The 115,343-nt window shown below is 67.8% G+C and carries 95 protein-coding genes and 2 tRNA genes (1 of these 97 running past the window's edge); 49 read left to right on the top strand and 48 right to left on the bottom strand.

The window, feature by feature from the left end:
• From BSP109_RS08720 to BSP109_RS08740, 4 genes are all read right to left on the bottom strand, one after another.
• The coding region (locus BSP109_RS08720) for a transposase (protein ID WP_180959668.1) at positions 1 to 469 on the bottom strand (469 nt) is incomplete at its 3' end.
• A 499-nt stretch (positions 470 to 968) separates the two neighbouring features.
• Positions 969 to 2,291 carry an amidase gene (locus tag BSP109_RS08730; protein ID WP_101600070.1) on the bottom strand — a complete coding sequence of 441 codons (1,323 nt, stop codon included), beginning with the start codon at positions 2,289 to 2,291 and terminating at the stop codon, positions 969 to 971.
• A gap of 73 nt (positions 2,292 to 2,364) precedes the next feature.
• Positions 2,365 to 3,321: a phosphotriesterase gene (locus BSP109_RS08735; RefSeq protein WP_101600071.1), complete on the bottom strand. Its 957-nt coding sequence runs from the start codon at positions 3,319 to 3,321 to the stop codon at positions 2,365 to 2,367.
• 162 nt (positions 3,322 to 3,483) lie between these two features.
• Positions 3,484 to 4,395 (bottom strand): LysR family transcriptional regulator, encoded by a 912-nt coding sequence (locus BSP109_RS08740; protein WP_101600072.1) that lies wholly within the window; start codon positions 4,393 to 4,395, stop codon positions 3,484 to 3,486.
• Positions 4,396 to 4,466: 71 nt separating this feature from the next.
• Here BSP109_RS08740 and BSP109_RS08745 point away from each other — a divergent pair, with 71 nt between their 5' ends.
• Positions 4,467 to 5,537, top strand: coding sequence for a YeiH family protein (locus BSP109_RS08745; RefSeq protein ID WP_101600073.1), 1,071 nt, complete (start codon positions 4,467 to 4,469; stop codon positions 5,535 to 5,537).
• Between the two features lie 10 nt (positions 5,538 to 5,547).
• Here the strand turns inward: BSP109_RS08745 and BSP109_RS08750 are convergent, their stop codons facing one another.
• The gene (locus BSP109_RS08750) at positions 5,548 to 6,204 is read right to left on the bottom strand and encodes a GntR family transcriptional regulator (RefSeq protein WP_257944616.1); all 657 of its coding nucleotides are present in this window, start codon (positions 6,202 to 6,204) and stop codon (positions 5,548 to 5,550) included.
• Positions 6,205 to 6,287: 83 nt separating this feature from the next.
• Between BSP109_RS08750 and BSP109_RS08755 the strand changes: the two genes are divergently transcribed.
• The gene (locus tag BSP109_RS08755; RefSeq protein ID WP_256970150.1) at positions 6,288 to 7,532 is read left to right on the top strand and encodes an MFS transporter; all 1,245 of its coding nucleotides are present in this window, start codon (positions 6,288 to 6,290) and stop codon (positions 7,530 to 7,532) included.
• 56 nt (positions 7,533 to 7,588) lie between these two features.
• On the opposite strand, the gene BSP109_RS08760 is transcribed toward BSP109_RS08755, so the two are convergent.
• The 3 genes from BSP109_RS08760 to BSP109_RS08770 form a co-directional block, all read right to left on the bottom strand.
• Positions 7,589 to 8,563 (bottom strand): ornithine cyclodeaminase family protein, encoded by a 975-nt coding sequence (locus BSP109_RS08760; protein WP_101600075.1) that lies wholly within the window; start codon positions 8,561 to 8,563, stop codon positions 7,589 to 7,591.
• A gap of 88 nt (positions 8,564 to 8,651) precedes the next feature.
• A complete protein-coding gene (locus BSP109_RS08765; RefSeq protein ID WP_101600143.1) occupies positions 8,652 to 10,112 on the bottom strand; it encodes an MDR family MFS transporter in 1,461 nt (486 codons plus the stop codon).
• A 335-nt stretch (positions 10,113 to 10,447) separates the two neighbouring features.
• On the bottom strand, positions 10,448 to 11,998 hold the full coding sequence (locus tag BSP109_RS08770) for an AMP-binding protein (RefSeq protein ID WP_101600076.1): 1,551 nt from the start codon (positions 11,996 to 11,998) through the stop codon (positions 10,448 to 10,450).
• Positions 11,999 to 12,264: 266 nt separating this feature from the next.
• Between BSP109_RS08770 and panB the strand changes: the two genes are divergently transcribed.
• From panB to BSP109_RS08790, 3 genes are all read left to right on the top strand, one after another.
• The gene (gene panB, locus BSP109_RS08780; protein ID WP_101600078.1) at positions 12,265 to 13,113 is read left to right on the top strand and encodes a 3-methyl-2-oxobutanoate hydroxymethyltransferase; all 849 of its coding nucleotides are present in this window, start codon (positions 12,265 to 12,267) and stop codon (positions 13,111 to 13,113) included.
• A 203-nt stretch (positions 13,114 to 13,316) separates the two neighbouring features.
• Positions 13,317 to 14,654 (top strand): ammonium transporter, encoded by a 1,338-nt coding sequence (locus BSP109_RS08785; protein ID WP_101600079.1) that lies wholly within the window; start codon positions 13,317 to 13,319, stop codon positions 14,652 to 14,654.
• Entirely contained in the window at positions 14,651 to 14,989 is a 339-nt protein-coding gene (locus tag BSP109_RS08790; RefSeq protein WP_101600080.1) for a P-II family nitrogen regulator, read from the top strand. Before BSP109_RS08785 ends, BSP109_RS08790 begins: the two co-directional genes overlap by 4 nt.
• A 110-nt stretch (positions 14,990 to 15,099) precedes the next feature.
• Here BSP109_RS08790 and BSP109_RS08795 read toward each other — a convergent pair whose 3' ends face one another.
• The gene (locus BSP109_RS08795; RefSeq protein ID WP_101600081.1) at positions 15,100 to 15,669 is read right to left on the bottom strand and encodes an XRE family transcriptional regulator; all 570 of its coding nucleotides are present in this window, start codon (positions 15,667 to 15,669) and stop codon (positions 15,100 to 15,102) included.
• 380 nt (positions 15,670 to 16,049) lie between these two features.
• Here BSP109_RS08795 and gdhA point away from each other — a divergent pair, with 380 nt between their 5' ends.
• Entirely contained in the window at positions 16,050 to 17,393 is a 1,344-nt protein-coding gene (gene gdhA, locus BSP109_RS08800; RefSeq protein WP_101600082.1) for an NADP-specific glutamate dehydrogenase, read from the top strand.
• A 280-nt stretch (positions 17,394 to 17,673) separates the two neighbouring features.
• Here gdhA and BSP109_RS08805 read toward each other — a convergent pair.
• The 12 genes from BSP109_RS08805 to dnaA form a co-directional block, all read right to left on the bottom strand.
• Positions 17,674 to 17,746 (bottom strand) — tRNA-Ala (locus BSP109_RS08805).
• Positions 17,747 to 17,905: 159 nt separating this feature from the next.
• Positions 17,906 to 17,979 (bottom strand) — tRNA-Ile (locus BSP109_RS08810).
• 108 nt (positions 17,980 to 18,087) lie between these two features.
• A complete protein-coding gene (locus BSP109_RS17700; RefSeq protein WP_257944617.1) occupies positions 18,088 to 18,945 on the bottom strand; it encodes a DUF3566 domain-containing protein in 858 nt (285 codons plus the stop codon).
• A complete protein-coding gene (gyrA, locus tag BSP109_RS08825) occupies positions 18,942 to 21,515 on the bottom strand; it encodes a DNA gyrase subunit A (protein WP_374700150.1) in 2,574 nt (857 codons plus the stop codon). The genes BSP109_RS17700 and gyrA overlap by 4 nt, the downstream gene beginning before the upstream one ends.
• A gap of 149 nt (positions 21,516 to 21,664) precedes the next feature.
• Positions 21,665 to 23,680, bottom strand: coding sequence for a DNA topoisomerase (ATP-hydrolyzing) subunit B (gene gyrB, locus BSP109_RS08830; RefSeq protein WP_101600085.1), 2,016 nt, complete (start codon positions 23,678 to 23,680; stop codon positions 21,665 to 21,667).
• A 254-nt stretch (positions 23,681 to 23,934) separates the two neighbouring features.
• Complete coding sequence (locus tag BSP109_RS08835; protein WP_101600144.1) at positions 23,935 to 25,074, bottom strand: cystathionine gamma-synthase; 1,140 nt, start codon at positions 25,072 to 25,074, stop codon at positions 23,935 to 23,937.
• A 41-nt stretch (positions 25,075 to 25,115) separates the two neighbouring features.
• Positions 25,116 to 26,138: a pyridoxal-phosphate dependent enzyme gene (locus tag BSP109_RS08840; RefSeq protein WP_087003855.1), complete on the bottom strand. Its 1,023-nt coding sequence runs from the start codon at positions 26,136 to 26,138 to the stop codon at positions 25,116 to 25,118.
• Between the two features lie 50 nt (positions 26,139 to 26,188).
• Positions 26,189 to 26,911, bottom strand: a complete 723-nt coding sequence (locus BSP109_RS08845; RefSeq protein WP_101600086.1) for a M50 family metallopeptidase — start codon at positions 26,909 to 26,911, stop codon at positions 26,189 to 26,191.
• Positions 26,912 to 26,957: 46 nt separating this feature from the next.
• Complete coding sequence (locus tag BSP109_RS08850; RefSeq protein WP_257944619.1) at positions 26,958 to 27,626, bottom strand: DUF721 domain-containing protein; 669 nt, start codon at positions 27,624 to 27,626, stop codon at positions 26,958 to 26,960.
• Entirely contained in the window at positions 27,623 to 28,768 is a 1,146-nt protein-coding gene (recF, locus tag BSP109_RS08855) for a DNA replication/repair protein RecF (protein ID WP_101600087.1), read from the bottom strand. Before recF ends, BSP109_RS08850 begins: the two co-directional genes overlap by 4 nt.
• A gap of 27 nt (positions 28,769 to 28,795) precedes the next feature.
• Positions 28,796 to 29,938, bottom strand: a complete 1,143-nt coding sequence (dnaN, locus tag BSP109_RS08860) for a DNA polymerase III subunit beta (RefSeq protein ID WP_256970154.1) — start codon at positions 29,936 to 29,938, stop codon at positions 28,796 to 28,798.
• Positions 29,939 to 30,599: 661 nt separating this feature from the next.
• On the bottom strand, positions 30,600 to 32,252 hold the full coding sequence (dnaA, locus tag BSP109_RS08865; protein WP_257944620.1) for a chromosomal replication initiator protein DnaA: 1,653 nt from the start codon (positions 32,250 to 32,252) through the stop codon (positions 30,600 to 30,602).
• 600 nt (positions 32,253 to 32,852) lie between these two features.
• On the opposite strand from dnaA, the gene rpmH reads away from it, so the two are divergent.
• From rpmH to BSP109_RS17705, 8 genes are all read left to right on the top strand, one after another.
• Positions 32,853 to 32,990, top strand: a complete 138-nt coding sequence (gene rpmH / locus BSP109_RS08870) for a 50S ribosomal protein L34 (protein WP_087003868.1) — start codon at positions 32,853 to 32,855, stop codon at positions 32,988 to 32,990.
• A gap of 27 nt (positions 32,991 to 33,017) precedes the next feature.
• Positions 33,018 to 33,455 (top strand): ribonuclease P protein component, encoded by a 438-nt coding sequence (gene rnpA, locus BSP109_RS08875; protein ID WP_101600089.1) that lies wholly within the window; start codon positions 33,018 to 33,020, stop codon positions 33,453 to 33,455.
• Positions 33,442 to 33,816: a membrane protein insertion efficiency factor YidD gene (yidD, locus tag BSP109_RS08880; RefSeq protein WP_087003874.1), complete on the top strand. Its 375-nt coding sequence runs from the start codon at positions 33,442 to 33,444 to the stop codon at positions 33,814 to 33,816. Before rnpA ends, yidD begins: the two co-directional genes overlap by 14 nt.
• Positions 33,817 to 33,871: 55 nt before the next feature.
• A complete protein-coding gene (yidC, locus tag BSP109_RS08885) occupies positions 33,872 to 34,849 on the top strand; it encodes a membrane protein insertase YidC (protein WP_101600090.1) in 978 nt (325 codons plus the stop codon).
• A 56-nt stretch (positions 34,850 to 34,905) separates the two neighbouring features.
• Positions 34,906 to 35,622 carry a R3H domain-containing nucleic acid-binding protein gene (locus tag BSP109_RS08890; protein ID WP_101600091.1) on the top strand — a complete coding sequence of 239 codons (717 nt, stop codon included), beginning with the start codon at positions 34,906 to 34,908 and terminating at the stop codon, positions 35,620 to 35,622.
• A gap of 10 nt (positions 35,623 to 35,632) precedes the next feature.
• The gene (gene rsmG / locus BSP109_RS08895; protein ID WP_180959669.1) at positions 35,633 to 36,277 is read left to right on the top strand and encodes a 16S rRNA (guanine(527)-N(7))-methyltransferase RsmG; all 645 of its coding nucleotides are present in this window, start codon (positions 35,633 to 35,635) and stop codon (positions 36,275 to 36,277) included.
• Between the two features lie 251 nt (positions 36,278 to 36,528).
• Entirely contained in the window at positions 36,529 to 37,425 is an 897-nt protein-coding gene (locus tag BSP109_RS08900) for a ParA family protein (protein ID WP_087003886.1), read from the top strand.
• The gene (locus BSP109_RS17705) at positions 37,418 to 39,001 is read left to right on the top strand and encodes a ParB/RepB/Spo0J family partition protein (protein WP_257944621.1); all 1,584 of its coding nucleotides are present in this window, start codon (positions 37,418 to 37,420) and stop codon (positions 38,999 to 39,001) included. Before BSP109_RS08900 ends, BSP109_RS17705 begins: the two co-directional genes overlap by 8 nt.
• Before the next feature lie 2,097 nt (positions 39,002 to 41,098).
• Here the strand turns inward: BSP109_RS17705 and BSP109_RS08910 are convergent.
• From BSP109_RS08910 to BSP109_RS08940, 7 genes are all read right to left on the bottom strand, one after another.
• The gene (locus BSP109_RS08910; RefSeq protein WP_101600093.1) at positions 41,099 to 42,256 is read right to left on the bottom strand and encodes an N-acetylmuramoyl-L-alanine amidase; all 1,158 of its coding nucleotides are present in this window, start codon (positions 42,254 to 42,256) and stop codon (positions 41,099 to 41,101) included.
• Positions 42,257 to 42,403: 147 nt separating this feature from the next.
• Entirely contained in the window at positions 42,404 to 42,724 is a 321-nt protein-coding gene (gene trxA, locus BSP109_RS08915) for a thioredoxin (protein WP_087003894.1), read from the bottom strand.
• Positions 42,725 to 42,805: 81 nt separating this feature from the next.
• The gene (gene trxB / locus BSP109_RS08920) at positions 42,806 to 43,795 is read right to left on the bottom strand and encodes a thioredoxin-disulfide reductase (RefSeq protein WP_101600094.1); all 990 of its coding nucleotides are present in this window, start codon (positions 43,793 to 43,795) and stop codon (positions 42,806 to 42,808) included.
• A gap of 99 nt (positions 43,796 to 43,894) precedes the next feature.
• Positions 43,895 to 46,738 (bottom strand): hypothetical protein, encoded by a 2,844-nt coding sequence (locus BSP109_RS08925; protein WP_101600095.1) that lies wholly within the window; start codon positions 46,736 to 46,738, stop codon positions 43,895 to 43,897.
• 142 nt (positions 46,739 to 46,880) lie between these two features.
• Positions 46,881 to 48,533: a murein biosynthesis integral membrane protein MurJ gene (murJ, locus tag BSP109_RS08930; RefSeq protein WP_101600096.1), complete on the bottom strand. Its 1,653-nt coding sequence runs from the start codon at positions 48,531 to 48,533 to the stop codon at positions 46,881 to 46,883.
• Positions 48,534 to 48,599: 66 nt separating this feature from the next.
• Positions 48,600 to 51,311 carry a DUF6049 family protein gene (locus BSP109_RS08935; protein ID WP_101600097.1) on the bottom strand — a complete coding sequence of 904 codons (2,712 nt, stop codon included), beginning with the start codon at positions 51,309 to 51,311 and terminating at the stop codon, positions 48,600 to 48,602.
• Positions 51,312 to 51,319: 8 nt separating this feature from the next.
• The gene (locus tag BSP109_RS08940) at positions 51,320 to 51,820 is read right to left on the bottom strand and encodes an NUDIX hydrolase (RefSeq protein ID WP_087003908.1); all 501 of its coding nucleotides are present in this window, start codon (positions 51,818 to 51,820) and stop codon (positions 51,320 to 51,322) included.
• Positions 51,821 to 52,002: 182 nt separating this feature from the next.
• Between BSP109_RS08940 and BSP109_RS08945 the strand changes: the two genes are divergently transcribed.
• The 6 genes from BSP109_RS08945 to BSP109_RS08970 all read left to right on the top strand — a co-directional run bounded on the left by BSP109_RS08945 (position 52,003) and on the right by BSP109_RS08970 (position 61,888).
• Positions 52,003 to 52,716, top strand: coding sequence for a HEAT repeat domain-containing protein (locus tag BSP109_RS08945; RefSeq protein WP_101600098.1), 714 nt, complete (start codon positions 52,003 to 52,005; stop codon positions 52,714 to 52,716).
• 155 nt (positions 52,717 to 52,871) lie between these two features.
• Positions 52,872 to 53,978 (top strand): MerR family transcriptional regulator, encoded by a 1,107-nt coding sequence (locus BSP109_RS08950; RefSeq protein WP_101600099.1) that lies wholly within the window; start codon positions 52,872 to 52,874, stop codon positions 53,976 to 53,978.
• A 62-nt stretch (positions 53,979 to 54,040) separates the two neighbouring features.
• Positions 54,041 to 55,504, top strand: coding sequence for a CCA tRNA nucleotidyltransferase (locus tag BSP109_RS08955; RefSeq protein WP_257944622.1), 1,464 nt, complete (start codon positions 54,041 to 54,043; stop codon positions 55,502 to 55,504).
• A 123-nt stretch (positions 55,505 to 55,627) separates the two neighbouring features.
• The gene (locus BSP109_RS08960) at positions 55,628 to 57,523 is read left to right on the top strand and encodes an AMP-binding protein (RefSeq protein ID WP_101600100.1); all 1,896 of its coding nucleotides are present in this window, start codon (positions 55,628 to 55,630) and stop codon (positions 57,521 to 57,523) included.
• Between the two features lie 203 nt (positions 57,524 to 57,726).
• A complete protein-coding gene (locus BSP109_RS08965) occupies positions 57,727 to 60,126 on the top strand; it encodes a transglycosylase domain-containing protein (RefSeq protein WP_101600148.1) in 2,400 nt (799 codons plus the stop codon).
• Positions 60,127 to 60,367: 241 nt separating this feature from the next.
• Positions 60,368 to 61,888: a hypothetical protein gene (locus BSP109_RS08970; protein ID WP_144573774.1), complete on the top strand. Its 1,521-nt coding sequence runs from the start codon at positions 60,368 to 60,370 to the stop codon at positions 61,886 to 61,888.
• Here the strand turns inward: BSP109_RS08970 and BSP109_RS08975 are convergent.
• Positions 61,855 to 62,388 (bottom strand): DUF1648 domain-containing protein, encoded by a 534-nt coding sequence (locus tag BSP109_RS08975; RefSeq protein WP_087003931.1) that lies wholly within the window; start codon positions 62,386 to 62,388, stop codon positions 61,855 to 61,857. The genes BSP109_RS08970 and BSP109_RS08975 overlap by 34 nt on opposite strands.
• A gap of 166 nt (positions 62,389 to 62,554) precedes the next feature.
• On the opposite strand from BSP109_RS08975, the gene BSP109_RS08980 reads away from it, so the two are divergent.
• Positions 62,555 to 63,361, top strand: a complete 807-nt coding sequence (locus tag BSP109_RS08980) for a cysteine hydrolase (RefSeq protein ID WP_101600101.1) — start codon at positions 62,555 to 62,557, stop codon at positions 63,359 to 63,361.
• Between the two features lie 105 nt (positions 63,362 to 63,466).
• On the opposite strand, the gene BSP109_RS08985 is transcribed toward BSP109_RS08980, so the two are convergent.
• A complete protein-coding gene (locus BSP109_RS08985; protein ID WP_087003938.1) occupies positions 63,467 to 64,093 on the bottom strand; it encodes a flavin reductase family protein in 627 nt (208 codons plus the stop codon).
• A 328-nt stretch (positions 64,094 to 64,421) separates the two neighbouring features.
• Between BSP109_RS08985 and BSP109_RS08990 the strand changes: the two genes are divergently transcribed.
• From BSP109_RS08990 to rplI, 5 genes are all read left to right on the top strand, one after another.
• Positions 64,422 to 65,819 carry a choice-of-anchor L domain-containing protein gene (locus BSP109_RS08990; RefSeq protein WP_087003941.1) on the top strand — a complete coding sequence of 466 codons (1,398 nt, stop codon included), beginning with the start codon at positions 64,422 to 64,424 and terminating at the stop codon, positions 65,817 to 65,819.
• A gap of 248 nt (positions 65,820 to 66,067) precedes the next feature.
• Complete coding sequence (gene rpsF / locus BSP109_RS08995; RefSeq protein WP_087003944.1) at positions 66,068 to 66,358, top strand: 30S ribosomal protein S6; 291 nt, start codon at positions 66,068 to 66,070, stop codon at positions 66,356 to 66,358.
• 107 nt (positions 66,359 to 66,465) lie between these two features.
• Positions 66,466 to 67,080 (top strand): single-stranded DNA-binding protein, encoded by a 615-nt coding sequence (locus tag BSP109_RS09000; protein ID WP_087003947.1) that lies wholly within the window; start codon positions 66,466 to 66,468, stop codon positions 67,078 to 67,080.
• Between the two features lie 33 nt (positions 67,081 to 67,113).
• Positions 67,114 to 67,353: a 30S ribosomal protein S18 gene (rpsR, locus tag BSP109_RS09005; RefSeq protein WP_087003950.1), complete on the top strand. Its 240-nt coding sequence runs from the start codon at positions 67,114 to 67,116 to the stop codon at positions 67,351 to 67,353.
• Positions 67,354 to 67,368: 15 nt separating this feature from the next.
• A complete protein-coding gene (gene rplI / locus BSP109_RS09010) occupies positions 67,369 to 67,827 on the top strand; it encodes a 50S ribosomal protein L9 (protein WP_087003952.1) in 459 nt (152 codons plus the stop codon).
• A 116-nt stretch (positions 67,828 to 67,943) separates the two neighbouring features.
• On the opposite strand, the gene codA is transcribed toward rplI, so the two are convergent.
• The 6 genes from codA to BSP109_RS09040 all read right to left on the bottom strand — a co-directional run bounded on the left by codA (position 67,944) and on the right by BSP109_RS09040 (position 76,044).
• The gene (gene codA / locus BSP109_RS09015; protein ID WP_101600102.1) at positions 67,944 to 69,182 is read right to left on the bottom strand and encodes a cytosine deaminase; all 1,239 of its coding nucleotides are present in this window, start codon (positions 69,180 to 69,182) and stop codon (positions 67,944 to 67,946) included.
• Between the two features lie 62 nt (positions 69,183 to 69,244).
• Positions 69,245 to 70,525 (bottom strand): cytosine permease, encoded by a 1,281-nt coding sequence (gene codB, locus BSP109_RS09020; RefSeq protein WP_101600103.1) that lies wholly within the window; start codon positions 70,523 to 70,525, stop codon positions 69,245 to 69,247.
• 5 nt (positions 70,526 to 70,530) lie between these two features.
• On the bottom strand, positions 70,531 to 71,844 hold the full coding sequence (locus tag BSP109_RS09025) for a M20 family metallo-hydrolase (protein ID WP_101600104.1): 1,314 nt from the start codon (positions 71,842 to 71,844) through the stop codon (positions 70,531 to 70,533).
• A 30-nt stretch (positions 71,845 to 71,874) separates the two neighbouring features.
• The gene (gene hydA, locus BSP109_RS09030; RefSeq protein WP_101600105.1) at positions 71,875 to 73,308 is read right to left on the bottom strand and encodes a dihydropyrimidinase; all 1,434 of its coding nucleotides are present in this window, start codon (positions 73,306 to 73,308) and stop codon (positions 71,875 to 71,877) included.
• Between the two features lie 110 nt (positions 73,309 to 73,418).
• Positions 73,419 to 74,903, bottom strand: coding sequence for an NCS1 family nucleobase:cation symporter-1 (locus BSP109_RS09035; RefSeq protein ID WP_180959670.1), 1,485 nt, complete (start codon positions 74,901 to 74,903; stop codon positions 73,419 to 73,421).
• 235 nt (positions 74,904 to 75,138) lie between these two features.
• Complete coding sequence (locus tag BSP109_RS09040) at positions 75,139 to 76,044, bottom strand: LysR family transcriptional regulator (protein WP_101600149.1); 906 nt, start codon at positions 76,042 to 76,044, stop codon at positions 75,139 to 75,141.
• 121 nt (positions 76,045 to 76,165) lie between these two features.
• Here BSP109_RS09040 and BSP109_RS09045 point away from each other — a divergent pair, with 121 nt between their 5' ends.
• The 3 genes from BSP109_RS09045 to BSP109_RS09055 all read left to right on the top strand — a co-directional run bounded on the left by BSP109_RS09045 (position 76,166) and on the right by BSP109_RS09055 (position 79,507).
• On the top strand, positions 76,166 to 77,290 hold the full coding sequence (locus BSP109_RS09045) for a putative F420-0 ABC transporter substrate-binding protein (protein WP_257944623.1): 1,125 nt from the start codon (positions 76,166 to 76,168) through the stop codon (positions 77,288 to 77,290).
• A gap of 244 nt (positions 77,291 to 77,534) precedes the next feature.
• Positions 77,535 to 78,536, top strand: coding sequence for a putative F420-0 ABC transporter permease subunit (locus tag BSP109_RS09050; protein WP_101600151.1), 1,002 nt, complete (start codon positions 77,535 to 77,537; stop codon positions 78,534 to 78,536).
• Entirely contained in the window at positions 78,533 to 79,507 is a 975-nt protein-coding gene (locus tag BSP109_RS09055) for an ABC transporter ATP-binding protein (protein ID WP_257944624.1), read from the top strand. Before BSP109_RS09050 ends, BSP109_RS09055 begins: the two co-directional genes overlap by 4 nt.
• Here the strand turns inward: BSP109_RS09055 and BSP109_RS09060 are convergent.
• The gene (locus BSP109_RS09060; protein WP_101600108.1) at positions 79,432 to 80,430 is read right to left on the bottom strand and encodes a TIGR03557 family F420-dependent LLM class oxidoreductase; all 999 of its coding nucleotides are present in this window, start codon (positions 80,428 to 80,430) and stop codon (positions 79,432 to 79,434) included. The two genes, BSP109_RS09055 and BSP109_RS09060, sit on opposite strands and share 76 nt — an antisense overlap.
• A gap of 122 nt (positions 80,431 to 80,552) precedes the next feature.
• On the opposite strand from BSP109_RS09060, the gene cofE reads away from it, so the two are divergent.
• Together cofE and BSP109_RS09070 are read left to right on the top strand one after the other, a co-directional pair.
• Entirely contained in the window at positions 80,553 to 81,371 is an 819-nt protein-coding gene (gene cofE / locus BSP109_RS09065; RefSeq protein WP_101600109.1) for a coenzyme F420-0:L-glutamate ligase, read from the top strand.
• On the top strand, positions 81,368 to 82,279 hold the full coding sequence (locus tag BSP109_RS09070) for an NTP transferase domain-containing protein (protein WP_101600110.1): 912 nt from the start codon (positions 81,368 to 81,370) through the stop codon (positions 82,277 to 82,279). The genes cofE and BSP109_RS09070 overlap by 4 nt, the downstream gene beginning before the upstream one ends.
• On the opposite strand, the gene cofD is transcribed toward BSP109_RS09070, so the two are convergent.
• Positions 82,200 to 83,228 carry a 2-phospho-L-lactate transferase gene (gene cofD, locus BSP109_RS09075; protein ID WP_101600111.1) on the bottom strand — a complete coding sequence of 343 codons (1,029 nt, stop codon included), beginning with the start codon at positions 83,226 to 83,228 and terminating at the stop codon, positions 82,200 to 82,202. The two genes, BSP109_RS09070 and cofD, sit on opposite strands and share 80 nt — an antisense overlap.
• A gap of 328 nt (positions 83,229 to 83,556) precedes the next feature.
• Between cofD and BSP109_RS09080 the strand changes: the two genes are divergently transcribed.
• The 6 genes from BSP109_RS09080 to BSP109_RS09105 all read left to right on the top strand — a co-directional run bounded on the left by BSP109_RS09080 (position 83,557) and on the right by BSP109_RS09105 (position 90,579).
• Positions 83,557 to 84,399, top strand: coding sequence for a nitrilase-related carbon-nitrogen hydrolase (locus tag BSP109_RS09080; protein WP_101600112.1), 843 nt, complete (start codon positions 83,557 to 83,559; stop codon positions 84,397 to 84,399).
• A 60-nt stretch (positions 84,400 to 84,459) separates the two neighbouring features.
• Positions 84,460 to 85,488: a TIGR03842 family LLM class F420-dependent oxidoreductase gene (locus BSP109_RS09085; RefSeq protein ID WP_101600113.1), complete on the top strand. Its 1,029-nt coding sequence runs from the start codon at positions 84,460 to 84,462 to the stop codon at positions 85,486 to 85,488.
• 68 nt (positions 85,489 to 85,556) lie between these two features.
• Positions 85,557 to 87,149, top strand: coding sequence for a uracil-xanthine permease family protein (locus BSP109_RS09090; RefSeq protein ID WP_101600114.1), 1,593 nt, complete (start codon positions 85,557 to 85,559; stop codon positions 87,147 to 87,149).
• Positions 87,150 to 87,254: 105 nt separating this feature from the next.
• On the top strand, positions 87,255 to 87,944 hold the full coding sequence (gene npdG / locus BSP109_RS09095; protein WP_101600115.1) for an NADPH-dependent F420 reductase: 690 nt from the start codon (positions 87,255 to 87,257) through the stop codon (positions 87,942 to 87,944).
• Between the two features lie 107 nt (positions 87,945 to 88,051).
• The gene (locus BSP109_RS09100; RefSeq protein ID WP_257944625.1) at positions 88,052 to 89,449 is read left to right on the top strand and encodes a DUF445 domain-containing protein; all 1,398 of its coding nucleotides are present in this window, start codon (positions 88,052 to 88,054) and stop codon (positions 89,447 to 89,449) included.
• A gap of 143 nt (positions 89,450 to 89,592) precedes the next feature.
• Positions 89,593 to 90,579: an NADP-dependent oxidoreductase gene (locus BSP109_RS09105; protein WP_101600116.1), complete on the top strand. Its 987-nt coding sequence runs from the start codon at positions 89,593 to 89,595 to the stop codon at positions 90,577 to 90,579.
• Positions 90,580 to 90,672: 93 nt separating this feature from the next.
• Here the strand turns inward: BSP109_RS09105 and BSP109_RS17280 are convergent, their stop codons facing one another.
• Genes BSP109_RS17280 through BSP109_RS09120 form a run of 3 tightly spaced genes read right to left on the bottom strand, consistent with a single transcriptional unit; the run spans position 90,673 to position 94,078 of the window.
• On the bottom strand, positions 90,673 to 92,382 hold the full coding sequence (locus BSP109_RS17280) for an ABC transporter permease (protein WP_101600117.1): 1,710 nt from the start codon (positions 92,380 to 92,382) through the stop codon (positions 90,673 to 90,675).
• Positions 92,383 to 92,396: 14 nt separating this feature from the next.
• Complete coding sequence (locus tag BSP109_RS09115) at positions 92,397 to 93,401, bottom strand: ABC transporter ATP-binding protein (protein ID WP_101600118.1); 1,005 nt, start codon at positions 93,399 to 93,401, stop codon at positions 92,397 to 92,399.
• Positions 93,398 to 94,078, bottom strand: coding sequence for a TetR family transcriptional regulator (locus BSP109_RS09120; protein WP_180959671.1), 681 nt, complete (start codon positions 94,076 to 94,078; stop codon positions 93,398 to 93,400). Before BSP109_RS09120 ends, BSP109_RS09115 begins: the two co-directional genes overlap by 4 nt.
• 235 nt (positions 94,079 to 94,313) lie before the next feature.
• Between BSP109_RS09120 and BSP109_RS09125 the strand changes: the two genes are divergently transcribed.
• The 3 genes from BSP109_RS09125 (at position 94,314) to BSP109_RS09135 (ending at position 97,735) form a co-directional block, all read left to right on the top strand.
• Positions 94,314 to 95,117, top strand: a complete 804-nt coding sequence (locus BSP109_RS09125) for a MerR family transcriptional regulator (RefSeq protein ID WP_101600120.1) — start codon at positions 94,314 to 94,316, stop codon at positions 95,115 to 95,117.
• A 357-nt stretch (positions 95,118 to 95,474) separates the two neighbouring features.
• A complete protein-coding gene (gene dnaB / locus BSP109_RS09130; protein WP_087004018.1) occupies positions 95,475 to 96,785 on the top strand; it encodes a replicative DNA helicase in 1,311 nt (436 codons plus the stop codon).
• 83 nt (positions 96,786 to 96,868) lie between these two features.
• Positions 96,869 to 97,735, top strand: a complete 867-nt coding sequence (locus BSP109_RS09135) for a sulfurtransferase (protein ID WP_101600121.1) — start codon at positions 96,869 to 96,871, stop codon at positions 97,733 to 97,735.
• Positions 97,736 to 97,861: 126 nt separating this feature from the next.
• Here BSP109_RS09135 and BSP109_RS09140 read toward each other — a convergent pair whose 3' ends face one another.
• Complete coding sequence (locus tag BSP109_RS09140) at positions 97,862 to 99,127, bottom strand: acyl-CoA dehydrogenase family protein (RefSeq protein ID WP_219618520.1); 1,266 nt, start codon at positions 99,125 to 99,127, stop codon at positions 97,862 to 97,864.
• A 246-nt stretch (positions 99,128 to 99,373) separates the two neighbouring features.
• On the opposite strand from BSP109_RS09140, the gene BSP109_RS09145 reads away from it, so the two are divergent.
• Positions 99,374 to 100,861: a GntP family permease gene (locus tag BSP109_RS09145; RefSeq protein ID WP_101600122.1), complete on the top strand. Its 1,488-nt coding sequence runs from the start codon at positions 99,374 to 99,376 to the stop codon at positions 100,859 to 100,861.
• Positions 100,862 to 100,898: 37 nt separating this feature from the next.
• On the opposite strand, the gene BSP109_RS09150 is transcribed toward BSP109_RS09145, so the two are convergent.
• The 3 genes from BSP109_RS09150 to BSP109_RS09160 are packed head-to-tail and all read right to left on the bottom strand — an operon-like array spanning position 100,899 to position 104,657.
• Positions 100,899 to 102,020 (bottom strand): mandelate racemase/muconate lactonizing enzyme family protein, encoded by a 1,122-nt coding sequence (locus BSP109_RS09150; protein WP_101600123.1) that lies wholly within the window; start codon positions 102,018 to 102,020, stop codon positions 100,899 to 100,901.
• Complete coding sequence (locus BSP109_RS09155) at positions 102,017 to 103,228, bottom strand: M20 family metallopeptidase (protein WP_101600124.1); 1,212 nt, start codon at positions 103,226 to 103,228, stop codon at positions 102,017 to 102,019. Before BSP109_RS09155 ends, BSP109_RS09150 begins: the two co-directional genes overlap by 4 nt.
• Positions 103,229 to 103,235: 7 nt before the next feature.
• Positions 103,236 to 104,657, bottom strand: coding sequence for a YfcC family protein (locus tag BSP109_RS09160; protein ID WP_101600125.1), 1,422 nt, complete (start codon positions 104,655 to 104,657; stop codon positions 103,236 to 103,238).
• 111 nt (positions 104,658 to 104,768) lie between these two features.
• On the opposite strand from BSP109_RS09160, the gene BSP109_RS09165 reads away from it, so the two are divergent.
• Positions 104,769 to 105,680, top strand: a complete 912-nt coding sequence (locus BSP109_RS09165; protein WP_146001111.1) for a LysR family transcriptional regulator — start codon at positions 104,769 to 104,771, stop codon at positions 105,678 to 105,680.
• 29 nt (positions 105,681 to 105,709) lie between these two features.
• Here the strand turns inward: BSP109_RS09165 and BSP109_RS09170 are convergent, their stop codons facing one another.
• Entirely contained in the window at positions 105,710 to 106,702 is a 993-nt protein-coding gene (locus tag BSP109_RS09170) for an AraC family transcriptional regulator (RefSeq protein ID WP_180959672.1), read from the bottom strand.
• Positions 106,703 to 106,862: 160 nt separating this feature from the next.
• Between BSP109_RS09170 and BSP109_RS09175 the strand changes: the two genes are divergently transcribed.
• The 4 genes from BSP109_RS09175 to BSP109_RS09190 all read left to right on the top strand — a co-directional run bounded on the left by BSP109_RS09175 (position 106,863) and on the right by BSP109_RS09190 (position 111,778).
• On the top strand, positions 106,863 to 107,504 hold the full coding sequence (locus tag BSP109_RS09175; RefSeq protein WP_180959673.1) for an NAD(P)-dependent oxidoreductase: 642 nt from the start codon (positions 106,863 to 106,865) through the stop codon (positions 107,502 to 107,504).
• Between the two features lie 187 nt (positions 107,505 to 107,691).
• Positions 107,692 to 109,032 (top strand): acyl-CoA dehydrogenase family protein, encoded by a 1,341-nt coding sequence (locus tag BSP109_RS09180; RefSeq protein WP_101600128.1) that lies wholly within the window; start codon positions 107,692 to 107,694, stop codon positions 109,030 to 109,032.
• An 8-nt stretch (positions 109,033 to 109,040) separates the two neighbouring features.
• Complete coding sequence (locus BSP109_RS09185; RefSeq protein WP_257944626.1) at positions 109,041 to 110,408, top strand: MFS transporter; 1,368 nt, start codon at positions 109,041 to 109,043, stop codon at positions 110,406 to 110,408.
• The gene (locus tag BSP109_RS09190; RefSeq protein ID WP_101600130.1) at positions 110,408 to 111,778 is read left to right on the top strand and encodes an LLM class flavin-dependent oxidoreductase; all 1,371 of its coding nucleotides are present in this window, start codon (positions 110,408 to 110,410) and stop codon (positions 111,776 to 111,778) included. Before BSP109_RS09185 ends, BSP109_RS09190 begins: the two co-directional genes overlap by 1 nt.
• Here the strand turns inward: BSP109_RS09190 and BSP109_RS09195 are convergent.
• Complete coding sequence (locus tag BSP109_RS09195; protein WP_101600131.1) at positions 111,768 to 112,490, bottom strand: hypothetical protein; 723 nt, start codon at positions 112,488 to 112,490, stop codon at positions 111,768 to 111,770. The genes BSP109_RS09190 and BSP109_RS09195 overlap by 11 nt on opposite strands.
• Before the next feature lie 135 nt (positions 112,491 to 112,625).
• On the opposite strand from BSP109_RS09195, the gene BSP109_RS17990 reads away from it, so the two are divergent.
• From BSP109_RS17990 to BSP109_RS17490, 3 genes are read left to right on the top strand one after another with little or no spacing between them, the layout of a single operon-like run.
• A complete protein-coding gene (locus BSP109_RS17990; protein ID WP_146001112.1) occupies positions 112,626 to 112,955 on the top strand; it encodes a DUF1707 domain-containing protein in 330 nt (109 codons plus the stop codon).
• Positions 112,952 to 113,557, top strand: a complete 606-nt coding sequence (locus BSP109_RS09205) for a hypothetical protein (RefSeq protein WP_101600133.1) — start codon at positions 112,952 to 112,954, stop codon at positions 113,555 to 113,557. The genes BSP109_RS17990 and BSP109_RS09205 overlap by 4 nt, the downstream gene beginning before the upstream one ends.
• Positions 113,554 to 114,432, top strand: a complete 879-nt coding sequence (locus tag BSP109_RS17490) for a DUF1707 domain-containing protein (RefSeq protein WP_219618521.1) — start codon at positions 113,554 to 113,556, stop codon at positions 114,430 to 114,432. The genes BSP109_RS09205 and BSP109_RS17490 overlap by 4 nt, the downstream gene beginning before the upstream one ends.
• 177 nt (positions 114,433 to 114,609) lie before the next feature.
• Here BSP109_RS17490 and BSP109_RS09215 read toward each other — a convergent pair whose 3' ends face one another.
• Positions 114,610 to 115,343, bottom strand: the end of a protein-coding gene (locus BSP109_RS09215; protein ID WP_257944627.1) for a DEAD/DEAH box helicase. 772 nt of this gene lie beyond the right edge of the window; the window shows 734 of its 1,506 coding nt (coding positions 773–1,506); its start codon lies beyond the right edge, outside the window; the stop codon is at positions 114,610 to 114,612.

A 115,343-nucleotide genomic window follows, 5' to 3' on the forward strand; every position in this document is an offset into this window, starting at 1 on the left:
CCAAGGGCCGGTGGCGGAACGCCTCGACCTGCTCATCGAGATCCGCAGCCATCCGCGAGACCTGGGACTTCGACAACGCGTTGATCCCCAGAGTCTTGACGAGCTTGTCCATCCGCCGCGTGGAGACCCCGGCGAGGTAGCAGTCCGCGACGACCGTGATCAGCGCCGATTCGGCCCGCTTGCGGCGCTCGAGCAGCCATTCCGGGAAGTACGTGCCTTGTCGTAGTTTCGGGACGGCCACGTCGATCGTGCCGACCCGGGTGTCGAGGTCACGGTGACGGTAGCCGTTACGCCTGGCCGTGCGGTCCGGGGAGGGCTTGCCCCACTCGGCACCGACGACGGCATCCGCGTCGGCGGACAGCAGGGTGTTGATCATGGTCTGCAGCAGGCTCCGCATCATGTCTGGAGATGCTTCGGACAGGGCTTCACCGAGAAGGCCTGCAGGGTCGATAATGTGAGGAGCGGTCATCGTGATGACTCCTATTCGAGGATTCTTGGAAGGTTGACTCGAAGGATCACACGGTGGCCGCGCCCACATCCGGGAGCGAGGGACCGGCCTCTGTGCGTTACACCACTCTATGGGGCTCTACTGCGAAGGATGACTATCGAGCAGAGCCATGCAGGTGTGTACCGCCACCGTTTGCTGACCCGAGGGGCGATCGAGCCGGCCGGCCGAGGCTACGTGACGTTCGCTGTGCCCTATACCGACTCGTATCTGAGGACGCATCCGGGACGCCAGACCTCTCCGAGTGGCAATGACGATGTAAGCCGCGAAAAGGGTCGAGGATGACCCGCATCATCGAGTCCAGGTAGTCGCGGAAGTACGCCACCATGCCCGGCGCGCCCTCCAGCCGCGCTGGGCTCGTCGCGGTTCTCGATTTCACCTCCACTTGGAGCGGTTTCCGGGCCTTTGTCCTCCATGCGGTGACAATGCTTTTCGGTCGCTTGGCCAGAGCTCCAGCTCCTCCTCAGCGGGCGTGCAGGTACCGCTCCGCATAGTCGAGGAGGTCCAGGTCCTCACCCGGCGCCGCGACCAGCTGGACGGACTCCGGCAGGGCGCTCGGCTGCACCCCGTCGGCTCGGCCGGCGCTGGTGAGGATGCCATCCGCACCCACCGCATCACCGGCGATCGGCAGTGTGATCGCCGGCCATCCGAGCACATTGAAGGGCGTTGAGAAGTAGGTGAACGCGGCGCGGTGCTCCGGACCGATCTCCGACCACCGCGGCACGGGCACGTCCATCGCAGGGGTGATGATGACGTCCGCAGCATCGAACAGGCTCAGCGCCGTCCTCCGCAATACCTCCTGGCCAGCACGCGCGTCCTCGTACTGCGCAGTCGTCACATCCGCACCCGCCAGCGCACGCTCCCGCACGACAGGCTGATAGCGGTCACCCTGCGTGGCCAGGAACTCGCGGTGGATCGCGTACGCCTCGTACTTCCGCAGCACCTCGTACAGGCGCAGCGCCTCATCGATGACGGAGTCGAGGTGCCGGCCCGCCGCGGAATCCTCCCCTGCCCGCAGCACCCGGGCGGGCCGACCGACGGAAGCCACAGCGGCCTCGGCGGCGGTGGCATCGGTCCGCTTCTGCGGCTCCGTCCGCCCCGGCGGGACCTCCACCTCGCCCGTGGCCACCGGGTACCCACCCTCGATCCGCGTGGCGAGGAACGCGCCGCGGACGAGGTCGATGTCGAGCGCGAAGAACCCGACCGTGTCGCATGAGGGAGCGAGCGGGAAGATCCCCTCGACGGGCACGAGGCCGAACGTCGGCTTGAAGCCGATCGTCCCCGTGCAGGCGGCGGGGATCCGTACAGAGCCAGCCGTATCCGTACCGACCGCCAGCGGAACGGCACCGGCAGCGACCAGGGCAGCGGAACCCGAGCTGGAGCCCCCGGTGCAGAGCCCCACACCGCGCGGATTCACGACCTTCCCGAAGACACTCTCGTCACCCAGGATCCCGTAGGAGAACTCCTGGCAATTCGTCTTCGCGACGGTGAGCGCACCGGCCTCTTCGAGTGCGGTGACGACGGGCGCGGTCGTCACCTCACCCCGTCCCGTGTCCACGGCAGAGCCCATCGACGTGGGGTAGCCCTCGACGTCGATGACGTCCTTCACGGCGAGCGCGACGCCCTCGAGCGGTCGTTCCTGCCCACCCGACGCCGCACGCTCAGCACTCTGCGCCGCCAGTGTTCGGGCTCGCTGCTCCGTCGTCACGGTGATCGCGTTGAGCGCCTCACTCCCCTCCGCAAGACGCCTCAGCGACTCCTCGATCGTGTTCGCTCCGCCCGCCATTTCCACCTCTTCCTCTCCTGGGACCCAGCCTCTCCCGAGACCCAGCCTCTCCTCGGCCTCAGCCCCTACACCCTCACTCGAAGTACCGCCGGATGTTGCCCACCAGCATCGTGTCGATCTGATCGTCCGTCACGCCGCGCTCCCGCAGTGCGGGGAGCACCTCTTCCGTGATGTGGCGGTAGTTCCACGTGGGCACGGCCTGCTTCTTCGCCTCCGGGTCGAACCAGTCGATGAAGCATGCCGCGTCGTGGGCGAGCACCATCCGGTCGGCATACCCGTCCGCCGCGAGCCGCGCGACAGTGTCGACCCGATCCGCGAAGGGCAGCAGCACCTCGAGTCCGAAGCGGTCCATGCCCAGGATGGATCCCGCGTCCGCCACCTCCTTGAGGTAGTCGAGGTCCGTCGAATCGCCCGAGTGCCCGATGACGACCTTCGTCAGATCGGCACCCTCCTCCCGCAGGACCCGCTGCGCGTCGAGGCCCGAGCGCGTGTGCGGGTTCGTGTGGACCGTGATCGGCGCGCCGGTGCGCACGTGCGCCTGCGCGACCGCTCGCATCACGCGCTCGACTCCCGGGGTCATCCCCTGCTCCTCGATCGCGCACTTGAGGAACGCCGCACGCACACCGGTGTCCGCGATGCCCTCCGTCAGATCCTTGACGAACATCTCCGTCAGCGGCTCCGGCTGGTCGAAGAGCAGCCCGGGACCCGTGTAGTGGAACTGGAAGGGGATCTCGTTGTAGGTGTACAGCCCCGTGGCGGCGATGATGTTGAGGTCGGTCCGCTCTGCGATCCGCTGGATGCGCGGGATGTAGCGACCCAGGCCCAGCACCGTGGGGTCCATGATCGAGTCGATCCCCAGTCCCTTGAGCTCGTTGAGGTCTCGCACCGCCAGGTCGATCATCGCCTCTTCGTCCCACTCCTGGTAGTTGAGGCGATGCTCTTCACCCAGGACGAACACGTGCTCGTGCGCGTAGGTGCGCCCCAGCTGTGCGCTGTCGATCGAGCCCTTGACTGTCTCCACTGCCGCCATCTTCGGCCTCCTCCCGGCGTCTCCGCCGAACCTCGTCACCACGCTGTGACACGCCACCACCCTGTGGCGTACAGCACAATCGTAGCCTGAGGCTCGGACACGACGGGGGACGTCACCTGCGCAGACGGAAGGACGCCTGCGCCTGCACCACGGACGGGAGCCTCACACCTGCGGCTGGCCAGCGACCTCCACGAGTTCTGCTGCGGCTCCGGTCAGGCGTCGCGGCCCCCTCCACACCGCTGTCAAGGAACGGCGCACTCCGTCGCCTGCGATCGGCACGCGCAGGAGTTCTCCCGAGTCCAACTGCGCACGCACTGCCAGCGCACTGAGCACCGCCGGCCCCGCTCCAGATGCGACGGCGATCCGCACCGCGGCGTTGCTCCCCAGGACCATCGCGGGCGGTGCCAGCGGACTGTCTCCCACCACCGCCTCGAGCGCTTCCCGGGTGCCGGAGCCGCCCTCCCGCACCACCAGCGCCGTCGCCGCGAGCTCGTCCAACCCGACGGGGCCCGTCCTCTCCGCCCACGGATGATGCGCCGCGATGACGAGGATCAGCTCGTCATCTGCGACAACGCGCGCGTGGATGTCGCGGGGGATGTGGGGTGTCTCTACGAACCCCAGTCGCAGACGTCCCTCCCGCACGTCATCGATCACCCGCGTCGAGTTCTCGACCTCGAGGTGGACATGGGTATCCGGCGTACGCCGCCGCAGCTCCGTGAGCCAGACGGGGACCAAGTGCTCCGCGATCGTCATGCTCGCACCGACGCGCAGCTCCGGCGCGTCCTCGTCACGGGACGTCCGCAGCCATTCGGTGAAGTGATCGGCCGCCGCGAGCAGCTCCCGGGCATGCGCCGCGTAGACCAGACCCGCAGGGGTGGGCCGGGAGCCTCGCGGGTGCCGATCCAGCAGCGGGAACGCAGCCTCCGCCTCGAGGCGCGCGATGAGTCGGCTCGCATTCGGCTGGTGGAGGCCCTGAAGTCGTGCCCCCGCGCCCAGGCTGCCTTCGTCCACGACCGCGACGAAGAGGGCGAGCGCCTGCAGGTTCGGCAGGTCATGCGGTGGCTCCAGGTACATATCACGATGATATGCCCTGGTGCTGTTTCCCCGTCTACCGGCGGGGCTGTGCGCTTGGAAGAGTCGAGCTCATGCAGGAATCCCCCTCGTCCGCACCGGTGTCGCACACCGCTGAGACGGCCGACGCCCAGGCCTCACCCGCCGCGACCCGCCTCCCCGGCATCACCCTCTGCACTGTGGCAGCGCTCGCTGCTTACGGTGCGGGCCTGCTCCTGCCCGGCGTGAGCCCGCTCATCCTCGCGATCGTCGGCGGAATCGTCGTGGCGAACCTCGTGCCCCTCCCGGCTGCCACTGCTCCCGGGATCGCGTTCTGCGCGAAACCGGTGCTGCGCGCCGGCATCGTCCTCCTGGGTCTGCAGGTGGTGCTGGGTGACATCCTCGGACTCGGCCTCGGGGTGATCGCGGTCGTCGTGTGCATCGTCGCCGTCGGAATCATCGGAACGATCGCCATCGGCAGAGGCCTGGGCCTCTCACCGGTGCTCACCGTACTCGTGGCCTGCGGCTTCTCGATCTGTGGGGCCGCTGCTGTCGGCGCCGTCGCGGGTGTCGTGGATCCGAAGCAGAAGCACGACAAGGACGTCGTCACCGCCGTCGCCCTGGTCGTCCTCTTCGGAACCCTCATGATTCCGCTGCTGCCGCTGACCGCGAACCTCCTCAACCTCGACAGTGCCACTGCCGGCCTCTGGGCCGGCGGTGCGATCCACGAGGTCGCTCAGGTCGTTGCAGCCGGGGGCGTGCTGGGTGGCGGAGCGCTGGCGATCGCGGTCATCGTCAAGCTCGCCCGGGTCCTCATGCTGGCGCCGGTCATCGCGATTCTGAGCGTGATGGAACGTCGGCGTGCCACCGCCTCCGATATCACTTCCACCGCCCCTGCAGCACAGCTGCCGCCGATAGTCCCGCTGTTCGTCGCAGGGTTCCTCGCGATGGTCGTCGTGCGCTCGTTCGTGCCCGTGCCGGAGATCGCGCTGGACATCGCCGGCGTCGTCCAGACCCTGCTGCTGTCGGCAGCGATGTTCGCGCTGGGATGCGGGGTGAAGGTGCGGGCCCTGGTGAAGGTCGGCCCGCGCCCATTCGTCCTCGCGGCGCTGTCGACGATCCTCGTCGCGTCACTCGCGCTGACGGGCATGCTCCTGGTCGGCTGAGCCCAGCCGCTCACGGCACGAAGGCGAAGGGCTCCACTGCCGCATTGTGCGTGTCACGCAGGTGTGCGCGCAGCGACTCCGCGAAGAGCGCGACGTCGCCGGACCGCAGCGCCTCGATCAGCGCGCGATGCTCCTCGAGCATGGCCGTCCGTCGCTCGATGAGTCGCTCGCCCTGCCGGAAGAGCATGAAGCGGCGTCGATCGGCCAGGCGATCGCTCATCTCCAGCAGCACGGCGTTGCCGCCGGCTTCGACGAACATCCGGTGGAAGCCGGTCGTGTGGTCGATGAAGACCGGCAGGTCACCATCCGCCAGAGCAGTCTCCTGCGCCTCGAGCGACTCTTCCAGCCTCGGCAGCAAGCTGTTGATCGTCGCCGTCGTCGCCCGCTGCACCGCAGCGGCCTCGAGCATGTATCTGGCATCTGCGATCTCTGCGATGTCGCGGTCGCTCAGACCATTCACCAGCGCCCCGCGCTTGGGGTAGATCGTCACCCACTTCTCCTCCTGGAGCCGCGCCAGAGCGGCGCGCACCGGAGTGCGGCTCATCCCCAGAACCTCGGCGAGGCCGCTCTCACCCAACATCTGGCCGGGAGCGAACCCGCCTTCGAGGATCGCATCGCGGAGGTGCCGGTACGCGCGCCCGGCCGCCGACGAATCGTCAGTCGTCACCTGTCCACTCCCCTTCATCCGGCACTCACCCACCCTGTAGGATCCATCTTGTATCCTAGATGACGAGGACAAGGACGACGACGGTGACGTCACAGAAGCTCACACTGGCCAAGCTCTTCACGGCCCAGCTCTTCTCCGGCGCGGGGATCGCGTCCGGCTACGCCGTCGGCGGTCTGCTCGCAGAGCAGATCACGGGCAGGACCGCGATGGCGGGCTTCGCCCAGATGAGTGTGATCCTGGGGGCCGGCCTGGTCGCCTATCCGCTGTCCACGCTGGCGTCGCGGTTCGGCAGGCGCACTGCGCTGACCCTCGGGTTCGGAATCGGGACCCTGGGCGCCGCCATCGTCCTCACCGGCGTCGCCGTGGGCTTCCTGCCCCTGTTCATGGTCGGCATGATGCTGTGCGGCTCCTCGACCGCCGCGGGCCTCCAGGCGCGCTACGCCGCATCCGACACCGCGAATCCCGCCAAGCCGGGACAGGCGATGTCGATCGTCATCTGGGCGACGACCGTCGGGTCCGTGCTGGGCCCCAACTTCACGGAGCCGGGATCACGACTGGGCGAGCTGCTCGGCATGAATCCGCTGGCGGGGCCCTACCTCATCTCGATGGGCTGCTTCCTCCTCGCGGCGACCGCGGCCTTCACCCTCACCCCCGAGCGCCGCGTCGTCAGCAGTCCCACGGACCAGCAGGAGACGACGGTGCGCACAGCACCCCAGGACCGGCCCTCCTTCGGCGAGGCGCTCCGGTACCTCCTCCGCCAGCCGGTCGCCCTCTACGCCGTCATCACCGTGATCTCGGGGCAGATGATCATGACCAACGTGATGGTCATGACCCCGGTGCACATGGACCACCAGCACTTCGACCTCACGGCAGTGGGGATCGTGGTGAGCATCCACATCATGGGCATGTACGTCTTCTCCCCGATCTTCGGCTGGATGGCGGACCGATGGGGGCCCGGCAGCGTCATCACCTCCGGCGCGGTCGTCTACGCCGTGACCATCGCGCTGGGGATCTACGACTCGCTGCTGCCCTCGTCGGACTTCGTCATCCTCAACATCGCGCTGTTCCTGCTGGGGGTCGGCTGGTCGATGTTCCTCATCGGCGGATCGTCGCTGCTCGTGAAGTCGGTGAACGATCGCATGCGGGTGCCGCTGCAGGGGATGTCCGACTCCGCGATGAATCTGGGCGGCGCGCTCATGGCGGCATTCGCGGGCACGGCGCTGCAGTTGGGCGGATTCTTCCTGATCAATGCGCTCGCCGGAATCGTGCTGCTCGTGAACATCGTCTTCGCCGTGCTGGCCCGCAGACGGTCGCACGCCGCCTCTTAGGCAGTGGCACTTACTCAATGGCACCCGCGGTGGTACCGGAATGTCAGGGGGATCGCCTACTCTTGCGTCTCACCCGCGCGCCTCAGGATCGCCTCGGCGAATGCCAGGTCCTGCAGCGCGAAGCCCGAGCTGTCGAATACCGTGACCTGGTCAGCGTCCACCCGGCCGGGGGCCGCTCCCGTCAGGACGGATCCCAGCGCGGTGACCGGGACCTCGGGCGCGGCATGCCAGAATTCGCCGATCGACCGGGACTGTTCCGGCAGGTCGCAGAAGAGGCTGCTCCGCTCATAGAGCGCGGTCCCAAGCTCCTGCTTGCCGGAGCCGTCCGCGCCCATCGCGGAGATGTGGGTTCCCGGGCGCACCCAGCCAGCGTCGATGACCGGAGACTTCGCATTCGTCGCGGTGACGACGACGTCGGCCCGTCGGACGCCGTCCTCGATCGAGGTCGCCTCGACCGTCACCCCACCCGGTACCCCTGCACTGCTCGGGCCCGCCGCCGAGGCCCCCAAGACCTCGCGCAGCCGTTCCGCCCGCTCTTCGGCGGCCTCGGGACGGCGGCCTGCGACGAGCACGCGCTCGAAGTCGCGCACGCGGAACGCCGCGCGCGCCTCGTAGAGCGCCTGGTGGCCCGTGCCCACCACGGTGAGCACGCGGGAATCCTCCCGGGCCAGGGTCTGCACCGCGAGTGCGTCCGCCGCGGCGGTGCGGAAGCCGTTGCCGGCTGCGGCCTCGACGACGGCGCGGATGCGTCCGGTCTCCGGGTGCAGGAGGATCACGGACGATCCATGGTTCGACAGTCCGTGGGCGTCATTGCCGGGCCAATAGCTGCCGATCTTGATGACGGCGGCAGTGCCGCTCGCCCCGGACTTCACGGTGAAGCGGTGGCCGCGCTCCGTCACGGGGGCCACGACGACGGGGTAGACGGTGGAGTCCCCCACGGAGGCGAGGAAGGCCTCGCGCGCCGATTCCAGCGCGAGAGCCTCATCGACCAGCTCCCGCGACACCGCCTCGTCCACCACTCGGATCGTCATCCCGGCCTCCTCATCACCACACGAAGACTGCTTCCGCTGTGGTTCTCACCCTAGGTGGTGCGGGTGAAGGTGCGGGTGCGGGTGCGGGTTAGTCTGCGACCACCTCGGCCGCCTCCTGGTCCTCGGGCTTCTGGATGAAGAAGGACAGGACCACCGGGACGATCGCGATGCACGCCGCGATGAGGAAGGCGGCGCGGGCACCCGGTGCTGCGGCCTCGGCAGCGGACTCGCCAGCAGCCTCGCCCGCATGCAGTGCGGCGGAGTAGACCGCCACGAGGAGCGCGGTCCCCGCCGCTCCGCCGACCTGCTGGAGGGTGTTGAGCACTGCGGAGCCGTGCGAGTAGAGGTGCCGCTGGAGCGATCCCAGCGACGCGGAGAACAGCGGGGTGAACGACGCGGCGAGGCCCAGCGACATGACCGTCTGGACGACGACCAGCGTCCATGTGGGCGTCGCAGTGCCGACCGTCGAGTACACGAACATCGCCGCAGCGATCATGAAGGTGCCCGGGACGAGCAGCACGCGGGGTCCGCGCGCATCGTAGATCCGGCCCATGACGGGACCCAGCAGACCCATGAGGAGCGAGCCCGGCAGCAGCACCATGCCCGACTGCGCGGCGGTGAGACCGGCGACCGTCTGGAGGAACAGGGGCAGCAGGGAGAACGTGCCGAACATCGACAGGGCGACGATCGCCATGATGATGACGGACAGCACGTAGTTGCGCGACCGGAAGACCCGCAGGTCCAGCAGTGCGCGCTCCCTCTTCTGCAGGGACAGCTGCCGCCACACGAACACGGCCAGGAACACGAGGCCGCCGCCGATGGCGCCCCACCCGATGAGGAAGACGGCCGAACCGGCACTCCCGGTGTTCGCTCCGCCGAACTGGCTGAGGCCGTATACGATCCCGCCGAACGCCAGTGCGGACAGCAGGATGGACGACACATCGATCGGCGCGCTGGTCGACTCGCCCAGGTTGGTCATCCACTTCGCGCCGAGGCCCAGGGCGACGAGCGCGATCGGCAGGACGATGCCGAACAGCCAGCGCCATCCGAGGTTGTCGAGGACGATGCCGGACATCGTCGGTCCGATCGCGGGAGCGAGCGACATGACGAGGCCCACGCGGCCCATCATGCGTCCGCGCGAGTGCGCGGGCACGACGTTCATCATGGTCGTCATGAGCAGCGGCAGCATGATGCCGGTGCCGGCGGCCTGCACGACGCGGCCCGCCAGCAGCGGGATGAACCCGGACGCGACCAGGCAGAGCGCGGTGCCCGCGGAGAAGGTGATCATCGCAGCCAGGAACACCCGACGCGTCGTGAATCGCTGGAGGATGAAGCCCGTCGTTGGGATGACGACCGCCATCGTGAGCATGAAGGCGCTCGTGAACCACTGCCCCTGCTCAGGCGGAATGCCCAGCGAGACGTTGAGTTCCGGAATGGCGATGGCCATCGTCGTCTCGTTGAGGATCGCCACGAACGCGGCTGCGAGCAGGAGCCAGATGACCCGCATACCCGCAGGATCGATGTCATCGTTGCGCGACACTGCGCGCATGCTTCCGGTATCGGTGGTCACGGCTGTGCTCCGAGTCTGTGAGAGGTATATCCGCACACGCGTGGCAGGACCGCCATGGGTGCATTCGATGATGATCAGTCGTCATCGGCGGAGTCGGCACGTGCTGCTTCCAGCCGTCGCTCCGGCGCAGATGAGGAGATGATCCTAGCACCGCGCGACTCCCACCGATAGACGTCTGGCAGTGACCCGCACCTCGCTCGCGGGGTCCGGTCTCCTCTGTGGACTCGACGGATCCTGTGGGCTCGGCGGGTCCCGTGGGTTCGACAGCTCCAGCAGACTCAGCAGCTCCTGTGGGCTCAGCAGCCCGTGTGGGATCAGCCTTCGCGCAGGAGGTAGCGCTGCACCTTGCCGCTGGGCGTCTTGGGCAGCGACTCGACGAAGTGCACGGTGCGGGGGTAGGCGTGCTTCGAGTACTGCTCGCGGACGTAGGTCTGCATCTCCGTGCGCAGGTCATCCGTCTCGGACACTCCGTCGGCCAGGACGACGAAGGCCTCGACGACCTCGCCGCGGATGCCTTCAGGATCGGGGCGGCCCACGACCGCGACGTCGACGACGGCCGGATGGGTGATGAGGACGCTCTCGACGTCGAAGGGGCCGATCCGGTAGCCGGCGGCGAGGATCACGTCGTCATCACGGGCGGTGAAGTAGTAGAAGCCGTCGCCGTCGACCTTCCCGGTGTCCGCCGTGAGGTACCAGCGGCCATCGTCGGTGAACCGCTCCGCGGTCTTCTCCGGGGAGTCCTGGTAGCCCGTGAACCAGAGGAGCGGGCTGTTCTCCACGTCGATCGCGATCTGCCCGTCGACGATGCCGGCGGAGTAGCCGGGCATCGGCTGACCCATCGAGCCGGTGCGCACCGGCTGTGCGATCTCCGGGTGCCAGTTGTTGTTGATGACCATGCCGAGTTCGGTCTGCCCGTACTGGTCGCGCACCTCGGTGCCCAGTGCCTCCTGCGCCCACGAGACGACGTCGGGGGTGAGCGGCTCGCCCGCCGATGATGCCCGGCGCAGGTCGATGCCCGTGACGAGGTCCGACTTCGACAGTGTGCGGTAGACGGTGGGAGCACTGGCGAAGTTCGTCACGCCGAACTCCTTGAGCACTGCGACTGTCGACTCCACGGAGAAGCCGGCCATGAGCTGCAGGCTGCGCCGTCCGGCGACCATGGGGCCGAGGATGCCGTAGTAGAGGCCGTAGGCCCACCCCGGATCGGCAGCGTTCCAGAAGACGTCGTCTTCGGTCACGTCGAGCGAGTAGTGGACGTAGCAGTGGAAAGCGGCGAGCGCGCGGGCCGGCACGGGCACACCCTTGGGCTTGCCGGTCGTCCCGCTCGTGAAGAGCTGGAGCATGGTTCCCCACCCTCCGACGGCGACGTTCTCCGCCAGCGGGGCAGCGGCATCGATCCGTGCGTCCAGGTCATCACCGACCTCGAGCACCTCGATGCCCGCGATCGGATCGAGCTTGAAGCGCTGCGACGGCTCTGTCATGACGAGCGTGGCGGCGGATCCTTCGACGCGCATCTCGATCGCACCGGTCGCGAAGGCCGTGAAGAGGGGGACTTGGACGGCGCCCAGCCGCCAGATTGCCAGCAGCGTCTCGACGAGTTCGCGCCTCTTGCTCATGAGGACGGGCACCCGATCGCCCTCCCGCACTCCGTGGTCGGCGAGGACCGTCGCGAGCCTGCGCGAACGCTCGGCGAGCTGGCCGTACGTGACGTCCTCGGAGCCGAGGTCCTCGTCGATATACGTGAACGCGACGGCTGTCGGGTCATGCCGATCGCAGACGAGGTCTACGACGTCCGCGTCCGGAGTGTCGTAGGTGGCCAGCCATTCGGCCACGTTCTGTTCGACAGAGGGGTTCTGCGTGCTCATCCTGCTCCTTCGCGATCCGAGAGCCCGGGCGTGCCCCTGCTCTCAGCCTCAGTCTGGTGCATCGCGCCGTTCGACGTGCAATCGGGGTCTCCTGATGCGATCGAGGAGGCGCGGCGGTGCGTCCCGTACACCAGCATCGCGGCAGACAGCAGAACCGGGCAGTCCACTGCTTCCATACGGGTCCGCAGGATGACACAGGTCACATCGCCTCCGTGCGGTTCCCTACGGTGAGTAGGACGGATACGGCCCATCTGGGAGGACCACCAATGACAGAGACGACTGCACCCTACGGATCGCGCGGCGCGGCCGCGCCGACGACGACCAAGCGCGTGCGCATCCCGCACCTGCGCACTATGAAGGAGCGTGGCGAGAAGTGGGCGATGCTCACGAGCTACGACATGTACACCGCTCAGGTCTTCGACGCCGCCGGCATCCCCGTGCTCCTCGTCGGAGACTCGGCCTCCAACAATGTCTACGGCTACGAATCGTCACTGCCGGTGACGGTCGACGAACTCCTGCCGCTCGTGCGAGCCGTCAGCCGCTCGGTGTCACGCTCACTCGTCCTCGCGGACCTTCCCTTCGGCTCCTACCAGGAGTCTCCGGAGCAGGCCTTCCGCACCGCGGCGCGGTTCATGAAGGAGGCGGGCGCGCATGCGGTGAAGCTCGAGGGCGGGATGGAGATGGTCCCGCAGGTGGAGAAGCTCACGACCAACGGCATCCCAGTCATGGCGCACATCGGCTTCACCCCGCAGTCCGAGCACCAGCTGGGCGGATACCGCGTCCAGGGTCGAGACGAGGCCGCAGATGAACTCGTCGACCAGGCGCGCGCCCTGGAAGCGGCCGGAGCCTTCGGTGTCGTGATGGAGATGGTCCCAGCGGACGCCGCCCAGCGGGTGACGGAGGCGGTCTCGATCCCCACGGTGGGGATCGGCGCCGGCAGCAGCTGCGACGCCCAGGTACTCGTCTGGCAGGACATGATGGGCCTCCGCACCGGGAAGATGCCGCGCTTCGTCAAGCAGTACGCGAACCTCGCAGAGACCATGGGCGACGCGGCCCGCGCATTCGCCGCCGACGTGGCGCAGGGATCGTTCCCCGCAGACGAGCACTCCTTCTGATCGGGGAATGGCTGCCGACCGGGGAAAGATCGACCCGATCTCCCACCCCCCTCAGGTGAGGACGCCCTGCTGACCTGACACCACCCGCTGTCTCCCATTGGTTGCGTATCGCCCCCCATGGTTGCACAACCATTCCCCTCGCAGTTACTGTTGTCCCTTGCCAGTGGAAATCACTGTGCACTATGACACCTGCGGAGGATGATATGAATGCTGCGGATATTTCTGCCGGTGACACGAGCTGGGTGCTGATCAGCGCCGCGCTCGTGCTCCTGATGACGCTGGGGCTCGCCTTCTTCTACGGAGGAATGGTCCGAGCCAAGAGCGTGCTCAACATGGTCATGATGTCTGTGGTGACCATGGGCCTCGTCGGGGTCCTGTGGGTTCTCGTCGGGTTCTCCCTGGTCTTCGGCGAATCGATCGGCGGGTTCATCGGCAACCCGACGGACTTCGCCGGCCTGGTCGCAATCCTGCACGAGGACGCAGTCGTGGACGGTGTTCCGACACTGATCTTCGCGGGGTTCCAGGCTGCCTTCGCGATCATCGCGGTAGCACTGGTGAGCGGTGCGGTCGCCGATCGGATGCGGTTCTCCGCATGGGTGGCGTTCGGCGTGGTGTGGGCACTGTTCGTGTACTTCCCCGCCGCACACTGGGTGTTCGCGTTCGATGGATCCGTATCGGAGAACGGCGGCTTCATCGCGAACGACCTGGGAGCCGTTGATTTCGCCGGCGGGACTGCAATCCACATCAACGCCGGGGCCGCGGCGCTTGCGCTGGCCCTCGTGCTCCGACCGCGCCTCGGGTTCGGCAGGACGCCGATGCGCCCGCACAATCTGCCGCTCGTCATGCTCGGCGCAGGACTGCTCTGGTTCGGATGGTTCGGCTTCAACGCGGGGTCAGCACTCGGTGCGAACCACACCGCGGCATTCGCCTGGATCAACACCCTCGCAGCACCAGCCGCGGCCATGCTCGCGTGGCTGCTGGTCGAGAAGATCCGCGACGGACGACCGACCTCGCTCGGCGCCGCATCCGGCGTCGTCGCCGGCCTGGTGGGGATCACCCCCGCCGCCGTCGCAGTCACTCCCCTCGGCGCCATCGCGATCGGTGCACTGGCCGGAATCGGTTCAGCCCTCGCCATCGGGCTCAAGACGAAACTCGGCTATGACGATTCGCTCGATGTCGTCGGTGTGCACCTGGTCGCCGGCCTGATCGGAACGCTCGCGATCGGCATCCTGGCGAATCCGATCGCCCCCGCCGGCGAAGCCGGTCTTCTGCACGGCGGCGGACTCCACCTGCTCGGGGTCGAAGCGCTCAGCGCAGGGATCGTACTGGTCTACAGCTTCGTCGTGACCACGGTGATCGCCCTCGTCCTCAGATCCGTGATGGGCGGCATCCGCGTCACCAGCCACGAGGAGTCGTTCGGCATCGATGTCTCTGCTCACGCAGAATCGGGCTACGACTTCTCGCAGGTGCCCTACACGTCGCGGAACATCACGCGCAGCATCGTCATCCCCACTCCCGAACAGCAGGAGGTCGGCTCATGAGACTCGTCACCGCAATCCTTCAGCCCATCGCCCTCGACTGGGTCCAGGTCGCTCTCGCACGGCACGGCATCAGCGGTATGACCGTGAGCGAATGCTCGGGCTATGGACGTCAGAACGGCCACCGTGAGGTGTACCGAGGCGCAGAGCTCACCATCGACTACATCGGCAAGGCTCGCCTCGAGATCCTCGTCCCCGATTCCGACGCGGACACAGTGATCGAGGTGATCGCACACGCGGCTCGGAGCGGCGAGGTCGGCGACGGCAAGATCTGGTCGACGACGGTGGATGAGGTCGTCCGGATCCGCACCGGCGAACGAGGCGAAGCGGCCCTCTAATCCCCTCCGGCGCTGCGGTGGTCCACGGACCACCGCAGCGCCGGATTCTGTCATCCGCGCGGGAATCGGCGATCCGCGCGGGATTCGGCGCGGCCACCTGCTGGGGCCGCTCAGTGCGAAGCGGCCTCCGTCCGGTCACCGGCGGAGTCCGGTGGACGCTCCTGCGTCACGAACACGGAGAGGAACCGCACCGGCGCCGTGATGATCCGGGCTGGGCCGTGAATGCCCTCGCTGTCGAAGAGCAGGCTGTCGCCTGTCTCCATACGGAAGGTGGACTGCTGATGCTGATAGTCCATGATCCCTTCGAGCACGTACACGAACTCCGAGCCCATGTGCTGGAAGAGGGGGAACGGATGGCTCTCCTCCGTCAGCGTCACGAGGAGCGGCTCGAAGAGACCGTGGTGACGCATGAGCTGCCCGAGCAGCTGGTAGTGATGCCCGAGGTTGCTTCCGCGCCGCACGGTCTCAGGTGCCTGTCCGGCCTTCGCGAACACTGCCTGCGTCTCGAAGTCCGCGGCACGGAGGAGACTGGTGACGGGGACTTCCAGGCCCTTCGCCAGCGCATCCACCGTCGCAAGGCTCGCCGAGGTCTGGGCATTCTCGATCTTCGACAGCATCTGCCGACTGATGCCGACCCGGGCCGCCAACTCCGAGAGCGTCAGTCCGCGAGCACTGCGCATCTGCCTGGTGCTCTCCGCGATCGCCTGTTCAAGCGATTTGGGTGGAGGCGACGAGGGACGCCCACCTTCGACCGGGGGGCTCAGTTCATGCCCCGGCGGATAGTCGTTGAGTTCCACTGTTCCACGCTTTCAGATGAAGTCGGACGGCGTCGGCAGACAGCCTGCGAGTCACATGCGCTCCGCATGTGCAGCGCACGGCCAGGCCTGGATGCGTATCAGCCCATAGTAGTGCGGCTCATCTGCCGCGAGCATTCGGCGGGGACACCTCCCTCGTGACGTGTGGAGGGTCTCCTCCCTGCAGAATTTGTCCCCTGTCAGTAGCGGTAAGTACCCTATAGTGGACACGGCTTACGATCGTGCCACCACTCGAAAGGACCCCGATGATCGAATCACCGCTCCAGGACACCTACGACACGGTGATGCAGCGCAACCCCGGCGAACCGGAGTTCCACCAAGCGGTGAAGGAAGTCTTCGAGTCGCTCGAGACACTCCGCGGGCGGCACCCCGAGTACGCCGCCAACAGCATCCTCATGCGGTTGTGCGAGCCGGAGCGTCAGCTCATCTTCCGGGTGCCCTGGGTGGACGACGAAGGCACCGTGCAGATCAACCGCGGGTTCCGCGTCGAGTACAACTCCGCGCTGGGCCCGTACAAGGGCGGGCTGCGCTTCCACCCGTCGGTGAACCTGGGGATCGTGAAGTTCCTCGGCTTCGAGCAGATCTTCAAGAACGCACTGACCGGTCTGCCGATCGGCGGCGGCAAGGGCGGCGCGGACTTCGACCCCCGCGGCCGCTCCGATGGTGAGATCATGCGCTTCTGCCAGTCGTTCATGACGGAGCTGCATCGCCACATGGGCGAGTACACGGACGTGCCCGCCGGCGACATCGGCGTGGGGGCCCGCGAGATCGGGTACATGTTCGGCCAGTACAAGCGCCTGACCAATCGGTACGAAGCAGGAGTGCTGACCGGCAAGGGTCTGGACTGGGGAGGCTCCCTGGTCCGCACCGAGGCCACGGGATACGGCGCAGCGATCTTCGCCGACGAGATGCTCAAGGCTCGCGGATCCTCCTTCGACGGCCGCCGGGTCGGTGTCTCCGGTTCCGGCAACGTGGCGATCTATGCGATCGAGAAGGCGCAGCAGTTGGGCGGCATCCCGGTGACCGCCTCGGACTCCGGAGGCTATGTCGTCGACGAGAACGGCATCGACTTCGAACTGCTCCGACAGATCAAGGAGGTCGAACGCGGTCGTATCCACGAGTACGCCGATCGCCGCGGCGGCGCAGCGCGCTATGTCGCGGGTGGCAGCGTCTGGGATGTTCCGGTGGCCATCGCACTGCCCAGCGCCACGCAGAACGAACTCGACGCCGATGCCGCGCGCACCTTGGCCTCCAACGGTGTGGAAGTGGTGTCAGAAGGGGCCAACATGCCCTGTACTCCCGGCGCCGTCGAGATCTTCCGTGAAGCCGGAATCGCCTTCGGCCCCGGCAAGGCTGCGAACGCCGGCGGTGTCGCGACCAGTGCGCTGGAGATGCAGCAGAACGCCAGCCGCGACACATGGACCTTCGAGTACACCGAGGGACGTCTCGCTGAGATCATGAAGAACATCCACACCAACTGCCTGGAGACCGCTGAGGACGTGGGTCGCCCCGGCGACTACGTCGTGGGCGCGAATGTGGCCGGCTTCCGCCGGGTGGCCAACGCCATGATCGCGCTCGGCGTGATCTGACCACGGCGTGATCTGAGGACAGCGTGTGACGTGAGCAAGTGGGCTGCTGCGCGACTCCGAGGCGGGGTCGCGCAGCAGCCCACTTCGTGGTCCGTGCTCCTCTACTACCGCCTCGCCGAGTGAGTGCAAACCGGTCCGCCAACCGCCCAGAGTGGACCACTTTGCACTCACTCGAAGGACGAGAGGGAGTGTCGACCCGCACATGACGAGAGGCCCCGGCCGGTTTCCCGGGCCGAGGCCTCTCATCTACAACGAGCCACTGTCTCACTAGTTTCTCGAGTGGAGGTAAGGGGACTCGAACCCCTAACCCTCTGCTTGCAAAGCAGATGCGCTACCAATTGCGCCATACCCCCGTGCTGCATCACATCTTACACCTGGTCGGTGTACTGCGCCCACTGCTCCTGCCTGCCGCGGTTGCGGCTGCGGAGGACTCCCAGAGTCCCCGCTGCAAGAGCTGCGGATCCCAGAAGAGCGAACCATTTCTTCACGGCACTCTCCTCCAGATCGATGCGTGGGCCTAAGAGGACTTGAACCTCTGACCTCTTCGTTATCAGCGAAGCGCTCTAACCGCCTGAGCTATAGGCCCGTAGGTTCTTGCGAACCGAGAAGCAACTATACCGACCTCACCCCGCAGAACAAAATCGGCCGGAGCGCGCCTTCCGAGGCATGCTCCGGCCGATCTGCGAGACGCAGCTCAGTCGTCCGTGAGGGTGAGGTGGAAACCGCCCACGATCGACGCTCCGATGTTGTAGAGGAACGCGAACAGCGTCGACAGCGCCGTCATGAGCACGATGTTGACGAGGGCCAGGACGAACGCCGTCGCCATGACCCGTCCCAGACTCACGAGCGCCAGCAGCTGGTCCGCGCTCTCTGCTCCGGCGATCTCCGACAGCGTCGATTCGATGTTGCCCATGACACCGGTCGCCTGCAGCACGAGCCACAGCACCAGCGTGGCCACCAGCATCGCGATCGCGATCGCCAGTGACAGGAGGAACGCCATCTTCATAACCGACCACGGGTCGATGCTCGCGATCGTCAGCCGGACCGTGCGGGGTCCCTTCTTGGACTTCCCGCTCATCTTGACTCCGCCGGACGTGGCCTTCACCCCGCCGGTGCCGGAAGGGCCGGAGCCCACCGGACCAGAACCGCCCGGACCAGAACCAGTCGGACCGGAGCCCGAGGAACGTCCCATCCCCGCAATCGGGCTCGTCCCTGCCGCAGCACCCGACCCTGCACCAGCACCCGACCCCGCTGCCGCGCTGTGCTCCGGGCTCGAGACCGCCGGCTGCGCCCGGGTCTCCGAACCGCCCGCGGAGAGCCGCGTCCCCGTGGACGCAGAGCTCACACGCGTCGGGGCTCCGCTGCTCCCCTGAGCAGACGCCGCCGTACCGGCACCGCCGGTCGGCCCACTGCCCGATCCTGCACCGTCTCCTGGGGACTCTGCAGGTGCTGCGGGCGCTTCGGCTGTGCCGCCGCTGGCGGTCAGGCGCGTCTTGCCCTTGCCGCTGGAGGTGCGGAGGATCTTCCCCGGCTTCTGCTCGTTGTCACTCACTGCTGCTCTTCACCTTCGATGTCGGCGTCCGGCTCGGGCGGAGTCGGATCGGAAAGGTCCGCCTCGACGGCTTCGGCTTCCGCTTCGGAGAGAGGGGCCTCTTCGGCCTCTGCCTCCACCACTTCCTCCGGGCCGCGAGTGACCGCGATGATGCGATCCTTCTTACCGGGCTTCGCGAAGACGACGCCCATGGTGTTCCGACCCTTGGCCGGGACTTCGTCGATGTTCGACCGGACCACCTTACCGCGCTCCATGACGACCAGGACCTCTTCACGCTCGGCCACGATGAGGCCGCCCACGAGGTCCCCGCGCTGGTCGGTGATCTTCGCGACCTTGATTCCCATTCCGCCGCGGCCCTGCAGTCGGTACTCCTCGACCGGCGTCCGCTTCGCGAAGCCGGCTTCGGTCACGACGAACACGTACGTGCCCGGGGTGACCGTGTCCATCGTGAGGAGCTCGTCATCCTCGCGGAAGCGCATGCCGGTGACGCCGGACGTCGCACGGCCCGTCGCACGGATCGTGTCGTCCCCTGCAGAGAACCGGATCGACATGCCCTTGCGGGACACCAGGAGGAGGTGATCCTCCCCGTCGACCAGCCGTGCGGAGACCAGTTCGTCCGGCTTCCCGTCGGCCATCTCCCGCAGATTGACCGCGATGACGCCGCCGGTGCGGTTCGAGTCGTACTCCGCCAGGCGCGTCTTCTTCACGAGCCCGGACTTCGTCGCGAGTGCCAGGAACTGCGCCTCGTCGTAGTCCTTGATCGACAGGACCTGGGCGATCGTCTCCCCGGGCTGCAGCGCCAGCAGATTCGCCACGTGCTGGCCCTTCGCATCGCGTGAGCCCTCCGGCAGCTCATAGCCCTTCGCACGGTAGACGCGGCCCGTGTTCGTGAAGAACAGGAGCCAGTTGTGCGTCGACGTGACGAAGAACTGATCCACCACGTCGTCGACGCGCAGCTTGGCGCCGGTGATCCCCTTGCCGCCACGATGCTGTGCACGATAGAGACCGGACTGCGTGCGCTTGACGTACCCGCCGCGGGTGATCGTGACGACGACCTCCTCCTCGGGGATGAGGTCCTCCATGCTCACGTCGCCGTCGAAGCCCGCCATGATGCGGGTGCGACGGTCGTCGCCGTACTTGTCCACAATCTCCGCAAGCTCCTCGGAGACGATGGAGCGCTGGCGCTCCGGCCTGTCGAGGATGTCCTTGAAGTCCTTGATCTGCTCCTCGATCTTCTGCGCCTCCTCCTCGATGCGGAGGCGCTCCAGCGCGGCCAGGCGGCGCAGCTGCAGGTCGAGGATCGCGTTCGCCTGGATCTCATCGACGTCCAGCAGCTCCATCAGGCCGGTGCGGGCCTCATCGGAGTTCGGAGAGTTCCTGATGAGGGCGATCACGGCGTCCAGCGCATTGAGCGCCTTGAGGTAGCCGCGCAGGATGTGCGCCCGCTCCTCGGCCTTCCGCAGCCGGTAGCGCGTGCGGCGGACGATCACGTCGATCTGGTGCTTGACCCACAGCCGCAGGAACGCATCGATCGACAGGGTGCGCGGCACGTTGTCGACGAGCGCAAGCATGTTCGCAGAGAAGTTGTCCTGCAGCTGCGTGTGCTTGTAGAGGTTGTTGAGGACGACCTTCGCCACTGCGTCCCGCTTGAGGACGATGACGAGTCGCTGTCCGGTGCGCCCGGATGACTCATCGCGCATGTCCGCGATGCCCGCGACCTTGCCGTCCCGCACGTACGACGCGATCTTCGTTGCGAGCGTGTCCGGGTTGACCATGTAGGGCAGCTCCGTCACGACGAGGCACGTGCGGCCCTGGATCTCCTCGACCTCGACAACCGCACGCTGTGTGATCGATCCGCGCCCGGTCCTGTAGGCGTCCTCGATGCCCCTGCGGCCCAGGATCGTCGCACCGGATGGGAAGTCCGGTCCCTTGATGATCCCCATCATCGCCTCGAGCGCCTCTTCGTTCGACGCCTCCGGGTGCGCGAGCAGCCACTGCGCGCCTTCCGCCACCTCGCGGAGGTTGTGCGGCGGGATGTTCGTCGCCATGCCCACCGCGATGCCGGACGAACCGTTCACCAGGAGATTCGGGAACCGGGACGGCATGTACATCGGTTCCTGATTGCGACCGTCGTAGTTGTCCTGGAAGTCGACGGTCTCCTCTTCGATGTCCCGGACGATCTCCATCGCGAGCGGGGCCATCTTGCACTCCGTGTACCGGGGCGCGGCCGCACCGTCGTCACCGGGCGATCCGAAGTTCCCCTGTCCCGCGACCAGCGGGTAGCGCATGACCCAGTCCTGCACCAGACGGACCATCGCGTCGTAGATCGCGGTGTCGCCGTGCGGGTGGTAGTGGCCCATGACGTCGCCCACCACGCGGGCGCACTTCGAGAAGCTGCGGTCCGGTCGGTACCCGCCGTCGTACATCGCGTAGAGGATCCTGCGATGCACGGGCTTGAGCCCGTCACGGACGTCCGGCAGCGCACGGCCCACGATGACGCTCATCGCGTAGTCGAGGTAGGAGCGCTGCATCTCCATGTTGAGGTCGACCTTGTCGACGCGGTCGATCATCGTCAGGCCGTCGGCCTCCGGAGTCTCCGCCGGATCCTGCTCTGGGGTGGGGTTCTGCTCGTCTGCCACAGGGGCTCATCTCTCTTCTGTCACGTGCTGGGAAGGAGGCCGCTCCCGAGGCCCCGGCCGGGGCCTCGGGAACGTGCGCCTCAGATGTCGAGGAAGCGGACGTCCTTCGCGTTCTCCTGGATGAAGCGGCGCCGGGAGTCGACGTCGTCTCCCATGAGGACGGTGAAGATCTCGTCCGACTGCGCGGCGTCGTCGAGGCTCACCTGCTTCAGGAGGCGGTGGTCGGGATTCATCGTCGTCTCCCACAGCTCCTGGTAGTTCATCTCGCCCAGGCCCTTGTAGCGCTGGAGGGCCAATTCCTTGGGCAGCCGCTTCCCGGCGGCGCGACCGGCCGTGAGGAGGCCGTCGCGCTCACGATCGGTGTACGCGTACTCGTGGGACGCGTTCGACCATTTGAGGCGGTAGAGGGGAGGTGTCGCGAGGTAGACGTACCCGCCCTCCACCAGCGGCTTCATGTACCGGAAGATGAACGTGAGCAGCAGCGTCGTGATGTGCTGGCCGTCGACGTCCGCGTCCGCCATGAGGACGATCTTGTGATAGCGGAGCTTCTCGATCTCGAAGTCCTCGCCGATGCCCGTGCCGAACGCGGTGATCATCGCCTGGATCTCCGCGTTGCCCAGGGCTCGGTCCAGACGGGCCTTCTCCACATTCAGGATCTTGCCGCGCAGCGGCAGGATCGCCTGGGTGTGCGGGTTGCGGCCCTGTGTGGCGGAGCCGCCGGCGGAGTCGCCCTCGACGATGAAGACCTCGGAGATCGCGGGGTCCCTCGACTGGCAGTCCTTGAGCTTGCCCGGCATCCCCCCGGCCTCCAGGAGGCCCTTGCGTCGAGTTGCTTCGCGCGCCTTCCGGGCGGCCAGTCGCGCCTGCGCAGCCTGCGACGCCTTCCGCACGACCTCCTTCGCCTGCGCCGGATTCGACTCCATCCAGTGGCCGAACTCGTCGCGGACCACGCGCTGGACGAAGGTCTTCGCCTCTGAGTTGCCGAGCTTCGTCTTCGTCTGGCCCTCGAACTGCGGCTCGCCCAGCTTGATCGAGACGACCGCGGTGAGGCCTTCGCGGATGTCGTCGCCCGTGAGGTTCGGGTCCTTCTCACGGAGGATCTTCTGTTCGCGCGCGTACTGGTTGACCAGCGACGTGAGCGCGGTGCGGAAGCCCTCCTCGTGGGTGCCGCCCTCATGCGTGGAGATCGTGTTCGCGAACGTGTGGACCGATTCCGAGTAGGACGTCGTCCACTGCATCGCGACTTCGAGCGAGATCTGCTGCTCCGTGTCCTCCGACTCGAAGGCGATGATCTCGTCGTTGACGTTCTCAGAGCGCTTCATCGTGTTGATGTGCTCGACGTAGTCCAGCAGTCCGTGCTCATAGCAGTAGGAGATCGTCTTCGGCTTGGCCTGGTCGGCCATCTCCTCGCCGTCCAGCGCGGCCTCGTCGATCTGGATCTCATCCGGATCGACCTCCGCCACCCGACGATCCTCGAGCGAGATGCGCATCCCCTTGTTGAGGAATGCCATCTGCTGGAAGCGTGAGCGCAGCACCTCGAACGAGAAGTCCGTCGTCTCGAAGATCTCGTCATCCGGCCAGAACGTGATCGTCGTCCCGGTCCGGTCCGTCGGTTCGCCCTCGACTATCTCACCCGTCGGCACACCGCGACGGTAGTCCTGTCGCCAGACGGAGCCCTCGCGATGGATCTCCGCGTCCAGACGGATGGACAGAGCGTTGACCACGGAGGAGCCCACACCGTGGAGACCACCGGAGACCGCGTACCCACCGCCGCCGAACTTGCCGCCCGCGTGGAGGATCGTGAGCACGACCTGGAGTGTGGGGACACCCTCTGTGGGGTGCATCGCCACGGGGATGCCGCGCCCGTCATCGACGACCCGCACGCCGCCGTCCTCGAGGATCGTCACCTCGATGTGGGAGGCGTAGCCCGCCATCGCCTCGTCGACGGAGTTGTCCACGACCTCCTGCACCAGGTGGTGCAGACCGCGCTCCGAGGTGGAGCCGATGTACATGCCAGGTCGCTTGCGCACCGCCTCGAGGCCTTCGAGAACGGTGATGTCACCAGCTTCGTAGTGCGGTGTCTCGTCGGCTGTCATGGAACTCCTCGTTCGCGGGCGCGCGGGCGCGCTGCTGTCAGTGGGCACTTGGGTTCGATTCTAGCCTGTCAGAGCACTCTGGGCGCATATCTAAAGGCCATAGAAGGCCGATTTCCCGGATGTGCGCACCGGGAGACGAGGGGAATCTCAGCGACGGGGGTCTGAGGCCCTCAGAGACGATCGTGCGGCCTCCGAAGACGACGACGCGGTGGGTGCTCCGTCCGGAGCCGCCCACCGCGTCGTCGTCGAACTGCTCAGAGTGCGTCGAGCGCCTGCTCCAGATCGGAGAGGAGGTCATCGACCGTCTCGATGCCGACGGAGAGGCGGACGACCTCCTCCGGCACCGCGAGCTCCGTGCCGCGGACGGACGCGTGCGTCATCGCATCCGGGTAGTTGACCAGGGATTCGACGCCACCCAGCGACTCCGCCAGTGTGAAGAGCTGGAGCGACTCCGCGAACTTCCGCGCCGTGGCCCCGTCTGCCAGGGCGAGTGAGACCATGCCGCCGAAGCCGCTCATCTGGGAGCGCGCCAGAGCGTGGCCCGGATGCGATTCGAGGCCGGGGTAGTAGACGGTCCGCACCGTGTCGTGGCGATCGAGGAAGCCCGCGATGAGGCCGGCATTGGCGCTGTGGCGCTCCATCCGGATCGCCAGGGTCTTCAGCCCACGGGTCGTGAGGAACGCATCGTGGGGACCGCTGATCGCGCCGGCCGCGAACTGCTGGAACTCGACCTTCTCCGCGAGTGCCGCATCGCTCGTCACGATCGCGCCGCCCACCACGTCGGAGTGCCCGCCCAGGTACTTGGTCGTCGAGTGGACGACGACGTCGGCGCCCAGCAGCAGCGGGCGCTGCAGCGCCGGGGAGGCGAAGGTGTTGTCGACGACCACCAGCGCACCGGCCTCGTGGCCGATCCGCACCAGCTCCGCGATGTCCGCGACCCCCATGAGCGGGTTGGACGGGGTCTCGACCCAGAGCACCTGCGCGGGCGAGGCCTGCAGGGAGGCCCGGACGGCCTCGGCGTCGGTCATGTCGACGATCCGCAGGTCGATGCCCCAGGGCCCCAGGATCTTGTCGACCAGGCGGTGGGTGCCGCCGTAGACGTCGTTGCCCATGAGCACGGCGTCTCCGGGCGTGAGCGCCGCGCGCAGCAGCGCATCCTCAGCCGCGAGGCCGGATGCGAACGACAGCCCGAACCGACCGCCCTCCAGAGCGGCGAGCTGATTCTGCAGCGCGGTGCGGGTGGGATTGGCACTGCGCCCGTACTCGTATCCGTTCCGCAGGCCGCCGATCCCGTCCTGGGCGTACGTGGAGGACACGTGGAGCGGCGGGATGACCGCACCCGTCGTCGGATCGTGGTCCTGTCCCGCACGGATCGCCAGGGTGTCGAACCCCATGCTCGCCGCGCTCTGCGCGCCTTCTGCGTGGTTCTGCTCAGTCACTGTGCTGCTCCTCCTTCTGCGGCGTCGGCCGCACTGCTCGCAGTCTGCGCCGCGATGTCGTCTGCGCTCATGTGGCCTCGCTCGACCATCCAGTCATCGTGGAAGACCTTGGCCATGTACCCGCGGCCGGAATCCGGCAGCAGCACCACGACCACCGCGTCGTCCGGCAGGTCCCGCGCGACGCGCAGGGCCGCGACGACGGCCATGCCGCTCGAGCCGCCGACCAGGAGCCCCTCCTCGCGCGCCAGCCTGCGGGTCATCGCGAAGGACTCCGCGTCCGTGACCGTCTCGAAGCCGTCCGGGATCGTGGGGTCGTAGGTGTCCGGGATGTAGTCCTCGCCCACGCCTTCGACGTCGTAGCCGAATGCTTCGCCGCCGGCGTAGATCGAGCCGTCGGGATCCGCGACGATGACGCGCACCGCCCCGTCCGATGCTTCCTTCAGGTACCGTCCGGTGCCGCTGACTGTGCCGCCCGTGCCCGCGCCGACGATGAAGTGGGTGAGCTTCCCCTCCGTGTCCCGCCAGATCTCCGGACCCGTCGATTCGTAGTGGCTGCGCGGTCCGTTCTGGTTGGAGAACTGGTCGGGCTTGAAGCCGCCGGGGATCTCGCGCGCCAGGCGGTCGGACACGGAGTAGTAGGACTGCGGGTCCTCGGGTGTCACATTCGACGGGACGACGACGACCTCCGCGCCGTATGCGCGCAGCACCGCCCGCTTGTCCTCGGAGACCTTGTCCGGGCACACGAAGACGCACCGATAGCCGCGCTGCTGCGCGACGAGTGCCAGGCCCACTCCCGTATTGCCGCTGGTCGGCTCGACGATCGTGCCGCCGGGCCTGAGCGCACCGGATTCCTCTGCCGCGTCGATGATGTTCACCGCGATGCGGTCCTTGACGGAACCGCCCGGATTGAAGAACTCGACCTTCGCGAGGACGGTGGCGCCGACGCCCTCCGTCACGCGGTTGAGGCGGATGAGCGGGGTGTCGCCGATCAGATCGGTGACGCTGTTGGCAAAGCGCATGTGGCTCCTCGTCGGGGATTCGTCGTTACCGAGCATAGGCGGAGACCCCCTCATCGTGTCGCCCAGACCAGCAGACCGACCGGCGCCAGCGCGACGATCCAGAAGATGCCGATCCAGACGAACGCGGGCAGCGGGGTGAGGCGGCCCAGGACGGAGGCGTCGGAGTCGCGGGCCCGGCGACGGATGTGGAGACGGCTGAGGTTCGCGATCGCACGGACGCCTCCGGCCCATTCGAAGAGCCCCGCGATGAGGAGCACGAGCACGCTGACCGGTGCCGGCGCCCAGAGGAGGAGCGCGGCGGTGCCCGCGATGCCCGCCAGGGTCGAGCCCACCGCGATGATCCCGCGCATGAACAGCAGTGCCGCGACGGACACGCCCAGGAGGACCGCCACCGCCGCCGTCGTCCAGACCGCGTCGCCGGTCGCCCAGCCGGCGGCCGCCGCACACACCATGAGCGCGCCCACCAGGGGCGGGGCCGGGTAGCCCCAGAAGCTCGTCCAGGCGACGGAATCGGACCGGCCGGTCGACGTCGTGAGTCCCGAATGATCGGCATTCACACGAATGCGCATCCCGGTCCGGCCGCGCAGTGCGCCCGCGAGCGCATGGCCCAGCTCGTGGATCATCGTCACCCACACTCCGGTGACCCGCCAGATCCCGCTCGGCACCACCAGGACGCCGGCGATGACCGCCGCTGCGGCCACGATCGCCCACAGCTCATGGCCGGCGAGCCGGTCCAGCAGACCGACGCCGAGGCCCTCCAGACCGTCCGTCACACCGTCACCTCTCGATCAGCACACCCGGGCCGCATCCGCGAGCGCATCAGCCCCACGTATCCCGCGGTCCCCGTCCCCGCACACTCTTCCTCCCGCGGGTGAAGGAACGCTGAGCGGGTCCATGGATCTCGATGTCCTCGACCACGCGACGGCCGATCTCGCGCTCGATCTTGTCGAGCAGTCCGTCCTTCAGGATCTTCAGCTGCGTCGCCCAGGTGGTCGAGGAGGTGCGGACGACGAGGGTGGGAGGATCGAACCGCTCGACGGTGCAGTTCGCCGCGATATCCCGTCCCACCAGGTCCGACCACCTGCTCGTGACCTGCGCGACGTCGAGGCTCGTCTCCCACCCCCGCTTGTGCGCGAGCTTCGTGAAGAGGCCCGCCAGCGGTCGGGGATCCCGGGCATCGTGGCCCGAACCGGTGTAGGCGACTCCGCCGGCACCGCGGTCCGCCGCGTCTGCCCGTCCATCCTGCCAGCGCTTCGAGCTGCGCCACGATCCTGCACCTGCGCGCGGTTCGATGTCCGCCATGCGGCGCACGCGGTCGAGTGCGTCGAGCGCGGCACCGGACAGCGGAGCACGGGTCCGGTCGACGGAGCCGAGGCCGCCTCCCGCATCGGGAATCGGGACGCCGGGGACCCGTCCGCTGGTCATCGAGCCGCTGGGTTCCGAGCCGCTGGAGCCCCGTCCGCCCTGCCCCGTCCTCTGGTGCGTCATCGGGGGCTCGCCACGGTCGTGAGGTCGACGGTGCGGCCCACGAGCTCCTGCGGGATCTCCGAGCCGACCGCTGCGGTGATGAGCACCTGCTCTGCCTGCGAGACCATCTTCGCGAGCCGGGAGCGTCGCCCGGTGTCCAGTTCCGCGAACACGTCATCGAGGACGAGGACGGGCTGATCGTCCGGATCACGGGAATCCTCGCGGAGCAGGTCCCAGCTGGCCAGCTGCAGGGCGAGTGCGAGGGACCAGCTCTCGCCGTGGGACGCGTAGCCCTTCGCGGGGACGTCTCCGATGAGCAGTTCCACGTCGTCGCGCTGGGGACCGACGAGCGTCAGGCCCCTGTCGATCTCCTTCGCCCTCCGGGTGAGGACTGCCTCGACGATCACGTCGACCGCGCGCGGGACGGCGTCATCCGCATCCGGGTCGATCGTCGAGTAATCGATCCGCGACCGGTACTCAGCGGACGCCAGCCGCCTCGATTCCCTCGCGTCGGCGGCCAGAGTGGAGAAGTGCTCTCCGATGTGGGGTGCGAGGTCCGACAGCAGCCGGCGGCGACCGACCACGAGTGCGGCAGCGGCCTCGGCGAAGGCGCGATCCCAGATGTCGAGCGTCGCTTCGAGACCGGGATTCGGCTGCTGCCTGAGGCTCTTGAGCAGGGCGTTGCGCTGCCGCAGCGCCTTCTCCGCATCGGACAGCACGCCGGCGAAGCGCGGGTTGCGGGCGACGAGCAGGGAATCGAGCCAGTCGCGGCGCTCACCGGGGTCGCCCTTCACGAGTCCCAGGTCCTCAGGCGCGAAGACGACGCACGGGACGAGGCCCAGGATCTCCCGCACGCGGACTCCGGTGCGGTTGATGCGTGCTCGGTTGGCGCCCTTGGCCCGGATCGTGACCTCAGCCGTCACGTGCCGCTCGCCGCGATGTGCCTTCGCGGACACGATCGCCTGCCCCTCACCTGCACGCACCAGCGGCAGGTCGTGGGGCACCCGATGGGAGCGCAGGCGGGACAGATATCCGATCGCCTCGACCAGGTTCGTCTTCCCCCAGCCGTTGGGAGCGACGAATGTGGTGACCCCGCGGTCCAGATCCAGATCGAGTGAGTCGTAGGACCGGAAGTCACGCAGGGCGAGTCTGCTCACCCACACGCAGCGACCACCTCCGAACCGGGTGCGTCAGAAACGGATGATCGGCATGAGCAGGTAGCGGTACGAATCATCGTGCTCGCCCTCCTGCTCCTTCTGCCCCGTGATGACGACGGACTTCTTGGGCTCTGTCATGGAGAACCTCACGAAGGGGTGCTCGATCTGTGCGAGTCCCTCGGAGATGAAGAGGGGGTTGAACCCCGTCGTGATGTCCCCGCCGTTCATGGTCGCAGGCAGCGACTCCGACGCCTGCGCATCATCGCCGGCGCCTGCACGCAGAGTGACGGTGCCCTCGGCGAACTCGAAGCGGATCGGGGTGTTGCGCTCGGCGACCAGTGCCACGCGGCGGACTGCCTCGCGCAGCGCAGAGGTCTCGACGACGGCGGTGATCGGTGCGTCCTTGGGGAACAGCGAGCGGACCTTCGGGTAGTCGCCCTCGATGAGCAGCGACGTCGACTCACGGCCGTTGGCGGCGAAGGCGAGCATCTCCTTGCCCCCGGACTCCGACAGGGCGATCCGGATGTCTCCGCCCATCGACTTCGCTGCGTCCGCCAGCGTCTTGCCGCGGATCAGTGCGTTGCGCGTGATGTCCGGAGTCGACGGGGACCAGGTGAACTCACGCACCGCGAGTCGGTAGCGGTCCGTTGCGAGCAGTGCGACGCGGTCGCCCTCGATCTCCACCCGCACGCTCGTGAGGATCGGCACCGTGTCGTCCTTCGACGTGGCGATCGAGACCTGCGAGACCGCGTGCTGGAACTCCGAGGCGGCGACGGTGCCGGTGGCCTCCGGGATCGCCGGCAGGGACGGGTACTCGTCGACCGGCATCGTCATGAGGGAGAAGCGCGAGGAGCCGCAGGTCAGATCGACCTTGCCGCCGTTGAGCTCGAGCGTCACAGCCTGGTTGGGCAGCGCCTTCGAGATGTCTGCGAGGAGTCGTCCGGAGACCAGGAACGTCCCCGGTGCCTCGACCTCTGCACTGAACTCCGTCCGGGAGGAGACCTCGTAGTCGAAGACGGCGAGTCGGACCGTTCCGTCCGCTTCAGCCGTGATGAGGACACCCGTGAGGACCGGGGAGGAAGGACGCTGAGGCAGAGCCTTGGTCGTCCAGGTGACCGCCTCTGCGAGCACATCGCGCTCGACTCGGAACTTCACTTGCTCGGATGCTGCGTTCACGACACTCCTGCGGTTCGCACTGAGGACTTCTGACGGTGGGCGAGAGCCTGTCGACCAGACCCGCTGACATGCGGACGGGCAGGAATGCACTCTACCCCACGCTGAGAGGAGGGCGCACCGCGGTCAGGTGGCTCTACGGCGTGGTCCGTTGACATCCCCATCCGGGCATGCTTTCAGCAGCGCTGCGGGTGAGGACCAGCCACGCTTGGGGTGAGGACGCGAGGCTGGCGTGCGCGGAGAGGTGTTCGGGGACGTGTGCTCGGTCGAGTTCGAGGAGACGTCGTTCGAATAGCCCCGATCACTGCTGTGCAGATCTGCACAGCAGTCACCTCGATATTATCGTGCGATAAGCGAATGGTCTTGCAGAGTCGGTGCAGTGCGCGGTGAACCCCCTGAATCGCAATGAGTTGAATAGGTAGTCAGTAGTAGGCACTGTGGAAACTGTGGATAACTCCATCGGATCGCCGCCTGCTGGCGGATCTCAGCCGGTGTGAGCAGGTGGATGGAGTGTGCACGGTGAGCACCTCACCGGTGCATGCCTGTGTAATCACATCGCTGTGACCCACAGGCATCACCAGGCGAACGCGGATCCGTCCCCCGTGCGGTCCACGTGCTGAGCGGCGTTTCCCACAGCGTTGTCCACAACTGTGTATTGCTCATTTCACAGTCGATGCTGCTGTTTGATGCGATTCGTGAGTTCGGTGACCTGTGTGTACAGAGCACGGCGCTCCGCCATCTGCGTCTTGATCTTCTTGTTCGCGTGCATGACCGTGGTGTGGTCGCGCCCGCCGAACTCCTGGCCGATCTTCGGCAGCGACAGATCAGTCAGTTCGCGGCACAGGTACATCGCGATCTGTCGTGCGGTGGTGAGCGTGCGCGAACGGCTCCCGCTCTGCAGGTCCTCGATGGACAGGGAGAAGTACGACGCCGTCTGGCCCATGATGTCCGCCGCGGTGATCTCCGGAGTGTCGTCCTGGGTGATGAAGTCCTTGAGGACCGTCTCCGCGAGGCCGACGTCGATTACCTGATCGTTGAGGTTGGCGAACGCGGTGACGCGGATCAGCGCACCCTCCAGCTCGCGGATGTTCGACGACACGCGGCTGGCGATGTACTCGAGCACATCCGGCGGCACGTCGAGCTTGTCCGTGAACGCCTTGTTCCTGAGGATGGCGAACCGGGTCTCGAGGTCCGGCGGCTGCACGTCCGTGAGCAGACCCCACTCGAAGCGGGACCGCAGACGCTCCTCGAAGCCCTTCAGCATCTTGGGCGGCTGGTCCGCGGTGATGACGACCTGCTTCTCCTCATTGTGCAGAGCGTTGAACGTGTGGAAGAACTCCTCGATCGTCGCGTCCTTGCCCTGGAGGAACTGGATGTCATCGATCATGAGGATGTCGACCTCACGGTAGCGGCGCTGGAACGCCGGACGCAGCGTGTTGGACGTCGTCTGCGATCCCACCGTGTTGATGAAGTCGTTGACGAACTCCTCGCTGGACACGTACCGGACGCGGATCTCCGGGTAGAGCTGCTGCGAGTAGTGCCCGATCGCGTGGAGCAGGTGGGTCTTACCCAGTCCCGAATCGCCGTAGATGAAGAGGGGGTTGTACGCCTTGGCCGGAGACTCCGCGACCGCGAACGCCGCTGCATGGGCGAAGCGGTTGGAAGCGCCGACGACGAAGGCGTCGAACGTGTACTTGGGATTGAGCAGACTCGAGGAGCTCTTGCCGTCCGGTCCGTGGGGAGCGGGGGTTCCGGTGTGCGAGAAGGGCGCTGGGGACGAGCCCGAGGTCCACTGCTGCCGGTCACCGGGCGCCGGTGCCGGCGCGGGGGTGGGGTGACTGGGTACGTCGGCGTGAGGTGGGGCCGCCGAGGCGACCGCAGCCTCGGCCTCCTGGCCTGCGTTCGGTGTGGGAGCCGGTGCGGGAGCCGTACCTGTGGTGGCGTCGTGACCGAGGGGCCCCGTGTCCGTCGCGTCGTGCGGTGCCGTGGGCGCCTGTGGCTGTGCCGGTGCGGGAACGGAGGCGACCGGTTCCGTCGGCGCCTCGGTGTAGGCGGTGCCGACTGCGATCGCGAGGTTCACGTCGTGGCCGACGACCCGCCCGAACTCGCGGGTGAGGGGTTCGCGCAGGTCCGTCTCGAGGTTGCGGCGGTGCAGCTCCGAGGGGACGGCGAGGACGTAGATCGAGTCACCGATCATGCCCTTGGGCATCGCACCCGTGAGGAAGCCCTTGTGCTGCTTGAGGATGGTCGGATCGTTGAGCAGATTGGTGAGGACCTGCGTCCATATCTGCTCCGGATCGTTCTGTGTGGAGTTCACCCTCGTCCTTCCGACGTGCATGACCGGCGTGTCATTCCCCAGCCCCCGTCGCCCACAGGTGTGGAAGAGCATCCGAATGACGTCCACATAGTTTTCCACAGTTTGTGCATAGCGACCACGTAAGTCCCGGAATCATCCACATCGGTGGACAACCATGTGGAAATCACACGCGTGTTGTTTGTGGACGCCGTTGTTCACGCAGCGTGTGCACAAGGTTGTGGGCAGAGGAATCGACCGTTCCGACCACCATTCGGCGTGTCGGCGTCATGTGGGCGCCGGCTCGATGACACCGGGGAGTCGGACGCGCGACACCGGACGTCCATGTGGGGGCGGATCGGGCCCATGTCAGGACACATCGGAGTGAGCGTCGTCACTGATCCGCGTCGTGACGGGCCGCGGTTTGACCGTCGAGAGAGGGCGCCTCTAGGATGGGGTGTCCTGTGTTGCGGGCTTGTACCCCGGTGTGTGCGCACTTCCCTGTCCTCCCTCGACGCAGGAGTGGGCGGCCGAGCGAATCGTGAAAGCGCTGGATTCGGCCTGCATCCCGCCTCAGTGGAACCACACGTCAGCTGTGTCTGACGACGATCGATGGAGTGAGAAGTGAGCAAGCATACTTTCCAGCCGAACAACCGCAAGCGCGCCAAGACGCATGGCTTCCGCCAGCGCATGAGCACCCGCGCCGGCCGTGCGATCCTCGCATCGCGTCGCCGCCGGGGCCGCCGCGCCCTGTCCGCCTGACCGCACGCCGGTTGAGGCCCCACCACCGTGCTGCCTCGTGAGAACAGGCTCCGTGCTCCGGCCGACTTCCGCACTGCCTTCCGTACAGGTGTGAAGGGGACCAGCAGTCACGTACTGGCTCACGTGGCCCACACACGCGAATCCCACGCCCCGCGCGTGGGATTCGTCGTTTCCAAAGCCGTGGGGAACGCGGTGGTCCGCAACCGGGTGAAGCGCCGTGCGCGCGCGTGGGCGGCCGGGCAGCTGAAGGACCTCCGGACGGGAGACCTCCTGGTGATCCGGGCGCTGCCCGCAGCCTCGGACGCGGACTACGCAGCGCTCACACGGTCCCTCGATCGCGCGCTGCGCACCGCCCGCCGGCGGCTGCGGAAGCGGGATGAGGAGACCACCGGGATCTCGGGTGCGGAATCCGGCGCCGGCGATCGGACCGAGCAGTCGGCCGGAGCCTCAGATGCGCTCCGGTGAGGACACCGAATCGTCTCTGCCCGACCCGCCAGCGGGTCGCGCGGCTCGATTCGGCCACGTGCTGCGGATCGCACCGCGGATGCCGTTCGTCTGGTTCATGCGCGCGTACCGTGTGGTCATCTCCCCGCTCTATGGTGATGTGTGCCGCTACTATCCCAGCTGCTCGAAGTACGCTCTAGATGCGTTCGAGGTGAAGGGTGCGGTGGCGGGCATGTTCATGGCGGCATGGCGAGTGCTCCGGTGCAACCCCTTCACCCGCGGTGGTGTCGATCACGTCAAGGGTTCTGTGCTCGAGCGCCGCAGCGCGGAGATCTGGGGGCAGGACGGCCCCGCGAACAATGGCAGAATGTACAACCGGTAAAGACTTCATGAGGGTCGTGGACGCGAAGATCGTGCCAGGGCCGAGGAGAGAGTGAATGGGCTTCTTCGATACGCTGCTCTACCCCCTGCGATGGGTGGTCGCATGGATCCTCGCGCTCTTCCATGAGCTGCTGACGTTCCTGAGCCTCGACCCGGCCAGTGGTCTCACGTGGGTCCTGTCGATCGCCGGGCTCACCCTGGTGGTCCGCGGTGCGCTGGTTCCCCTCTTCGTGCGCCAGATCAAGTCGCAGCGCAAGATGCAGATGATCCAGCCGGAGCTGCAGCGCCTCCAGAAGAAGTACAAGGGCAAGAAGGACCAGTTCTCTCGACAGGCGATGGTCGAAGAGCAGCAGGCGATGTTCAAGAAGCACGGGACCAGTCCGTTCGCATCGTGCCTTCCGCTGCTCGTGCAGATGCCGATCTTCCTGAGCCTGTTCCGCGTCATCAACAACGTCCCGCAGATCGCGACCGGGGAGATCGACCCGGTCGGCGGCATGACGCGGGATCTTGCGGAGCAGATGGACCAGGCGATCGTCCTCGGCATCCCGCTGTCCTCCTCCTTCCTCACCGGTGACTGGTGGGTCAAGGCCGTCACCGCTGTCCTCATCGTCATCATGGCGGGCACCCAGTTCTGGACCCAGCGCCAGATGATGACGAAGAACATGTCCGACGCGGCCATGGACAACCCGTTCATGCAGCAGCAGAAGATGATGCTCTACCTGATGCCCGTGGTCTTCGGCATCGGCGGCATCTACTTCCCGCTGGGCGTCCTCATCTACTGGCTCGTGTCGAACACCTGGACGATGTTCCAGCAGATGTTCGTCATCCGGAGCATGCCCGCGCCGGGCTCACAGGCTGAGCGCGACCTGATGGAGCGTCGTGCACGCAAGGGCAAGTCCCCGCTTCCCGGTGCCGAACCCATCGCCCTGAAGGATGAAGCCGAGGCTGAGGACAAGCCTCAGGCGAAGACCAGTGGTCAGCGTCCGCAACCTGTCAGCGCGAAGCGCAAGAAGAAGAAGCGCAAGAAGCGTTAGATATGAGTGTGACCGGGTCGCGCACGGGCGATCCGATACGACATGGAGGAACGACGATGAGTGACTCGACGGAAACCACTGGATCCCCGACGACTGACAACGGCACGACCGCAGAGCAGGCGGAGGTCGTCGACTCGGCGCAGGACTCGACTGCGGCTGATGCGGCGCGGAACAGCGCGGAGACCACCGCGCAGGGCACGGCAGAGAGCACGGCGGAGGGAAGCACGGCGAGCACCGCGGAGCCGTCCGATGGCACCGCGGTGAAGGATGACAGCGCCGACGCTGCGTCCTCGCGCCCCAGCCGTACGGAGCTGCTCGAGGAGGAGGGCGATATCGCCGCGGACTACCTCGAGGAGCTGCTCGACGTGACGGATCTGGACGGCGACATCGACATCGATGTCGCGGACGGGCGCGCTCAGCTCGCGATCCTGAACGACGACGGCGACGACGGCCTGGACGTCCTCGTGGGTCGCGATGGACAGGTGCTGACTGCCCTGCAGGAGCTCACTCGCCTCACGGTGCAGGCGCAGACAGGGCAGCGGTCCTGGCTGATGCTCGACATCGACGGCTACCGGGACCGCCGCAAGGACGATCTGCGGAAGGTCGCGTCGGAAGCGGTCGAATCCGTGCAGAGTGAAGGACGGACGGTCTCCCTCCGTCCAATGAACAGCTTCGAGCGGAAGGTCGTCCACGACGTCGTGGCCAAGGCCGGTCTCCGATCAGAGTCCGAAGGCGAGGGCGATCACCGCCATGTCGTCGTCCACCCCGCCTGAAGGACGCTGCATGTCTGAAGAGATTGATGAGGGAGTCGAGCAGAGGCCGGCCTATGCGGAGACCCTGTTCGGGGACCGCGTGGAGCTCGCGGACCGCTACGCTCAGCATCTTGTGACCACGGGGGTCGAATGGGGCCTGCTGGGCCCTCGTGAGCTCCCCCGCGTGTGGTCACGGCACATCCTCAACTGCGGAGCCGCAGCATCCCTGCTGGAGACCGGCGACGTTGTCGGCGACATCGGATCCGGTGCCGGTCTCCCGGGGATCCCGTGGGCGCTCGCTCGTCCTGATGTGCGGATCGTCCTCATCGAGATCATGGAACGCCGTGTGGAGTGGCTTCGCATGGTCGTCGACGATCTGGGTCTGGAGAATGTCCGCATCGTGCGCGCACGCGTCGAGGAGCTGGTGGACGACGAGATCTTCACTGTCGTCACGGCGCGTGCGGTGAAGGCGATGACGACGCTCATCGAATGGTCGGTGCCGATCCTGGGTCCGCAGGGGCGGATCCTGGCGATCAAGGGCGCATCGGTCGATTCTGAGCTGGAGAACGCGGCGCGGCTGATCCGCAAGCGCAAGCTCGTGGGTCCGACTGTGCACACAGTGGGCGCGGAAGAACTCGAGACGCCCACAACAGTGGTGGAGCTGCGTCGCCGCTGAGTAATCGTATGCGGGGTGGAACACCCACTGTCTGATTCGAACGTGAGTTCTATACAGTGACCGCGCGACGTGCCGGTGTCTTTCGCCGAACGCAGACGGCATAGAGTGAGAGCCCCGCGGGAACGCAGACGTTTCACGTGGAACGTCGACGGTGGACAGTCGGTTCTCATCAGCACGTCCTGAGTCCCGAAGTCTGTGCCCCGACGTAGAATGTCGAGGTACCTTGGTTTAGCGAACGCGGAGTGATCCACATGCCTCTTATGGACGAGTCGACTCCGCTGGGAGCTCAGATCGCACGCGATCATCGCCGTGCGGAGCGACTTGCGTCGACGACCTTCCCCAGCCCTGATCAGACGAGAATCCTCACCATCGCCAATCAGAAGGGCGGTGTGGGGAAGACGACGACGACCGTCAACGTCGCAGCTGCTCTGGCGTCCCATGGTCTTGAGGTTCTGGTGGTCGATATCGACCCGCAGGGCAACGCGAGCACCGCTCTGAGCATCGACCACTCGACCGGTGTGGATGGGATCTATGAAGTCCTCATCGACGACTACGACATCTCCGAGGTCGTCGCCCAGTCTCCGGAGTTCGAGACGCTGAAGTGCGTGCCGGCCACCATCGATCTGGCAGGTGCTGAGATCGACCTGGTGTCGAAGGTGGCACGCGAAATGCGGCTGCACCGCGCACTGACGAAGTACCTGGAGGAGCAGGATGAAGCCGGCCAGCGCGTCGACTATGTCCTCATCGACTGCCCGCCCAGCCTGGGCCTCCTCACAGTGAACGCCTTCGTCGCTGCTCGGGAGGTCTTCATCCCCATCCAGTGCGAGTACTACGCGTTGGAGGGCGTGAGCCAGCTGTTGAAGAGCATCCAGATGATCCAGCAGCACCTGAACCCCGAGCTGTGGATCTCCACAGTGCTTCTGACGATGTACGACGGACGTACGCGCCTCAGTGCCCAGGTCGCTGAAGAGGTCCGCACACATTTCGAGGATCAGGTTCTGCGCACTGTCATTCCACGGTCCGTGCGCATCTCCGAGGCCCCGAGCTACGGCAGAACCGTCATCTCGTACGAACCCAGCTCTTCGGGTGCGCTGTCCTACCGTGAGGCGGCTGAGGAGATCTCATTGAGAGGAATCAAGAATGGCTGAGAAGCGTCGCGGACTTGGACGGGGACTGGGATCGCTCATCCCCAGTCAGGAGACCGGTCGCCCATCGGATGTGTTCTTCCCGCGCAGCGAGCGGGCCGATCCGGACGCTCAGACCGAATCGCAGGAGACGGAGCGCGAGAAGGTGCCGTCGGATCCGGCGGAGTCGATGAGGCGTGCACAGGCGGGTCGAAAGACCGGGTCCGCGAAGCGAACTCCCGCGAAGGGAGCGACGCAGAAGCCTGCCGCCAGCAAGTCGGCGGCGACCAAGGCCACCTCCGCGGCGACGAAATCAGGGAAGAGCTCCTCGCAGAAATCCGCCGATGAGTCGACATCCGCGTCTGCAGAGCCGGCCACCCGGCAGCCGGCAACGAAGTCGAAGGCGTCAGCAGGTGCGAAGGTAGAGCGCGGTTCCGCGAAGAACGACAGTGATCGCATTGCGGATTCGATTGTACAGTCGAACGACGACCCCTCTTCGCTCGATTCTCGTCCGACTGACGAGCGCACTGATGTCCCGGAGTCTCCGGCGGCGGAAGCTTCGGACGATGGCCGCGGCGGTACCGACACATCGGTTGATGGAGTCTACGTTTCACGTGAAACCGTCCGGTCACATTCTGCGTCGGAAGAGATGCCGGGAGTGGAAGCCGATGCGGAGGAGCGTGACGCAGAGGTCGCGGACGTCGCTCTCTCCGACTCCTCCGCCCCGGACGTTCCACGTGAAACGGGTGACGAGCAGGACGATGCAGCCGACCTGGTTCCGGTCCCGGGCACAACCTTCGGTGAGATCTCTCTCGACCGCATTCGCCCTAACCCGCGTCAGCCTCGCGATGTATTCGATGAGGACGCGCTCGACGAGCTGATCACGAGCATCCGCGAGATCGGTGTCCTTCAGCCGGTCGTCGTCCGTCGGCGCACTGACGCCCCTGGTCAGTATGAACTGATCATGGGTGAACGGCGCTTCCGCGCGTCGAAGGAGGCAGGTAAGGACACGATTCCGGCGATCGTTCGGGAGACGTCCAATGACGACCTCCTGCGCGATGCGCTCCTGGAGAATCTTCACCGCGTCGATCTGAACCCTCTTGAAGAAGCAGCGGCCTACGCGCAGCTGTTGGAGGATTTCAACTGCACTCAAGAAGAACTCTCCGAGCGGATCGGTCGCTCACGGCCGCAGATCTCCAATACGATCCGACTCTTGAAGCTCCCGGGAATGGTTCAGCGTCGCGTTGCTGCAGGTGTTCTCTCCAGCGGACATGCGCGAGCGCTGCTCGGACTGAACGATGGCGCCAACATGGAGGTCCTGGCTCAGCGAGTAGTCGCTGAAGGGCTGTCAGTACGGGCCACCGAGGAAGCCGTCATACTTCTCAACCGTGGCGATCGTTCCGCTGTTTCACGTGGAACACGCGAACCCGACCCAGAGCTTGCAGAGCTCGCACGGTCGCTCGGAGATCGTCTTGATACTCGGGTGAACGTCGTCATGGGCAAGCGCAAGGGAAAGCTTTCGGTTGAGTTCGCAAATGGCGAGGATCTGAATAGGATCCTGTTGCTTCTTGGGCTCGAGGGCGGTTCCGACGACGAATAGCTGTCCTCACAAGTAAGCGCCCAACTCACCGTCAGTGAGTTGGGCGCTTTTTTGTGTCTACAGGCGGCGCACACGCGTGCCCAGCGGGAGCGAAGACGCTTTCGCTCCCGTGATGAGGTGAGGTTTCACGTGAAACGGGCCAATTCAACGGTAGGTGGCCGGAGGGACCACCCGATCGCACGTGAAGTGATTGTGCCGTTCCCGTTCCCGAGCCCGGGTTTCGGTTTGCGCGAAGTAGACGGGCGGTGGACGAAGTCGCCGAAGTTCTCGTCATGTTGCATCAGATGTAGACAACGACTGCACATACTGCGCGTCGTGGGAGAGCAATTCCGCTTCTGTGTGAGTCCAACGGGTCGGGGCGATAAGCGGTGTACCCAAGCCGTATCTCGTCGTGGGTACCCCATGTCCTACCCGAAGTGCGGCATCTATCGTGACAAGTGGAGGACCCCCTCCCTCAATTGTCACTCGTTTCACGTGAAACATGATGATGCTGGCCGTCTTGGGTGATGAAGTGATGGCGAGTTGGCCAGCAACCCGCACAGTTGGAGCTGTACACGTGCAGAATTGGCGGGCGTAATGGGTACTTTCTCATATAGGTGCACATCGGTAGGGCTCCAAACCTGGCTGGCGCGAAGGTGACGGTTGGGATCCATCGAGAATCGCGTTACCAGAAACCGACTCCGGCACCGACCCGTGCAATACACTCCAGCGAGCGATCACTCGTACTGCTCGTGGAGGAGCCGGACGCTGGTATCGAGCAGAAACTCGGCAATCCGCCGGCACTTACAGCGACGATTCGCTGTTTCACGTGAAACGTTGAGCGCTATTCAGCGCGTGGTTTCCGTGGCATTCTCTGCGCCGGACAGGAGCTCCCCCTCTTGTTTCACGTGAAACGTCGTTAAGAATGAGTCTGTGTGCGTGTCAGTGATTCACCAACTTCTCAGTACTGGCCGGGCTGCACGCGTCGCGCGCGTGATGGTCACGATCGGTGAGTTGCTCGGGGCGCGCTGCTGAGGGATACGCATTCCTGAACTCTCGAAGGATTGATTGTGCACCGATGCTCAATCCCGGTGGCTTTTAGCCCCGGTCGCCGCTGAAATCCGCCTCGGTGTGCGTCTGAATGTACAGAGCGTCGGATCTGATCAATCCATTCGTCGGCTGTCGTCGGATCTATTCGAGCGCTGCGTTTCACGTGAAACGCGGTTGTTGTTCTCGATGATCACTGACGCGCACCGTTCTTCACATGGACTCAAGCGGCGATCTACAGTGATCTGCCGATGCGGTGCTCCGCGCCATTTCCCAGGGTCGTGCGTAGAGATGCATGGGTTCTGTCGCTCATGTCGGTGTGGGGGCTATGCCTCTTCCCATTCCGTGCTCTGTGAACGCAGTGACGAAGGACGCGAATGTACCTCTGTTCCGTCGCACGTGGCGAAGGCGTCAGATGAGCTGTAGTTCGCAACCACGTGTCGGTAGCGTCACGGCCTGCCGCGGTGCGATCGTTTGCCAACCGAGGAGTTGGGTAGTGAACTCTGCCGAGTGGTGTTCCGATAGGTGTGCGGTCGTCGGCCACCATGCAGTGGTTGGTGTGTTTCACGTGGAACCGACGTGCTGCCTGCGGAGGTGGCATGTGCTGTGCTGGGTACGAGTCGCCGGCGGATCCGGCGGACGGGGAAACGGGACGTTTTATCTAGTACTAGGTGGATGGCCCGTGGACCTGAGTCGCAATCCGTCCGGAGTGCCAAGGGTGCCTCATGGACGCGATAGGTCTGCGAGTGAAGACGGGTGGCAGTGGGATCGACGGTTCACTCGGTACAGTTCTGAGGGCGACGCGTCTTGTCGATGCGGTCAGACGAGCGGGATGGCGGTCGAATGTTCTCCGAAGGGCGCCAGCATCCTCCCTCGACAGATGCCTACCTGCACGGATGGGGTTCAGTGGAGATGCGCGCTCTCAGGGTACGTGCCGGCGCAACGTATCACCTGTGGGTTCTCGCTCTCAGTTTCACGTGAAACGCCAGGTCACCGGTGTCACGCTGGCAACGGTGCTACGTGGAACGGCGCTGCCTGCAGCGGCGTACGTGCTACTCGCGTCGGAGAGCGTCAGTCGGCGGTGCTCTCGTCGGACTTCCGCGCGATCATCTCACGCAATGCCACCAGGTCGACCGTTCCTGTGACAGGATCGGCTGCTTCCGTCAAATAAAGGCGCTGAAGCGCAACGGCGACCGATTCTGCAATCGAATCTCGCACTCGTGCTGAGTGCAGCCGCTGGCTGTCATCACCGTTCGTGATGTAACCGACGACGACGTGGACTGTGGGCGTCGTGTATTCGTGCAGGGACTTCCACGAGCGAGCATGGGAGCCGCAGTCCAGGAAATCGGTACGTGAGAGGATCTCGCGCTGGATCAGCTCCGCCAGGCGCTTGCCGATGGGCGAAGGCTGACCGGTAGCCGTACCGAAATAGAAGGTTGCGACCCCGTTCGCACTGGGATTCGTGTGGAAGTCTTGCGACACACTGATGAGAGTGGATGCGCGTGAGTCCAGGAGATCCGATGCGGCGCGTTCGTCCGCGTCGAGGACGAAGGGTGATGCCCCTACTGCTGCGAGGCGGCCGGAGATCCGCTGGGCTATATCCATCGAGTAGTCGTATGCGCTGCTCGTATGATCCGCGACGAGCTGCGTGTCATCGGTCATGGGGAGGGTGGGGGCGGAATCGATGACGAATGTGCGTCCAGACAATGATGGTCCGGACGACTGGAGTCGGGCCTTCTCCTGCAGGGCGAAGATGTTGCCGGACGCACTTCCCCGCGTCACCGCTTCGAGCCCGCGGAGGGTACGGGGACCGGCCACTCCGTCGACGTTCAGACCGAGGTTCTTCTGAAGATCACGGACGGCTGCGTCCGTGGTCTCTGCGAAGGTGAAATCGATGCGCGAAGCGTAGAGACCCAGATCGGAGAGCTTGCTCTGAAGTTCCGCGACGTCATCGCCGCTGAACGGTCGGACAGGGTCGAATCGCAGGATGCGGTCGCCCAGCTGGTGACGAGCAAGCTCGATCTGCTCGAACGTCTGCTGACCGAGGACCCCGTCGGGGAACAGGCCTCTCCGCTGCTGGAAGTGCTTGATGGTGGAGTCGAGGTCGTGATCGAACTCAGCACTGGAGGAATCGCCCACGTCGTACCCCAGACGGGACAGCTGTGCCTTCACGGTGAGCAGCACCGTGTCGGACGCTCCGAGCTGGAAGGTGGAGTTGTGGGGTGTCATCGAACTCGTCTCTGGTGGGATGCGGGTCGCGCTGATCCGCGGGCCGGCAGGGTCACGATCTTCCAACGGACGATCAGGCGCCCGTTGATACTACAACGGACGCCTGATGTCTTGCTGAGGGCTTCGCTCCTGTGCGTGCGCCTGAGATCAGGCGAGGAGCGGCTCGATCTCCTCGAGCAGAGCCGGCTTGGGCCTGGCACCGATGATCTGCTTGACGACTTCGCCGTTCTTGAAGAGGTAGAGCGCCGGTATGGACGTGATGCCGTACGAACCGGCGGTCTGCATGTTGTCGTCGGTATTGACCTTGACGACCTTCAGACGGTCCTCCAGTTCATCGCCGAGCTCGTCGACGATGGGCGAGACCATGCGGCACGGGCCGCACCAGGGTGCCCAGAAATCGACGAGCACGGGCTTGTCGGCCTTCAGGACTTCGTCGGAGAAGGTTGCGTCAGTGACTTCCAGGGACATGATGTCCTCCTCGGTTCTCGTCAGTGGTGCTGACGGGTCGTGTGGTGGCGTGTGTTCGGCACGCGCAGTGAGTTGAGTGGGTCAGGCGCCCGCGACGGCGACCGACGGTACTGCCGCGTCGGCCTCCGCTGCCTGCTGCTGGGGTCGGGATGCCAGGTAGTGCTCGGCGTCCAGAGCCGCGGAGCATCCGGTTCCAGCGGAGGTGATCGCCTGCCGGTATACGGGGTCGATCACGTCGCCGGCGGCGAAGACGCCCTCCATGCTGGTCCGGGAGCTGCGTCCGTCGACCTGGAGGTAGCCGTCATCGCGGAGTGCGAGCCGGTCTGCGAAGAGCGATGTGCGGGGGTCGGAGCCGATCGCGACGAACATGCCGGTCACGGGCAGATCGGAAGTCTCACCGGTGTTCACGTTGCGAAGCGTGAGTCCGGTGAGTGAGTCTTCGCCGTGGACTTCAGCGACTTCCGAATCGAAGACGAACTCGATCTTCGGATCGGCCTTCGCCCGGTCCTGCATGGTCTGCGATGCGCGCAGCTCCTGGCGGCGGTGCACCACGGTGACCTTCGAGGCGAACCGGCTGAGGAAGGTGGCCTCCTCCATCGCGGAGTCGCCGCCGCCGATGACGGCGATGTGGTGGTCACGGAAGAAGAACCCGTCGCAGGTCGCACACCAGCTCACGCCGTGACCGGACAGCTTCTTCTCATTGGGGAGGCCCAGTTCGCGGTAGGCAGAGCCGGTCGCGAGGATCACAGCCTCCGCGGTGTAGCGGGTGCCGAGACCGGTCACGATCGCATGCGCGCCCGGTTCGAGCGTCAGCTCCGTGACGTCGTCATAGACGACGGTGGCACCGAAGCGCTCGGCCTGCTGCCGCATGTTCTCCATGAGATCGGGACCCTGGACCCCTTCCGGGAATCCCGGGAAGTTCTCCACATCCGTGGTGTTCATGAGCTCTCCGCCGGCGGTGACGGACCCGGCGATGACGACGGGCTCCAGGTTCGCACGGGCGGCATAGATCGCGGCGGTGTATCCGGCTGGTCCGGAGCCCACGATCACTAGACGATGATGGGTTGTCATGTCCCTCCTACACTTGTCAAGCAAGCAAACACGGTATGAGTCCGCGATATTCCGCGCCGGGCACAGCACTCCGAGCGCACGACCCTGTCCGCAGCCGGATCAGCTGATGTCGACTTCGTCGATCATCGCACGGTAGCCGTCGCCCTCAGCCGTCGCCTCTGTGAACCACAGGAACACATACTGTCCGGTCGCCGGTTCATCGAGCTCGACGGTGACGTCCCCGTCCAGGTCGACCTCTTCGACGGTCTCCGCTTCCTCCACGTCGTCGGAGTCTCCGACCCGCACCTCCAGCAGGGACTGCCCGTCCGGTGCGAGGAGGTCGAGCTGGGAGATCTCCGATTCCTCCTCGAGTTCGACCATCAGGCCCAGGCCCGATTTCAGTCCGCCGAAGTCAGGGGTGCTGTAGCGCTCGCTGCGCCATCCGCCGGACTCGCCGGGCATGACGAGCTCCGCCTCATCGGAGTTCTCCTCATCATCGCCTTCGGGATCGATCGCGGTGATCTCTTCGATGACCGGCGCCGGTGCTGCGGGTTCGGGCTCCTCGGTCTGCTCTGCGGCGGGAGTCGACTGCTGTGCGGGTTCGGGAGACGCTGTCTCGTCCGATGAACCACCCAGCGCGACGAAACCGATGATGATCGCCGCGACGACGAGGATCGCGAGCACGAGGAGCGTGATCGTCCGCCTCCTGCGGGCGCGTGCCGATCCAGTGGAGGACGTCGATCCGGAGGACGACTCTGTACGGCTACCGGCTCCGCTGCCGCTACCGCCACCGCTGCCGGCTCCACTGCTCTGTGTGCCCGCGGCAGACGGGGTGGCCGCCGCGGCTGCCGAGGCACCCTGTGCCGCGGTGCCGTTCGCCCCGGCCTTCTGGGACTTCACCTTCTGGGACTTCGCCGTCTGCGTGTTCGCCTTCTGAGTCGTGGTCGACTGACTCTTGCTCGACTGCTCCGGAGCCTTCCCCTCAGACTCCCTCGCAGCGTCCGCCTCTGTGATCGCACTCGCGGATGCTGCCGCGGTGGCCGTCTGCGCAGTGCTGCCCGGCGCGGACTCGTCTCGCGCGGACTCGCTGCGCACGGTCTCCTCTCGCGCGGTCTCCACTCGAGCGGATTCCTTCTGCGATGCCTCGCGCTGGCGCGTGTTCCGCGCTTCGGCAGCGATCACGCGCTGCTGCGCGGCTTCGGCACGGCGCCGTTCGAGCGCACGCTCGCGTTCGAACGCGACCCGCTGCTGCTCGATCTCCTCTTCACGCGTCGTGAAGACCCCTCCGAGGAACCACGAGCCGTCGTCGTCCGTGGCCTCTGCCTCCGTCGATCCGATCGGGCCCGTGCCGTTCGCGGAGGGGACCTCGGCCGTGTCCGCGTCATAGTCGGCACCGGTCGCCATCACGTCCAGCGGCTCGTCAGCACCCGTGCCGTCGTCTGTGGGGTCGGGGATGATCGGCATGGACTGCGTGGTGACGTCTTCGGAGTCGCCCCACAGCGCATCGCGGTCGAGGATGGGCGCCGTGACGTTGCTGTCGTACTCCGTGGCGGAGAGGTCTTCGTAGTCGGAGTACGTCTGCTCCGGTGTCCACTCCTCGGTATCGACGCCGGACAGATCGTCGGCGCTGAGCGGGAAGACACTCGCCTCACGCATCTGCATCTGCTCGTCGAGCTTCGTGACGACGCCGTCCGACCGTCCTGCGGAATAGCCCGACGTGCCCGGTCGGCTCATGCCGATCCGTGCGAGCGCCGCCTGGATCTGGTCCGGGGTCGCCTGTCGCTGCGGAGGCGTGACGGGCGCCGTGGGCCGGGCCGGCGGCGCCGTCGTGGGTCGCGCACCCGTGCTGCCCATCCCGATGGTCGAGCCAGTGGACTTCGTGCGCCCGGCCGGCGCATCGGTGGAGAGATTCCCGGTCGGCTTCGCACCGACCGTGCCGGCTCCCGCCGAGGTGCTGGCCGCCGCCGTCGCGTCGGCTTCGGAGGTCGCCGCGTCCGAGGTGCCGCTCGCCTCGTCCGTGGGAGCCGCCCCTGCGCTGGGCGACTGCGGGGCGGCCGAGGCTGCGGCGTCCGCGGTCTCTGCGCCGTCGCCCTCAGCCGCCGCCTCTCCGACGAGTGCGTCGTCGGAGAAGAGCTCTTCGTCTGGCAGCGGCGATCCTTCGAGGTCCGCCAGGGTGTCGCGCTTCCAGTCGCGCAGGTACCTGACGATCTCGCCGGGTGAGCGCGGACCCGGATCGCTGAAGGAGGTGACGCCGGTGAGGAATGCTGCGAGGTCCTCCGGGACATCGCTCCGCAGGGTCTCGATCTCCACGACGCGCTGGTTCTTCCGCGGCGCCGCGGGCAGTCCGGCACGGGATTCGGGCTTCGGCCACTGACCGGACAGGCATGAGTACAGGATGTCGACGATCGCGAGGGCGTCCTCCCGCAGAGCCGTCGTATCGGTCTGGACTTCGAGCCCGAGCGCCGCTTCGGACAGCGCGGCGTCGATGGCGATCCCGTGGACCACCACGTCGCCGTTCGTCATGATGCCGATCGACTCCGGTCCCAGGCACCGGTGATGGAGTCCGCGACGACCGGCATGGACCAGCACTTCGGAGACCTCGCCGGTGATCGCACGGGCCTCAGCCGGGCCGATCGGTCCGGACGTGAGCACTTCTGCCAGGGACGTCGCCGCAGTGCGTTCGCAGACGACGTAGTCGATCCGACGGCCGTCCTCGATGTCCGCGGATCCGACGTCGAGCACGGAGGGGACGCGGGGGTCGTTGACGAGGGAGAGGCGACGGCCGGCATCCAGCAGGTCGCCGGACAGCTCCGCATCAGCCGCATAGAGGATGACGGGGGCGTCGAGGATCGCGTCGAGTGCCAGGCAGACGACTCCCGCTTCCGGGGTGTCGGCGAGCCAGGGTCTTTCGATTGCGGAGACGACGTATCTGTCTGCGATGACAGTACCGCGCTCGATCCGCACCTGGTGCCCTCCCGAAGAAATAGCTCACGCCGCGATGGACCTTCGTCGCAGGCGTCCCTCAGTTTATCTCGCTCGATGTGTGTGGACTGGGAACCTCATGTCACGAAACCAGCACATGTACGTCTCAGTCGCGAAACAGTGCCTACTTCCCGATCTTCGTCCGGACCAGCTGGACGATCTGACGCAGCTCGCTGACGCGGAGTGCATAGCAGACGACCAGATACACCGCGAGCATGATGGATCCGCCCACGACTGTCACGAGCAGTGCCCCGGCCCTGCTCGAGTACAGGGAATCGCTCAGGTAGTGCATTCCGACCGCGCCCACGGCCGCCGCGATGAGGGCCGCGACTGCGAACTTCAGATGCGCGATGACGAGGCCCCTGGTCCCCAGACGCTGGAGCTTGCCGCGCAGCAGGATCGCGGAGACGATCGCAGCGAAGATGTATCCGATGCTCATGGAGGCGCCGATGCCGGCGACGATCCACGGTCCCGGCAGCAGCATCCCGGAGGCGACCACGCCGATCGCCGTCAGCACCACCTGCGGAACCTGCACCCAGAAGGGCGTCTTCGCGTCCTCGTACGCGTAGTAGACGCGCTGGAGCAGGTAGTTCGCGCTGAAGGGGACGAGGCCCGCCACCATCGTGGCGATGACCGGGCCGATAGCCCGTGCCTGATCGAGCGGATGCAGACCGCTCTCCGGGTCGATCGAGCCGCCGACGACCATGGCGACGGGTGTCGACAGGGTGATGAGTGCTGCCGTGGCGAACACGTTGACCAGGCCGACGAGCCGGAGCCCCAGACCCAGGGCGGCGCGCACGGAATCCGTGTCGTCCTGCGCGGCGAAGGTGCTGAGCGACGTGAAGAGGGCGGTGGCGAGCGACACCGCGACCAGTGAGTGCGGGAGCATGAACACGAGGTACGACATCGTGTAGGCGGCCAGTGATGCGCTCACCTCCCCGCTCACCGACGAGGCGGAGGCGGCGACGCGCGACGTGACGATGAAGCCCAGCTGGCCGACGAGGACCGCGCCGAACGTCCACGTCGCGATGTTCCCAGCGGTCCCCAGGCCCACCCCGCGGAACCCGAACGTGGGACGGAAGCGGAACCCGATCCTCTTGAGCGGCCACAGCAGGATCAGTGCCTGGCAGACGACGCCCAGGCTGGCGGACCCTGCGAGCACCGCGATCTTGGTCGCGTCCCACGTCCCGATCGCGTGCTGTCCCGCCTCACCCGTGCCGAAGAGGAGGATGAAGACGCCCAGACCGGCGATCGCGATGACGTTGTTGAGCACCGGCGCCCACATGTAGGGACCGAAGTTCGAATGTGCGTTGAGCACCTGGCCGAGCATCGTGTAGAGGCCGTAGAAGAAGATCTGCGGCAGGCACCAGTAGGCGAACGCGATCGCGAGTGCGCGCTGATCCTCGCTCCACCCGGACGATGAGTACAGCCGGACCAGCAGTGGTGCCGCGAGAGTCGCGAGCACCGTCACCGCGCCGAGCACCATGATCGCGAGCGTGAGGAGGCGGTTGACGAAGTCCTGGCCGCCGTCGGGCCTCTTCGCCGCACGGATGATCTGCGGAACGAGCACCGCGTTGAGGACACCGCCCGCCAGCAGCATGTACAGGTTGTTCGGCACCTTGTTGGCGACGTCGAACGCATCGGCCGTGCCGCCCACGGTCACACCGATCGCGGTGGCCAGGAGCATCGTCTTGACGAAGCCCAGGATGCGCGAGGTGAGGGTGCCCGCGGTCATGACCGCAGAGGATCGGGCGAGGGATGAGAGCCGTGCGGCCACTGACGTCCTTCCGCAGGGGGATTCGAAGTGTGAGGAGCTTCCGGGGGTGGTCGTCGGTGCGGGTGCTCACCCGTCCTCTGCGCGAGCCACCGCCGCGTCGAGCTGATTCTTGGGGATCTTACGCCGCCCGCGGCGGATCGTCCTGAACAGGCCGCCCACCAGCACGAGGACCAATGCAGCCCCGATCGCGATCGTCGCGGTGTTCTCCCAGTCCGCGCGCACACGGACCAGCAGCTCTGTGCTCTGCGGCAGCACATCGCCGTCGGCGGTGAGCAGTCGGACGGTCGAGTTGACGTCCGCGTTCGCCAGGCCGCGCACCGGGACCTCCACGCTGCGGGACTCCTCGGGTCCCAGTGTCACGATGTCGGTGACCTCCGTGCTGAGCTGCGGGGTGGGCGATTCGACGCGCAGGCGCACCCGCGCGCTCCGGTCGGTCGAGTTCTCGATGCGGACGGGGATCATCGCCTGCTCACCGGTGACGAGCAGCACGGAGGACCCGGGCTCCGGGCGCACGCCCTCCGCGATCCCCTCGACCCATCCGGTCGCGTGCTCGGTGCAGGTGTCCGCACGGTCCGCTTCGATGACGCCCGTGGCCGTGCACACGAGCAGTGCCCGTGCCATGTCACGACGCGTCGCCTCCGCATCCACGAAGGCGTGCGACGCCTCCGCACCCGCCGTGTACTGCTCCTGCAGCGATGCGAGGAGGGCGCTGGCACCCGCAGCCTGTTCCCCGGCATGGGCGTCGGCCTCGGCTCCGATCTCGCCGGGACCGCCGCTGCTGGTGCCGGACCGGTCTGCACCGGCCCCGTCGGAACCAGCACTGGCCGCATCGGAACCTGCACCGGCCCCGTCGGAACCAGCACCGGCCCCGTCGGAACCGGCCCCGCTCGTGTCCGCGACCTCGGGCATCTCGACGAGGGGGCCTCGGGCGACGGGCTCCGTGTCCATCAGGTGTTCGAGTGTGGCGCCCTCGACCCAGGGGGCACGGGAGAGATCATCCGCGAGGTCCGGCAGGCCGGTCCCGGCCGCTGTCCGCGGCAGGGTGAGGAGGAGCGAACGGGAGTCGAAGGGCCGTTCCGCGGTGATCGCGGCGGACAGGGCGAGGAACTGCCCCGGGGCGGGGGAATCGCCGGTGGAGTGGACCGCAGCCGCTTCGGAGAGTCCGGAATCGGCCACCAGACTCTGGAGGACGGTCGGTTCGCCCGCGGGGGCCGTGCCCGCCGGATCCTCGGCGGCACCGGGCTGGGCCCGGGCGCCGTCGACGGAGATCGCCGAGTTCGCCGAGGACGTGTACGAGGTGAGTGACGGCTGCTGGGTGTCGGAGAGGATCACGGTCTCTGCGCCGGCCTCCGCGATCGCGTTCAGGTCACCGGTGCGGACGGTCCCGGCCGCCGGCCACAGCACATCGGTGCGTCCTCCGAGCGTCGATTCGACGATCTCCCGGTCCCCGACCGCCGTCTCCGTGAGCGCGCTCATATCCGAGTGCCACAGCGAGGTGAGGTGGGCATCGGCCCATGGGAGGGCCATGATCTCGCGGTCCTGCGCCAGTTCCGTGACGTCCTCGTACCACTGCGTGAGGTGCGGGTAGGTCTCCTGGACCTCCTCACTGGGAGTGGTGGGCAGGTCGCCGGCATCCTGGGGTGCCGTCGTTCCGTCGCCCTCACCGTTCGCGTTCCCGCCGTCCGCGCTTCCGCCGTCGGTCTCCGCCGTGTCAGGGGTCTGCTCATCGTCAGGGGACTGCGCTTCTGCGCCGGGTTGAGGCGCATCGTCAGAGGCGGAAGCGTCCGGCGCCGGGTCTTCTCCGTCCGAAGCTCCTTCGCCCTCCGTGTCCTCCTCTGCCTCCGTGGTGAGGTCCAGCGCGGCGGTGACCGAGGCGAGCAGGCGCGGATCCACCGCGAGGACCGATTCCGGCAGCGTGTCCGCCGCAGTGATCACACGGCGGAGTGCGCCGGCGTAGTCGCCCGTGGCCTCGGGATCCGCAGCCTGTTCGAGCAGTTCGGGCTCGATGAGAGGTCCCCCGTCCGTGCTCGTCGCGTCGAGGGTGATGGGGAGGACCGTCGTCACCTCGGTGCGATCGATGCCGGGATCCGGGTGCCACACGGTGAAGGCGGGCGCGGTGGTGAGAACGCTGCTCGAGCTCGTCCCCGCAGGGTTCTCCGAGTCCGCCTCCGCGGTCCCGCTGAGCGTCGCACCCAGTCCGTAGGCGCCCCACGAGCTCACGGCGGAGCCGCCGGCCCCGAACTGATCTGCGGGGATCGTGAAACTGAACTCCGCCTGCTCCCCGGGGGCGACGGTCGTGGGGAGGTCCGGCACCTCGAGCGTCGGCTCGTCCGGTTCCGCGTCGTCCCCCTCGCTCTGGTCGTCGGGGTCGTCTGCCGGTTCGGGCGGTTCGTCATCGGAGCTCGCGAGCAGGACCGTCGCGGTCTGCTGATCGACCCAGTCGCTCACGTCGTCGCGCATCGTCATGCGGTTCGATGAGCGGACGATCTCCACGCTGCTCGGCGTGAAGTCCGCGGACGTCGGGTTGATGACGCGTCCGGTCACCGTGAGTGCTCCGTCGCTCTCCATCCACGGGCTCACCTCGTCCACGGTGACGTGAGGCGAGGCGGCAGGCTCTGCGGTGGGGGCCTCGGCGGCGGGATCGGGCTGCTGCTGGGCAGCGGCATCGGTGCCCCGGGCGAGCGGCGTCAGCGCCAGCGCGCACGCGGCCGCACCCGCGGCCCATCGCGCGAGGACGAGGCGGGGTGTGCGGGTGCGGCGGCTGGGAGCGGACGGCACAGGTGAGCTCAGCGCCGGTCGGTCTGCAGCATGGAGACCAGCGAGCGGGCCGCCGCGACGATGCGGCGCTCGTTCGCGAAGGAGAGCCGCTCACCCAGCTCGTCGAGCGGCACCCATGCCGCATCGACCGCTTCATGATCGGGGTCGTTCTCCACCGTGATGTCACCGCCGGTCGCGCGGAGGAGGAAGTGGTGGACCACCTTGTGGATGCGGTTGCCGGAGACGGAGAACCAGTAGTCGACGGATCCCAGGGGTGCGATGACGCTGCCCACGATCCCGGTCTCCTCCGCGATCTCGCGGCGCGCGGCCTCGGCAGAGGTCTCTCCGTCCTCGAGGTGGCCCTTCGGCAGGCACCACTCGAGACGGCCGGCCCGATTGATGCGGGCGATGATCGCGACATCCAGCGTGGGAGCCTCGAAATCGACGACGATGCCGCCCGCGGAGGTCTCCTCCGTGGTCGAGGAGCGCACCGGGAACGGCCCCGGCTTCGGCATCCTCGGTCTGGGCATGGGTCGTGACATGGTCATACTCTAACCAAGCGCTCTGGAGATCCCCTGAGGCCACGACGACCGGTGGGATCTCGTGTGCCGTGGTGACGGGTCAGCGCCGAACGTGAAGAGGCAGCGGATGTCCCTCCACCTTGACCCTCACACGGTGAGAGGGTCTTGGCTGGTCGCAGGAGGTGGTCGCGATGACCGAGTGGAATGCGTCACCGGAGGCGACCGGTGGGAGGAGGGCGTCTGCCGTGGAGAGGCGACGTCAGGCGCTCGCCGCCGGCGATGGAGCGCTGCGGCTGCGGGCCGCGATGGATGCGGGTACCCGTCCGGATCCGACGGACGTGGAGGTGCTGGTCGAGCGCTGCCGCATCGAACCGGACTTCTTCGTCCGCGACATGCTCACGTGGTCCCTCACCAGGCATCCCGCAGACGTGACCGTGCCACTCCTCGTGGCAGAACTGGGCTCGACCGTGCCGCAGGCGCGCAGCCAGGTGCTGCACACCCTGTCGAAGATCGGCGATCGCTCCGCGTGGCCGCACCTCACGGACGCACTGCTGCGGGACGAGGACGACGATGTCGCCCGTGCCGCGTGGCGCGCCGCAGTGGTGCTGGTGCCGGCCGGAGCCGAGGCGACGCTCGCCGAGGTGCTGGTCACCCAGCTGGGACGCGGGACCGCTGGTCACGGGTCCACTGACGTGCAGAGGAGCCTCAGCCGGGCGCTGGTCGAAGTGGGAGACGCCGCCGAGGCGCCGCTCACCCGTGCGACGACCTCGCCTCACGAGGCGGTCCGGGTTCACGCCGAGGCGACGCTGCGGCTGCGGGACGATCCGGACGCCGGGTTCGCGGGTGCGCTCGAGGAGGCGAAGCGGGTGCGGGCGCTGGGCGCTGAGGGGCGCGAGCTCGGGTGAGTGAGAACGGGCGAACGACGAAGCGCGAACGACGAAAGGTGGTCGGCATGGTCACCCCCCGGGCATCGACAGAGCATTGACAACGTCGGGGTGCGTTCGGAGCATGGATGTCGTGGGCATCCGCTCGCCCCAGACATGCTGGCAGGAGGAGCCTGATGCGCATCGGTGAGGTGTCGCACAGATCCGGCGTGAGCGTGCGGATGCTGCGTCACTACGACGCCCTGGGTCTCGTGAGTCCCCAGGCGCGCACAGCGACCGGATACAGGGACTACGCGGAGAGGGACCTCCGGCGGATCCTCCACGTGGAGGCGCTGCGATCGCTCGGCATGGGGCTCGCAGACGTCGCCGAGGTACTCGAGGACGCTGATCCCCACGATCCGTCCGCGGTCCTCGACGAGCTCATCGAGCGCACCCGCTCTCGCATCGCTGCGGAGCAGGAGCTGCTGGGACGGCTCGAGCACACCCGATCCCGTGCGCCTGAGAGGTGGGAGGACGTCCTGCGCACGGTCGCCCTCCTGCGCGCGGTCCGGTCGGACGATCCGCGGGAACGACAGCAGGCTGCCCTCAGCCCGGACAGCACCCTGCCCGCCTCTGCCCTCGTCGAGGCCGCCCTCGCCGAGGACGAGACGAACACCGCCGGCGCGGTCCGCTGGGCTCTGGCGCGCGCGGCAGCGTACGACGACGCACCGCTGGCACTCCTTGAGGAGGCGCTCGGATCCGCGTCGGTGCAGGAGCGCCGCCGAGCCGTCGGCCTCCTGGCGGACCTGCCTGCTCTGGCGGACCGGCCTGGTCGTGACGCCATGACCCTCCTCGTGCGGGCACTCGTCGACACCGACGCCGAGGTCCGGTCCCGGTCGGCGCTCGCGCTCGCCTCCCGGATCGGGGGCACCGTTGACGAGGCCCGAGTCGGATCGGATCGCGCCGAGGCGGCAGTCGTCCTCCGCGACGAACTCGTGCGGATGATCGTCGACGGCGACCACGACGTCGAAGCGGCGGAAGGGCTGGCCGGTCTCGTGGCAGCGGGTGCGGCCACGATCTCGGCGGTGGTCGACGTGCTGTCCCAGCGCATGCGCGACGGGGACACCTCGGCGGCCGGACGGCAGCGGGCGGTCCAGGCACTGGGGGAACTGCGGGGGCCTCGCGTGCGGGAGGCACTCAGCGCACTCACCGGCGATGCGGACCCGGTCGTCGCCCGCATCGCCGCGTATGTGGCGGGCCGCTTGCCGCCGGACGGCTCTGAGCTCGCTCCCCGGTGCCGGTAGGCTTGTGCGCGCTCCGGGCCCCGCAGGGCCACGGACGACGGCACCGATCAGGAGGAGACTGCGTGGACGCAGCACAGGCGCACGCGAGGATGCTCGAGGCACTCGACGGACTCGCCCACGTCCTCGACCCGCTGGCGGAGAGGTTCGCAGCGCGCGGCTATGAGCTCGCGCTGGTGGGCGGCTCTGTCCGCGACGCGCTGCTGGGCCGCGACATGCCCGATCTGGACTTCACGACGGACGCCCGCCCCGACGACATCCTGGCCGTCATCAAGGGATGGGCCGACGCCCACTGGGACATCGGCAAGCGGTTCGGCACGATCGGCCTGCGCAAGGGCGACCGTCTCATCGAGATCACCACATACCGGGCGGAGCAGTACGACGCGGACTCGCGGAAGCCCGTCGTGGCGTTCGGCGACACCCTGGACGACGACCTCGTGCGCCGCGACTTCACGATCGGCTCGATGGCGGTCCGCCTCCCCGGCCGCGTGTTCGTCGACCCGCACGGCGGCCTCACGGACCTCGCCGCCGGCGTCATCCGCACGCCCGGCACACCGGAGGACTCCTTCTCCGACGACCCGCTGCGCATGATGCGCGGCGCCCGCTTCTCCTCGCAGCTGGACTTCGCCGTCGCCCCCGAGGTCCGCGAGGCGATGACCCGCATGAGCGAGCGCATCGACATCATCTCCGCGGAGCGCGTCCGCGATGAACTCACCAAGCTGATGACGGGACTGCGGCCGCGGGCGGGAATCGAGCTGCTCGTGGACACGGGCATCGGCGATCACGTGCTCCCCGAATTCGCCGCACTGCGCGATCAGCAGGACGAGCACAACCGCCACAAGGACGTGTACGAGCACTCGCTGACCGTCCTCGACCAGACCGTGGGGCTGGAGCCCACATACGCGGTGGACGATCCGGACGACCAGGACGACCCGTCCGCGTTCACGTCCCCGGACTTCATCGTGCGCTTCGCCGCACTCATGCACGACGTGGGGAAGCCCAGGACACGGCGGTTCGACGAGGACGGCGGTGTGACGTTCCACCACCACGACATCGTCGGCGCCAAGCTCACCTCCAAGCGGATGAAGGCGCTCACCTTCGACAAGGACACGACGAAGAAGGTCGCGAAGCTCGTGGAGCTGCACCTGCGGTTCTACGGCTACGGCGACGCCGGCTGGTCCGACTCCGCGGTGCGCCGCTATGTGACGGACGCCGGCGACCAGCTGCGGCGCCTCCACATCCTCACCCGGTCGGACGTGACGACGCGCAACAGGCGCAAGGCGCAGCGCCTGGCGCGGAACTACGACGACCTCGAACGGCGGATCGCGGCGCTGGCGGAGAAGGAGAAGCTCGACTCCATCCGCCCGGAGCTCGACGGGAAGCAGATCATGGAGATCCTGGGGATCCCGCCCAGTCCGCTCGTCGGAGCCGCCTACCGCCACATGCTCGAGATCCGCATGGAGGACGGCATCGTCGGACCCGACGAGGCGGAGCGCCGACTGCGCGAGTGGTACGCGGAACAGGGGTGATTCCGCCGCCGTCATGGACGGAATAAGCCTCCGACCTGGCCTGATGCCGCGACTGATACATTTGCCGCAGACGTCGTGCGTGCGCATCCCCACACGGCTGCCGAAGGATTCGAAGGAGAACTCATGGCCACAGTCCAGCCCGCTGACAACGGTGCACCGCAGGCAGGATCGGCCGGGACCGTCACAGAGCAGTTCCGTGCGATTCGCGACACCCTTCTCACCCACCGACTGGACATCGAGGCGGCCCGTGCCGACTTCGCGTGGCCGGAGTTCGAGCACTTCAACTTCGCCTCGGATTGGTTCGATCCCCTGGCAGAGGGGAACGACGATCCTGCTCTCTGGATCATCGAGGGCGACGGCAGTGAGCAGGTATGGTCCTTCGATCAGCTGCGCCGTCGGTCGAACCAGGTCGCGAACCTCCTGAGGGGTGCCGGTGTACGGCGCGGCAGTCGCGTCATGGTGATGCTGGGCAACCGCGTGGAACTGTGGGAGACGATGCTCGCCGGCATCCGCCTGGGCGCTGTGCTGCTGCCCACCACCGTGCAGCTGGGGCCCAAGGATCTCGAGGACCGTGCTGTGCGCGGCGAAGCGGACTTCGTCGTCGCAGCAGCCGAGGACGCTGTGAAGTTCGACGACGTCGATCGTGAGGTCGTGCGCGTCGTCATCGATGTGCCCGTTTCCTCAGCAGCCGCTGTCGGCGAGGGAGCCGGCGTCGGCGAGGGATCTGTGTCCTATGCGGACTCCGCTGCCGAATCCGATGAGTTCGAGGTCGACGGGCTGACCCGGGCCGACGAGCTCCTCCTCCTCTACTTCACCTCCGGTACGACGTCGAAGGCGAAGATGGTCGCCCACACCCACACCTCCTACCCCGTGGGCCACCTGTCGTCGATGTACTGGATGGGTCTGGAGCCCGGCGACCGCCACCTCAACATCGCGTCCCCCGGATGGGCGAAGCACGCGTGGTCGAACTTCTTCACCCCGTGGGTCGCCGGTGCGTGCGTCGTCATCGTGAACTACGCGCGGTTCGACGCGGCAGAGCTCATGGACGTCATGGATCGTGTGGGCGTCACGAGCTTCTGCGCGCCGCCCACGGTGTGGCGCATGCTGATCCAGGCCGACCTCAGCACGCTGAAGACCCCGCCGCAGAAGGCGCTGGGGGCCGGTGAGCCGCTCAACCCGGAGGTCATCGCGATCGTCGAGCGCGCATGGGGCGTGTCGATCCGCGACGGATTCGGACAGACGGAGACGACCCTGCAGATCGGCAATCCCCCCGGCCACGCGATGAAGCCCGGGGCGATGGGTGTCGCCATGCCCGGCTACGACCCCGTCCTCATCGACCCTGCGACGGGCGAGGAGACGGCGGAGGGCGAGATCTGCCTGCGCATCGACCCGCGTCCCCTGGGCCTGACGATCGGCTACTGGGGCGACGAGGCGAGGACTGCGGAGGCGTTCATCGACGGCGTCTACCACACGGGTGACGTGGCGACGAAGGACGAGGACGGCGTCTACACGTACGTGGGGCGCGCAGACGACGTGTTCAAGGCCAGCGATTACCGCCTGTCCCCGTTCGAGCTCGAGAGCGTGCTCATCGAGCACGAAGCTGTCGCCGAGGCCGCGGTCGTGCCGTCGCCGGATCCGCTGCGCCTCGCAGTGCCGAAGGCGTACGTCGTGCTGCGCGGCGGGTTCGAGCCCACCGCGGAGACCGCCGAGGACATCCTCCGCTTCTGCCGGGAGAACCTCGCCCCGTACAAGCGGATCAGGCGCATCGAGTTCGCCGACCTCCCGAAGACGATCTCCGGGAAGATCCGCCGCGTCGAGCTGCGTGCCCGCGAGCGGGAGCTCCACGGAGACTCCGGAAGCGTTCCCTCCGCGGGTGCGATGGTCGGATCCGGTGGAGCCGGATCCGCAGGGACCGCGGGTGCGGCGGGGGCCTCGACGGTCGACGGCGGGGATTCCAGGGATGCGGAACCGGGCGTCCGGGAATGGGCTGACACGGACTTCCCGTCGCTCAAGGGGTGAAGCTCGTCACGAGTTGATGCGATTCCGGCAAGTCGAAGGGCTTCCTGAACGCCAGGTGCACGTTCAGGTGCTTACCATGAATGCGTGCTTGAATCGACGGGTTGTCGGCACGGTGAGCGTGCATTCGATTGCAGGGTGTCTTCCGCTGCGGTGATGCTCGGCTGTGCGACGGCCTGTCCCACACTTCGACAGCGGAGGACTCCGTGACCCCATCCGAAACTCCTAGGCATGCCGGTTCGCAGGGCCGTCATCACAGCGGCTCGGCCGCTGCGAAGGCCGGTGCCGGCGCCGCCGCGACTGCGAGCGGTGCCAAGGGCATGTCCTCACGGTTCGCCCGCTGGGTCGGCTACCCCCGCCCCGGACGGACCGGGTGGCGCAGGTGGGTGCCGGCTCTCCGCCACTGGGCTGTCGCAGTTCTGCTCTTCGTCGCGGTGGGCCTGGGTGCGTTCGGCATCGGCTACGCGGTGACTGACGTCCCCGAGCCCAACGTGGAGGCCGCGGGTCAGACGTCGACCGTCTATTACCAGGACGGTGAGACGGAAGTGGGGTCGTTCTCCGCGGAGGATCGAACCAACGTGTCGATCGACGAGATCTCTCCGGCCATGCGGCAGGCGGCGATCGCGGCGGAGGACCAGTCGTTCTACGAGAACCGCGGCATCTCGTTCCGCGGGCTCAGCCGCGCGGTATGGGGCGTCGTGACAGACGACTACGCAGGCGGCGGATCTACGATCACCCAGCAGTACGTCAAGAACTTCTACCTCACCAATGAGCGCTCCATCGACCGCAAGGTCAAGGAGATGTTCATCTCGCTGAAGATCGACCAGGAGCTCTCGAAGGACGAGGTGCTGGCGAACTACCTCAACACGATCTATCTGGGTCGCCAGAGCTACGGCATCGAAGTGGCTGCGAACAACTACTTCGACAAGCCGGCGAGCGAACTCGACGTGGCAGAGAGCGCTCTGTTGGCGGCGATGATCCAGCGTCCGGGCGCGGCCGACCCCGCAGACGAGCCTGAGCAGTACGAAGACCGCTTCCAGTACGTCCTCCGCAGCATGGTGAAGCTCGACTACCTCACAGAAGAGGAAGCGGCTGCGACGGAGATGCCGGACGTCGGGGAGAACCCGAAGGACAATCAGTACAAGGGCCAGAACGGCTACCTGCTGTCGACCGTCATGAGCGAGCTGAAGTCCGTGGGCTACACGGAGGACGAGCTCAACCGCGGCGGCTACGACATCGTGTCGACCTTCGATGAAGGCGCGATGGACGCCGCAGTGGATGCGGTCGAGAAGCTGCCGGAGCTGAACGACGGCATGCACGTGGGGCTGTCATCTGTTGATCCGGCGACCGGAGGCGTCGTCGCGATCTACGGCGGCGAGGACTATCTGGAGCGCGCGCAGAACACGGCCACCCAGGATACGGCCCAGGCGGGTTCGACCTTCAAGGTCTTCACCCTCGTCGCGGGCCTGGAGAACGGTTTCCGCCTGACGGACTACTTCTCCGGCACCAGCGGGACGACCTTCAACTACGACGGCACTCCCTGGACGGTCCGCAACTACGGCGGCTCCACCTATGGGTCCGTGAGCCTGCTGCGCGCCACCCAGTCATCGATCAACACCGCGTACGCGCAGCTGAACATCGAAGTCGGTCCGGAGAAGACCATGGACGTCGCGCAGCGCGCGGGCTTCCCGGACGACACTGTCGGCCTGGAGCCCAACGCGGCGAACGTCCTGGGCACTGCGAGCCCGACGGTCACGCAGATGGCCGGTGCGTTCTCGACGTTCGCAGCGGAGGGCGTGCATCACCAGGTCCACTTCGTCGATTCGGTGACTGATCCCGAGGGAGAGGTCGTCCACGAAGCGGAGGCGAAGGGCGACCAGGCGATCGACCAGGCCGTCGCGGCTGAGACCTCCTACGCGCTGAGCAATGTGGTGACCGGAGGCTCCGGCTCGTACGCGACCAACCTCGGCCGTCCGGCCGCGGGAAAGACCGGTACGTCGCAGAACGCGTATTCGGCATGGTTCGCCGGGTACACCCCGAACCTGTCGACCGCCGTGTCGATCTTCCGTGAGGACGAGAACGGCAACCCGGTGGAGATCGGGCCGTACGGCGGGCGCGGTGAGATCACCGGCGGCTCCTTCCCGACGATGGTGTGGACCGATTACATGATCGATGCCGTCGACGCGATGGAACTGCCGGTCGAGCAGTTCCCGGAGCGCGGTGAGCTGCCGCAGGTCGACAAGCCGGCCAACGACTCCGGTGTTCCCGACCAGGCACCCGCCCCGGCCCCGCAGCCGCAGCAGCCGCAGCAGCCGCAGAACCCGGGCGGCAACGGGGGCGGTGGCGACGGAGACTCCTCCGAGGAGGACTCCGGAGACGACGCTCGTGAAGAGGAGCCCGAAGAGCCTGAAGAGGACGAGGGCGACGAAGACGGCGGAGACGAGGACGGCGGTTCCGACGACGGCGGATCAGGCGGCGGCGACAACGACGGCGGCTCCGACGGTGGTTCCGATGGCGGCTCTGACGGTGGCTCCAACGGCGGCGGTTCCGACAATGGTTCCGACGGTGGAGGGATTTTGCCGGACGACATCCCCACGACTGGATGAGACCCGCGCTGCCTGAGAACAGGTAGTCGACCGAAGGTGGCCCCGCAGCACGCGGGGCCACCTTCGGCGATTCACGACCCGCACAGTTCGCCAGACTGCCGAGTGAGCAGCACTCGAGTGATCTCATGGCACGTGGCGTCCGAGTCCTGCGCACTCGAATTGCCCGTCCTTCGCGGTGGGTTCGTCCCCGTCGGTCCCGCGCGCTCCCGGACCCACTCCCGCGTCACTTAGGCTGGCCCGTATGGACAGGACCCCCGTGAACAGCAGGCACCCGGCGTCACCTGCGCACGTCGCCGCACCCCTGCTGGGCGGTGCAGGCACCCGCTTCGCCCGCACTGATCGCCGCGCTTCGGCCAGCCTCGCGTGGGTTCTTCTGGGGCTGCTCGGCCTCTCCGTGCTCGTGGGGCTGCTGCTGCAGGTGACGTGTCAGACGGGCGGCTACGAGCTGCCCCGTGCGGGGTTCCGGCTGTGTCAGTCGCCCGTGGCGCTGGCGATGGGCAGCGACGCGCTCCCGGACGCCGCAGGACGTGTCACCTCAGGCCTTGCCGGCTTCGCGCCTCTGACCTACTGGTTCGTCATCCTCATGTCGAGTCTGGGCGCCACCGCGGGAGAGGCCATGGGCTTCCTCCTGGTCCTCAATACCGCAGCGTTCGCCGCCATGGGGGTGGGCGTGCTCGCACTGGCCCGGGCGCTGGGCTTCGGCGCACCCCGTTCGCGTGCGGTGAGCCTGTCGTGGGCCATGGTCGCCTTCGTGTCCCCGGTGATCGTGTTCAGCATCGGCCAGTCACTGGACCCCGTCGGCGTCGCGCTCGCGGTCTGGGCCTGCGTCCTGCTGAGCGGCGCACGCACCACCCCGACGCTGCTGTCCGCGGGTGCGATGCTCGCCGTGGCGGCCTTCACCGGTCCGCTCGGGCTCATCGTGCTGGTGGGGGTCCTCATCGGTGCTTCACGCGATCGGGGGAACGCGATCCTCGTGCTCGCCGGCTTCGCTCTCGCCTCGGGTCTCCTGACCCTGGCAGACGGACGGCTCCCCTCACGCCTGTCAGTCTGGATGGCCGACGCGGTGGATCGCGGATCGATCGCCTCCGTCGTCCTGGCTCAGGGGTGGGGCGACGAACCCACCTTCGTGACGGGTCTGCTGGTCGTCTGGACGCTGGGCGTCGTCGCGATCACCGCTATGGCCGCGTCGCGGATGATGCTCGCCCCCACAGCCGCCGCCGAGGTCGCAGACACCGATGCTGACAACGCCACTGCGGAAGACCTGTCCTCTTCCACGTCCTCTCGCCTGGATCTGCTGAGGAGGCTGGAGAAGACGGACGACGTCGCCCACCTGCAGCAGACGGTGCTCACCATCACGGCCCTCCTGGCGCTGTCCGTGGTGGTGGCGCCCGGCTCGTCGACGTCGATGTCCCTGTGGCTGCTGCCGTTCGCCGCACTGTCGGTGCGTCTGCTCCCCGTGATGGGACTGTGGTTCCTCACAGAGCTCGGCTTCGCCATCGCGGTGCCGCTCGCGGATGTCACAGCACTGGACGAGTCTGCGGGACTGGATTCGACGTGGATGGGGCTGCTGACCCTGCTGCGCTTCTTCGCACTGACCCTCATCATGGCCTTCGCGCTCGACGAGCTCTTCCGCGCAGGCCGCAAGCGGGTCGCACGACGGCAGGAGGCTGCGCGTGCGATGGAGCTGAACCCGGCGCCCGGTCAGGCGGGTGCGGAGACGGCGCCCGATCAGGCTCCTGAGGAATCGTCGGGCACCGCGTAGCGACCCCCGACTGCGAGGAAGACGCAGTAGCCGATCATCGCAGCCAGATAGATCGAGACAGCGATGACTGATGTGATCCCGAACGGACCTGCTGACTCAGTCCGCTGAGCCGTGAGTGCCACGGTGGTGCTGATGATCGCGACGAAGACGAATGTGATGCCCATGAGGAAGTCGATGTCGGCACGCATACGACGATTGAACGTCGGACGATTGTCCGGCGCCGTCCAGTAGGCGTGCGCGGCGCGGTCCGGCAGGTTGATCCACGACGCGTCGACGCGTGACACCAATGCCTTCGAACCGACGGTGACGAGCAAGAGGAATGCTCCCAGCCCCATCATGACGAGGACGTGGCTCGACTTCGAGGCCCACGCGTTCACCTCACCGCTGGAGCCGACGTGCTGGGGGACGGTGTCCGGGCCGATCAGGAGGGTGAGCAGCAGCCCGCAGACGTAGACGACGATGCCGATCCGCAGAGTGAGGCGGCGGAGTGGGTCTCTCATGGATCCAGCGTGCCACGCCGGAAGCGTGTGACGGCACGAGTCGTCGTGTGTCGTTCCGTGACGTTCCCGCCCGGACAGGATGGACGGGTCCCTAGCGTGCAGGTGAGGAGCGATGCACGGTGACCCGTCCATCGCGCAGGAATGTCCCGATCCACGAGGAGCACCCATGTCCGTCGCCACTGACACCACCACTGACACCGCCACTGACACCACCACTGCCAGCCCGGCCGTGACCGGATTCGATCGTGTGAGCCCGCTCGAACCGCTCGAGCTCCCCGGCGACGTCATCGCCGGGCTCCCACCCACGAACACCGATGCGATCCCCCCGCTTGCCGACCACTGGAAGCAGCTGGACCTGCGGGAGATCCTCAGGCGCCCCGCAGCCTTCGTATCCATCGGGCAGTCGAACTCCTGCTATCGGCCGGGCGGAGCTCAGTACGCCGAGGGGCACGCGCATCGTGGCACGCTGGACAAGACCGTGCGAGCCGCTGCCGCCGCGCGGCGGGCCGGGAACTTCGCTTTCAACTGGGTGGGCTACTCGATCTTCCGCGACGACTACCCGAAGTCCGATTTCGACCGCGTGCAGTACCACTCGTGGACCGGAGCGATCGACGCGACGCCGGAGCAGATCGCGTGGGACAACACCCTCGTGAGCGAACTGCGCGAGCTCGTGGAGCCCGGTGACCGGGAATTCTTCGAGACGGCGTTCCAGACCGCCTTCGTCGGGACCGACCTCATGGGTGACCTGGCACGTCGCAGGGTCGAGGTCATCGTGCTCGCCGGCATCCACCTGGACTGGTGCATCGAGGGCAACGCGCGAGCAGCGCGGGACAACGGCTTCCTGCCGATCGTCATCGGCGACACCACGGGAGCCCAGAAGCCCGAACAGGAGCAGGCCGCCTTCGAGCGCATCAACGAGTTCTTCGCTCCGGTCATCTCCACCGAGGAGTTCGTCGGCCTCCTGCAGGACTGACGGCTGCTGAGCTGCCGGCTGCTGAGCTGCCGGCTGCTGAGCTGCCGGTTGCTGAACTGCTGACGGCTGTTCAGCAGCCGGGTGTTGAGCCGTCAGCGCCGCTGCTCACTGCGGGTTGCCGCCGCCGTGCGGCCGCGGGGCCGATAAGACGTCGCCCAGGGAGCCCCACTCATTGCGACCCAGACGGGCCAGGGGATCCAGGTCCTGCGCGAGCGGCAGGGTGCGTCCCCGCGCATCGGTGCTCAGCGTGCGGGTGTCCACAGCGACGTGGACGACCCGCCCCAGCACCATGAAGCTGTCGCCCACCGGGATGATGCGTTCGACGGTGCACTCCATGACGGCTGGGGACGATGCCACGCGCGGCGGGGCGACGACGGCGGAGGGCTCCTGGGCGACCGCGGCGGCCTCGAACTCGCTGACCTCCGGCGCGTAGCCGGCGGACGTCTGGTTGGCCTCCTCGAACTGCGGCCGGGAGACGAGCGAGACGGTGAACTCGCCGGTCGCCTCGGCGTTGGCGAGGGTGTCCTTGCGGCCGGTGGAGGAGAACATGACGACCGGCGGCGTCTCGGAGACCATCGTGAAGAACGAGTGCGGGGCGAGGTTCGCGACGCCTGCGTCGTCAGTCGTGCCCACCCACGCGATCGGGCGTGGGATCAGGATCGACTTCATGAGCAGCGTCGTCTCGCGGTCGCCCAGTGCGATCGGCTCGAATTCTGTACGTTGTGGTCGCATGAGGTCAGTATGCCAGGCGGTTCGCCGGATCCTCTGCGTTGAGCAGATGCACGGCTCTGACCTCGACGTATCTGTGCCACCTCCGGACGAACCGCCGCATGCCCGGTTCATGAGGCGCACATCTCTCTTTCGAATCACGAAACGTTGAGCTATCTTGAAGGCGGCGCTCGAGGTGGCCGAACGGACCATCATCGGGCCGCGAGCGCACGCTTCGTGCCTGCCCGCAGTCGCAGGAGTGCAGTGCACTCGCTGTGGAGAGTCGCACAACCGAGCGGACTCGCGGGGCGGGGAACTGACAGAGAGTGGACTGGTAGTGAGAACTGAACGTGTGAAATGGGGCGCTCTGGCAGCAGCGTCCGCGCTGATCTTCGCCGGCCTGGTGCCGACCGCGGCACAGGCGAGCCCAGCCGCAGCCTCGGCTGAACGATCTGCTGCGGCGGCAGCAGACGGAGATGTGGAAGCCGCGTCTCCCGGCCAGGAGGCCACGGATCTGACGAGTGGCGACCTGACCGCCGATGATCTGGTGGAGACGCTGATCGGCGAGGGCATCACCTACTCGAACGCCGTGTACACGGGCGCCGCCGAGGGTGCCGGTGAGGTGACCGGCATGAGCGCTGTCGGTGTGGAGGGCGGCGTCGCCCTGTCCTCGGGAAGCATCGCGGACAGCGACCTCGGTCCGTCGTCGGTCCTGGGGCCGAACGAACTCACCGGGAACACCTCTGTTCTCGGAGTGCCAGGCGATTCTGACCTGAATCTGATCGTCGATCCCCTGACCACCATGGATGCGTCAGTCCTCGAGTTCGACTTCGTTCCGGATACGGACCAGGTGAAGTTCACGTACGTGTTCGGATCTGATGAGTACAACGAGTACGTCGACTCGGACTACAACGACGTGTTCGGCTTCTACGTCAATGGCAGCAACTGTGCTGTCGTCGACACGGACGAGGGCACTGCTCCGGTCACGATCAACACGATCAACAACGGCGTGAACTCGTCCCTGTACAACGACAATGATGCGGAGGCCGGCCACCCCCACGAGACGGAGATGGACGGCTTCACCGAGCCGTTGGTCTGTGCTTCCGACGTCACACCCGGTGAGACGAACCACGTGAAGCTGGCAATCGCTGATACGGCTGACGCCACCCGTGACTCCGCAGTGCTGATCTCTGCGGGGACATTCGCGGCGAACACTGCGCCGACCGCGGAGGACGCGACCTACACGACCACCATCGACACCCCCGTCAGCACACCGCTGGTGGCCTCCGACCCGGACGGTGACGAGCTCACCTACACGGTGGTCGAGGAGCCGGCGGAAGGCACCCTGAGCGGGGACGCTCCGGATCTGACGTACACGCCGGCCGAGGGCTACGAAGGGCAGGAGACCTTCACATTCACGGCGAACGACGGCGCGGAAGACTCGAACGTCGCGACGGTGACGGTCAACGTCGTTGACGAGGCTCCTACGGCCGAGCCGACGGTCGAGCCCACGGCCGAACCGACACAGGAGCCGTCCGCGGAGCCCACTGACGATCCGACCACGAGCCCATCGCCGGCTCCGTCGGAGACGCCAGCACCGGCGCCTGAGCCCGAGCCGTCCGCGGATCCCCAGCCCGGCGAGGATCTGCCGCGCACGGGTTCAGATATCGGTGTCGCACTGACAGCGGGTGGCCTGCTGACCGCCGCAGGTGCAGTGTTCCTGTTCATCGCCCGTCGTCGCAGGGCATGAGTCTGAGTCGAGCCAGGGCCTCACACTGAGAGGCACCGGCGCGAGGAGCTGAAGGGGTGGGGCACTCGACAGAGTGCCCCACCCCTTCTGACTCCCGGCAGCAGAGGTGCGAGGCTCTCTACTCGTGCGGTAGACTCAGACGGCTGTCCTGTGCGCCCCTGTGCGCAGAACCACTGGGCAGCGCAACGCAATTACCCTCCTGCCACGGATGGACCGTGGCCGCTGAGACCAGAGGAGGTGGGTGACACATGCGTAAGTACGAGCTCATGCTCATCCTCGATCCAGAGATCGACGAGCGCTCCGTGAACACCAATGTCGAGAAGCTCTTGAAGGTCGTGCCCGCGCAGGGCGGGACCGTCGACAACGTGGATGTCTGGGGCCGTCGCCGCTTCGCGTACGAGATCAACAAGAAGTCGGAAGGCTTCTACGTGGTCATCGATCTGAACGCGGATCCGGAGACTGTGAAGGAACTCGATCGCCAGCTCGGACTCAACGAGTCCGTCATGCGCACGAAGATCCTTCGCCCCGACGCCAAGTGACCGCACCCGCGGTCTGATCCCACGGTTCGGATCCTTCCGGGTCCGACCCCACATCCCCACCCATCCACTCGAGTCGCACCACAACACTGCGCAGCAGAGGAGTCATCATGGCAGGCGAGACAGTCATCACCGTCGTCGGAAACGTCACTGCTGACCCGGAGCTGAGGTTCACCGCGAACGGCGCAGCCGTCGCGAACTTCACCGTGGCGTCCACGCCGCGGACCTTCGACCGTCAGACCAGTGAATGGCGCGACGGGGAGACCCTCTTCCTGCGCTGCAGCGCGTGGCGCGAAATGGCCGAGAACGTCGCGGAGACGCTGTCACGCGGCACCCGCGTCGTCGCGCAGGGCCGGCTGCGGTCCCGCACCTTCGACACGAAGGAGGGCGAACGCCGCACGGTGTTCGAGCTCGACGTCGACGAAGTCGGCCCCAGCCTCCGCTATGCCTCCGCGAACGTCACGAAGAACGAGCGCGGCGGCGGATTCAGCGGCGGTGGCCAGGGCGGCCAGCAGGGCGGATTCGGTGGCGGAGGCCAGGGTGGCGGCCAGCAGGGAGGGTTCGGCGGAGGCCGTGCCCCCCAGCAGGGAAGCCAGCAGGGCGGTCAGTGGGGAGCCAACCCGCAGCAGGGCGGACGCCCTGCGCAGGAGGACCCGTGGGCGTCGTCGAACCCGCAGAGCGGTGGCGGTTGGGGCAGCCCGACCAACGACGAACCACCGTTCTGATCGTTACTTCTCACATTCACACAGGAGCACATCATGGCGAAGCCGGATCCCCGGAAGCCCATCAAGAAGAAGGCCAACCCGCTCAAGCGCGGGGAAGCCGCAACCATCACCTACAAGGACACCGCGACGCTGCGCAAGTTCATCTCGGACCGCGGCAAGATCCGCGCCCGTCGCGTCACCGGTGTCTCCGTGCAGGAACAGCGCATCATCGCGAAGGCCGTGAAGAACGCCCGCGAAATGGCGCTGCTCCCGTACACCGGCGTCGGCCGCTGATAGGAGGAGAGAAGAATGGCAACCAGGAAGCTCATCCTCACCCAGGAAGTCGACCGTCTCGGCGCTGCCGGTGACGTCGTCGAGGTGCGGGCCGGATACGCCCGCAACCTGCTCATCCCGCGCGGTCTGGCCACTCCGTGGTCGGCCGGTGCGCAGAAGCAGATCGACGCACTCCGGAAGGCCCGTCAGGCCCGCCAGATCGCCGATCGCGACGAGGCACTCGCCCTCAAGGGCAAGATCGAGTCGACGACGGCTCGCATCGAGATGAAGTCGGGCAAGGGCGGACGCCTGTTCGGCGCCGTCACCTCGGCGCTCGTCGCCGACGCGGTCAGCACGGCAGTCGGCGCGCAGTTCGACCGTCGTCAGGTGGCCCTGCCGGGCCACGTGAAGGCCGCCGGTCTGCACACCGCGACCGTCCGCGTCCACGACGAGATCACCGCGAACGCCAAGTTCGAGGTCATCGGCAAGGCCTGATCGCACAGATCAGTGCCGGAGGCGCGTGAGCGTCGCCGCATGACGGTCGAGGCCCCGGGAACCCGCACAGGTTCCCGGGGCCTCGGCCGTTGTGAGCCTCCGCAGAGACGTGGTCCTCAGAAGAGGATCTCCGTGGTGGCCGGTTCCGTCCGCACGAGCTGCCGCCCCTCGCGGTAGGAGGCGATGACCGGAGCGTTGAAGCTCAGCGCGTCGTACCACGTGGGCGCATCGAGGATGATGAAGCTCGCAGGACGCCCGACCCCGAAGCCGTAGTCCTCCGCACCCAGATGCAGGGTGCGCGCCGCGTTGTGCGTGATGAACCGATAGCTCTGGTCGATCTCCTGCTTGCCCATCATCTGCGTCACGTGCAGTCCGTTGAAGACCACATCGCGCAGGTTCCCCGTGCCGAGCGGATTCCACGGATCGACGATGTCGTCCTGTCCGAAGCTCACGTTGATGCCGGCATCCGTCAGCTCCTTGACCCGCGTGACCCCGCGCCGCTTCGGATACGTGTCCATGCGGCCCTGCAGGTGCGTGTTCACCAGGGGGTTGGACACGAAGTTGATGCCGCTCATCGTCAGCAGGCGCAGCAGCTTCGTGAAGTACGCATTGTTGTACGAGTGCGTCGCCGTGGTGTGGCTGGCGGTCACGCGGTCGCGCAGGCCCATCTCCAGCGCGCGCGTCGCGAGCGTCTCCAGTCCGCGCGCCGCCTCATCGTCGATCTCGTCGCAGTGCACATCGACGAGCAGACCGAACTCCTCCGCCAGGCTGCACGCGAAGTTCAGCGAATCGACGGAGTACTCGCGCGTGAACTCGAAGTGCGGGATCGCCCCGATCACATCGACGCCCATCCCCGCTGCCCGCCGCATGAGGTCCTCGCCGTCCGGGAAGGACTGGATGCCCTCCTGGGGGAACGCAACGATCTGCAGCGTGACGAAGTCCTTGAGCTCATCGCGCAGCTCGAGCATCGCGTGCAGGGCCGTCAGCTCCGGGTCCGTGACATCGACGTGCGTGCGCACGTACTGGATGCCGAAGCGCGCCTGCTGTCGCACAGCGCGGTTGACGCGCTCCTTCACATCCTCGACGGTGAGCGAGCGCTTCCGCTCACTCCACACCTCGATGCCCTCGAACAGGGTGCCGGATTCGTTCCAGCGCGGTTCACCCGCGGTGAGCGCGGAATCGAGGTGGACGTGCGATTCGATGATCGGGGGCAGCCCCAGCCGCCCCTCCGCGTCGAACACCTCCTCACCCTCCAGGGGCGTGAGGGTCTCCTCGATCGCAGTGAACACCCCGTCCTCGACGCGGATGTCGCAGGGGGTCTCCGCATCTTCGATGCGCAGGTTGGTGAACAGCACCTCAGGCCTCCTTCGGGCACTCATGGGCGGGGGGGGTCGAGCGCGGGTGGGCGACCGGCGGATCAGGCGCGGGTGCGATCGCGACCGCGCCTGATCAGGGCGCCGACCGTGTAGCAGACCACGGCCACCACCATCGCATTGATCGAGGCGATGCCCCAGTCGACGAGCGCGCCGGACAGGCCGCCTGCGACGACGCCCACGACCGAGCCCCACACGACGGTGCGGTGCGGATCCGTGGGCCGCCGGTAGGCCGCGCGGCGCCACACGTAGTCGATGACGAGGATCGCGCCGATGGGCGGCAGCGCGACGTTGAGGAAGCTGAGCCACCCGATGAAGTTGTCGTAGAGCCACAGCGCCGTGAGCGTCCCCAGGACCCCGGAGGCCAGCACCAGCGGGCGCTTGCGGATCTTCGTGATGTTCGCCAGGCCCAGCCCGGTCGTGTAGAGCGCGTTGTTGTTCGTCGTCCAGATGTTGGCGCCCAGGACGATGAGCGCGGGGATCATGAGGCCCTGGGCGATCATGACGTAGAAGATGTCGTCCTGGCCGCTGAAGGCACCGCCCACGGCGCCGAAGCTGAACATGAGGGTGTTGCCCAGGAAGAAGGCGACGACCGTCGTGATGACCGCGACGGCGGGTGTCTTCGCGAAGCGCGTGAAGTTGGGGGTCGCGGTGCCGCCGGACACGAACGAGCCGACGACCAGGCCGATCGCGACCGTGAGGGTCATGCCGGTCGACTGACTGAAGATCGCCTCGAGGCCGCCACCGTCGCGGGTGGCCGTCACCATCGAGTACGTGCCCAGGACCGCGATGAGCGGGACGGACACGAAGCTCACGATCTCGATCGCCTGGATCCCGTAGTACGCCGAGGCCGTCATGAGACCGCCTGCGACGAGGACGATGGGCCACGGGCCCACCCCCAGCAGGTCGCCCGTGGGACGGGCGAACATCGCCACGCCCACGCCGAACCAGCCCATCTGGGTGAAGGAGATGAGGGCCGATGGCAGGTAGGAGCCGCGCGTGCCGAACGCGCGCTGCGCCAGGAGGTCCAGCCCCTCGCCGGTCTTCGCGCCGATGTAGCCCAGGGCGCCGGTGTAGGCGCCCAGGATGATCCCGCCGATCGTCGCCGCCCAGATGAAGCCGGTCAGGTCCACCCCGTTGCCCAGGGTGGCGCCCACGCTCATGGAGGCGGAGAAGAACGTGAAGCCCAGCATGACGAAGCCCACGCGCCAGAAGCCGCGCCGCTGGGTCAGCGGCACGGCTTCGAACGAGAAGTCCTGGTCGACGGGAGCGGCGGGCGGTGCGGGCTGCTGCGGCCCGCCGGTGCGATCAGGAGTCTGCGACATGAGGATCAGGATATCTCCGCAGGTGGGCTCCCCGGGTAGCTGACGCCGTCCAGCGCACCCTCGACCATCCGTTCGAGGACGCCCACAAGCGCGTCGAGGCCCGTCACCATGTCCTCGTCGGACGTGAACTCCCGCTCGCAGTGGGACACCCCGTCCTCCGACGGGATGAACATCATGACCGACGGGGTCACGGTGTTCATCGCGACGGAGTCGTGGCCGGCCATCGTCTGCATGCGCCGGATGCCCTTCCCCTGATCCGCGGCGACCTTCTCCTGCAGCTCGACCCCCTCGATCGGGTAGTACCGGTTGGGGCGGATGTCGAAGTCCTTCGCGACGACACGCAGCGCCGTCTTCTGCTCGACCTCGCGGAACTGCTCGATCATCCAGTCGCGGGCGTCTTTCACGATCTGCGGGTCGTTGGCCCGCAGATCGCCCACGAGGTGCACGCGCGAGTTCACGACGATGGGCGAGTTGGGCTCGACCGTCACCTGCCCCACCGACGACACGAGGGTCTCCGCCGGGAACCGCTCGCAGACCTCCTGGAAGAGCAGGATGACGTGCGCGGCTCCCACGAGCGCGTCGTGCCGGTCGCCCATCGCGGTGGCACCCGTGTGCGACTGCTCGCCCAGGACCTCGATGTCGAGCTTCTGCGTGTACCAGGACGAATCGACCGCGCCCAGCGGCAGGCCCTCCCGCTCGAGGATCCGGCCCTGCTCGATGTGGATCTCCGCGTACCCGGCCACGGAGTCGACGGGCGGGACGCCCGGGTCGTCGTCGGAGCCCAGGTACTCGATCGAGGTGAGCGCCTCGCGGACGCTCACGCCCGTGAGGTCGGTGACCTCGAGCATCTCCTCGCGGTCCATGAGGCCCGCGTAGACGGAGCTGCCCATGATGGACGGGGCGAAGCGCCCGCCCTCCTCGTTGAACCAGTCGACGACCACGATGTCGTGGGTGGCCGTCACCTCGCCGTCGCGCACTTTCGCCTCGACCTGCTCGGCCGCGTGGAGGGCGGCGAGCACCCCGTAGGCGCCGTCGAAGCGGCCGCCCTTGGGCTGGGAATCCAGGTGCGACCCGGCCATGATGACGCGGGCGTCATCGCCCCCGTTCGTCGAGGCCAGGGGCACCCGGGCGAACAGGTTTCCGATTCCGTCCACACCGGTCGTCCACCCGCGCTCTCGGGCGAAGGCGACGAACCAGTCGCGGGTCTGCTTGTCCTCGGGGGTCGCGGCCTGGCGCTCGACCCCGCCCGCATCCGTCGCGCCGATCATCGCGACCTCGTGGAAGGCTGTGAGGAACGCGTCCTCGGGTGTCTGTGTCACGGTGCTGCTCCTTCGCTGTGCAGGGGGAGGTCAGACCAGGTACTGGGACGTGCCGCGCTTGAGGAACTGCCCGTCGCCCTTGGCGCCCGTGTACTGGTCGTTCTCGACGATGACGCGACCGCGGCTCAGGACCGTGTCGACCTTCCCGTCGATCTCGAAGCCCTCCCACGCGTTGTAGTCGATGTTCATGTGCGAGGTGTCCGCGCTGATGGTCGTGTGGCCGCTGGGGTCGTAGACGACGATGTCGCCGTCCGCGCCCGGCTGGATGACGCCCTTGCGGCCGTAGAGGCCGAACATGCGGGCCGGGGTCGTCGAGGTGATCTCGACGAACCGCTCAAGGGAGATCTTCCCGTCGACCACGCCCTGGTAGAGGAGGTCCATGCGGTGCTCGACCGTGCCGAAGCCGTTGGGGATCTTCGAGAAGTCGTTCTTCCCCAGTTCCTTCTGCTCCTTCATGCAGAACGGGCAGTGGTCGGTCGACACCATCTGCAGCTCGTCCATCCGCAGCGACTTCCACAGGAACTCCTGGTGGCCCTCGTGCTTGGACCGCAGCGGCGGCGACGCGACCCACTTGGCGCCCTCGAACTCGCCCCACTGGTCGCTGTGCGCGGCCAGCTGGTCCTCGAGGCTGAAGTAGAGGTACTGCGGGCAGGTCTCGCCGAAGACGTTGGCGCCGCGCCCGCGGGCCTCCGCGATCTGCATGGCCGCCTGCTTCGCGGTCACATGGACGAAGTAGAGGGGGCAGCCGGCGACGTCCGCGATCATGATGGCGCGGTGCGTCGCCTCCTCCTCCATCTGCCACGGGCGTGTGAGGCCGTGGTTGACGGGGCCGGTCTCGCCGCGCTCCAGCGCCTGCTGGACCAGCACGTCGATGACGGAGCCGTTCTCCGCGTGCATCATCATGAGCGCGCCGTTGTCCGCGCCCTTCTGGAACGCCCGGAAGATCTGGCCGTCGTCGGAGAGGAAGACGCCCTTGTAGGCCATGAAGAGCTTGAAGCTCGTGACGCCCTCGTTCACCAGCTCGTCCATCGCGACGAGCGACTCCGGCTGGATGTCGGAGAGGATCTGGTGGAACCCGTAGTCGATCGCGCAGTTGCCCGCTGCCTTCTCGTGCCACAGGTTGTACTGGTCCATGACCCGTTGCTCCGGGTACTGGGTGATGAAGTCGATGATCGTCGTCGTGCCGCCGTACGCGGCTGCGCGGGTGCCCGTCTCGAACGTGTCGGAGGCGAAGGATCCGCCGAACGGCATCTCCATGTGGGTGTGCGCGTCGACGCCGCCGGGCAGCACATACTTGCCGGTCGCGTCGACGACACGGTCGACGGTGCGCGTGAGGTCCGAGCCCAGGAGCTGGGATCCCGGCGGCAGAACCGCCACGATGGTCTCGCCGTCGATGAGCACATCGGCCTCGACCCTGCCGGTCGTGTTGACGATGGTTCCGCCTGTGATGAGCGTGGTGGTCATCGTTGTCCTCCTGTGTCGTTGTGTTCGTTCATCTGTCGGGGGTGAGTGCGGTGGTCGGGGTCCGGGTCGTGGTGCATGGCTCGTGGCGCACCGAGGTGTCGGGTGGCCTGTCAGCGGGTGGGGGCCGGGGCCTCGGCCGTTGCGGCCGCGGCCGGCTGCTCCTGCCCGTCGGGAACGATTCGGACGGTGCGGCCTGTGTGCAGCAGCCAGTAGGCGAGGCCGCCCACGAGGATGCCTGCGGGCCACGCGAAGGGGACCGCGTCCGCCCAGGCGGAGACGAAGGTGAGCAGCAGCGCGACGACCCCGCCGATCGCCAGCGCGACGATCGCCCGCGGGTTGTAGCCGCCGCGGTAGAAGTAGAGGCCGTCGGGACGGTCGGTGAAGAGGGACTCCGTGTCCAGGTGCTTGCGGCGCAGCAGGTAGTAGTCGACGGTGATGATGCCGAACAGGGGTCCCATGAAGGCGCCGATCCCGCCGATCAGCTGGTTGACGATGACGGGGCTGGAGAACAGGTTCCACGGGGTCACGACGACGGCGAGGACGGCGACCAGGGTGCCCGCGCGGCGGAACGTGAAGAGGCCGGGACGGATGTTGATGAGGTCGTAGACGGGGGCCACGAAGTTGCAGATGATGTTGACCCCGGCCGTCGCGATCGCGACCGCGATGATCGTGACCAGCAGGACCGTCACGTTGTCGATGTCCGCGACGAGGTGCACGAGGTCGTGGGTCGCGTCGCCGTAGACCTCGGCAGCAGCCAGCGCGATGACGACGGAGACGATGCCGAACAGCGAGGCGTTGATGAGCAGGCCCAGCGCGTTGCCGCGGCGCACCGATGACTCCGAGGGCGCGTTGCGGGTGAAGTCCGCGAAGTTGAGTGAGGGACCCGCCATGTACGCGGCAACGATGAACGCGGCGGACGCGATGCCCAGGACCTGGCGGGCACCCGATGGGACCTCAGCCGTCGTGACGGCGGAGAGATCGATCGTCCAGCCGGCGCGGTAGAGCATCCACACCGCCAGCGCCAGGACCGCGACCCAGATGGTGGGGCCCGCGAAGTCGGTGAGTCGGCGCACAGTCTCGAGGCCGGACAGCAGCACTGCCCACTGGAGAGCGGACAGGAGCAGGAAGCAGATCCAGCCCAGGCTGGACAGGCCCAGGAACGTGCCCTCGGCCAGACCGGTCGTGCCCGGCGCGACCTTCATGACGAGGATCATGACGGCGGCCGAGGCCAGGTAGGTCTGGATGCCGTACCAGAACACCGCGACGATCGCGCGCAGGATGGCGGGGATGTTCGCGCCGAAGACGCCGAAGGCGGCGCGGGCGAAGACGGGGAACGGGACCTTCTCCCGCTGGCCCGCTACACCCGTGAGGTTGTTGGCCCAGTACAGGATGATCGCGCCCGCGATGAACGCGATGATCGCCTGCCAGCCGTTGAGGCCGAACGCGAAGAGACCGATCGCCATCGTGTAGCCGGCCATCGAGTGCCAGCCGGCCATCCACCAGTTGAAGAGGTTGAGCGTCTTCCACGTGTTCGTCGCGGACTCGGGCGCGAGCTCCGGGTTGTACAGGGCTGCGGAGCGTTCGATCGTAGACATGCGTGGCCTCTCAGAAGTGCGCTGCCGGGCCCTGTGCGGAGCACCGCCGGGACCGGTCGGAGACACTCTCATCGTCTGGCGCGGCGGCTGGGGTGTCTAGCGCTCAGTTGTGGCCAGGCTCACAACATGAATCGATGAGCCCTGGTCAGAGCGGTTGGGAGAGGGGCTGGGGCGGCCTGGAACACGGTCCCGCGACGCGGTCTCGGGCGGAGCCGCGCCTCCTGCCGGGCGGCGCTCACGCCTCCGGCAGGTAGTGGTCCATGCAGGCCCGCACGAAGGCCCGGGCGCGGACGGTCAGCCGGGTGTTCTCCGGCCACACGGCGACCACCTCGATGGGTGGCAGCTCATCCTTGAGATTGAGGGCGACCAGTTGCGCCCCGGAGTACGTGGCGGGCGTCGGGTCCTGGTTGAGCAGCGCATACCCGTGCCCCATCGCGGCGAACGAGCGGACGGTCTCGTAGTCGTTGAAGCTGTAGCGGACATTCGGGGCGACGCCCACGAGGCGGAAGAGCTGGTCGTAGTAGTCGCGCGAGAACGGGAAATCGAGCTGGATGAGCGGCTCGTGCGCGAACTCGGCCAGGTGGACGGAGTCGCGATCGGCCAGCGGGTGCTCGCTCGACACGAACACGTGCGGGCGGACGGTCTCCAGCACCCGCGTCTCGAAGCCGGGGCCCAGCCCGTGGGCGTACATGAGCGCAACCGCGCATTCGCCGCCCACCAGCGCGGCGCGGATCTCCTCGAGGTCCCCTGCGATGAGGTCGACGTCCACGCCGGGGTGCTGCTCCTCGAAGGTGGTGAGGACCCGCGGGAACCGGAACGGGGCGATGGGCGCGTACACGCCCACGGCGAGGCGGCCGCTGAGCGTCCCGCCCAGCAGCGTCCCCTGCTCGCTCAGCGATTCCGCGCCGGCGAGGAACGTGCGCGTCTTCGCCGCGAACCGTCGGCCCGCCGGGGACAGTGTCACGCTCCGGTTCCGCTGCCGGATGAACAGCTGGACGTGCAGGCTGCGCTCCAGCTGTGCGATCGCGGTCGAGACCGCGGACTGCGAGACGTGGAGCTCTTCGGCCGCGATCCGCATGCTCTCGTGCCGGGCGACCTCGCTGAAGTAGCGCAGCTGGTTGAGCGTGAAGGGGAACTCCATGTGCCGATCCTGCCAGAACATGTGCTCCACGTCTCAGTCCGACGCTCCCCGAGACGTCCGCTCCCACCGCCCGGGTCGTGTGACTTCCCTCACGGCGCGATCGTCGGCTAGCATCGCAGCAGTGGGACGCCCTGTCCCCGTCTTCCACCCGCCCGGCGGGTGTCGAGCGGTCGCCTTCGCCGCTGGAATCCGCGGTCGCGCCCTGCGCCCGCAGACCTCCATCACCCGTGCGTCGCGAGGACCCATGCGCTCCCACACCACCCTCCCCGCCGTCGCGGCGGTCGCCGCCCTCCTGCTGTCCGGCTGCGCCGGGACCGGTTCCCAGGACCCCGACTACGAGCAGGATGCCGGTGCCGTCGTCACCGCCGGCTCCACCCACCCCGTCACCGTCGAGAACTGCGGCACGACCGTCGAGCTCGAGGACCCGCCGGAGCGGATCCTCACCGTGAAGTCCACGTCGACGGAGCTGGTCCTGGCCCTGGGCATGGGCGACCGGCTCATTGGCACGGCCTTCTCCGACGGGCCGCTGCCCGAGGCCCTCGAGGCCGAGGCCGCGGACGTGCCCGAGGTCTCCGAGGGCGTCCCCGGCCAGGAGGCCCTGCTGGAGCTGGGACCCGATTTCGTCTTCGCCGGCTGGGAGTCCGCCTTCACCGCGGACGGCGCCGGCGACCGGGATTCGCTCGCGGACTTCGGCGTCGCCACCTACGTCGCGCCGGCCGCGTGCCAGGGCGAGAACCGCCCGCCCGCGCTCACCTTCGAGCAGGTCTTCGACGACATCCGCGAGGCCGGTGCGCTGCTGGGCGTCCCCGACGCGGCCGAGGGGCTCGTCGGCGACCAGGAGGAGCTGCTCGAGGGGGTCGAGGCAGTCGAGGGCGAGCCCACGGCGCTCTGGTACTCGTCCGGCACCGACACCCCGTACGTGGGCGCCGGCGCCGGAGCCCCGCAGATGATGCTCGAGCGTGCCGGGTTCCGGAACATCGCCGCGGACGTCGACGAGACCTGGTCGAGCCTCAGCTGGGAGGTCATCGCGGAGGAGGACCCGGACGTCATCGTCCTCATCGACGCGGACTGGAACACGGCGGAGAGCAAGATCGAGCGCCTGGAGAGCAGCCCGGTCACCTCCCAGCTGTCCGCCGTGCGGGACGGCCGCTACCTGCGCGTGCCGTTCGCCGCGGGCGAGGCCGGGGTCCGCAACGCGGAGGCCGTCGCCTCACTCGTCGAGCAGTACGCGGACCTCACGGACTGATCCCGTGCCGATCGAGACGGACGCCGCCACCGCTGCCGTCACCGGAGGTCCCGAGGACGGCGGCCCGCCGCCGCCCGGAAGGGTGGCCCCGGTCCGGACCCCGCCCGGTTCCGGTCGCCGGGCCGTGGAGGTGGGTGGCGGGCCCGGGAGCTCGGGCAGTCACCGGGGCGCCGGCGGTCGCGGACGCCGAGGCCGTCGTTCCCTGCGCGTCCCCCGCACCGCGGGTGCCCGGTCCCGGTCCGCGATGCGGCGCGTCCTCGTCACGCTCGCACTGCTGGTGGGCCTGGCGGCCTCCATCGCGATCACGGTGACGATGGGACCCGCGGACCTGCGCGTGACGCAGGTGGTCGCGAGTGTCCTGTCCCGGTTCGGGGGCCCCGACCCGGGCCTCACCCCGATCGAGGACGGGATCATCTGGAACCTCCGATTGCCCCGCGTGCTGGGGGCGGCGGCCGTGGGCGCGGGGCTCGCGCTGTGCGGTGCGGTCATGCAGGCGGTCACCCGCAATCCGCTGGCCGATCCGTACCTGCTGGGACTGTCCTCGGGGGCCTCGGTGGGTGCGGTCATCGCGCTCCTCCTGGGGCTCCACGCGCTGCTGCCTGTCACGGCCTTCCTGGGCGCGATGGTCGCACTGATCGCCGCCCTGGGACTCGCGCACCTGGCCGGCGGGCTCACCCCCGCCCGCACGATCCTCGCCGGCGTCGCGGTGTCCGCCGTGGGCGGGGCGCTCACGAGCCTCCTCATCTTCTGGAACGCGCAGGGCGATTCGTATCGCGACATCCTCAGCTGGCTCATGGGATCGCTCAGCGGCGTCGAGTGGGACGAGACCGGTCGCGCCGCGCTCGCCCTCGTGATCCTGGGTGTCCCGATCTGTGCGGGCGCCAGGCTGCTCGACGCCTTCGCTTTCGGCGACTCCGCCGCCGCGGCGCTGGGCGTGAGGGTGGTCGCAGTGCGGTGGACCATGCTCGCCGCGACCGCCGTCCTCACGGGCGTGCTCGTGTCGATGAGCGGGTCGATCGGGTTCATCGGGCTCGTCGTCCCGCACGCGGCCCGCCTGCTCGTGGGTCCCGGTCACCGGGTCCTGCTGCCGGTGTCCGCGCTCACGGGTGCGCTCCTGCTGGTGTGGGCGGACACCCTCGCCCGCACGGCGTTCGATCCCAGGGAGCTGCCGGTGGGGATCGTCACCGCGCTCCTGGGCGCGCCGCTCTTCGCGCTGCTGCTGGCCCGACGGAAGGGGGACTCGTGAGCGTGGATGTGAGCAGTGATGAGGGCCTGGTCGTCGACGGTCTCACCGTCGAGCTCGACGGTGCCCGGGTCGTCGAGGACGTGCGTGTGCGCCTGCCCCGCGCCGCGGTCATCGGCGTGATCGGGCCCAACGGCGCCGGGAAGTCGACGCTGCTGCGTGCGATCGCCGGAGTGCTGCCCGCGGCCGGCGGGTCCGTCTCCTGGGACGGGACGGATCTTCTGCGGCTGTCCCCGCGGGCGCGGGCGCGCGTGCTGTCGCTGGTCGAGCAGAGCGCCCACACGGAGGAGCCGCTCACCGTCCGCCAGGTCGTCGAGCTGGGCCGCGTGCCGCATCAGCCCGTCCTGCGCTTCGGCGGACCCAGCGCCGCAGACGACGCGCTCGTCGAGGAGGCGATGGCAACGGCTGGCTGCGCGGAGCTGGCCGAGCGGCTGTTCACGACGCTGTCCGGGGGCCAGCGTCAGCGGGTGGGAGTCGCCCGGGCGCTCGCACAGGAGCCGCACCTGCTGCTGCTCGACGAGCCGACGAACCACCTGGATCCCCGCGCGCAGCTGGGAGTCCTGCAGCTGGTGCGCGGGCTGGCGGCCCGCGGGCTCACAGTGCTCACGGCGCTGCACGACCTGTCCCACGCCGCGAGCGCGTGCGACCTCGTCCTCGTGCTGCGGGACGGGAGGCTCCACGGCGTGGGCCACCCCGCGGACGTGCTGACTGCCGCCCTCGTCCGCGAGGTCTACGGGGTCGAGGCGCACGTGCTGCGCCACCCCGTGACCCTCGACCCGGTATTCGCCCTCAGCCTCCCCGAGGAGGCGGACGTGGCCGCCCGGGTGACCGGGGCCACCCTTCCGGGCGGCGGCGGGCCGCCGTCCTCGGGACCTCCGGTGACGGCGGCAGTGCCGGCTCAGAGTCCCCGCAGGTCGGGCAGCACGCGGGTGCCGAACGTCTCGATCCACGCACTGCGGTCGGCTCCGACGTGATGGAGGTACACGCGGTCGAAGCCCATGTCGATGTGCGCCTGGATGTAGTCCCGGTGCGCGTCGAGGTCCGACGAGATGAGCACGTGCCCCTCGAAGTCCTCGGGCCGCACGGTGCGGGCGAGTTGACGGAAGTCATACGGCGAGCGGATGTCGGACTTGCGGAACGGCATCGCGCCGATCGGCCAGCGCTCCAGCGCCTGCTGCAGCGCCTCCTTCTCAGTGGGGGCCCACGACACGTGCAGCTGGATCGCCTTCGTGAGGGTGCGGGGGTCGCGGCCGGACTCGCGGGCACCCTCGGCGAATCGGGTGAGCAGCTGCGGCACCCGGTCGTCGGGTGCACCTATGGTGATGATGCCGTCTGCGTGACGGCCCACCCGCTTCGCGGCGACCGGTCCCGAGGCGGCGACCAGGACCTCGGGTGCGGTGTCCGGCATCGTCCACAGACGGGTCGACTCCATCGAGAAGTAGCGGCCGGAGTATCGGGTGTCGCGGTGCTGCAGCGATCCCGCGAAGAGCCGGCGGATGAGGTCGACGGCCTCGAACATCCGGTCGATACGCTCCGGGGCCTCCGGCCAGTACTGCGCGACGACGTGCTCGTTGATCGCCTCGCCGGAGCCGATCCCCAGCCAGTGCCGGCCCGGGAACAGGGCCGCCGTCGTCGCCGAGGCCTGGGCCACCACCGCGGGATGCGAGCGGAAGCCTGGTGTCGTGACCCCTGGCCCCAGGTCGCCGGTGGTGTGCTCGCCGATCGCGCCCAGCACGCTCCACACGTAGGGCGCCTGTCCCTGCTCCGGGGTCCACGGCTGGAAGTGGTCGGCGGCCATGACGCCGGAGAACCCGTGGCGCTCCGCGAGGACGGCGAGGTCGACCGCTTCGCGCGGGTGTGTGTGCTCGAGGCGCAGCGACAGGCCGATCGACACCATGCGGGACTCCCGGGGGTCAGGGGGCGGTGCGGCGGGCGGATCCCCGCCGGGGTGCTCCGGCCGTCCCCGGGCTGCCGTGCCGGGGACCGACACAGCGGAGCGGGAAGCGGAAGGAGCGTCTCATGACACTACAGATCTTCGCACTCGAGGGCATCGGCGAGGTGAGAGCGGGGGACGACCTCGCGGCGATCATCCTCGCCGCGGCGGGCTCACTGCCGGGCGGACTGCAGGACGGGGACGTCCTCGCGGTCACGTCGAAGATCGTGTCGAAGGCGGAGGGGCGCACCGTGAGCGCCGACGACCGCGAGCAGGCGATCACCGATGAGACCGTCCGCGTCGTCGCCAGTCGTGAGACGCCCGGCGGCACCGTCCGCATCGTCGAAGGCCGGCTGGGCATCGTCGCCGCGGCCGCCGGCGTCGACGACAGCAACGTCGCGACGGGCACCGTCCTGCTGCTGCCCCAGGACCCGGACGACTCCGCGCGCCGCATCGTCGAGGCCGTCCGCGACCGCCTGGGCATCCGCGTGGGCGTTGTCGTCACGGACACGCTGGGCAGGGCCTGGCGGATCGGGCAGACCGACGCGGCGATCGGTGTGGCCGGCATGCAGGAAGTCCTCGACCTGCGCGGGAACCGCGACGAGTTCGGGCAGGTCATGCGCGTGACGGTCACGGCCGTGACCGACTCGATCGCCGCTGCCGCGGACCTCGTCAAGGGCAAGGCCGCGGGGCGCCCCGTTGCAATCCTGCGCGGGCTCGCCGAGCTGGTCGATCGGGAGGACCCGTCCCCGCCCCGCAGCGCCAGGACCCTGCTGCGGCCCCGGGACGAGGACATGTTCCACACCGGGTCCGCGGAATCCTGGGCGGCCGGCTATGCCGCCGCGCTGCGCGACCACGGGATCACACCCCCCACGAGTGCCTCCGGAGTCGGGAGCGCCCCATGACCGCCGGTCCACAGTCAGTCCCGCCGCCCGTCCTGTGGGACCTCGTGCTCCCGGTGAAGCGGCTGCGGTTCGCGAAGACCAGGCTTCACGTCTCACCTCCCGCAGCCGGGCATCCTCCCGCGGTCGGTTCCCCACCCGCGCCCGGCGTACCGCGCGGGGTCGGGGACTCCCTCGCGACCGATCGTGAGCGCCTCGCCCTGTCGTTCGCCGTCGATGTCGTCGATGCGGCGACGGCTGCGACCCGTGTGGGCCGCGTCCTCGTCGTCACCGAGGACCCGCTGGTCGCCGGGGTGCTCGCCTCCCGCGGGGTCGTCATCGTGCGCGAGGCCCGCGGCCCGGGCCTCAACCCCGCCGTCGAGGCCGGCATCGACGCCGCACTTGCGGGCGATTCCCCGCGACGGATCGCCGTCATGACCGCGGACCTCCCCGCTGTGACGAGTGCGGAGATCGACGCGGCACTCGCCTCAGCGCAGTCCCACCGCCGGTCCGTGCTGGCCGACGCGGAGGGCACGGGCACCGTCCTCCTCACGGCCGACCCGTTCGCGCCGGTCCCTGAGGGCCCGTTCGCACCGCCGACGGGTGACACTCGCGCCACCGCGGCTCGTGATGCCCGAGCAGTTCCCGACGACCGGTCAGCTCCCGTCCCCGTGCGCCCCCGCCCGCGCCTCGGGGAGGGCTCGTTCGGCCGGCACGTCGCCGCGGGCCACACACCGCTGACGGGTGCCCACCCGGGTCTGCGGCGGGATGTCGACACCGGCGAGGATCTCGAGACGGCTCGGCTCCTGGGGCTGGGAGACACGACCGGATCCGTCCTGGACCCTGAGAGAATCAGCCCGCGACTCGCAGAGACGAGGCCAGGGCCTGGGCGGCGGCGGCCATGTCTGCGGCCAGTTCGTCCGAGGACATGAGCAGCGGCACCGCGCGCGCCGCGATGCCGCTGCCGGCCAGGCGGTCGACGGCGGCTGCGTCTTTCGTGTCCACGAGCCAGCCATCGATGAGTCCGTCGCGGGTGCGGGCGCCGTAGTGCTCGGCGACCCCGGCGGCAGAGACCTCCGCCCCCACCGCGGTGAGGCACTGCGCGGCCATGCCCAGGACCGGTGCATCGCCCAGGATCGGTGAGACACCGACGACAGGGGAGGACGCGCTGCGGACCGCCTCGCGCAGGCCGGGGATCCCCAGGATCGTGCCGATCGACACGATCGGGTTCGACGGCGCGAGCACGAGCAGATCCGCCTCCGCGATCGCCTCGAGGACGCCGGGCCCCGGCCCGGCTGCATCCGCCCCCGCCTGCTCGAAGCCCAGGGCCGGCATCGCTGCGCGGTGACGCACCCACCACTCCTCGAAGTGGAGGGTGTCGTCCGGCCCGTCACCCACGCGCACGCGGGTCTCCACCGAATGTTCGGTCGCCGGCAGCAGGGTCGCGCCCAGGTCCCAGCGGGACGAGAGCCGGCTGGTCACCTCCGTGAGGCCGAGCCCCTCGCGCAGCATCTGGGAACGAGCGATGTGGGTGCCCAGGTCCAGGTCGCCCAGGGTGAACCAGTCCGCGCCCACTCCGTAGGCCAGAAGTTCCGCGCTCACCCGCTCCGTCTCATCCGCGCGTCCCCAGCCGCGGTCCCGGTCGTGGACGCCGGCCAGGCCGTACATGACCGAGTCGAGGTCCGGGCAGACCCGCAGCCCGTTGAGCCACATGTCGTCGCCCGTGTTGACGATGCACGTGAGCGCGGCTTCCCTGCCCGATCGAGCCAGGTGGCGGCGCATGCCGCGGGCGAACCTCGCCCCTCCCACGCCTCCCGACAGGACGGTGACGCGGAGGGGTGGTGTGGCCTCGGCGGTGGGGCCCCCTGCGGGACTCGTCATCGTGTCCTCCCTGGTGACGGTTCCGGTTCGACTGTCCGGAGTCTAGGCCACACGCTGTGCGCCGGCCGGGTCCGCCAGGGCCGGACCGGCGCGGGACCGGTTCCGTCCGTGCGGGGTCTCCCCGGCCTCGGGGGCGGTCTCTCCGCATGGGCTCATCGATTTCGGTGGCGAGTCTGGCCAGAACTGGATGTTAGACACGTCACACTGCCTGAGTGACGATGGGTGCACACCCCGGCACCGCAGGGACCGGACGACCCCGACGCACCACGGGGCGGTCGCCCGGAAGCGCAGCCGGCAGGAGCACGCCACCGATAACCGAGGAGCAACCATGGTTCGCGTCGCAGTCACTCAGACCACCTGGACCGGCGACAAGGAGTCGATGCTCGACAAGCACGAGCAGTTCATGCACGACGCCGCAGCGCAGGGCGCCCAGGCGATCAGCTTCCAGGAGCTGTTCTACGGCCCGTACTTCGGCATCACGCAGGACCGGAAGTACTACGCGTTCGCAGAGCCGGTCGACGGCCCCATCGTGCAGCGGTTCCAGGCGCTCGCGAAGGAGCTGGGCCTCGTCACGATCCTGCCGATCTACGAGGAGCAGATGCCCGGCGTCTACTACAACACCGCCGTCGTCGTCGACGCGGACGGCAGCAACCGCGGCATCTACCGGAAGAACCACCTTCCGCACGTGCAGAACTTCTGGGAGAAGTTCTACTTCCGCCCCGGCAACCTGGGCTGGCCCGTCTTCGACACCGCGATCGGGCGGGTGGGCGTCACCATCTGCTACGACCGGCACTTCCCCGAGGGGTGGCGCATGCTGGGCCTCGCGGGCGCGGAGATCGTCTTCAACCCCAACGCCTCGAAGCCCGGCCTGTCGAACCGGCTGTGGGAGCTCGAGCAGACCGCAGCCGCCGGAGCGAACCAGTACTTCGTCGCCGTCTCGAACAGGGTGGGCCGCGAGGACAACGAGTACGGCGATGAGGCCGTCGACTTCTACGGGACGTCCTACTTCGCGGATCCGCAGGGCAACTACGTGGGCGGCACGGCCTCGTCGTCGAACGAGGAGATCCTCATCCGCGATCTGGACCTGAGCCAGGTGCGCGAGGCGCGTGACAACTTCCAGTTCTACCGAGACCGCCGCCCCGACACGTACGACTCGATCACCGCACCCTGACGCGGGCGTCGCGTCCCACACGCATCACGCCGAAACCCCGAATCGAAGGAGACCCCACCGATGGACTTCGGAGTCGTCATCCAGGCCAACCCGCCCGCAGCACGCACGATCTCACTGGCGAAGAAGGCAGAGGAGCACAAGTTCTCCCACTTCTGGACCTATGACTCGCACATCCTGTGGCACGAGCCCTACGTCCTCTACTCGCTGATCCTCGACGCGACCAACCGCATCAAGGTCGGCCCCATGGTCACGAACCCCGCGACCCGCGATCTCACCGTCACGGCGTCCCTGTACGCGACCCTGAATGACCACTTCGGCAACCGCACCGTCTGCGGGATCGGTCGCGGCGATTCCGCGCTGCGCGTGATGAACAAGAAGCCCACGACGCTCAAGGAGTTCCGCGAGGCGATCGGGATCATCCAGAACCTGGCGAACTCCCGGTCCGTCGAGCTGAACGGCTCAGAGATCCGCTTCCCCTGGTCGCACGGCTCGGAGCTGGACGTGTACGTCGCGGCCTACGGACCCAAGGCACTGGCGATCGCGGGTGAGACCGGTGACGGCTTCATCCTGCAGTGCGGCGACGTCGAGATCGCCGAGTGGATGATCAGGACCGTGCGCGAGGCCGCCGCGGGCGTGGGACGGAACCCCGATGACGTGAAGTTCTGCGTCGCTGCTCCCTTCTACGTCACGGACGGCACAGAGGAGAACAAGAAGCACGCGATCGACCAGTGCCGCTGGTTCGGCGGCATGGTGGGCAACCACGTGGCGGACATCGTCACCCGCTACGGCGGGGACGGCACGGTGCCCCGCGCCCTCACGGACTACATCGAGGGCCGTCAGGGATACGACTACAACGACCACGGACGGTCGGACAACGACCACGTCGATTTCGTCCCGGACGAGATCGTTGAGCGCTTCTGCATCATCGGCACGGCCGAGGAGCACGCGAAGAAGCTGGAGCAGTACAAGGAGCTGGGAGTCACGCAGTTCGCGGGATACCTGGACCACGACAACAAGGAGGAGACGCTGCGCGTGTACGGGGAGACGCTCATCCCCGCGTTCACGGAGCGCCTGCAGGCGAAATCCTGAGCGGAGCCGTCCGGCTCCCCGCCGGCGGTACCTGACACGGCCCGATGGTGCCGGACGAGGAGTGAGTCATGTCAGCATTCGGATGGAAACTACACGGTGATGGGAAGAACATCGCCCCCGGTGGCGCGGTCGCCCCCGGTGAACGGCTGAGTTGGCCGAGGACGGCGGGGCTGGGCGCCCAGCACGTCGTCGCGATGTTTGGGGCGACGTTCGTCTTCCCCATCGTCATGGGCCTCAACCCCCAGTTGGCCGTCATGATGAGCGGGTTCGCGACGATCATCTTCCTGCTCATCGTGAACGGGAAGGTGCCCAGCTACCTGGGCACCTCCGCCGCGTTCGTGGGCGGCGTCGCCGCGGTGACCGCGCAGGGCGGCACCCCGCAGCAGGTGACCGGCGCCATCCTGGTCGCCGGCGTCGTGCTCGCACTCGTGGGCGTCCTCATCCACTTCCTGGGTGCGGGCATCCTCGTGAAGGTGCTGCCGCCGGTCGTGACGGGTGCGGTCGTGCTGCTCATCGGCTTCAACCTCGCTCCCGTGGTCGCCGGCGTGTACTGGCCGCAGGATCAATGGATCGCCGTCATCGTCATGGTGGTCATCATCGTCATGTCGGTGGCCCTGCGGGGCTTCCTGGGACGGATCGCGATCCTCCTGGGGCTGGCCTTCGGCTATGTGCTGTCCTGGGTCTTCGACAGCGTCTTCGGGCAGATCACCTCGTACAACGCGGCGACGGACGCGGTGGACACGCACTTCCGCGTCGACTGGTCGGGCGTCATGACCGCCCCGTGGGTGGGCTTCCCGCCGGCCACGGACACCGCGGCCGGGGTCGTGGGTTGGCACCTGCCGGAGTTCAACGCCGCGTTCATCATCCTCATGCTCCCCGCCGTCATCGCGCTGGTGGCGGAGAACGTGGGTCACGTGAAGGCGGTCGAGGAGATGACCGGCGACCGTCTCGATCCCTACATGGGTCGTGCGGTCGCGGCCGACGGCATCGCGACGGTCGTGGCGACGAGCATCGGCGGTTCGCCCACGACGACGTACGCGGAGAACATCGGCGTCATGGCGCAGACCCGCGTCTACTCCACCGCGGCTTACTACATCGCGGGCATCGTGGCGATCATCTTCGGCTTCTCGCCCAAGTTCGGCGCGATCATCTCTGCGACCCCCGGTGGTGTGCTGGCGGGCATCACAGTCGTCCTCTACGGCATGATCGGCCTCCTGGGCGCGAAGATCTGGAGCGAGAACAGGGTCGACTTCTCGAAGCCCATCAACATCGTCCCGATCTCCGCGGGCATCATCATCGCGATCGGCGATGTGAGCCTTGTCGTGACGGAGACCTTCACCCTGTCCGGCATCGCGTTCGGCACGATCGTCGTCCTCGTCATGTACCACGTCTGCCGGTTCTTCGCGCCAGCCGAGGACGTGGCAGAGGACCCCGTGGGCGGCACGACGATCTCTGTGGGCGGCACGGGCAGTCAGAGCCTCGAAGCGCTGCGGCTGCGGGAGAACTACGGCCTGTACGGCCACCGCATCCTCGGCCGTACGCAGGACGGTGCGCTCATCGTCGAGGAGACCCCGCGGCAGGAGCCCGGGGACCCGGCCGACGACGGAGGCCGTGCGGCCTTCGACGTCCGCGCGGGTCTGGACGAGCAGGGCCAGCGGTAGAGCGGTCCGCGACACGGTCGTCCCGGTCCTTCGGACCGGGGCGACCGAGGCGGAGACGATCCGCGACAGGCACCATCCACCAGGCAGTCGAGGACAGGAGACGATATGACGGAGACGAGCGGCACCCAGACCAGGACGGTCGCGATCCTGGGCGGCACGGGGAACCTGGGCCGGGGCATGGCCGTGCGGCTGGCGAAGGCCGGTCACCGGGTCGTGATCGGGTCGCGGGACGCGGACCGGGCAACGGCCTCGGCGACGGAGGTGGCCCAGCTGACCGGGTCCGCGGCCGTCACGGGAGCGGACAACGGTGATGCCGCGGACGGTGCGGACGTGGTGCTGGTCGCGGTGCCGTTCGCCAACCAGGCGAAGACGCTGGGGTCGGTGAAGGACCGGCTGCGGGCCGGGCAGATCGTCCTCGACGCGTGCGTCCCACTGGGCCCGGCGATCGGCGGTCGGCCCACGCAGCTGGTGGGCGTGTGGCACGGGTCCGCAGCGCAGCAGGCTGCCGCACTGGTGCCGGAGGGGGTCGCGGTCGTGTCCGGTCTGCACACGCTCAGCGCGGATGACCTGGCGGATCCGAATCTGCCACTGTCGCAGGACACGCTCATCTGCGGGGATCGCAAGGCCGACAAGGCCGCGGTGACGGAGCTGCTCAGCTCGATCGAGGGGCTCCGGGTGGTCGACGCCGGTCGGCTGGAGATGAGCCGGATGGTCGAGGGGATCACCCCGATCCTCATCGGCATCAACATCCGCAACAAGGTCCATTCGGGATTCCGGATCACCGGTCTCGACTGAGTGGGGCGGGCCTGTCCGGAATCTGCGGCAGGGCGGCGGAGCGCATCCCGTGCGCATCCCCGCCCTGCCGCCGCTCCGTGGGGCCGACCGCGCGGTAGCGTGGTGCTGTGAGCATCGAACCATCCGCCGCCGGACCGCAGGAGACGCCCCCGCCGGAGACGCCCCCGCGCCAGGAGCGTCCGCCGGAGACGCCCTCCGGACCTGCGTCGCGCCGCACCTCGCAGGACGAGCGTCCCGCGCTCGCCCGCGAGGGCAGCGAGGCGGACGACCTGGCGCGCGCCGTGGCGCTGCGCCGCATGTGGATCCTCGCGACCTCGCTGCTGGCGCTGGCGGCGGTCGTCTTCCTCCTCGTCCACCTCCTCACGGACATGACGGGGGTGTGGGGCTTCGTCGCCCGCGCGTCCGAGGCCGCGATGATCGGCGCGATCGCGGACTGGTTCGCGGTGACGGCCCTGTTCCGCCACCCGATGGGGCTGCCGATCCCGCACACCGCGATCATCCCGCGGAAGAAGGACACGCTTGGAGCGAGCATGGCCCACTTCGTTGCGGCGAACTTCCTCCAGGCGGAGACTGTGTCGACGAAGATCCGCACCGCAGAGCTCACGCGCAGAGCCGGTGACTGGCTCATCGCACCCCGCAATCAGGACATCGTGGTCCGTCGTGCAGGCCAGGGCCTCGAGTACGTGCTGGCACGGGTGGACGATGAGGCGATCGCGGACCTCACCCGCAATGTGCTCGTCCCCAAACTCGTGTCGACCCGGAAGTCGCCCGCTCTGGGGATGCTCATCCGGGAGATCGTGGACGAGGGTGCGCACCACCACCTCGTCGATCTCATCGTCGGCGAGGCCCACGCATGGCTGTCGGAGAACCCGCAGGTCATCGACGACATCGTCCAGCAGAAGTCGCCCGACTGGGCTCCGCGCTTCGTGAATGACGTCGTCTCCAATCGCCTGCGCCGCGAGGTCCTCGAATGGACGGCAGAGGTCCGCGATGACCGCTTCCATCGCGCGCGCCAGGCGCTGGACGCGTGGCTCGTGGAGGTGTCCCAGGACCTGCGCGGGAACACGCCGTTGTCCGAGCGCGCGGAGAAGGTCCTCGACGACCTGCTCACACAGGACGGCGTCGTCGACGCGGTGCTGGAGATCTGGTCGTCGCTGAAGCGCCTGCTGCGGGCCGCCGTCCTGGATGAGGACGGACCTGTCCACGCGCGTGTCCGCGCTCTCCTCACGGAGGCCGCGGAGCGCATGCGCACGGATCGCGCCTTCGCCTCAGAGATGGACGAGCGGATCGCCACGACCGCCGGCGACCTCGTCGAATCGTTCGGTCCGGAGCTCGCCTCCGTCATCTCGGACACGATCGCCGGCTGGGACGCGAAGGAGGCCTCCGATCGCATCGAGCTGTACGTCGGCCGCGACCTGCAGTACATCCGGATCAACGGCACGGTCATCGGTGCGCTCGTGGGCGTCGCGATCCATGCCCTCACTCTCGTGCTGCCCGGCGGGTGACGCTCCCTGCCGGTCCGTCCATGGGTGCGCGTCCCGAAGCCCTCGGAATGTCGGATGCATGCCTACGGTTGCACGAGTACAGGGTCTCGTCCTTTCGACGACCATGACGCGCATTCCACAGAAGAGGGGGGGGGCAGACATCGATGACGTCATCCGATGACACGACGCACGACCAGCCGCAGATGACGGCGATCCGCCAGCAGGAGCACGGCGGGCCCGAGGTCCTCCATGAGGTCGAGGTCCCGCGCCCGGCTCCCGGCATCAGCGAGATCCTCGTGCGGGTCGAGGCCGCGGGCGTGAACCCGACGGATTGGAAGCACCGCTCCGGCCGCAGGTTCCTGGGCGACCCGCCCTACACCCTGGGCTGGGACGTGTCCGGAGTGGTCGAGGAGGTCGGCCTCGGCGTCACGCTGTTCGCGCCGGGCGACGAGGTCTTCGGCATGCTCCCCTACCCCTACGGCGCCGGGTCCCATGCGGAGTACGTCGTCGGTCCCACGAGGGCGTTCGTCCCGAAGCCCGCGTCGATCGACCACGTGCAGGCCGGCGCGATCCCGCTGGTCGCGCTCACGGCATGGCAGTCGCTGGTCGACACCGCGCAGGTCACAGCAGGGGACCGCGTCCTCATCCACGCTGCGGCAGGCGGAGTGGGGCACGTCGCCGTCCAGATCGCCAAGGCGCGCGGTGCGTACGTGATCGGCACGGCCAGCGCGCCCAAGCACGACTTCGTCCGCGGCCTGGGCGCCGACGAGGTCATCGACTACCGCGAGACCGACTTCGTCGAGGCCGCACGGGACATCGACATCGTGCTCGACACCATCGGCGGCGACAACCAGCTGCGCTCCCTGGAGACCCTGAAGTCCGGCGGCATCATGGTCTCGACCGTGCCCGTCGGTGCCGAGGGCCTGCAGGAGAAGGCGGAGCTGCTCGGCGTGCGAGCCGCCCTCATCCTGGTCGAGGCCGACCGCGGCGCGATGCAGCAGATCGCGCAGCTGGTCGAGGACGGGACGCTGCGGGCGACGATCGCGGAGACCTACCCGTTCACGCAGGCCGCCCGCGCACACGAGGCGGGCGAGACGAACCGCACCGCGGGCAAGCTCGTGCTCACGATGGGCGACCGTCGGGAGGAGTGACGGCACCGGGGCACTGACCCCGCCGCACTGCGCCGCCGAGGCCCCGGCGGAGTCCCAGCACTCCACCGGGACGGCACGGGCGCCTCGGCGGTGTCAGATGCGGCCCACCTCCCGGCGGCGCCAGCCCACCAGGCCGGCCGCGATGCCCGCGGCACCGATCGCGGTGAGCCAGGCGACCGGCTCCCAGACGACCTCCTCGACGGGGTACTCGGCGAGGTGGCCGAACGGGTCCAGGTCGAAGACGAAATCCGGCAGGTCGAGCAGCGAGCCGAACGTCCCGATGACCCCGGAGAAGCCCACGAGCAGCCACCCGACGGGCGCTGCGAGACGCGGCAGCCAGCCCAGCAGGGCCGTGACGATGCCCAGGATGCACAGCACCGCGGGTGCCTTGAGCACTCCGGCGGCCAGCAGTTCTCCGAAGCGGGAGGCGCCGTCCTCCTCGAGCGAGGCAGCGGCGCCCGCACCCAGCGCCGCACCGACGGCGATGAGGATGAGGAGCGCCCCGCCGATGGTGACCGCGAGATGCGCGCCAAGCCACGCGGTGCGGGACATCGGCGCGGACAGTGCGTACTCGGCGCGACCGCTCGACTCCTCGCTGCGGACCTGCTGGAGGCTCCCCACCCCCGCAGCGGTCACGAAGACGGCCATGAACAGCGCGATGTAGGCGAGGTATCCCAGCATGATGTCCTCACCCACGAAGACGTCCGCGAGTTCGGGAGGCAGAGAGCCCGCCGCGTCCAGCATCGTCTGCGCGTACGAACCGAACATGAGTGACGTGAGCAGCAGGGCGATGGCCCAGCCGCGCAGCGTGCCCCGCAGGGTCCGCAGGGCGAGGCCCAGTGGGGTGCCGAGCGAGGGCCGGGCCTCGGCGCGCCCCAGTCTGGCCGGGAGGAGCCCCGCGCCCACATCGCGCCTGGTGGACAGCCAGAACGCCAGCCCTGCGAGAACGGCTGCGCCGCCCATGAGCGGAAGCAGCGGCCACCAGAGGTCGTCGACGTAGGGCGCGGTCTGCTGGGCCCATCCGAGGGGTGAGGCCCAGGAGAGAGCGGTGCCTCCGACCTCGGGAGCATCGCCGGCCATCCGGATGACGTAGGCGAGACCGAGCAGCCCGCCGCCCAGCGCGGAGGCGCCGCGTGACGACTCGCCCAGCTGCGCCGCCGTCGCCGAGGCGCCGGTGAAGAAGAGCCCGACAGCGGCGGCGGTCGTCGCCACGAGGAGCGAGCCCTCCCACGCGTAGCCCGCGCTCAGTCCGCCGGCGAGCACGAGTGCGGACGCGGCGAGGACGAGCCCCGAGGTGACGAGCAGGGTGGCGGTGAGGGTCGCATGGCGGCCCACGACGTTGGCGCGCACGAGCTCCGCCCGCCCGGCCTGCTCGTCCGCGCGCGTGTGCCTCACGACGGTGAAGACGCTCATGAGTGCGATGAGGATGTAGACGAAGAGCGCGTACCCGGCGGCGAAGAAGCGTGCGTGCGTGGGATCCTCCATCCCGAAGCCGGGCCCCACCATCATGCGGCCGACCGGATCGGAGTACAGGCCGCCGAGTGTCGCGAGCGTCTCCTCGTCCTCGGCGATCACCTGGATCGCGTGGGCGAAGTAGAAGCCCATCGCACCGACGGCGAGGACCCAGACGAGTGCGCGGATGCGGTCGACCCGCAGGATGAGGCGGACGAGCCCCAGGGTGCCAGTGAGGGGCCGCGTGCCGCTTCGCGCGGTGCCCGTGTCGTGTGTGCCGGAGTCGTGTGCGCCGCCGCGTGCGCCGCGCACGGAGGTGGTCGAGGTGGTCGGTGAGGTGAGCGTGGACATCTGTCTCGTCCTCCTCAGTGCTTCGCGCCGTCGGGAGGGGCGGCGCCGTCTGCGGTGCTGCTGAACGTCGGGGTGCCGGTCCCCGTGTCGCCGGGGCCGGTGCCGACGCCGGCCGTGTGGTCGTCGGGAGAATCGCCGTAGTGGCGCATGAGCAGCTGCTCGAGCGTGGGCGGATGGGCGACGAGCGACCGGACGTGCCGCGGAGCGAGCTCGGTCATGACCTGGGGGACATGGTCGCCGTCGACGTCGAAGACGGTGCGACCGCCTTCGGTGCGCAGCCCGTGCACGCCCTCCATTCCGCCGAGGTCGTCGAGCGGGTGCGCTGTGTCGACCTCCACGGTCGTCCGGGTCACGTGGCGCAGGTCCGTGAGGGAGCCCGATTCGACGATCCTGCCCGCACGGATGATCGAGACGCGGTCCGACAGCGCCTCGACCTGCGACAGGATGTGGCTGGAGAGCAGAACGGTGACCCCGTCGGCCCGCCGCTCCCGGATGACCTCCTGGAACACCCCCTCCATGAGGGGGTCGAGGCCGGCGGTGGGCTCGTCGAGGAGCAGCAGGTCGACGTCCGCGGCCAGCGCCGCGATGAGGGCGACCTTCTGCCGGTTGCCCTTCGAGTACGTCCGCGTCTTCTTCCGCGGATCCAGGTCGAAGCGCTCGACGAGAGCGTTGCGTCGCCGGGCGTCGTAGCTTCCGCGCAGGCGGAGGAACATGTCGATGACCTCACCGCCCGTGAGGTGCGGCCAGATCTCGACGTCGCCGGGGACGTAGGCGAGCCGACGGTGCAGTTCGACGGCGTCCTTCCACGGATCCCGGCCGAACATGCGGACGCTGCCGCCGTCGGCCCGCAGGAGTCCCAGGAGGATGCGGATCGCGGTGGACTTCCCCGCGCCGTTGGGGCCGAGGAAGCCATGCACTTCGCCGGCGGCGATCGTCAGGTCGAGACGGTCGAGTGCGCGGACGGATCCGAAGGACTTCACAAGGCCTTCGGCGGCGATGAGGGGGTGTGATGGTGTCATGAGGGGTCTCCTGCATGCGTGTGGTCTGCGTGCGTGTCGTCGATGTCCATGAGGTTGCGGTAGACGTCAGCGTTGAGGACGGGCTGCGTGTAGAGCTCGAGGACGCCCGCCATGTACGGGCCCATGTCCTCCGGCGGGCCGTCGATGGGGTCGACGCCCAGATGGCGCTTCATCTGGCGGTGCAGAAGCAGCGCGCCGAACGATTGGAGCATCATGATGACCGCCCGGCGCCGCGGATCCGACGAGGGGTGCACGAGGCCGAGCGCCTCTCCCTCCGCCGTGTACACGAGCGAGTCCTCGACGAGCTGATCGAACAGACGGTCCGTCTGCTCGCCGCCCACCGCGAACGCGCGGAAGAGGTAGAGGAGCAGATGCTTCTGCGTCTGCATGAGCTCGGTGACGTAGCTGCGCGGCAGACGACCGCGGTGCACGGACTCGGTCTTCATACGGCTGACCTGATCCGCGATGTGGCGGTCGCACGCGGCCCGCAGCCCGGCCGTGGATCCGTAGTGGTGGATGACGAGCGGTGCGGAGACACCCGCCGCTGCGGCGATGTCCTTGAGCGTCACAGGGTCGAAGCCGTTCCGACCGTAGAGATCGATCGCGGCGTCGCGTATCCGCGCGGCGCCGCCGGGGTCGTCGCCCTCGACGTCGTGCCCTCTGTACTCGTAGGCCACGCTCACCTCCTCGGGATGGGCTCGCCGCGCCTGATGACATCAGCGGCCAGAGGAACCGACGGCCGCTGAATGCGCATTAAGCCAGGTGGAATGACAGTAGACCCGGCGGTGGATGTCGGACAAGAGAACTGAACGAAGAGGTCGCCGCGTTCAGTGCGGCGAGGCGGGTGAGCCCACTGTTGACCCTCACGCGGCGTGAGGCCCCACCGTTGTGTCCGTGGTCGAGGATGGAGACATGGACGTGGAAGTGGACGACGACGGCCTGACGGTCGGACGAACGGCTGAGGCAGTGGGCATCAGTGTGCGCACCCTGCATCACTGGGATGCGATCGGGCTGGTGACCCCCGCGGAGCGGACGTGGTCGGACTATCGGGTCTACTCCGCGTCGGACATCGCCAGGATCCAGCAGGTGCTCATGTACCGGGAACTGGGATTGTCGCTGTCGGAGGTGCGCACCCTGCTGGACGATCCGGGTGCGGACGTCGTCGAGCGGCTGGACGTCCAGCGCGCCCTGCTCTCCGAACGAATCGACCGCCTGCAGCGCATGGTCGCCGCAGTGGACACGATGAAGGAGGCTCACATGAGCGAGAACAGACTGACAGCACAGCAGCAGGCGGAGATCCTGGGCGACGACTGGGACCCGGCGTGGGAGGACGAGGCCCAGCAGAACTGGGGCGAGACCCCGGAATGGGCACAGTCCGAGCAGGTCAAGAACCGCATGAGCGCCGAGGACTGGAAGCGGGTGAAGGAGGAGACCGACGGGTTCGAGGCAGACCTCGCCGCCGCGATGACCGCGGGAGTCCGTCCTGGAACGGAGGAGGCGAACGCGCTCGCGGAGCGCCACCGCGCCTCGATCGGCCAGTGGTTCACCGTCACCCACCAGAAGCAGGTGTGCATCGCCCGCATGTACGTGCAGGATCCCCGGTTCCAGGAGCACTACGACAAGCGGGCCGACGGGCTCGCCGCGTGGCTCACCGCGATCGTGGATGAGAACGCACGGGCCCAGGGCATCGACCCGGACACCGCGACCTGGGAGTGAGAACGCTCTCGTGAGCGAACCGGCGGGCGAGCGGGGCGGACGCGGGAAGCGGCAGGTGACCGGGGCCTCGGCGGCGGACGACTCCGTTCCCGAGGCCTCGGCCAGGTTCGGTCGCCCGTCCCGTGTCCGTGCCGGCACTCATACTGGTGGAGTCAGGTCGCCCGCACTGGTGCGGTCTGAGGCTGACGACGCGATAGCCTGGAGTGCCCCGCACTCCGTGCTGGGCGGGTGTCCTCGGACGGTTCTGCGCGGTGCGCGCGGGGCTGAGCGGTGGTTCGTGGCGGCGGTGCCGTCGGGTGTGTGTGGAAAGGCGTGTGCGTGAGCGAATCGGGTGAGTGGCAGCGGTCGGACGCGGGTATGCGGACGCCTCCGCAGGATGTCGAGGCGGAGCAGAGCGTCCTGGGCGGCATGCTGCTGTCGAAGGACGCGATCGCGGACGTCATCGAGGTGCTGCGCCCCGAAGACTTCTACAAGCCGGCGCACGAGACGATCCACGAGACGATCCTCGACCTCTATGCGAAGGGCGAGCCCGCGGACGCCGTGACGGTGGCGGCCTCACTCACGAAGTCGGGTGACTTGGCGCGGATCGGCGGAGCGGCCTACCTCCACACGCTCATCGCCTCCGTGCCGACCGCCGCCAATGCGGGCTACTACGCGCGGATCGTCAGCGAGGCCGCGCTGCTGCGGAAGCTGGTCGAGGCGGGCACGAGGATCGTGCAGATGGGCTTCGACGCGGAGGGCGACGCGGAAGAGCTCGTCAACAGCGCACAGGCGGAGATCTACCAGGTCACCGAGCGCCGGACGACGGAGGACTACCAGCAGCTGGGCGTGGTCATCGACCGTGTCGTCGACAACATCGAGAAGCTCAGTGACAACGTGGACGGTCCCGCGGGCGTGCCGACGGGCTTCGAGGAGTTCGACCAGCTGACGAATGGTCTGCACGAGGGGCAGATGATCGTCATCGCGGCGCGTCCCGGTGTGGGCAAGTCGACGCTGGCACTGGACTTCGTCCGGTCGGCGGCGATCCAGAACTCGCGGGCCACCGTGTTCTTCTCCCTCGAGATGTCAGCCGATGAGCTGGGGCTCCGACTGCTGAGCGCGGAGACGGCGATCCCACTGCAGAACCTGCGGCGCGGGGAACTGGATTCGAGCGATTGGACGTCGGTCGCGACGACGATGGGGCGGATCCACGAGTCGCCGCTGTTCCTCGACGATTCGCCGAATATGGCGCTGCCGGAGATCCGCGCGAAGTGCCGCCGCCTCAAGCAGCAGCACAACCTGGGCATGGTGGTCATCGACTACCTGCAGCTCATGTCGTCGGGCAAGCGCGTGGAATCGCGTCAGCAGGAGGTCTCGGAGTTCTCCCGTTCGCTCAAGCTGCTGGCGAAGGAGATCCAGGTGCCGGTCATCGCGCTGTCGCAGCTGAACCGTTCGTCGGAGCAGCGGACGGACAAGCGGCCGATGATCTCCGACCTGCGTGAGTCCGGCTCGATCGAGCAGGACGCGGACATGGTGCTGCTCATCCACCGCGAGGACATGTACGACAAGGAGCACCCGCGTGCGGGTGAGGCCGACATCATCGTCGCGAAGCACAGGAACGGCCCGACGGGTGACATCCCGGTCGCGTTCCAGGGCGCGAAGTCGCGCTTCGTCGACATGCCGCGCTAGGGCGGGTCAGAGCACTCGCGCTCGACTCGCCACTGACCAGAACCACGACCACGGACCGTATCGACCGCGACTCCAGGAGAGACATGTCCAGCATCCCGGCCCTCGTCGACACCGACTGGCTCGCCGAACACGCAGCAGATCCGAACCTCCTGATCGTCGATGCGACGACCTTCCTGAACCGGCCGGCGGGTGACGGAGCGCGCGTCGCCGAAAGCGGGCGGAGCACCTACGAGCAGGCGCACATCCCGGGGGCGGTGTTCGCCGATCTGCTCCTCGAGTTCGCCGATCAGGAGTCCGGGAGGTACTTCACGGTGCTGCCGAGCGAGGCCTTCGCGCGGAGGGCCGGGGCTCTGGGCATCGGCGAGGGAACCCACGTCGTCGTCTACGACCAGGGGGAGGACATGTGGGCGACCCGGCTGTGGTGGAACCTGCGTCTGGAGGGCTTCGACGAGGTGTCGGTCCTCGATGGCGGGTTCGCCGCGTGGCAGGAGGCGGATCTGCCCGTCGCCGCAGGTGTGGAGACGACGCCTGCGGCCACGTTCACCGCACGGCGTCGGCCCGAGCTGCTCGCGGATCAGGCGGCGGTGCTCACAGCACTCGAGACTGACGATGTGCAGCTCATCAATGCGTTGGACCCGGACATCTTCGACGGTGCGAAGCAGGTCTACGCCCGACGGGGCCACATCCCCGGATCGGCCAACGTCTTCTGTCGCGACCTGAAGGTCGATGATCGTGCAGGGTCGATGGATGCGGTGCGACAGCGGCTCACTCCGACCGGAGCACTCGATGAGGATCGGAGCGTCGTCACCTACTGCGGCGGAGGGATCGCCGCGACCTACGTCGCGTTCCACCTGGCCCAGCTGGGCCGCGATGACGTGGCGGTGTACGACGGGTCGATGACCGAATGGGCCGCCGATGATTCACTGCCCCTGGAGATCACCGGCGACTGAGGGCAGTCGACCGCCCACTGCTGAGCGCGCCCATGCCATGAGTGCGCATGACGAGAGCGCGCGGGTGACCGGAACAGATCCGTCACCCGCGCGCTGTCAGTGCTCAGCGCGTGGAGAGTGCTCTGATCAGTGCTGCGCCAGCTCGTGGCGGCCGACCACCATGTGGTGGACCTCATCCGGTCCGTCGGCGAAGCGCAGGTGCCGCACGTCCGCGTACAGGTCGGGAAGCGGCGTGAACTGCGACATCCCGTACGCACCGTGGATCTGGATGGCCTGGTCGATGATCTTGCAGGCCTTCTCCGGGACCGCGGCCTTCGCCATCGACACCCAGATGCGGGCCTCCTTGTTGCCCAGCACGTCCATGGCCTTGGCCGCCTTGAGCACCAGCAGGCGCATCGACTCGATCTCGATCCGCGCCCGGGAGATCTTCTCGAGGTTGCCGCCCAGCTTGGACAGCGGCTGTCCGAACGCCGTGCGTGAGTTGCCGCGCTTGACCATGTAGTCCAGGGCGACCTCTGCCTTGCCGATGGTGCGCATGCAGTGGTGGATGCGACCCGGGCCCAGACGCAGCTGCGAGATCTCGAATCCGCGACCTTCACCCAGGAGGATGTTCGACTCCGGGACGCGCACGTCGGTGAGGCGGATGTGCATGTGGCCCGCAGGGGCGTGGTCATCGCCGAAGACGTGCATCGGGCCGACGACCTCCACTCCGGGGGTGTCCATCGGAACGAGGATCTGCGAGTGGTTGCGACCCCGCTCGCCGTCATCGTTGGTCTTGACCATCATGATCATGATCTTGCAGCGAGGATCCCCGGCACCGGAGATGTAGTGCTTCTCGCCGTTGATCACCCACTCGCCGTTCTCCAGCACTGCCGACGTGCTCACGTTCTTGGCATCGGACGTGGCGACGTCCGGCTCGGTCATCGCATACGCCGAGCGGATCTCGCCGTCGAGCAGCGGCTGCAGCCACTTCTCCTTCTGCTCAGGCGTGCCGACCCGCTCGAGGACCTCCATGTTGCCGGTGTCCGGTGCGGAGCAGTTCATCACCTGCGAAGCCAGGGGGCTCTTGCCGAGCTCGATCGCGATGAAGGCGTAGTCGAGATTCGACAGGCCCTCACCGGTCTCCGAATCGGGCAGGAAGAAGTTCCACAGACCCTCCTCCTTCGCCTTGTCCTTGGCCGTCTGCAGAATCTCGAGCTGTCCGGGCGCGTAGGTCCACCGGTCCTCGTGGCCCTCGCCGAGCGTGAGCCACTCCTCATGCATCGGGTCGACGGTCTCCTTGATGAACTGCTTCACGTGGTTCAGCAGCGGCAGGGCCTTCTCGGACATCCGCAGGTCATTCAGCTGGTCCTGAGGGTCGGCGCCGCCCATGCCGTCCTGATCGTTGCTCATAACTTCCTCCTCTTCGTGGATGTCGTACAACGCTTCGATTGTGCACGCTTCGACGTGCGCGCTGCATGCGCGTCCGTATGCCGCACTTCACAGGTGCAGGTACACATCGCGGACCCGACGTGGTGCCCACCACAGCCGGCAGTAGCATTGCTCCTCGGATTAGTCGGACGTCCGACTGAAAACTGAAGAACGCCGAGTGGTCCGGCTCCGCGCTGAGGCGCCGGCCGACCGGGGAGAGGTACGTACATGTCGTGGGGACTCATAGGCATCTTCGTGTCATTGGCGCTGCTGATCGGACTGGCCTATCGGGGCCACTCGGTGATCGCAGTCGCCCCCATCGCCGCAGCCGTGGCGATGCTCTTCGCCGGCGTGCCGCTCCTGGCCGGGTACACCCAGATCTTCATGCCCGCACTGGGCGGCTTCATCATCAGCTACTTCCCGATGTTCCTCACCGGGGCGATCTTCGGGAAGCTGATGACCGTCAGCGGGTTCGCAGAGAGCATCGCCAGCTGGATCTCGCGCGTCGTCGGAGCTCGCCACGCCATCTTCATCACCGCACTCCTCAGTGCGCTCTTCACCTACGGGGGGATCAACGCGTGGGTCGTCGTCTTCACCGTCTTCCCGATCGCCCGGTCCCTCTTCCAGCAGGCTGACATCCCCAAGCGCCTGGTCCCCGCAGCGATCGCGGCAGGCTTCCTCACGTTCGCTCTCGGCACGCTGCCGGGCTCGCCGCAGATCCACAACACGCTGCCCACCAGCTACTTCGGCACGACCACCTTCTCCGCGCCCTTCCTCGGCCTCATCACCGGTCTGGTGATGTTCGGCCTGAGCATCCTCTACCTGCGGTGGAGGGAGAAGAAGATCCGTGCGGCCGGAGAGAGCTTCAACGACCTCACCGTGATGGAGCGGCGAGGGGCGGCGCCGCACGCGGAGGGCGGGGCCGGCGACGACGGTTCCGCCGACGACAGTGCGGTCCCCGCAGCACCCGGCACCGCCGGTGTGGCGACCGCGGTCGAGGCGAAGCGGACGACTCTGCTCGAGTTCCTCGCCGGTCTGTTCCCGCTGATCGTGGTGATCGGCGCGAACGCACTCTTCACGTTCCTCATCATCCCGTCGTGGAACACCGACTACCTCGCCGAGGACCTGTTCGGCAATGTGACGGTCGCAGACGTCATCGGTGTCTGGTCGGTGACGGCGGCGATGCTCGTCGCCATCCTGTCCGTGTTCGTCCTGCGGCCCCGGCGGGCGCGCGCCATGGTCGACGAGCTGTCCGAGGGAGCGAAGAACTCCGTCCTGCCGGTCTTCAACACCGCGACCGAGGTCGGTTACGGTGCCGTGATCACCTCACTGGCCGCATTCACGGTCATCCGCGACGGGCTGTTCGGCATGGGCGGGAACGCCGTGCTCACCTCGAGTGCGACGACGGCCGTGATCTCCGGTGTGACGGGGTCCGCGTCCGGCGGCCTCGCCATCACGCTCGAGGCCTTCGGGGACCAGTTCGCCCAGATGGCTGCGGCGCAGGGCATCGATCCCGCGATCATCCACCGCGCAGTCGCCACCGCGTCGACGAGCTTCGACTCGCTGCCGCACAACGGCGCGGTCATCACGCTGCTGCTGGTCACCGGGCTCACGCATCGCGAGTCGTACAAGGACATCGGCGTCATCACCATTGGCACGCCGATCATCGGAGTCGCACTCATCGCAGGCCTGGGGATGACCTTCGGCGCGTTCTGATCGGAGCGCACAGCGCTTGCATGTCGATGCCTGCCGCTCACTCCTGCGCTGAGGCACTCCACGCGTGCCGGTCCACGGTGAGAGACCTGACCGTGTCGAGGTCCACCTCGATCCCCAGGCCGGGCCCGTCGGGAAAGGTCACCTGCCCGGACGGGACGCGGAGGTCTGCCACGTCCTGGGCGATCATCTCCGGCCCCACCAGTTCGTTGGACACGATATTCGACCGTGCCAGCGCGACGTGCAGGCCTGCCGCAGTGCCCACCGCGGATTCGACCATGGAGCCGATCTGACAGGGCATGTCGGCGGCTTCGGCGACAGAGACGAGACCGATGGACGGTCTGATTCCGCCGGCTTTCATGAGTTTGATGTTCACCATGTCAGCCGCATCCAGACGGATCGCGCGGACGAGGTCCGACGACGAGTGCACTCCTTCATCGATCATCAGTCTCGCGCCGGTTGCGTGACGCAGAGCCGCCATCCCCTCCACATCGTGGGCCGGGAGCGGCTGCTCGTACCAGTCGACCCGGCAATCGGCGGTTTCCCGGATGATGCGCAGTGCAGTGCTGCGATCCCATCCTTGATTGGCGTCGACCCGCAGTGCCGCGCGACCGCCCACGGCGTCGTGCAGCGACCGGATGCGTTCGATGTCGCGGCCGTCGTCGCCGCCGACCTTCAGTTTGATCTCCGCGAAGCCCTCCTCGACTGCGGCCACTGCCTCGACGGCAGCATCATCCGGAGACTTGATGCTGATGACGTACGGCTGGATCAGAGATCCATGGGCTCGTCCGCCCAGCAGGTGGAACAGCGGTTCGCCCAGCGTCCTCGACATCGCATCATGGAACGCGATGTCGACAGCGGCCTTGATGGACGGGTTTCCCAGCAGAGCGCTGTCCATCCGCCGGTGCAGGATCTCACTGTCGAAGACCGTGAGCCCTTTCATGCACGGCAGCAGGACATGGCACAGGGACGCGAACGCCCCTTCGAAGCTCTCGCCTGTCACGTGGGGGTCCGGCACCGCTTCGCCCCAGCCTTCGACGCCGTCGTCCGTGACGATCCGCAGCAGGATCGACGGCATATCGTCGAACCGTCCGTAGGAGACGATGAAGGGCTGGTGCAGGGGCAGCCTCACCGCAATGGCCTCAGCCCGCACGATCGTCATCCGTGCTCCCGACCGTACTCATCGATGATTCCAACCATCAGCTCCACACCTGTCATCAGGACATCCTCATCGATGTCGAACCGCGGTGTGTGGTGCGCGTGTCTGCTCACAGGCCCTCCCATTCCGACGAAGACGAACGCTCCCGGCCTCTGCTCGAGGTAGAAGCTGAAATCCTCCCCGCCCATGACGGGTCGGATGGACGTGACGACAGCATCATGGCAATGGCGTTCGGCGGCAGCCCGGACGAAGGCGGCGGCAGCCGGATCATTGATCACCGGAGGAGTTCCCCTCTGGTAGAACAGGTCGATCCCTGCGCCGGACTGCGCGGCCGCTGTGTCTGCGGCCTCAGTGATCCAGCGCTGCGCATGATCGCGGGTGTCCGGATCCAGTGCGCGGACAGTGCCCTGCAGGAGTGCTCGTGACGGAAGGACGTTGTGGTTGCCGGGGGCCTCGAGGTGCCCGGTGGTGATCACCAGAGGCTGCAGGGGATCCTGCTTCCGCGCGACGATCGTCTGCAGGTCGGTGACCAGTCGCGCCGCCGTGACGATCAGGTCGATCGAATCCTGCGGCATGGCGCCGTGACCGCCCGGTCCGGTGAGGGTGATGTCGAAGTCGTCGGTCGAGGCCATCATCGGCCCCTCCACCACGCCGACTTCTCCCTTCGCCACCTCGTGCCACACGTGCAGGCCGAAGATGTGGTCGACCTCGTCCAGGGCGCCCAGGCGGACCAGGCGCTCAGCGCCGCTGGGGATCTGCTCCTCCGATGACTGGAAGATGAAGCGCACGGAGGTGCGCAGCCGGTCTGTATGCGAGGAGACCCATTCGGCCACGGTCAGCAGGATCGCCGCGTGCCCGTCGTGCCCGCACGCGTGGGAGACCCCCGGTCGTTCGGAGACGGTGGGCTTCGAGTCATCCTCGGGCACGGGCAGGGCATCGATATCTGCGCGCAGTGCGACCACGGGGCCTCCGACAGGCACCCGATCGATCTGGGCGACGACCCCCGGTCCGTCGATGTCGAGCAGCCGGATCCCCAGGCGGCTCAGGCGATCGGCGATGTATCGCGTCGTCTCGTGCTCTTCTCCGGACAATTCCGGATGACGATGCAGGTGTCGACGGTGTGCGATCGCCTGCTTCTCGAGGTGCGGCGCAGCTTCCCGGAAGTCTGCGGCCGATAGGAGGAGGCTCGATGATTCTGTATCCTGGGTCATGGCGCCGTCATCCGTTCGCCGGCCAGATGAAGAGATGGGCGACGAGTACGAAGGCTGCGCCCATCGCGTACTGGATGAGGATCAGAGGCCAGATCCAGCGGACCCATTTCGTCCACGAGACGCCCGCTGCGGCCAGCGCCGCCATGAAGTAGCCCGAGGTCGGGGCGAGGATGTTGGAGATGCCGTCACCGAATTGGAACGCGAGGACGGCAGTCTGACGGCTGACCCCCACCAGGTCGGACAGTGGGGCCATGATCGGCATCGTCAGCGCCGCCTGCCCGCTGCCGGACGGGACGACGAAGTTCGTGAGGCTCTGGACCGCGTACATGCCCATCGCCGCGAACTCCGTGGGCAGCTGGCTCACGGAACCGGCCATGCCGAAGATCAGGGTGTCCATGATGTTGCCGTCCTTGAGGACGGTCAGGACGGCATAGGCCAGTCCGATCACGAGTGCGCCCATCGTCATCGCGAGGAATCCTTCGACGAAGGCCTCCGCCGTCCGGCTGAATCCGAGTCCTCCGATGATCGCCATGATCACTCCCATGGCGAGGAACAGGCCTGAGATCTCCGGGATGTACCAGCCGAAGGCCATGACACCGCCCGCGAGGACGCAGACGGTCAGCAGCAGGACGACGATGTTGGCGATGTGCCGCGGGCCCAGGGGTGCGGATTCCGCGGGATGGATGTCGTCGCGCGTGCGGTCGGTCTCGTACATGATGCTGAGCTTCGGGTTCCGCCGCACACGAACGGCATACCAGGTGACATAGATGATGCTCACGGAGACGAAGATCGCCCAGAAGGCCAGACGGGTGCCGAAGCCGGAGAAGATCGGGATTCCGGCGATGCCCTGTGCGACGCCGATGGTGAACGGGTTCATGAAGGCCGCGGCGAACCCGGAGCCCGCCCCGACCAGGACGATCGCGGCCCCGACCAGTGAGTCGTAGCCCAGCATGATCGCGAGCGGCGCAATGATCATGATGTACGGGATCGTCTCTTCCGCCAGTCCGAAGACCGCTCCGCCGATCGCGAAGAAGATCATGAGGGCGGGGACGACGACGATCTCCCGGCCGTTCGCCTTCGCCGCGATCCGGGACACTGCCGCATCGGCAGTGCCAGTGGCCCTGAAGACGCCGAATGCTCCGCCGACGATGAACACGAAGAAGATGATGGGAGCCGCCTCGACCATCCCGGCGTGGACGGAGGTGAGGATGTCCATCACTCCGGCAGGCGTCGATTCGACCGCTTGGTAGGTGCCGTCGACGACGATCTCCTGGCCCGCCTCGTCCGTCTCCCGGTCGAAGGAGCCGGCGGGCACGAGGTACGTCGCCGCAGCTGCGATGAGGATGAGGCCGGAGATGATGACGTAGACGTGCGGAACAGCGAATCGTCTCCGGCCGGTCTCCTCCCGCAGTTCGGTTGAAGCGGACACGGCGGCCTCCCTGGCGGATCGGAACGTGGTGCTCGATGCCCCTCAGTGTGATCTGCGTCATAGGATGGCTGCAAGCAACGATCGCTGGCCCCTGCTGTAAGGAAAAGTTACGTGCTGGATCTTCCGCGTTTACGGATGCTCATGGCGCTCCGCGATGAGGGCAGCATCTCGGCCGCTGCTCGGTCCCTGAGGTACACGGCCGCCGCAGTGTCCCAGCAGATCTCCAAGCTCGAGCGCGAGACGGGGATGGATCTGGTGTCGCGGCATTCCCGTGGAGTCACACTGACGCCGTCGGGGGACGTGCTGGTGGAGGCTGGTCGGGATGTGGTGCTGCGTCTTGCGCAGGCGGAGAACAGCGCGAGGAGGCTGGCGGGGATGGAGACCGCCCGGCTGCGGATCGCCACCTTCCAATCGGCGTCTGCGAGCCTGCTGCCGAAGATCCTCGCCCCGCTGCGCGAACGGTTTCCGGGCCTGGGTCTGGAGTTCGTCCAGGTGCCGCGCGATGAAGCGCTGCAGCTGCTGCGTCGACACGAGGCGGACGTGGCCCTGGTCCACGAGCATCCGGAGATCCCGGGCGGCATCGAACAGCCGGGACTCATCGCTGAGTTCCTCCATGCCGATCTCCTCCGGCTGGTGACGGCGCCGAATCATGCGGCGGCACTCTGGACGGAGCCCGTCGATCTGACGCGCCTGGACGGGCAGGCGCTGATCGTCGGTCGAGTCGAGGATGACGACCGTCAGGTCCTCGACGGACTGTTCGCGAACATGGGCGTCGCCCCCGTCCATGTCGCAGAAGTCGGCGAGTACTTCATCGCGGCAGCCATGGCGAGCTCCGGCATCGCGATCACGCTCATGCCCGTCATGGCCGTCCCTGCTGGCTACTCGCTGGTGACGAAGAGGCTGGAGCAGGACCTCGAGCGGCGCGTGTTCCTGGCGACGCGGGAGGGTGACGACTCCGTCGCTGTCGCCGCGTTCCGCGAGATGGCGTTCCAGGTCATGCGGCCCACGCAGTCGAAGCTCTGAACAGCTCGCACGTCGTGCAGCGCCGGAGTTCACGCTCTCTCAACGGTGCCGCGCCTCACCGCTCCCGGCGGTATGCCCGTCTCACGTGCGAACGCGCGGCGGAATGCGACCTCGGAGTCGTACCCGGTGTCGCGGGCCACGATCCGCACCGGGACACCGTCGGCGAGCAGTCCGCGGGCGACGCTCATCCGGTAGCGGGTCACCCACGTCATCGGCGCCTCTCCTGCGCGTTCCCGGAACCGCTGGGAGAACGCCGACCGCGACACGCCCGCCGCGGCGGCCATGCGGCCGACACTCCAGTCCTCGCCGGGGTGCTCGGTCACCGCCCGCATCACCCGAGCGAGCGCAGGGTCCGTCACCGCAGTCCAGATCCCGGGCCCGCTTTCGTTCGACTCCAGTGCGCTCCGCACCGCCTGCATCGCAACGACGTCGATCAGTCTCGACGCGACCTCCACCCATCCGGGCCGCCCCGAGGAGACCTCGTCGTCGATGAGGCTCACGAGCGTCCTCAGGCCCGCGCTGCGCGTATCGGCCCGCACGACGAGGAGGTCGTCGAGTGTCGCCGGCAGGGGCGGAGCCGCAGGATGCTGCACCGTGAGAGCGGAGCAGACTGCGTGAGCCACGACGGGCCCGTCGCCCAGCGCGAGCCGCTCGACGATACCGCCCAGGAGCGGCCGGACGGTGTCCTCGAGAGGTATCGCCCCGGTGTCTGCGGAGCCGACCCCACTTCGACTCGCGTTCGCCCCGCGGTCCGTCCCCCGGGCCTCGGCATCGACGACCCGGGTCGACAGGGTGTGTCCACGGCCGTGAGGCAGGAGCGCGAGATCGCCGACCTCCAGCGTCACAGCGTGCTCGGCCGTCGCCACTGTGCATCGCCCGTGGAGGACGAGGTGGAGCATCACCGTGCGCGGCATTGCGGGCAGTCGCAGGGCGGTGTCCTCACCCAACCGTGTGTCGCAGTGGAAGATCCCCGTCGACCGCAGCAGGCCGGTCAGCGACCGCGCGTCATCGTTCGCTTCCATGGGCCTCCCTCTGTCGCGCGTGCCGTCCGCTCCTCCACGAGCCGGACGAACAGTCATGGATACGGTTGATTCTGGCATAGATCGGGTACACGATCCGACGGACGATGGAGGTGTACGGAGGCGCCGCACGGGCTCTTCGTCCCCTCGGAAGGAATCAGTCATGCCGCTCATCGCCGTCGTCGGAGCAACCGGTCGCACAGGATCCGCAGTCATCAGCGCTCTCACGCATACGGGAGACGATGTGGTCGCGGTCTCCCGCACCGCGCCGACGGAAGCCTCCGTCGCACATCGCCCCACCGACGTCCTCGACCCCCGTGCCGTCTCCCGCGCGCTCACAGGAGTCGATGCCGTCGTCGTCGCGCTGGGGATCAGCGAGAACCCGCTGTCCGTGCGCCTGCGCGGGGCTCGCCGGACCTCGTCTCAGGTGCGTTCTGCAGGGACCCGCCATGTCATCCGCGCGATGGAGGAGCAGGGAGTCCGTCGACTGGTGGTCCTGTCCAGCTACGGCGTGGGGGACTCCTCTGCAGGTCTGTCCCTGCAGATGACGCTCATCATCGGCGGGCTCCTGCGTCCGCAGTTCCGCGATCACGAGCTGCAGGAGGAGATCGTGCGTGCCTCTGCGCTCGACTGGACCATCGCCCGTCCTGTGAATCTCCTCGACGAGGATCGAGGACCCCTCTACTCCGACCCTCACATGCGCACCGTCTCCATGTCCGTCGGCAGGCAGCAGGTGGCGAACCGACTGGCAGACTGGGCGACGACCTCGGCCGCGGTCGGGGAGACGGTCGCACTGTCGAGCTGAGCAGCTCCGGTCCGTCCCTCTGCGTCCTCGTGTGACACCCCGTGAAGCCGTGTGACGTGCGCGACACAGTGGCGCGGTGCGCAGAACTACGTTCGCTTCCGACAGCGCACACGATCACCTGATCACCGCGCCCGACGATCACACGAGGCGACGGAGCACGGCCCGCCGCACAGGAGGCCCACCACGGATGTCGACCACCACAGCACCCACGCCGCCGAGCACGCTCCCTGCCGACTACGCCTCCCTCACGGAGCACTACCGGCCTCTCTTCGCCCGCATCGCCGACTGTGCGCTCGACCGCGAACTCGACCGCCGTCTCCCGTTCGACGAGGTGAAGGCCCTCGACGAGGCCGGATTCGGCACGCTCCGCGTCCCCGTCGAGCACGGTGGCCCCGGAGTGACCATCGAGACCTTCACCCGTCTGCTCATCGACCTCGCTGAGGCCGACTCCAACATTGCGCACATCTACCGCTCCCACTACGGCTTCCTCGAGTCGCTGCGCTTCCAGCCGCGTGAGATCCAGGACGCCTGGTACCCGCGCGTCCTCGCAGGCCGCACGGTGGGCAACGCCTCGACGGAGAAGGGCGGCAACAGCATCGGCACCCTCAACACCGTCCTGTCCGGGGGACCCGGTGCGTGGACCATCAGCGGTCAGAAGTTCTACTCGACTGCCACGATCTTCAGCGACTTCACCCGGATCTCCGCTGCCCGCGACGGCGAGGACGGGCGGTGCTTCGCCGTCGTCGCGACCGATGCGCCGGGTGTGACCGTCGAGGACGACTGGGACGGCTTCGGTCAGAAGCTCACCGGCACCGGCACGACCACGTTCGACCAGGTCGCCGTCGAGGACACCTCCGTCCTCGATCGCGTCACAGGAACCGTCGAGGCGATCCACGAGGCGGCGTTCTTCCAGCACGTGCTGCTCGCCGTCCTGGCCGGCATCGCCCGGGCCGCCCGCCGCGACGCGGCCGCGACGATCAGCTCCCGCAAGCGCACCTTCAACACCGGACTGGGCCTGCCCTTCCGTGAGGACCCGCTCATCCAGGAGGCCACCGGCCGCATCGCGGCGAAAGCGTACGCCGCCGAGGCGACGGTCCTGCAGACCGCCCGCATCCTCGACGAGGGGATCGAGGCCGCGACCGCCTCCGGTGCGGACCGCGCGGACTTCACAGGCCCCGTGCCCGAGGCCGTCCACACATCTGAGATCGCCGTCGAGCACGCGCAGATCACCGTCCCCGAACTCGCCCTGGCTGCCGCACAGGACCTCTTCCTCACCGTAGGCGCCTCCGCTACGTCCACGTCGAAGGCGCTCGACCGCCACTGGCGCAACGCGCAGACCGTCGCCACCCATAATCCGATCGCCTTCCGCGCCCGTGCGATCGGCGACTACTGGATCAACGGAACCCTCCCAGTGGGGCTCAACGCGATCGGTGACGCGAAGCCGGCGACGTCCGCCTCAGCCGCGACGTCCGGGGCCGCGAGGGCGACCACGGCGACCACGGCGACCACGGCGGGGCCGAGCGCATGACGTCGGCGGTGACGGCGACCTCGGCGGCGGCTCCCTCCTCCCCGCAGGGACCGTTCGCCGGCAAGAAGCGCGTGCTCGCGTCCGCCTTCGCCGGCACGACGATCGAGTGGTACGACTTCTACCTCTACGGCACCGCGGCCGCCCTCGTCTTCAACGTGCAGTTCTTCCCGACGGGAACGGAGCTGGGCAGCACGCTCGCGTCCTTCGCCTCGCTCGCGGTGGGCTTCTTCGCCCGCCCGTTCGGCGGCATCATCGCCGGCCACCTGGGCGACCGGATCGGGCGGAAGGCTCTGCTCGTCGCCTCGCTGCTGGCGATGGGCATCGCGTCGACCCTCATCGGCCTGATGCCCACGTTCGAGACGATCGGCTGGTGGGCAGCCTTCGGCCTGGTCATCCTGCGCATCGTCCAGGGCCTGTCCGCGGGCGCCGAGTGGGGTGGTTCCGCACTGCTGTCCGTCGAGCACGCACCTGTGGGAAGCCGCGGCCTCTTCGGATCCTTCACTCAGATCGGCTCCGCAGCCGGCATGCTGCTGGCGACCAGCGCGTTCTTCCTTGTCCAGACCTTCCTGACCGACGAGCAGTTCGCGCAGTTCGGCTGGCGCATCCCTTTCCTGGCCTCGTCGCTGCTCGTAGTGCTCGGCCTGTGGATCCGCCTGGGAGTGTCCGACGCGCCGGAATTCCTCGAGCACAAGAAGTCAGGCAACATCTCCAAGCAGCCGCTGTGGGAGGTCGTCACCCGCCACCCCCGCGTGCTCCTGGTGACGATCGGCCTGCGCCTGGCGCAGAACAGCGTGTACTACCTCATCACCGTGTACATGCTCACGTACCTGGCCGACCGGCGGGGCGATTCCACCTCCGGCATCACCGCGGTCATGATCGCCTCTGCGATCGGACTGGTCACGGGCCCATTCTGGGGCTGGGTGTCCGACCGGGTGGGCCGCAAGGCGGTGACGCTGGGCGGCATCATCGGCATCGGCGTGTTCGGCTGGATCTTCTTCGCGTTCCTGGAGAACGGACCGCTGATCCTCCTGCCGATCATCGTGGTGCTGGGGATGAACCTCGCGCACGACGCCGTCTACGGACCGCAGGCCGCGTGGTTCGCCGAGCAGTTCCCGATCGAGGTCCGCTACTCAGGCGTGAACATGGGGTACCAGCTGGGCACCGTGATCGGCGGCGGGATCATGCCGATGGTCGCGGCGCTGCTGTTCGTCGCCGGCGGAAGCACGCCGTGGCTGATCTGCGCGTACCTCACGCTGCTCTGCGTGCTGTCCGGCGTCGCCGCGCTCGCCGCACATGACCCCGCCCGCGCCGAGGCCCTGGCCCGGAGGACAGCCCCCGCTGACACGCACCGACCGATTCAGGAGACTTCCCACTGATGACTCAGAAGCCGATCCAGCTCAACGCCTTCGACATGATGGTGCCGGTGCACCAGTCGCCGGGCCTGTGGCGGCACCCCGAATCCGGGGTCGCGGACTTCACCCGCCTGTCCTACTGGACCGACGTGGCCCGCACGCTCGAGGAGGCGGGCTTCGCCTCGCTCTTCCTCGCGGACATCCCCGGTGTCTACGACGTCTACGGCGGGGGCGCCGATGCGACGTATCGGGGCGGGGTGCAGTTCCCCCTGCTCGACCCGCTCGTCGCGATCCCCGCGATGGCGGCGGTCACCCAGACCCTGGGCTTCGGAGTCACAGCCTCCGTCACGTATGAGCAGCCGTACCTGCTCGCGCGGACACTGAGCACCCTCGACCACTTCACGGACGGTCGCGTCGCGTGGAACATCGTGACGAGTTACCAGGACTCCGCCGCGCGGAACCTGGGGATGCAGGGTCAGATACCGCACGACGAGCGATACGACCGGGCGGATGAGTACATGGAGGTCATGTACAAACTGTTCGAGGGCTCGATCGAGCCGGGCGCTGTCCGCGCCGATGCGGAGGCGAACGTCTTCGTCGACCCGGCGAAGGTGCACGACATCGAGCATTCCGGCACGTTCTTCTCCGTGCCCGGGCAGGCGCTCACCGCGCCGGGACCCCAGCGGACGCCGCTGCTCTTCCAAGCGGGGTCATCGAGCAGGGGACAGCAGTTCGCGCTCGACCACGCGGAGGCGATCTTCCTGTCCGGCGGCACCACGAAGCTGGTGCGGCGCTGGGTCGACGGGATCCGCGACGGCCTCGAGGAGCGCGGACGCCCGCGGGACGCGGTGAAGATCTTCACGCTCGCCACGATCGTCGTCGCGGATACCGATGAGGAGGCGCAGCAGCGGTTCGACGAGTACCGCGAGCACGTCGACACGGAGTCCGCGCTCGCCCTGTTCGGCGGGTGGACGGGGGTGGACCTCGCCGGCGCGGAACCGGACGCGCCGCTGGAGTACGTCGCGACGGATGCGAACCAGTCCGCGCTCGCCTCGTTCACCACCCTGTCCGACGGGAAGACCTGGACAGTGCGGGACCTCGCTGAGTTCGTCGCGATCGGTGGCCGCGGACCGGTCATCGTCGGGTCGCCCGCCACCGTCGTCGATGAACTGGAGCGCTGGATGCAGGAGACCGATGTCGACGGCTTCAACGTGTCCGCAGCAGTGCGTCCGGCGGACCTCGAGCGGTTCGGCCGCTACGTCACGCCGGAGCTGCGCCGGCGCGGGCTGCTCACCGAGGGAGAAGCAGGTCAGACGGTGCGAGACCGGATCCTCGGCTCAGGACCGTGGCTCGCGGACGACCACCAGGGGGCGTCCCACCGAATCAGTCCATGATCTCGTCGACGGGTCGATCGGTGAACGGGTCGATGCCGGTGATGGTGCGGACCCGCTCGATCCAGTCCGGGGAGAACCAGGTGTACTTCCCGGGGTGCTGCTTGTGGCAGACCTCCACCCACGAGATGAAGACGAGCTCTGCCCAATCGGACAGGAACCGTACCCGTGCCGTGCCCTCCTCCGTCTGCATGAGCATCTCGACTGCGGACGGTGCGATCCACTCGACGGAGTCGAAGGCTCCCCAGCCCCACGTCAGCAGTCCGTGGTCCTGTGACTCCACGTAGAACCCGTGGGTGCTCACAGTGACCGCACCCTGTGGAACGAGGTCCATCCAGCGCTGCTGGGAGTTCTGCCTCGCCTTGCGCGCGCCCATGAGGTTCACAGCCAGGCTTCCCGCCGCTGCCCCCACGCCGTAGGCGATTCCGGTGCTGTTCGCCGTGCCGGTGAAGAGCATCGGGACCCCGGTGGCGTTGTACGATCCGTCGCCGGGAGCATCCCAGATGATCATCCGGCACGGACCGGACGCCACCATGTGCTCCGAATCCGAGTCGATGGAGGGCCGGATCGGTCGCAGCATGTGGCGGGGAACCAGCTGGAGCTCATCGGGGGAGAGCTGCCGACCTGAATCCAGCTTCTTCTGCAGCTGCAGCGTGTGCAGGATCGCGACATCACCGTTCGACAATGTGGGGGCCGTGTCGTTGAACTCCGTCATGGTTATGACAATTCTCCTGTGTATGCGCACCTGCCGTTCCTGAGTATATAGACGGCCTCGACCCGAGAAGGGGCATGATTCCGGCACGCACGACCACCATGACGAACGACTGGAGCTGTGGGCGACAATGGGACCATGTCGATACCGCGTTCTACGGAGCGCCCGTCCTTCGGGCAGCGGGACGCATATCGGGACCTCCTGTCCGAGGGGTACGCGCAGGGACGTCTGGACGACGCGGAGTTCGCGCGGCGCACTGAAGCAGCGGTTTCCGCGACATCGTTGGCGCGCCTCGAAGAGCTCATCGCCGACCTGCCGCGCTGTGGGCTTCCCGTCCCGGTGGGGCGGCGACACGGGCACGCCGAGGACAGGGATGCACAGGGCAGGGATGCGCAGGGCAGGGATGCGCAGGACAGAGCCGGTCGGCGGCGTCGCCGGACCCCCTGCAGGCCACCCTGGCCGTCGTGACCGCCGCTGCACTGGTGGGGATCACCGGCGGGCTCATCGCGGGCCCGTTCATAGCTGAAGCCCAGCAGGCGGGCGATCTGGAGACAGAGGACGCGAGCGCCGACGGTGCGGAACAGTCGAGCACGACACCCTCGTTCGCCTACGACGATGTCATCCGCGCATTCGACCTCGCTGCGGAGTACGACGAGGTATCGCGCATCCACATCTCCGGCACCACGGCTCAGCTCCATGTCCCGATCTCGTCCGGCACCACCTACGACATCGTCGCCGTCGACCAGGCGGGGCGGGTGTCGACAGGACCCGGGGGCACGTACGGCGAGGGCGTGCCCGATGCACGTTTCGACCCGTCCGCGATCGATCCGGAGGAGATCGCGGCGATGGTGGTGCGGGCACCGGACGTGTATGCGGAGACGACGGGGAATGACGGGAACACTGCGAGCACGCTCAACATGGGCGCCCCCGGCTCCGGCACCGAGTACGCAGGGGTGAAGACCGGCTCGCCCGTGGTGCGCGTGTTGCTGGACCTCGGAGACTACGGAGACGGCGGCGGGACCGTTACCTGGACCCCGGACGGGGAACGGGTCGTCGAGGTGCGCGAATGAGCGCGCCGCGACGGTCCCCGGAGGCGGGCGCGGGACCACGGCGCCGGAAGCACCTCCGGCCGTCACGCGCAGAGCGGGCGCCGTACACCGACGCTCTGGCACAGGGGGTCGCGGAAGGGCGGCTGACGGATGCCCTCTACGAGGGGCGACTGGGCAGCGTGGTCTCCGCCGCGACCTTCGCAGAGCTGGATGCTCTGGTCGCCGATCTGCCCTTCGAACCACCGGCGCAGACGGACGCCGAGGCCGGACGGACTCGTCCGCGCTGGCTGCGGACCGCAGCACTGTCCGTCGTCGGGCTGCTGACGGCGGGTCTGGCGTACGCGGCCGCCGTGGCAGTTCAGGGGGTGGACCCGTTTCCCGGGGCCGGAAGCTCGAACGGAGCGACCGGTGAAGAGGTGGTGCCGATCGCCGGTCCGTGGGAGCCGCCGCCCATCGCGGAGGAGCTCGAAGCCGTCGCACCCATGGACGAGAAGACCGTGTCCGACGCTCTGGAACGTGCGCACGAGGCCGGGCTCATGGACATCGAGCAGATCGTGCTCGACCCGGACGCGACCAGTGTGTTCGGCCTGGATGAGGACGACGAGCTCCGTCAGCTCTACCTGCGGGCGGAGGACGTGGGGATCCTGTCCGACGCGCGCGACAACAGCGGCGTCTACATCGATGAGGCCGCGCTCGACCTCGATGTGGACGTCGCGATCGAGGAGGCGCGTGGGGCCTCGGACGCGGAGCCGGACCAGGATGTCCGCACCGTCATCGTCTACCGCGGCGACGGTTCGAAGGCCCGCGCGCACGAGGAGGGGAACCTCGTGCAGATGTCGTTCTCCGGGGGACCGGACGTCACGCTGCGAGCGACCGATCTGACCGTGGTCGAGTGACGGACCAGACTGTGTTCGCGTGAGCAGCCGGGCGGTGCTCAGGGAGAGGCCGCTGCCCGGCGGCACAGGAGAGCCCCTCAGTCACCGATGGTGACCGAGGGGCCTCTGTCTGTTCACGCACTCGCGTGCGTCAGCTGACTCACGCGAGTGCGTCAGCGCGTCAGAACACGCGGCGCCTCAGTACGCGCGGCTGCGCGAGCGACCGGAGTCGCGACCGGGATTGCGGCCCGCGGAGCTGCCGCGACCGCCGCCGGAACCGGTGCTGCGACCGCCCTCGGATCCACCGCGAGGGGCACCGCCGGTGCCTCCGCCGGATCCGCCGCGACCGCCTCGGCGACCGCGGCCTCCGCCGCCGGCACCCTGACCGCCACGGCCGCCCTGGCCACCGCGACCGGCCTGACCGCCGCGTCCACCGCGGCCGCCCTGGCCACCGCGACCCTGCTGCTGCGGCGGGGCCGGGGGAGCCGGCTCCACGTGCGGGGCGATCTCGCCGACCAGTCGGGCGACCTCTGCGGAATCCGCAGTGACCGTGACCGGGGTGACCTTGACCTTGGCCTTGCGCAGCAGCATCTGGGTGTCCCGGCGCTGCTCCGGCAGCATCACCGTGACGACGTCGCCGGCGCTGCCCGCACGTGCTGTGCGACCCGAACGGTGCAGGTAGGCCTTGTGCTCAGCCGGCGGATCGACGTGGACGACCAGTTCGACGTCATCCACGTGCACACCGCGGGCGGCGACGTCCGTGGCGACGAGCACGCGGGTGCGTCCGCCGCCGAAAGCCGCGAGGTTGCGATCGCGCTGCGGCTGGGACAGATCGCCGTGCAGATCGACGGCGGGGATGCCCTGCTTCGTCAGCTGCTTGGCGTAGCGCTTCGCCTGGTGCTTCGTGCGGGTGAAGAGGATGCGACGGCCCA

The sequence above is a fragment of the Brevibacterium sp. Mu109 genome, assembly GCF_900169375.1.
In the GTDB taxonomy this organism is placed as follows: Bacteria; Actinomycetota; Actinomycetes; order Actinomycetales; family Brevibacteriaceae; genus Brevibacterium; species Brevibacterium yomogidense_A.

Excerpts from the sequence above, each read along its gene's own strand:
- BSP109_RS08730 (WP_101600070.1), bottom strand. The coding sequence starts at position 2,291 with ATGGCGGGCGGAGCGAACACGATCGAGGAGTCGCTGAGGCGTCTTGCG.
- BSP109_RS08735 (WP_101600071.1), bottom strand. The coding sequence starts at position 3,321 with ATGGCGGCAGTGGAGACAGTCAAGGGCTCGATCGACAGCGCACAGCTG.
- BSP109_RS08740 (WP_101600072.1), bottom strand. The coding sequence starts at position 4,395 with ATGTACCTGGAGCCACCGCATGACCTGCCGAACCTGCAGGCGCTCGCC.
- BSP109_RS08745 (WP_101600073.1), top strand. The coding sequence starts at position 4,467 with ATGCAGGAATCCCCCTCGTCCGCACCGGTGTCGCACACCGCTGAGACG.
- BSP109_RS08760 (WP_101600075.1), bottom strand. The coding sequence starts at position 8,563 with ATGACGATCCGAGTGGTGGACGAGGCGGTGTCGCGGGAGCTGGTCGAT.
- BSP109_RS08765 (WP_101600143.1), bottom strand. The coding sequence starts at position 10,112 with ATGCGCGCAGTGTCGCGCAACGATGACATCGATCCTGCGGGTATGCGG.
- BSP109_RS08770 (WP_101600076.1), bottom strand. The coding sequence starts at position 11,998 with ATGAGCACGCAGAACCCCTCTGTCGAACAGAACGTGGCCGAATGGCTG.
- panB (WP_101600078.1), top strand. The coding sequence starts at position 12,265 with ATGACAGAGACGACTGCACCCTACGGATCGCGCGGCGCGGCCGCGCCG.
- BSP109_RS08785 (WP_101600079.1), top strand. The coding sequence starts at position 13,317 with ATGAATGCTGCGGATATTTCTGCCGGTGACACGAGCTGGGTGCTGATC.
- BSP109_RS08790 (WP_101600080.1), top strand. The coding sequence starts at position 14,651 with ATGAGACTCGTCACCGCAATCCTTCAGCCCATCGCCCTCGACTGGGTC.
- BSP109_RS08795 (WP_101600081.1), bottom strand. The coding sequence starts at position 15,669 with ATGCGCAGTGCTCGCGGACTGACGCTCTCGGAGTTGGCGGCCCGGGTC.
- gdhA (WP_101600082.1), top strand. The coding sequence starts at position 16,050 with ATGATCGAATCACCGCTCCAGGACACCTACGACACGGTGATGCAGCGC.
- gyrA (WP_374700150.1), bottom strand. The coding sequence starts at position 21,515 with ATGATCGACCGCGTCGACAAGGTCGACCTCAACATGGAGATGCAGCGC.
- gyrB (WP_101600085.1), bottom strand. The coding sequence starts at position 23,680 with ATGACAGCCGACGAGACACCGCACTACGAAGCTGGTGACATCACCGTT.
- BSP109_RS08835 (WP_101600144.1), bottom strand. The coding sequence starts at position 25,074 with ATGGGGTTCGACACCCTGGCGATCCGTGCGGGACAGGACCACGATCCG.
- BSP109_RS08840 (WP_087003855.1), bottom strand. The coding sequence starts at position 26,138 with ATGCGCTTTGCCAACAGCGTCACCGATCTGATCGGCGACACCCCGCTC.
- BSP109_RS08850 (WP_257944619.1), bottom strand. The coding sequence starts at position 27,626 with ATGACGCACCAGAGGACGGGGCAGGGCGGACGGGGCTCCAGCGGCTCG.
- yidD (WP_087003874.1), top strand. The coding sequence starts at position 33,442 with ATGCGCTCCGGTGAGGACACCGAATCGTCTCTGCCCGACCCGCCAGCG.
- yidC (WP_101600090.1), top strand. The coding sequence starts at position 33,872 with ATGGGCTTCTTCGATACGCTGCTCTACCCCCTGCGATGGGTGGTCGCA.
- BSP109_RS08890 (WP_101600091.1), top strand. The coding sequence starts at position 34,906 with ATGAGTGACTCGACGGAAACCACTGGATCCCCGACGACTGACAACGGC.
- rsmG (WP_180959669.1), top strand. The coding sequence starts at position 35,633 with ATGTCTGAAGAGATTGATGAGGGAGTCGAGCAGAGGCCGGCCTATGCG.
- BSP109_RS08900 (WP_087003886.1), top strand. The coding sequence starts at position 36,529 with ATGCCTCTTATGGACGAGTCGACTCCGCTGGGAGCTCAGATCGCACGC.
- BSP109_RS17705 (WP_257944621.1), top strand. The coding sequence starts at position 37,418 with ATGGCTGAGAAGCGTCGCGGACTTGGACGGGGACTGGGATCGCTCATC.
- BSP109_RS08910 (WP_101600093.1), bottom strand. The coding sequence starts at position 42,256 with ATGACACCCCACAACTCCACCTTCCAGCTCGGAGCGTCCGACACGGTG.
- trxA (WP_087003894.1), bottom strand. The coding sequence starts at position 42,724 with ATGTCCCTGGAAGTCACTGACGCAACCTTCTCCGACGAAGTCCTGAAG.
- trxB (WP_101600094.1), bottom strand. The coding sequence starts at position 43,795 with ATGACAACCCATCATCGTCTAGTGATCGTGGGCTCCGGACCAGCCGGA.
- BSP109_RS08940 (WP_087003908.1), bottom strand. The coding sequence starts at position 51,820 with ATGCCCAGACCGAGGATGCCGAAGCCGGGGCCGTTCCCGGTGCGCTCC.
- BSP109_RS08945 (WP_101600098.1), top strand. The coding sequence starts at position 52,003 with ATGACCGAGTGGAATGCGTCACCGGAGGCGACCGGTGGGAGGAGGGCG.
- BSP109_RS08950 (WP_101600099.1), top strand. The coding sequence starts at position 52,872 with ATGCGCATCGGTGAGGTGTCGCACAGATCCGGCGTGAGCGTGCGGATG.
- BSP109_RS08960 (WP_101600100.1), top strand. The coding sequence starts at position 55,628 with ATGGCCACAGTCCAGCCCGCTGACAACGGTGCACCGCAGGCAGGATCG.
- BSP109_RS08970 (WP_144573774.1), top strand. The coding sequence starts at position 60,368 with ATGGACAGGACCCCCGTGAACAGCAGGCACCCGGCGTCACCTGCGCAC.
- BSP109_RS08975 (WP_087003931.1), bottom strand. The coding sequence starts at position 62,388 with ATGAGAGACCCACTCCGCCGCCTCACTCTGCGGATCGGCATCGTCGTC.
- BSP109_RS08980 (WP_101600101.1), top strand. The coding sequence starts at position 62,555 with ATGTCCGTCGCCACTGACACCACCACTGACACCGCCACTGACACCACC.
- BSP109_RS08985 (WP_087003938.1), bottom strand. The coding sequence starts at position 64,093 with ATGCGACCACAACGTACAGAATTCGAGCCGATCGCACTGGGCGACCGC.
- rpsF (WP_087003944.1), top strand. The coding sequence starts at position 66,068 with ATGCGTAAGTACGAGCTCATGCTCATCCTCGATCCAGAGATCGACGAG.
- BSP109_RS09000 (WP_087003947.1), top strand. The coding sequence starts at position 66,466 with ATGGCAGGCGAGACAGTCATCACCGTCGTCGGAAACGTCACTGCTGAC.
- rpsR (WP_087003950.1), top strand. The coding sequence starts at position 67,114 with ATGGCGAAGCCGGATCCCCGGAAGCCCATCAAGAAGAAGGCCAACCCG.
- rplI (WP_087003952.1), top strand. The coding sequence starts at position 67,369 with ATGGCAACCAGGAAGCTCATCCTCACCCAGGAAGTCGACCGTCTCGGC.
- codB (WP_101600103.1), bottom strand. The coding sequence starts at position 70,525 with ATGTCGCAGACTCCTGATCGCACCGGCGGGCCGCAGCAGCCCGCACCG.
- hydA (WP_101600105.1), bottom strand. The coding sequence starts at position 73,308 with ATGACCACCACGCTCATCACAGGCGGAACCATCGTCAACACGACCGGC.
- BSP109_RS09035 (WP_180959670.1), bottom strand. The coding sequence starts at position 74,903 with ATGTCTACGATCGAACGCTCCGCAGCCCTGTACAACCCGGAGCTCGCG.
- BSP109_RS09040 (WP_101600149.1), bottom strand. The coding sequence starts at position 76,044 with ATGGAGTTCCCCTTCACGCTCAACCAGCTGCGCTACTTCAGCGAGGTC.
- BSP109_RS09050 (WP_101600151.1), top strand. The coding sequence starts at position 77,535 with ATGCGGCGCGTCCTCGTCACGCTCGCACTGCTGGTGGGCCTGGCGGCC.
- BSP109_RS09060 (WP_101600108.1), bottom strand. The coding sequence starts at position 80,430 with ATGGTGTCGATCGGCCTGTCGCTGCGCCTCGAGCACACACACCCGCGC.
- cofE (WP_101600109.1), top strand. The coding sequence starts at position 80,553 with ATGACACTACAGATCTTCGCACTCGAGGGCATCGGCGAGGTGAGAGCG.
- BSP109_RS09070 (WP_101600110.1), top strand. The coding sequence starts at position 81,368 with ATGACCGCCGGTCCACAGTCAGTCCCGCCGCCCGTCCTGTGGGACCTC.
- cofD (WP_101600111.1), bottom strand. The coding sequence starts at position 83,228 with ATGACGAGTCCCGCAGGGGGCCCCACCGCCGAGGCCACACCACCCCTC.
- BSP109_RS09080 (WP_101600112.1), top strand. The coding sequence starts at position 83,557 with ATGGTTCGCGTCGCAGTCACTCAGACCACCTGGACCGGCGACAAGGAG.
- BSP109_RS09085 (WP_101600113.1), top strand. The coding sequence starts at position 84,460 with ATGGACTTCGGAGTCGTCATCCAGGCCAACCCGCCCGCAGCACGCACG.
- BSP109_RS09090 (WP_101600114.1), top strand. The coding sequence starts at position 85,557 with ATGTCAGCATTCGGATGGAAACTACACGGTGATGGGAAGAACATCGCC.
- npdG (WP_101600115.1), top strand. The coding sequence starts at position 87,255 with ATGACGGAGACGAGCGGCACCCAGACCAGGACGGTCGCGATCCTGGGC.
- BSP109_RS09105 (WP_101600116.1), top strand. The coding sequence starts at position 89,593 with ATGACGTCATCCGATGACACGACGCACGACCAGCCGCAGATGACGGCG.
- BSP109_RS17280 (WP_101600117.1), bottom strand. The coding sequence starts at position 92,382 with ATGTCCACGCTCACCTCACCGACCACCTCGACCACCTCCGTGCGCGGC.
- BSP109_RS09115 (WP_101600118.1), bottom strand. The coding sequence starts at position 93,401 with ATGACACCATCACACCCCCTCATCGCCGCCGAAGGCCTTGTGAAGTCC.
- BSP109_RS09125 (WP_101600120.1), top strand. The coding sequence starts at position 94,314 with ATGGACGTGGAAGTGGACGACGACGGCCTGACGGTCGGACGAACGGCT.
- dnaB (WP_087004018.1), top strand. The coding sequence starts at position 95,475 with ATGCGGACGCCTCCGCAGGATGTCGAGGCGGAGCAGAGCGTCCTGGGC.
- BSP109_RS09135 (WP_101600121.1), top strand. The coding sequence starts at position 96,869 with ATGTCCAGCATCCCGGCCCTCGTCGACACCGACTGGCTCGCCGAACAC.
- BSP109_RS09140 (WP_219618520.1), bottom strand. The coding sequence starts at position 99,127 with ATGAGCAACGATCAGGACGGCATGGGCGGCGCCGACCCTCAGGACCAG.
- BSP109_RS09145 (WP_101600122.1), top strand. The coding sequence starts at position 99,374 with ATGTCGTGGGGACTCATAGGCATCTTCGTGTCATTGGCGCTGCTGATC.
- BSP109_RS09150 (WP_101600123.1), bottom strand. The coding sequence starts at position 102,020 with ATGACGATCGTGCGGGCTGAGGCCATTGCGGTGAGGCTGCCCCTGCAC.
- BSP109_RS09155 (WP_101600124.1), bottom strand. The coding sequence starts at position 103,228 with ATGACCCAGGATACAGAATCATCGAGCCTCCTCCTATCGGCCGCAGAC.
- BSP109_RS09170 (WP_180959672.1), bottom strand. The coding sequence starts at position 106,702 with ATGGAAGCGAACGATGACGCGCGGTCGCTGACCGGCCTGCTGCGGTCG.
- BSP109_RS09175 (WP_180959673.1), top strand. The coding sequence starts at position 106,863 with ATGCCGCTCATCGCCGTCGTCGGAGCAACCGGTCGCACAGGATCCGCA.
- BSP109_RS09180 (WP_101600128.1), top strand. The coding sequence starts at position 107,692 with ATGTCGACCACCACAGCACCCACGCCGCCGAGCACGCTCCCTGCCGAC.
- BSP109_RS09190 (WP_101600130.1), top strand. The coding sequence starts at position 110,408 with ATGACTCAGAAGCCGATCCAGCTCAACGCCTTCGACATGATGGTGCCG.
- BSP109_RS09195 (WP_101600131.1), bottom strand. The coding sequence starts at position 112,490 with ATGACGGAGTTCAACGACACGGCCCCCACATTGTCGAACGGTGATGTC.
- BSP109_RS17990 (WP_146001112.1), top strand. The coding sequence starts at position 112,626 with ATGTCGATACCGCGTTCTACGGAGCGCCCGTCCTTCGGGCAGCGGGAC.
- BSP109_RS17490 (WP_219618521.1), top strand. The coding sequence starts at position 113,554 with ATGAGCGCGCCGCGACGGTCCCCGGAGGCGGGCGCGGGACCACGGCGC.